Origin of the sequence: Helicobacter sp. CaF467b, from assembly GCF_022664765.1 — a bacterium.
GTDB classification, from domain to species: domain Bacteria; phylum Campylobacterota; class Campylobacteria; order Campylobacterales; family Helicobacteraceae; genus Helicobacter_D; species Helicobacter_D colisuis.
Map to the genome: position 1 here is coordinate 1,290,801 of NZ_JALAIY010000001.1, position 111,466 is coordinate 1,402,266.

Annotated in this window: 115 protein-coding genes, 6 tRNA genes, 1 other RNA gene and 2 pseudogenes; 51 read left to right on the forward strand and 73 right to left on the reverse strand. The window is 35.0% G+C overall.

The features are described from left to right. The 4 genes from guaB to MKD52_RS06575 form a co-directional block, all read right to left on the reverse strand. Nucleotides 1–1,408, reverse strand: a 1,408-nt coding sequence (gene guaB, locus MKD52_RS06560) for an IMP dehydrogenase (RefSeq protein WP_242099685.1), incomplete at its 3' end; no start/stop codon positions are given. Beyond that, nucleotides 1,405–2,760 carry an Asp-tRNA(Asn)/Glu-tRNA(Gln) amidotransferase subunit GatA gene (gene gatA, locus MKD52_RS06565; RefSeq protein ID WP_242099686.1) on the reverse strand — a complete coding sequence of 452 codons (1,356 nt, stop codon included), beginning with the start codon at nt 2,758–2,760 and terminating at the stop codon, nt 1,405–1,407. The genes guaB and gatA, both read right to left, overlap by 4 nt. 93 nt (nt 2,761–2,853) lie before the next feature. Beyond that, an RNA gene (gene ffs / locus MKD52_RS06570) (signal recognition particle sRNA small type) lies at nt 2,854–2,951 on the reverse strand. A 91-nt stretch (nt 2,952–3,042) separates the two neighbouring features. Continuing rightward, nucleotides 3,043–4,977, reverse strand: coding sequence for a TonB-dependent receptor (locus MKD52_RS06575; protein WP_242099687.1), 1,935 nt, complete (start codon nt 4,975–4,977; stop codon nt 3,043–3,045). Nucleotides 4,978–5,311: 334 nt separating this feature from the next. On the opposite strand from MKD52_RS06575, the gene zupT reads away from it, so the two are divergent. Further along, entirely contained in the window at nt 5,312–6,181 is an 870-nt protein-coding gene (zupT, locus tag MKD52_RS06580; RefSeq protein ID WP_242099688.1) for a zinc transporter ZupT, read from the forward strand. Nucleotides 6,182–6,187: 6 nt separating this feature from the next. On the opposite strand, the gene MKD52_RS06585 is transcribed toward zupT, so the two are convergent. The 6 genes from MKD52_RS06585 to MKD52_RS06610 form a co-directional block, all read right to left on the reverse strand. Beyond that, nucleotides 6,188–6,781, reverse strand: a complete 594-nt coding sequence (locus MKD52_RS06585) for a pyridoxamine 5'-phosphate oxidase family protein (RefSeq protein ID WP_242099915.1) — start codon at nt 6,779–6,781, stop codon at nt 6,188–6,190. 13 nt (nt 6,782–6,794) lie between these two features. After that, nucleotides 6,795–7,775 carry an iron-sulfur cluster assembly scaffold protein gene (locus MKD52_RS06590; RefSeq protein WP_112056949.1) on the reverse strand — a complete coding sequence of 327 codons (981 nt, stop codon included), beginning with the start codon at nt 7,773–7,775 and terminating at the stop codon, nt 6,795–6,797. Between the two features lie 12 nt (nt 7,776–7,787). After that, a complete protein-coding gene (locus MKD52_RS06595; RefSeq protein ID WP_112056950.1) occupies nt 7,788–8,960 on the reverse strand; it encodes a NifS family cysteine desulfurase in 1,173 nt (390 codons plus the stop codon). A 255-nt stretch (nt 8,961–9,215) separates the two neighbouring features. Further along, on the reverse strand, nt 9,216–9,956 hold the full coding sequence (gene kdsB, locus MKD52_RS06600; protein ID WP_242099689.1) for a 3-deoxy-manno-octulosonate cytidylyltransferase: 741 nt from the start codon (nt 9,954–9,956) through the stop codon (nt 9,216–9,218). 3 nt (nt 9,957–9,959) lie between these two features. Then, entirely contained in the window at nt 9,960–10,211 is a 252-nt protein-coding gene (locus MKD52_RS06605; RefSeq protein WP_112056952.1) for a zf-TFIIB domain-containing protein, read from the reverse strand. Between the two features lie 74 nt (nt 10,212–10,285). Then, entirely contained in the window at nt 10,286–10,678 is a 393-nt protein-coding gene (locus MKD52_RS06610; protein ID WP_112057085.1) for a hypothetical protein, read from the reverse strand. A gap of 117 nt (nt 10,679–10,795) precedes the next feature. Between MKD52_RS06610 and MKD52_RS06615 the strand changes: the two genes are divergently transcribed. Continuing rightward, the gene (locus MKD52_RS06615) at nt 10,796–12,001 is read left to right on the forward strand and encodes a 2,3,4,5-tetrahydropyridine-2,6-carboxylate N-succinyltransferase (protein ID WP_242099690.1); all 1,206 of its coding nucleotides are present in this window, start codon (nt 10,796–10,798) and stop codon (nt 11,999–12,001) included. Nucleotides 12,002–12,032: 31 nt separating this feature from the next. On the opposite strand, the gene MKD52_RS06620 is transcribed toward MKD52_RS06615, so the two are convergent. Then, nucleotides 12,033–12,710: a polyphenol oxidase family protein gene (locus MKD52_RS06620; protein WP_242099691.1), complete on the reverse strand. Its 678-nt coding sequence runs from the start codon at nt 12,708–12,710 to the stop codon at nt 12,033–12,035. After that, nucleotides 12,697–13,722 carry a rod shape-determining protein gene (locus tag MKD52_RS06625; RefSeq protein ID WP_112056955.1) on the reverse strand — a complete coding sequence of 342 codons (1,026 nt, stop codon included), beginning with the start codon at nt 13,720–13,722 and terminating at the stop codon, nt 12,697–12,699. Before MKD52_RS06625 ends, MKD52_RS06620 begins: the two co-directional genes overlap by 14 nt. Nucleotides 13,723–13,844: 122 nt before the next feature. Between MKD52_RS06625 and MKD52_RS06630 the strand changes: the two genes are divergently transcribed. Beyond that, nucleotides 13,845–15,059 (forward strand): M48 family metallopeptidase, encoded by a 1,215-nt coding sequence (locus MKD52_RS06630; protein WP_242099692.1) that lies wholly within the window; start codon nt 13,845–13,847, stop codon nt 15,057–15,059. Continuing rightward, on the forward strand, nt 15,056–15,892 hold the full coding sequence (gene prmC, locus MKD52_RS06635) for a peptide chain release factor N(5)-glutamine methyltransferase (protein WP_242099693.1): 837 nt from the start codon (nt 15,056–15,058) through the stop codon (nt 15,890–15,892). Before MKD52_RS06630 ends, prmC begins: the two co-directional genes overlap by 4 nt. Nucleotides 15,893–15,909: 17 nt before the next feature. Here prmC and MKD52_RS06640 read toward each other — a convergent pair whose 3' ends face one another. The 5 genes from MKD52_RS06640 to MKD52_RS06660 all read right to left on the reverse strand — a co-directional run bounded on the left by MKD52_RS06640 (nt 15,910) and on the right by MKD52_RS06660 (nt 20,584). Then, on the reverse strand, nt 15,910–16,656 hold the full coding sequence (locus MKD52_RS06640) for an SPOR domain-containing protein (RefSeq protein WP_242099694.1): 747 nt from the start codon (nt 16,654–16,656) through the stop codon (nt 15,910–15,912). 10 nt (nt 16,657–16,666) lie between these two features. Then, nucleotides 16,667–17,212, reverse strand: a complete 546-nt coding sequence (locus MKD52_RS06645; protein ID WP_112056959.1) for a DUF1882 domain-containing protein — start codon at nt 17,210–17,212, stop codon at nt 16,667–16,669. Nucleotides 17,213–17,233: 21 nt separating this feature from the next. After that, nucleotides 17,234–18,484 (reverse strand): serine hydroxymethyltransferase, encoded by a 1,251-nt coding sequence (locus MKD52_RS06650; RefSeq protein WP_242099695.1) that lies wholly within the window; start codon nt 18,482–18,484, stop codon nt 17,234–17,236. Between the two features lies 1 nt (nt 18,485). Continuing rightward, a complete protein-coding gene (gene lysS, locus MKD52_RS06655) occupies nt 18,486–19,979 on the reverse strand; it encodes a lysine--tRNA ligase (protein WP_242099696.1) in 1,494 nt (497 codons plus the stop codon). Nucleotides 19,980–20,047: 68 nt separating this feature from the next. Beyond that, the gene (locus MKD52_RS06660; RefSeq protein ID WP_242099697.1) at nt 20,048–20,584 is read right to left on the reverse strand and encodes a CvpA family protein; all 537 of its coding nucleotides are present in this window, start codon (nt 20,582–20,584) and stop codon (nt 20,048–20,050) included. Nucleotides 20,585–20,699: 115 nt separating this feature from the next. On the opposite strand from MKD52_RS06660, the gene MKD52_RS06665 reads away from it, so the two are divergent. Both MKD52_RS06665 and MKD52_RS06670 read left to right on the forward strand, forming a co-directional pair. After that, the gene (locus MKD52_RS06665) at nt 20,700–21,203 is read left to right on the forward strand and encodes a YajQ family cyclic di-GMP-binding protein (RefSeq protein WP_112056963.1); all 504 of its coding nucleotides are present in this window, start codon (nt 20,700–20,702) and stop codon (nt 21,201–21,203) included. Further along, the gene (locus MKD52_RS06670) at nt 21,200–22,465 is read left to right on the forward strand and encodes an apolipoprotein N-acyltransferase (protein WP_242099698.1); all 1,266 of its coding nucleotides are present in this window, start codon (nt 21,200–21,202) and stop codon (nt 22,463–22,465) included. The genes MKD52_RS06665 and MKD52_RS06670 overlap by 4 nt, the downstream gene beginning before the upstream one ends. On the opposite strand, the gene MKD52_RS06675 is transcribed toward MKD52_RS06670, so the two are convergent. From MKD52_RS06675 to MKD52_RS06690, 4 genes are read right to left on the reverse strand one after another with little or no spacing between them, the layout of a single operon-like run. Next, nucleotides 22,449–22,943: a hypothetical protein gene (locus tag MKD52_RS06675; RefSeq protein ID WP_242099699.1), complete on the reverse strand. Its 495-nt coding sequence runs from the start codon at nt 22,941–22,943 to the stop codon at nt 22,449–22,451. The two genes, MKD52_RS06670 and MKD52_RS06675, sit on opposite strands and share 17 nt — an antisense overlap. A gap of 45 nt (nt 22,944–22,988) precedes the next feature. Continuing rightward, nucleotides 22,989–23,738: a hypothetical protein gene (locus MKD52_RS06680; RefSeq protein WP_242099700.1), complete on the reverse strand. Its 750-nt coding sequence runs from the start codon at nt 23,736–23,738 to the stop codon at nt 22,989–22,991. A 1-nt stretch (nt 23,739) separates the two neighbouring features. Then, complete coding sequence (locus MKD52_RS06685) at nt 23,740–24,432, reverse strand: metallophosphoesterase family protein (protein ID WP_242099701.1); 693 nt, start codon at nt 24,430–24,432, stop codon at nt 23,740–23,742. Nucleotides 24,433–24,435: 3 nt separating this feature from the next. Next, a complete protein-coding gene (locus MKD52_RS06690) occupies nt 24,436–26,019 on the reverse strand; it encodes an inorganic phosphate transporter (protein WP_242099702.1) in 1,584 nt (527 codons plus the stop codon). A 199-nt stretch (nt 26,020–26,218) separates the two neighbouring features. Here MKD52_RS06690 and flgH point away from each other — a divergent pair, with 199 nt between their 5' ends. The 12 genes from flgH to pdxA all read left to right on the forward strand — a co-directional run bounded on the left by flgH (nt 26,219) and on the right by pdxA (nt 37,232). Further along, nucleotides 26,219–26,950, forward strand: coding sequence for a flagellar basal body L-ring protein FlgH (gene flgH, locus MKD52_RS06695; protein ID WP_112056967.1), 732 nt, complete (start codon nt 26,219–26,221; stop codon nt 26,948–26,950). A gap of 149 nt (nt 26,951–27,099) precedes the next feature. Further along, nucleotides 27,100–28,560: a threonine synthase gene (gene thrC, locus MKD52_RS06700; protein ID WP_242099703.1), complete on the forward strand. Its 1,461-nt coding sequence runs from the start codon at nt 27,100–27,102 to the stop codon at nt 28,558–28,560. 11 nt (nt 28,561–28,571) lie between these two features. Next, complete coding sequence (gene glyQ / locus MKD52_RS06705; protein WP_242099704.1) at nt 28,572–29,459, forward strand: glycine--tRNA ligase subunit alpha; 888 nt, start codon at nt 28,572–28,574, stop codon at nt 29,457–29,459. Continuing rightward, nucleotides 29,437–30,183: a Nif3-like dinuclear metal center hexameric protein gene (locus MKD52_RS06710; RefSeq protein ID WP_112056970.1), complete on the forward strand. Its 747-nt coding sequence runs from the start codon at nt 29,437–29,439 to the stop codon at nt 30,181–30,183. Before glyQ ends, MKD52_RS06710 begins: the two co-directional genes overlap by 23 nt. Before the next feature lie 26 nt (nt 30,184–30,209). Further along, on the forward strand, nt 30,210–30,923 hold the full coding sequence (locus MKD52_RS06715; protein WP_242099705.1) for a zinc ribbon domain-containing protein: 714 nt from the start codon (nt 30,210–30,212) through the stop codon (nt 30,921–30,923). Nucleotides 30,924–30,928: 5 nt separating this feature from the next. After that, nucleotides 30,929–32,155: a lipid IV(A) 3-deoxy-D-manno-octulosonic acid transferase gene (gene waaA, locus MKD52_RS06720; RefSeq protein WP_242099706.1), complete on the forward strand. Its 1,227-nt coding sequence runs from the start codon at nt 30,929–30,931 to the stop codon at nt 32,153–32,155. After that, nucleotides 32,152–32,949, forward strand: coding sequence for an RluA family pseudouridine synthase (locus MKD52_RS06725; protein ID WP_242099707.1), 798 nt, complete (start codon nt 32,152–32,154; stop codon nt 32,947–32,949). Before waaA ends, MKD52_RS06725 begins: the two co-directional genes overlap by 4 nt. Nucleotides 32,950–33,016: 67 nt before the next feature. Next, nucleotides 33,017–33,934: a branched-chain amino acid transaminase gene (locus MKD52_RS06730; protein WP_112056974.1), complete on the forward strand. Its 918-nt coding sequence runs from the start codon at nt 33,017–33,019 to the stop codon at nt 33,932–33,934. 9 nt (nt 33,935–33,943) lie between these two features. After that, a complete protein-coding gene (locus tag MKD52_RS06735; protein WP_242099708.1) occupies nt 33,944–35,029 on the forward strand; it encodes a prohibitin family protein in 1,086 nt (361 codons plus the stop codon). Continuing rightward, nucleotides 35,030–35,719, forward strand: a complete 690-nt coding sequence (gene hisIE / locus MKD52_RS06740; protein WP_242099709.1) for a bifunctional phosphoribosyl-AMP cyclohydrolase/phosphoribosyl-ATP diphosphatase HisIE — start codon at nt 35,030–35,032, stop codon at nt 35,717–35,719. Continuing rightward, entirely contained in the window at nt 35,719–36,261 is a 543-nt protein-coding gene (locus MKD52_RS06745; RefSeq protein ID WP_242099710.1) for a DUF2393 family protein, read from the forward strand. The genes hisIE and MKD52_RS06745 overlap by 1 nt, the downstream gene beginning before the upstream one ends. Further along, entirely contained in the window at nt 36,261–37,232 is a 972-nt protein-coding gene (gene pdxA, locus MKD52_RS06750; RefSeq protein WP_242099711.1) for a 4-hydroxythreonine-4-phosphate dehydrogenase, read from the forward strand. Before MKD52_RS06745 ends, pdxA begins: the two co-directional genes overlap by 1 nt. Here the strand turns inward: pdxA and trpB are convergent. Beyond that, a complete protein-coding gene (gene trpB, locus MKD52_RS06755) occupies nt 37,220–38,422 on the reverse strand; it encodes a tryptophan synthase subunit beta (protein ID WP_242099712.1) in 1,203 nt (400 codons plus the stop codon). The genes pdxA and trpB overlap by 13 nt on opposite strands. Before the next feature lie 157 nt (nt 38,423–38,579). Between trpB and purM the strand changes: the two genes are divergently transcribed. The 5 genes from purM to MKD52_RS06780 are packed head-to-tail and all read left to right on the forward strand — an operon-like array spanning nt 38,580 to nt 42,953. Further along, nucleotides 38,580–39,572 (forward strand): phosphoribosylformylglycinamidine cyclo-ligase, encoded by a 993-nt coding sequence (gene purM / locus MKD52_RS06760; protein ID WP_112057086.1) that lies wholly within the window; start codon nt 38,580–38,582, stop codon nt 39,570–39,572. A 54-nt stretch (nt 39,573–39,626) separates the two neighbouring features. Continuing rightward, on the forward strand, nt 39,627–40,343 hold the full coding sequence (locus MKD52_RS06765) for an SH3 domain-containing protein (RefSeq protein ID WP_242099713.1): 717 nt from the start codon (nt 39,627–39,629) through the stop codon (nt 40,341–40,343). 4 nt (nt 40,344–40,347) lie between these two features. Further along, a complete protein-coding gene (locus MKD52_RS06770) occupies nt 40,348–41,136 on the forward strand; it encodes a shikimate dehydrogenase (protein WP_242099714.1) in 789 nt (262 codons plus the stop codon). Nucleotides 41,137–41,173: 37 nt separating this feature from the next. Further along, complete coding sequence (raiA, locus tag MKD52_RS06775; protein ID WP_242099715.1) at nt 41,174–41,722, forward strand: ribosome-associated translation inhibitor RaiA; 549 nt, start codon at nt 41,174–41,176, stop codon at nt 41,720–41,722. Continuing rightward, the gene (locus MKD52_RS06780; RefSeq protein ID WP_242099716.1) at nt 41,700–42,953 is read left to right on the forward strand and encodes a polynucleotide adenylyltransferase; all 1,254 of its coding nucleotides are present in this window, start codon (nt 41,700–41,702) and stop codon (nt 42,951–42,953) included. Before raiA ends, MKD52_RS06780 begins: the two co-directional genes overlap by 23 nt. Here the strand turns inward: MKD52_RS06780 and MKD52_RS06785 are convergent. Together MKD52_RS06785 and MKD52_RS06790 are read right to left on the reverse strand one after the other, a co-directional pair. After that, the gene (locus MKD52_RS06785; protein ID WP_242099916.1) at nt 42,907–44,124 is read right to left on the reverse strand and encodes an ammonium transporter; all 1,218 of its coding nucleotides are present in this window, start codon (nt 44,122–44,124) and stop codon (nt 42,907–42,909) included. The two genes, MKD52_RS06780 and MKD52_RS06785, sit on opposite strands and share 47 nt — an antisense overlap. An 81-nt stretch (nt 44,125–44,205) precedes the next feature. Then, on the reverse strand, nt 44,206–44,553 hold the full coding sequence (locus tag MKD52_RS06790) for a P-II family nitrogen regulator (protein WP_112056985.1): 348 nt from the start codon (nt 44,551–44,553) through the stop codon (nt 44,206–44,208). A 144-nt stretch (nt 44,554–44,697) separates the two neighbouring features. On the opposite strand from MKD52_RS06790, the gene mnmH reads away from it, so the two are divergent. Continuing rightward, on the forward strand, nt 44,698–45,705 hold the full coding sequence (gene mnmH / locus MKD52_RS06795; RefSeq protein ID WP_242099717.1) for a tRNA 2-selenouridine(34) synthase MnmH: 1,008 nt from the start codon (nt 44,698–44,700) through the stop codon (nt 45,703–45,705). Nucleotides 45,706–45,707: 2 nt separating this feature from the next. Then, nucleotides 45,708–46,808, forward strand: coding sequence for a peptide chain release factor 2 (gene prfB / locus MKD52_RS06800; protein WP_112056987.1), 1,101 nt, complete (start codon nt 45,708–45,710; stop codon nt 46,806–46,808). A gap of 28 nt (nt 46,809–46,836) precedes the next feature. Here the strand turns inward: prfB and MKD52_RS06805 are convergent, their stop codons facing one another. Then, the gene (locus MKD52_RS06805) at nt 46,837–47,349 is read right to left on the reverse strand and encodes a flavodoxin (RefSeq protein ID WP_242099718.1); all 513 of its coding nucleotides are present in this window, start codon (nt 47,347–47,349) and stop codon (nt 46,837–46,839) included. Between the two features lie 187 nt (nt 47,350–47,536). Between MKD52_RS06805 and MKD52_RS06810 the strand changes: the two genes are divergently transcribed. Further along, entirely contained in the window at nt 47,537–49,261 is a 1,725-nt protein-coding gene (locus MKD52_RS06810) for a cation:proton antiporter (protein WP_347340932.1), read from the forward strand. Nucleotides 49,262–49,416: 155 nt separating this feature from the next. On the opposite strand, the gene MKD52_RS06815 is transcribed toward MKD52_RS06810, so the two are convergent. Next, complete coding sequence (locus MKD52_RS06815) at nt 49,417–50,193, reverse strand: sulfite exporter TauE/SafE family protein (protein WP_242099720.1); 777 nt, start codon at nt 50,191–50,193, stop codon at nt 49,417–49,419. A 142-nt stretch (nt 50,194–50,335) separates the two neighbouring features. On the opposite strand from MKD52_RS06815, the gene selD reads away from it, so the two are divergent. Next, nucleotides 50,336–51,328: a selenide, water dikinase SelD gene (selD, locus tag MKD52_RS06820; RefSeq protein WP_242099721.1), complete on the forward strand. Its 993-nt coding sequence runs from the start codon at nt 50,336–50,338 to the stop codon at nt 51,326–51,328. Nucleotides 51,329–51,479: 151 nt separating this feature from the next. Here selD and gpmI read toward each other — a convergent pair whose 3' ends face one another. Next, nucleotides 51,480–52,946: a 2,3-bisphosphoglycerate-independent phosphoglycerate mutase gene (gene gpmI / locus MKD52_RS06825; protein WP_242099722.1), complete on the reverse strand. Its 1,467-nt coding sequence runs from the start codon at nt 52,944–52,946 to the stop codon at nt 51,480–51,482. An 80-nt stretch (nt 52,947–53,026) separates the two neighbouring features. On the opposite strand from gpmI, the gene mraY reads away from it, so the two are divergent. Both mraY and murD read left to right on the forward strand, forming a co-directional pair. Then, nucleotides 53,027–54,085 carry a phospho-N-acetylmuramoyl-pentapeptide-transferase gene (mraY, locus tag MKD52_RS06830; RefSeq protein ID WP_242099723.1) on the forward strand — a complete coding sequence of 353 codons (1,059 nt, stop codon included), beginning with the start codon at nt 53,027–53,029 and terminating at the stop codon, nt 54,083–54,085. Between the two features lie 9 nt (nt 54,086–54,094). Further along, on the forward strand, nt 54,095–55,309 hold the full coding sequence (gene murD, locus MKD52_RS06835) for a UDP-N-acetylmuramoyl-L-alanine--D-glutamate ligase (RefSeq protein ID WP_242099724.1): 1,215 nt from the start codon (nt 54,095–54,097) through the stop codon (nt 55,307–55,309). Nucleotides 55,310–55,312: 3 nt separating this feature from the next. Here the strand turns inward: murD and MKD52_RS06840 are convergent, their stop codons facing one another. Beyond that, nucleotides 55,313–56,212, reverse strand: a complete 900-nt coding sequence (locus MKD52_RS06840; protein ID WP_242099725.1) for a LysR substrate-binding domain-containing protein — start codon at nt 56,210–56,212, stop codon at nt 55,313–55,315. 157 nt (nt 56,213–56,369) lie between these two features. Between MKD52_RS06840 and MKD52_RS06845 the strand changes: the two genes are divergently transcribed. Next, the gene (locus tag MKD52_RS06845; protein ID WP_242099726.1) at nt 56,370–57,482 is read left to right on the forward strand and encodes a YeiH family protein; all 1,113 of its coding nucleotides are present in this window, start codon (nt 56,370–56,372) and stop codon (nt 57,480–57,482) included. A gap of 11 nt (nt 57,483–57,493) precedes the next feature. Here the strand turns inward: MKD52_RS06845 and MKD52_RS06850 are convergent, their stop codons facing one another. Genes MKD52_RS06850 through MKD52_RS06860 form a run of 3 tightly spaced genes read right to left on the reverse strand, consistent with a single transcriptional unit; the run spans nt 57,494 to nt 58,849 of the window. After that, nucleotides 57,494–57,805 (reverse strand): rhodanese-like domain-containing protein, encoded by a 312-nt coding sequence (locus tag MKD52_RS06850; protein ID WP_112057292.1) that lies wholly within the window; start codon nt 57,803–57,805, stop codon nt 57,494–57,496. A 2-nt stretch (nt 57,806–57,807) separates the two neighbouring features. Then, nucleotides 57,808–58,401, reverse strand: a complete 594-nt coding sequence (gene rsmD / locus MKD52_RS06855; RefSeq protein ID WP_242099727.1) for a 16S rRNA (guanine(966)-N(2))-methyltransferase RsmD — start codon at nt 58,399–58,401, stop codon at nt 57,808–57,810. Beyond that, nucleotides 58,388–58,849 (reverse strand): hypothetical protein, encoded by a 462-nt coding sequence (locus MKD52_RS06860; RefSeq protein ID WP_242099728.1) that lies wholly within the window; start codon nt 58,847–58,849, stop codon nt 58,388–58,390. The genes rsmD and MKD52_RS06860 overlap by 14 nt, the downstream gene beginning before the upstream one ends. Nucleotides 58,850–59,068: 219 nt before the next feature. Here MKD52_RS06860 and aroQ point away from each other — a divergent pair, with 219 nt between their 5' ends. Genes aroQ through fliY form a run of 9 tightly spaced genes read left to right on the forward strand, consistent with a single transcriptional unit; the run spans nt 59,069 to nt 66,464 of the window. Continuing rightward, nucleotides 59,069–59,554, forward strand: coding sequence for a type II 3-dehydroquinate dehydratase (gene aroQ, locus MKD52_RS06865; RefSeq protein WP_242099729.1), 486 nt, complete (start codon nt 59,069–59,071; stop codon nt 59,552–59,554). A gap of 16 nt (nt 59,555–59,570) precedes the next feature. After that, nucleotides 59,571–60,614, forward strand: a complete 1,044-nt coding sequence (locus MKD52_RS06870; RefSeq protein ID WP_242099730.1) for a M24 family metallopeptidase — start codon at nt 59,571–59,573, stop codon at nt 60,612–60,614. After that, nucleotides 60,589–61,200, forward strand: coding sequence for a 2-amino-4-hydroxy-6-hydroxymethyldihydropteridine diphosphokinase (folK, locus tag MKD52_RS06875; protein ID WP_112057297.1), 612 nt, complete (start codon nt 60,589–60,591; stop codon nt 61,198–61,200). Before MKD52_RS06870 ends, folK begins: the two co-directional genes overlap by 26 nt. Then, complete coding sequence (gene flhF, locus MKD52_RS06880; protein WP_242099731.1) at nt 61,197–62,591, forward strand: flagellar biosynthesis protein FlhF; 1,395 nt, start codon at nt 61,197–61,199, stop codon at nt 62,589–62,591. Before folK ends, flhF begins: the two co-directional genes overlap by 4 nt. Beyond that, nucleotides 62,591–63,448: a P-loop NTPase gene (locus MKD52_RS06885; protein WP_112057299.1), complete on the forward strand. Its 858-nt coding sequence runs from the start codon at nt 62,591–62,593 to the stop codon at nt 63,446–63,448. The genes flhF and MKD52_RS06885 overlap by 1 nt, the downstream gene beginning before the upstream one ends. A gap of 18 nt (nt 63,449–63,466) precedes the next feature. After that, the gene (locus tag MKD52_RS06890; protein WP_112057300.1) at nt 63,467–63,856 is read left to right on the forward strand and encodes a hypothetical protein; all 390 of its coding nucleotides are present in this window, start codon (nt 63,467–63,469) and stop codon (nt 63,854–63,856) included. Then, a complete protein-coding gene (locus MKD52_RS06895) occupies nt 63,840–64,547 on the forward strand; it encodes an RNA polymerase sigma factor FliA (RefSeq protein ID WP_242099732.1) in 708 nt (235 codons plus the stop codon). The genes MKD52_RS06890 and MKD52_RS06895 overlap by 17 nt, the downstream gene beginning before the upstream one ends. Next, the gene (gene fliM / locus MKD52_RS06900; RefSeq protein WP_112057302.1) at nt 64,540–65,598 is read left to right on the forward strand and encodes a flagellar motor switch protein FliM; all 1,059 of its coding nucleotides are present in this window, start codon (nt 64,540–64,542) and stop codon (nt 65,596–65,598) included. The genes MKD52_RS06895 and fliM overlap by 8 nt, the downstream gene beginning before the upstream one ends. Nucleotides 65,599–65,606: 8 nt before the next feature. After that, the gene (gene fliY, locus MKD52_RS06905; protein ID WP_242099733.1) at nt 65,607–66,464 is read left to right on the forward strand and encodes a flagellar motor switch protein FliY; all 858 of its coding nucleotides are present in this window, start codon (nt 65,607–65,609) and stop codon (nt 66,462–66,464) included. Between the two features lie 27 nt (nt 66,465–66,491). On the opposite strand, the gene radA is transcribed toward fliY, so the two are convergent. The 4 genes from radA to MKD52_RS06925 all read right to left on the reverse strand — a co-directional run bounded on the left by radA (nt 66,492) and on the right by MKD52_RS06925 (nt 70,402). Then, nucleotides 66,492–67,835, reverse strand: coding sequence for a DNA repair protein RadA (gene radA / locus MKD52_RS06910; RefSeq protein ID WP_242099734.1), 1,344 nt, complete (start codon nt 67,833–67,835; stop codon nt 66,492–66,494). An 8-nt stretch (nt 67,836–67,843) separates the two neighbouring features. Continuing rightward, on the reverse strand, nt 67,844–68,731 hold the full coding sequence (gene ftsY / locus MKD52_RS06915) for a signal recognition particle-docking protein FtsY (RefSeq protein WP_242099735.1): 888 nt from the start codon (nt 68,729–68,731) through the stop codon (nt 67,844–67,846). Beyond that, the gene (locus MKD52_RS06920; protein WP_242099736.1) at nt 68,731–69,360 is read right to left on the reverse strand and encodes a TlpA disulfide reductase family protein; all 630 of its coding nucleotides are present in this window, start codon (nt 69,358–69,360) and stop codon (nt 68,731–68,733) included. Before MKD52_RS06920 ends, ftsY begins: the two co-directional genes overlap by 1 nt. Nucleotides 69,361–69,424: 64 nt before the next feature. Continuing rightward, a complete protein-coding gene (locus tag MKD52_RS06925; RefSeq protein WP_242099737.1) occupies nt 69,425–70,402 on the reverse strand; it encodes a DUF3298 and DUF4163 domain-containing protein in 978 nt (325 codons plus the stop codon). A gap of 115 nt (nt 70,403–70,517) precedes the next feature. Between MKD52_RS06925 and MKD52_RS06930 the strand changes: the two genes are divergently transcribed. The 4 genes from MKD52_RS06930 to MKD52_RS06945 all read left to right on the forward strand — a co-directional run bounded on the left by MKD52_RS06930 (nt 70,518) and on the right by MKD52_RS06945 (nt 70,956). Further along, nucleotides 70,518–70,592: transfer RNA gene (locus tag MKD52_RS06930), tRNA-Gly, on the forward strand. 38 nt (nt 70,593–70,630) lie between these two features. Continuing rightward, nucleotides 70,631–70,717, forward strand: a tRNA-Leu gene (locus MKD52_RS06935). 25 nt (nt 70,718–70,742) lie between these two features. Then, a tRNA-Cys gene (locus MKD52_RS06940) sits at nt 70,743–70,817 on the forward strand. A gap of 51 nt (nt 70,818–70,868) precedes the next feature. Continuing rightward, nucleotides 70,869–70,956: transfer RNA gene (locus MKD52_RS06945), tRNA-Ser, on the forward strand. A gap of 98 nt (nt 70,957–71,054) precedes the next feature. On the opposite strand, the gene MKD52_RS06950 is transcribed toward MKD52_RS06945, so the two are convergent. Next, nucleotides 71,055–71,399 carry a helix-turn-helix domain-containing protein gene (locus tag MKD52_RS06950; protein WP_112057307.1) on the reverse strand — a complete coding sequence of 115 codons (345 nt, stop codon included), beginning with the start codon at nt 71,397–71,399 and terminating at the stop codon, nt 71,055–71,057. 139 nt (nt 71,400–71,538) lie between these two features. Between MKD52_RS06950 and MKD52_RS06955 the strand changes: the two genes are divergently transcribed. From MKD52_RS06955 to MKD52_RS06965, 3 genes are read left to right on the forward strand one after another with little or no spacing between them, the layout of a single operon-like run. Beyond that, nucleotides 71,539–72,129: an NAD(P)H-dependent oxidoreductase gene (locus tag MKD52_RS06955; protein ID WP_242099738.1), complete on the forward strand. Its 591-nt coding sequence runs from the start codon at nt 71,539–71,541 to the stop codon at nt 72,127–72,129. Nucleotides 72,130–72,139: 10 nt separating this feature from the next. Next, nucleotides 72,140–72,421 carry a putative quinol monooxygenase gene (locus MKD52_RS06960; protein ID WP_181566542.1) on the forward strand — a complete coding sequence of 94 codons (282 nt, stop codon included), beginning with the start codon at nt 72,140–72,142 and terminating at the stop codon, nt 72,419–72,421. An 11-nt stretch (nt 72,422–72,432) separates the two neighbouring features. After that, a complete protein-coding gene (locus tag MKD52_RS06965) occupies nt 72,433–72,591 on the forward strand; it encodes a hypothetical protein (protein WP_242099739.1) in 159 nt (52 codons plus the stop codon). Between the two features lie 362 nt (nt 72,592–72,953). Here the strand turns inward: MKD52_RS06965 and MKD52_RS06970 are convergent. The 15 genes and pseudogenes from MKD52_RS06970 to MKD52_RS07045 form a co-directional block, all read right to left on the reverse strand. Next, nucleotides 72,954–73,079 (reverse strand): annotated as a pseudogene (locus MKD52_RS06970) (HsdR); the annotation flags it as partial. A 251-nt stretch (nt 73,080–73,330) separates the two neighbouring features. Continuing rightward, a pseudogene (locus MKD52_RS08685) lies at nt 73,331–74,167 on the reverse strand (ATP-binding protein). A 158-nt stretch (nt 74,168–74,325) separates the two neighbouring features. Next, nucleotides 74,326–74,745: a CrcB family protein gene (locus tag MKD52_RS06985; RefSeq protein WP_242099742.1), complete on the reverse strand. Its 420-nt coding sequence runs from the start codon at nt 74,743–74,745 to the stop codon at nt 74,326–74,328. A 38-nt stretch (nt 74,746–74,783) separates the two neighbouring features. Continuing rightward, nucleotides 74,784–75,728, reverse strand: a complete 945-nt coding sequence (gene hemC, locus MKD52_RS06990; RefSeq protein WP_242099743.1) for a hydroxymethylbilane synthase — start codon at nt 75,726–75,728, stop codon at nt 74,784–74,786. 2 nt (nt 75,729–75,730) lie between these two features. Next, nucleotides 75,731–76,132: an FxsA family protein gene (locus MKD52_RS06995; protein ID WP_242099744.1), complete on the reverse strand. Its 402-nt coding sequence runs from the start codon at nt 76,130–76,132 to the stop codon at nt 75,731–75,733. Between the two features lie 51 nt (nt 76,133–76,183). Beyond that, nucleotides 76,184–77,920, reverse strand: a complete 1,737-nt coding sequence (locus MKD52_RS07000; protein ID WP_242099745.1) for a proline--tRNA ligase — start codon at nt 77,918–77,920, stop codon at nt 76,184–76,186. Then, the gene (hemA, locus tag MKD52_RS07005) at nt 77,920–79,248 is read right to left on the reverse strand and encodes a glutamyl-tRNA reductase (protein ID WP_112057321.1); all 1,329 of its coding nucleotides are present in this window, start codon (nt 79,246–79,248) and stop codon (nt 77,920–77,922) included. The genes MKD52_RS07000 and hemA overlap by 1 nt, the downstream gene beginning before the upstream one ends. Nucleotides 79,249–79,256: 8 nt before the next feature. Continuing rightward, on the reverse strand, nt 79,257–80,177 hold the full coding sequence (locus tag MKD52_RS07010; protein ID WP_277930853.1) for a polyprenyl synthetase family protein: 921 nt from the start codon (nt 80,175–80,177) through the stop codon (nt 79,257–79,259). Beyond that, nucleotides 80,155–80,592, reverse strand: coding sequence for a hypothetical protein (locus MKD52_RS07015; protein WP_242099746.1), 438 nt, complete (start codon nt 80,590–80,592; stop codon nt 80,155–80,157). Before MKD52_RS07015 ends, MKD52_RS07010 begins: the two co-directional genes overlap by 23 nt. Continuing rightward, nucleotides 80,585–80,851 (reverse strand): DUF2018 family protein, encoded by a 267-nt coding sequence (locus tag MKD52_RS07020; RefSeq protein ID WP_112057324.1) that lies wholly within the window; start codon nt 80,849–80,851, stop codon nt 80,585–80,587. The genes MKD52_RS07015 and MKD52_RS07020 overlap by 8 nt, the downstream gene beginning before the upstream one ends. Nucleotides 80,852–80,861: 10 nt before the next feature. Then, complete coding sequence (gene hisD / locus MKD52_RS07025; RefSeq protein ID WP_242099747.1) at nt 80,862–82,160, reverse strand: histidinol dehydrogenase; 1,299 nt, start codon at nt 82,158–82,160, stop codon at nt 80,862–80,864. A gap of 18 nt (nt 82,161–82,178) precedes the next feature. Continuing rightward, on the reverse strand, nt 82,179–84,188 hold the full coding sequence (locus tag MKD52_RS07030) for a cache domain-containing protein (RefSeq protein WP_242099748.1): 2,010 nt from the start codon (nt 84,186–84,188) through the stop codon (nt 82,179–82,181). A 130-nt stretch (nt 84,189–84,318) separates the two neighbouring features. Beyond that, nucleotides 84,319–84,864: a YqiA/YcfP family alpha/beta fold hydrolase gene (locus MKD52_RS07035; RefSeq protein WP_242099749.1), complete on the reverse strand. Its 546-nt coding sequence runs from the start codon at nt 84,862–84,864 to the stop codon at nt 84,319–84,321. Nucleotides 84,865–84,919: 55 nt separating this feature from the next. Continuing rightward, nucleotides 84,920–85,414: a thiol peroxidase gene (gene tpx / locus MKD52_RS07040; RefSeq protein WP_242099750.1), complete on the reverse strand. Its 495-nt coding sequence runs from the start codon at nt 85,412–85,414 to the stop codon at nt 84,920–84,922. A gap of 555 nt (nt 85,415–85,969) precedes the next feature. Further along, a complete protein-coding gene (locus MKD52_RS07045) occupies nt 85,970–87,001 on the reverse strand; it encodes a bifunctional 3,4-dihydroxy-2-butanone 4-phosphate synthase/GTP cyclohydrolase II (protein ID WP_242099751.1) in 1,032 nt (343 codons plus the stop codon). Nucleotides 87,002–87,202: 201 nt separating this feature from the next. On the opposite strand from MKD52_RS07045, the gene MKD52_RS07050 reads away from it, so the two are divergent. Beyond that, nucleotides 87,203–87,277, forward strand: a tRNA-Gln gene (locus MKD52_RS07050). Between the two features lie 37 nt (nt 87,278–87,314). Beyond that, a tRNA-Met gene (locus MKD52_RS07055) sits at nt 87,315–87,391 on the forward strand. A gap of 7 nt (nt 87,392–87,398) precedes the next feature. Here MKD52_RS07055 and MKD52_RS07060 read toward each other — a convergent pair. The 16 genes from MKD52_RS07060 to fliI form a co-directional block, all read right to left on the reverse strand. Then, a complete protein-coding gene (locus MKD52_RS07060) occupies nt 87,399–87,890 on the reverse strand; it encodes a hypothetical protein (RefSeq protein ID WP_242099752.1) in 492 nt (163 codons plus the stop codon). An 8-nt stretch (nt 87,891–87,898) separates the two neighbouring features. After that, a complete protein-coding gene (gene rsmH, locus MKD52_RS07065; RefSeq protein ID WP_242099753.1) occupies nt 87,899–88,834 on the reverse strand; it encodes a 16S rRNA (cytosine(1402)-N(4))-methyltransferase RsmH in 936 nt (311 codons plus the stop codon). Then, a complete protein-coding gene (murA, locus tag MKD52_RS07070; protein WP_242099754.1) occupies nt 88,831–90,099 on the reverse strand; it encodes a UDP-N-acetylglucosamine 1-carboxyvinyltransferase in 1,269 nt (422 codons plus the stop codon). The genes rsmH and murA overlap by 4 nt, the downstream gene beginning before the upstream one ends. Nucleotides 90,100–90,108: 9 nt before the next feature. After that, complete coding sequence (locus MKD52_RS07075) at nt 90,109–90,558, reverse strand: hypothetical protein (protein ID WP_112057333.1); 450 nt, start codon at nt 90,556–90,558, stop codon at nt 90,109–90,111. Continuing rightward, nucleotides 90,558–91,385 (reverse strand): UTP--glucose-1-phosphate uridylyltransferase GalU, encoded by an 828-nt coding sequence (gene galU / locus MKD52_RS07080; protein WP_242099755.1) that lies wholly within the window; start codon nt 91,383–91,385, stop codon nt 90,558–90,560. Before galU ends, MKD52_RS07075 begins: the two co-directional genes overlap by 1 nt. Nucleotides 91,386–91,397: 12 nt before the next feature. Then, entirely contained in the window at nt 91,398–92,174 is a 777-nt protein-coding gene (locus MKD52_RS07085; protein WP_242099756.1) for a DUF815 domain-containing protein, read from the reverse strand. Beyond that, nucleotides 92,174–94,414, reverse strand: a complete 2,241-nt coding sequence (locus MKD52_RS07090; RefSeq protein WP_242099757.1) for an AAA family ATPase — start codon at nt 94,412–94,414, stop codon at nt 92,174–92,176. Before MKD52_RS07090 ends, MKD52_RS07085 begins: the two co-directional genes overlap by 1 nt. A 9-nt stretch (nt 94,415–94,423) precedes the next feature. Continuing rightward, the gene (locus tag MKD52_RS07095; protein ID WP_112057337.1) at nt 94,424–94,729 is read right to left on the reverse strand and encodes an ATP-dependent Clp protease adaptor ClpS; all 306 of its coding nucleotides are present in this window, start codon (nt 94,727–94,729) and stop codon (nt 94,424–94,426) included. A gap of 100 nt (nt 94,730–94,829) precedes the next feature. Continuing rightward, entirely contained in the window at nt 94,830–95,387 is a 558-nt protein-coding gene (locus MKD52_RS07100) for an isochorismatase family protein (protein ID WP_242099758.1), read from the reverse strand. Nucleotides 95,388–95,398: 11 nt separating this feature from the next. Next, on the reverse strand, nt 95,399–96,361 hold the full coding sequence (locus tag MKD52_RS07105; protein ID WP_242099759.1) for a TIGR01212 family radical SAM protein: 963 nt from the start codon (nt 96,359–96,361) through the stop codon (nt 95,399–95,401). Between the two features lie 5 nt (nt 96,362–96,366). Continuing rightward, nucleotides 96,367–97,737 (reverse strand): amidophosphoribosyltransferase, encoded by a 1,371-nt coding sequence (gene purF / locus MKD52_RS07110; protein ID WP_112057340.1) that lies wholly within the window; start codon nt 97,735–97,737, stop codon nt 96,367–96,369. 9 nt (nt 97,738–97,746) lie between these two features. Then, on the reverse strand, nt 97,747–98,514 hold the full coding sequence (gene dapB / locus MKD52_RS07115; protein WP_242099760.1) for a 4-hydroxy-tetrahydrodipicolinate reductase: 768 nt from the start codon (nt 98,512–98,514) through the stop codon (nt 97,747–97,749). A gap of 11 nt (nt 98,515–98,525) precedes the next feature. Beyond that, on the reverse strand, nt 98,526–99,464 hold the full coding sequence (trxB, locus tag MKD52_RS07120; protein WP_112057342.1) for a thioredoxin-disulfide reductase: 939 nt from the start codon (nt 99,462–99,464) through the stop codon (nt 98,526–98,528). Nucleotides 99,465–99,466: 2 nt separating this feature from the next. Next, complete coding sequence (locus tag MKD52_RS07125) at nt 99,467–99,949, reverse strand: hypothetical protein (protein WP_242099761.1); 483 nt, start codon at nt 99,947–99,949, stop codon at nt 99,467–99,469. A 28-nt stretch (nt 99,950–99,977) separates the two neighbouring features. After that, nucleotides 99,978–100,295, reverse strand: a complete 318-nt coding sequence (gene trxA, locus MKD52_RS07130; protein WP_112057344.1) for a thioredoxin — start codon at nt 100,293–100,295, stop codon at nt 99,978–99,980. A 112-nt stretch (nt 100,296–100,407) separates the two neighbouring features. Beyond that, the gene (fliI, locus tag MKD52_RS07135; protein WP_242099762.1) at nt 100,408–101,706 is read right to left on the reverse strand and encodes a flagellar protein export ATPase FliI; all 1,299 of its coding nucleotides are present in this window, start codon (nt 101,704–101,706) and stop codon (nt 100,408–100,410) included. A gap of 92 nt (nt 101,707–101,798) precedes the next feature. Between fliI and MKD52_RS07140 the strand changes: the two genes are divergently transcribed. Then, nucleotides 101,799–102,689, forward strand: coding sequence for an NAD(P)H-dependent glycerol-3-phosphate dehydrogenase (locus MKD52_RS07140; RefSeq protein WP_242099763.1), 891 nt, complete (start codon nt 101,799–101,801; stop codon nt 102,687–102,689). On the opposite strand, the gene MKD52_RS07145 is transcribed toward MKD52_RS07140, so the two are convergent. Next, complete coding sequence (locus MKD52_RS07145; RefSeq protein ID WP_287749516.1) at nt 102,686–103,693, reverse strand: asparaginase; 1,008 nt, start codon at nt 103,691–103,693, stop codon at nt 102,686–102,688. The two genes, MKD52_RS07140 and MKD52_RS07145, sit on opposite strands and share 4 nt — an antisense overlap. A gap of 240 nt (nt 103,694–103,933) precedes the next feature. Here MKD52_RS07145 and MKD52_RS07150 point away from each other — a divergent pair, with 240 nt between their 5' ends. Beyond that, nucleotides 103,934–105,226, forward strand: a complete 1,293-nt coding sequence (locus MKD52_RS07150; RefSeq protein ID WP_242099764.1) for an aminotransferase class I/II-fold pyridoxal phosphate-dependent enzyme — start codon at nt 103,934–103,936, stop codon at nt 105,224–105,226. A gap of 9 nt (nt 105,227–105,235) precedes the next feature. Beyond that, entirely contained in the window at nt 105,236–106,126 is an 891-nt protein-coding gene (metA, locus tag MKD52_RS07155) for a homoserine O-succinyltransferase (RefSeq protein ID WP_112057348.1), read from the forward strand. On the opposite strand, the gene MKD52_RS07160 is transcribed toward metA, so the two are convergent. From MKD52_RS07160 to MKD52_RS07180, 5 genes are all read right to left on the reverse strand, one after another. Further along, nucleotides 106,123–106,593, reverse strand: a complete 471-nt coding sequence (locus MKD52_RS07160) for a hypothetical protein (protein ID WP_242099765.1) — start codon at nt 106,591–106,593, stop codon at nt 106,123–106,125. The two genes, metA and MKD52_RS07160, sit on opposite strands and share 4 nt — an antisense overlap. 1 nt (nt 106,594) lies before the next feature. After that, complete coding sequence (locus MKD52_RS07165) at nt 106,595–107,056, reverse strand: Sua5/YciO/YrdC/YwlC family protein (RefSeq protein ID WP_242099766.1); 462 nt, start codon at nt 107,054–107,056, stop codon at nt 106,595–106,597. A 2-nt stretch (nt 107,057–107,058) separates the two neighbouring features. Beyond that, nucleotides 107,059–110,337: a carbamoyl-phosphate synthase large subunit gene (gene carB, locus MKD52_RS07170; protein ID WP_242099767.1), complete on the reverse strand. Its 3,279-nt coding sequence runs from the start codon at nt 110,335–110,337 to the stop codon at nt 107,059–107,061. A 74-nt stretch (nt 110,338–110,411) separates the two neighbouring features. Continuing rightward, on the reverse strand, nt 110,412–111,035 hold the full coding sequence (gmk, locus tag MKD52_RS07175) for a guanylate kinase (protein ID WP_112057352.1): 624 nt from the start codon (nt 111,033–111,035) through the stop codon (nt 110,412–110,414). Then, nucleotides 111,036–111,466, reverse strand: a 431-nt coding sequence (locus MKD52_RS07180; RefSeq protein WP_242099768.1) for a hypothetical protein, incomplete at its 5' end; no start/stop codon positions are given.

Here is a 111,466-nt window from a genome sequence, read left to right on the forward strand (position 1 = left end):
CATCATGCACATGCGATTCACGCAATCCACTTTGTGTGATTTCCACAAATTCTGCTTTCTCCCACAAAGTGGTAATGTCCTTAGCTCCCAAATATCCCATTGAAGATCGCAATCCACCAAGCATTTGATGAATCACATCAGAAATCCTTCCACGATAAGGCACTCTACCCTCAATACCCTCTGGGACAAGTTTTTCTTGTGCGGTGCCTTCTTGAAAATATCTATCTGCACTCCCCTTATTCATCGCTCCTAAGCTACCCATTCCGCGATAACTTTTATACTGTCTGCCTTGATAAATAATTGTCTCACCTGGAGATTCTTCAGTCCCTGCCAACATACTGCCTATCATTACGCTACTAGCCCCTGCTGCAAGTGCTTTTGCAATATCACCTGAATATTTAATCCCACCATCGGCAATCAACGGAACTCCCATTTTATGACAAACTTCAGACACATCAGCAATGGCTGTAATCTGTGGCACACCCACACCTGCTACAATACGAGTAGTGCAAATACTTCCGGGTCCAATACCCACTTTTACACCATCAGCTCCCGCATCAATTAGCGCTTGAGCACCTTCTCTTGTCGCCACATTTCCTGCGACAATATCCACAACTAAATGCTTTTTAATCTCTTTGATTGTTTCTAAAATCCCACGACTATGCCCGTGTGCTGAATCAAGTACCAAAACATCAACTCCTGCTTCTACTAATGCTTTTGCTCTATCATATTGAAAAACACCAATAGCTGCTCCCACGCGCAATCTGCCAAAATCATCTTTATTGGAATTTGGATATTCAATTCTTTTTTGAATATCTTTAATAGTAATCAATCCTTTTAAAATTCCTTTTTCATTGACAATTGGCAATTTCTCAATTTTATGCTTATTCATAATATTACGCGCTTCTTCTAAGCTTGTGCCAACTTTTGCAGTAACCAAAGGCGCTTTTGTCATAATTTCTTTAACAGGGCGACTTAAATCTGTCTCAAAACGCATATCGCGATTAGTCAAGATTCCAATCAAACTACCATTATCATCAACTACAGGGACTCCTGAAATCTTATAATTATCTGTGATGGCTTTGGCTTGCATTAAAGTTGCATCTGGACTAATGAAAATTGGATCGATGATTACTCCACTTTCACTCTTTTTTACCTTTTTAATCTGTGTTACTTGAGAGTTAATATCCATATTTTTATGAATGATACCAATTCCACCAACCCTTGCCATAGCAATGGCTGTGCTGTATTCTGTAACCGTATCCATCGCTGCAGAAACAAGCGGTGAGTTTAAAGTGATATTTTTACTAAACTTTGTTCCCAAAGAAACTTCTTTAGGTAAAATTTCTGAATAAGCTGGAACCAACAACACATCTTCAAAAGTCAATGCACGCGCTCTAATTTTCATAAGCTCTCCTTAATAAGATTTTCCAAATTTAAGCCCAAATCGAGCAACTTTTGCTCTTCAAAAGCCGCACCAATTAATTGCATTCCAATAGGCATTCCCTCACTCTCTCCAACTGGTAAAGAAAGCGCTGGAAGTCCTGCAAGATTTACCCCAATTGTATAAATATCTTCTAAATACATTTGCAAAGGTGTTTTACATTCATCAAATCCAAAAGCAGTGCTTGGTGCTACTGGAGAGAGAATCGCATCACAATCTTTTAAGATTTCATTGTATTGTCTTGCAATAAGAGTGCGCACCTTTTGAGCCTTGATATAATAAGCATCATAATATCCGCTACTTAATACAAAAGAACCAAGCAAGATTCTACGCTTCACCTCATCACCAAAGCCTTGTGATCGGGTTTTTAAATACAATTCTTTAAGATTATTAACATTTTCTGCCCTATTCCCATAGCGCACTCCATCAAAGCGCGCTAAATTTGAGCTTGCTTCTGCTGTGCAAATCACATAATATGCCGCGATAATATAGCTAGTATCAAGCATTTCTTTTTCAACAATAGTGTGTCCATTAGCACTTAAGAGATCAATACTTTTTTGGTATGCATCTTGAATATTTTTATCAGCATCTTTTAATAGACTAGGCAATATTGCAATTCTCATCTTACGATTTCCATTAAGATTATCATAAGTGTTTGTAGATGAAAAATTTGCAGAAGTAGAATCCATTTTATCATATCCGCTAATAGCATCAAATAATATCGCACAATCTGTGATATTTTGTGTAATAGGTCCGATTTGATCAAGGCTAGAACTATAAGCCACCAACCCATAACGACTAACCCTACCATAAGTGGGCTTTAATCCCACACAGCCACAAAAACTAGCAGGTTGGCGGATACTACCTCCTGTATCACTGCCTAATGCAGCAATTGCAATTCCACCAGCGACTGCTGCAGCACTCCCCCCACTACTTCCACCCGGGACTTTGCTTGGATTTTTTGGGTTAAGCGTTTTGCCATAGCAACTACTTGCAGTTGTGCTTCCCATAGCAAATTCATCCATATTAGTGCGCCCAAAAGGTGCCATTTTATGTTTTGCTAGATTCTCTATTGCAGTAGCATTATAAGGTGCGATATAGCCTTGTAGAATCTTACTTGCACAAGTAATCTCCCAACCTTTAACATTAATATTATCTTTAATAGCTATAGGGAGACATTCTTTATTATAATCTTGCAAATCTCCCACATAAGCATTAAGATTGCTCTGCTTAATTGCTTGTGTTAAATTTGCTTTTAACTCTCTAATTCCATCTTTATCGAGTTTCAATGCTTCTTGTAAAGTAGGGATATACATTTAATACTCCATGAATTTTAAAAAATTTTAGAATTATAAAAAAATATTTTTGATAAAAGGGTTAAAGTAGTAAAAAAATGAAGTTTTTAAAACCCTTCTTAAGATACTTGCGGCACATAAGCATTTTGAAGGCTCTGCTGTGTTCCCACCCTGAAGCATTATTCAAAAAACCCATTGCACAAGTCTCAAAAAGGGCGACTGAAATTATATTTATTTTTTTTAAAAAAAGCAAATTAATTTTCTCTAGGTGAAAGTTTTTTACTTTTTAATTCTTTTTAATCCTTAAAAATCTATTTTAGCTCTTATCCAAAAATTTCTTCCCATTTCGTAAATTCTAGAATTAACAGGATTGTCTGCTACACTCAAATCAATACTATTTTTAGAGAGGTGGTAGCTATAGAGTTTATCTGTGAGGTTTTCAACCCCTGCAAAAAGTTTGATATTATCATAAGTGTAACCCACATAAAAGTTTATAATACCAAATCCACTTGAATCGCCAAAATCTTGACCCACCACATTGCCATAGCCTTCTAAACTTCTAGTTTGTTTTGCATGCGCGATGATTTCACCTTTAATAAAATATTTATTGTCATCATATTTTAGCGCAAAGAGTGTTTGCAAAGGCGCAATTTGCGCTAGTGGTCTATTTTCTTTTGTGTCTTGTCCATAGGTATAGCTCATTTGAGCTAATGCAAATGTATTAGGCAAAAATTCATAAGAAATCTCTGCTTCTCCACCCAATAATAACGCATCAGTGTTAAAGCCTGTAGTGGTAGCTGTATTGTAATTTAACATAATATAATCTTGAATATAAGAAACATAGCTAGACACACTAAAGTTAAGCTGCTCTTTGTGATAAGTTGCCCCCAAATCTAATTGCGTGTTTTTTTCTTTTTTTAGATTCAAGCCATTTCCCTTAGAAACTTCCCAGAAATCAGGAATCCTTTGTGCATAGCCCAAACCTGCATAAAGCGTGTAATCACCCAAATATTTTTCAGCTCTTCCAAAACCACTTAGGGCATATTTTGTATTAGAAGTATCTAGCTTGTGGGCTGTCATATCCACCCTATCGCCCCTTATACCTGCAAAATATCCCATATTAGATGAAGTAAAGGTTTCTATTTGCGAAAAAACCCCATAACTTTTAAAAGTATAATTAGGCGCATAAGGGCTATTTAGAATCATTTCTGCTTCTTGTGCGCTATTTTGATTTGCAATAGCCCTAGATTTGTGCTTATCTAAATTATAATTTCCACCAAAGTAAATCTTAGAGAGATCAAACTTTTTTTGATATTCTAATCTTCCGCCCGTATTTGTCCTATTGGGATTGCTAATTTGATATTTATTTCCTATTTTTGGCATACCATTAGTTAGGCTAAAATTATCCATAATATGATCAATCTCGTGATGATAAATATGAAAATCCAGCTTATCATCATTGAAAAATTTAACAAGATGTGCTTGATAAGATTCTCTATCAAAAGTTCTCGCATCCATTGTCCTATCTGCATAAGCAGCTTCTCCCCTGCCAATATCAAAACTAAGTTCTAGCTTTAAATCAGGACTAGGAGTTAAAGCGCCAACAAAAGTCCCAGATTGTCTTTTGTATGCAGAATGCACCCTATCTCCCCTGCCACTTTCATAATCATCACTTCTATAGTTTGAATAAATAGCCTGTAAGCTACCTAGTTCATTTCCGCCTATTAAATGCGCATTAGCATCAACCCTTCCAAAACTTCCATAAAGTGCATCCACACCACCATTAAAGCTTGGTTTTTGAAGTGTTAGAATCTCTCTATCAAAAAGCATTCCCCCAGTAATCAAAGATCCATATCTTACATCTTGAGGACCTTTTATAATGGTAATAGAATTATAATTTTGCGGGAACACATAGGTTAAAGTCGTATCCATTCTACCACCACAACCTCCTAATAAAGTCCCTCCATTTACGACAATTGGCAATCTACCTCCACCAAGCGATCGAAAAAACGCTTCTGTTCCACCTCCGCCTTTTTTAGCGACTGAAAACCCAGGAATCTGCTGCAAACTCTTTGCAATATCGCTACTATTTAAAAGCGAATCTTTACCTAAAATATCAGTGTAATCAATTTGCGTAGGATTTGCTAGGGGAGAATTAGCATATTGTATCGTAACTTGATTGCCTTGAGAATAAAGCAGAGTTGAGAGAGATAAGAATGCAAAAGCTTTGTGTTTCATGAAATATCTCCTTAAAAATTATTATCTTATTTTAAAAAGAATCTAATGGCTTACTTGTATCAATATCTCACTCACAGCCTCAATTAAAATAAGCTAACTAACAGGATTATAACACGATGCTTTAAATAAAACTTGCACTTAAACTAGATTCTTATAATTTGGTTTGCTTTATTGATTTTATAATTACATATTGTAACATTTTATATATCACAAAGAAAAATAAACTATTTACTTTTAAATCATTAAAAAAATACAATTATATTGTTAATATTATTCTCTTTATCTTATTAATACAAAAAGTGCTACAATTTGGTTTTTATTAAAGGAATTAATTATGGAAATTTTATCTTGGCAGGTTTTTTATGCCATCATGCTAACATTTTTTGCAGGTGCCTCAAGTGCAATTGGAGCTTTAATTGCTTTCTTTTCATATGCAAATAATACTCGATTTTTATCTTTTGGGCTGGGTTTTTCTGCGGGAGTTATGATTTATATTGCTTTTGTAGAGATTCTACCCTCTTCATTGCTAGATTTCAAAACCTATTCTAAAGATTTTGGCGCAATAATAGGTTTATTATGTTTTTTTGGAGGCTTATTAATCAGCCTACTTATCGATAAACTAATCCCAAAAGAACTTAATCCACACAATCCTAAAGATAATGATGAGTTATTAGAGTTAAAAATTTGCCCCATTCCTAGTGGCAAACAAAAACCAAGCTATCACCCTGGAATCTCACAAAGAGAAACTTTAAAACTTAAACACATGGGGATTTTAACAGCCATTGCCATTGGAATACATAATTTTCCAGAAGGCTTTGCAGTCTTTGCTTCAAGCTTAGATAATCTTTCATTTGGTATTATCATCGCACTTGCCATTGCCATTCACAACATTCCTGAAGGTATGGCGGTTTCCCTACCTATTTATCACGCCACAGGCAACAAAAAGAAAGCTTTCTATTACTCTGCTATTTCTGGACTTGCAGAACCCTTAGGAGCAATCATTGGCGCATTATTTCTATTACCTTTTATGGGAGATTTAACTTTAGCAATTACTTTTGCCTTTGTAGCTGGAATTATGGTATTTATCTCACTAGATGAATTACTTCCCGCTTCAAAAAACTATGGAGAAGCACACGATAGCTTATATGGATTAATTCTAGGAATGGTAGTCATAGCCTTTAGCCTATTAATTTTAAATCACTAACAAACCTCAAGGTTGGGGGCTAAAATAGCGCATCATTTCAATAGTTTCTTGATCTAATAAAGTGCCTCTATTAGTCAAATCTCTGATTATTTGTTCTCTAACTTCCTGTTTTAAGTTTTGCCCAAATTTTGCTTTTATGCTTTGACTTTCTACCTTTATTACTCCAACAAATACACCCCTTTCTTGCCCTTTAAATTGACCCAAATCCATATCCAATGAATCATTATGAGATTCATACTTTTGCACTAACGACTTTAAAATACACTTTTTTCTTTGATAATCTGTAATTGTTTCAAAAGTGCCACTTAGATAAACAGAAAAGAAAAATTGCGTAGGAATCATTGTGTTATTTAAAAAATAAGAAGGAATATAAGAATAAATTTTTGTAGCACTAAAGGAGACTTTTGGATTCTCCTTTAACAAATGATATTTTCTGCCACTTTTTGCTCCATGAAAATAGATCTCACCTTCTTCATAGCAAAAACTAATAGGCACTCCATAAGGCTCACCATCAGGGATAACCATCACTCCAAACTCAATTTTTGCTAACATTGTCTGTAGTATTTGAGAATCAAAACACTCAAATTCACTGCGACGCATTAGCATTTACTTCTCACACAGGGAAAACGCGAATACTAGAATCAAGCCCTTCTTGCAAAACTGATTCAATGGCAAAAAGCGTTCCTGTCGCACCGCTAGCACAGCCACTGCACGCACCAAGATAGCGGATATAAACATCAGTATGTCCATCGCTAGAATTTTTAAGCTCGATGATCTCCATATTTCCGCCATCCATCATTAGCATTGGGCGAATTTTTTCATCAATTAAACTCTCAATGGCTTTAATTTTTTGAACCAAAGTCATATCAGCAAACTTCAAATCTCCCTTTGATTCTAAATCTGCTTTGTTTTTTAGCGCTTCTTCTTCCATTTCAGCGCGCACATCACGCAAAATATCTACAAGATAATATTCTCTCTCTTCGTGTCCTCCAGGTTTAATACAGCTTTTACAGAAAGCCCCTGCTTTAGTGTATTCTGTGATCTCTTCTACACTTTTTAAATCATTGAGTTTAATCACTTCTTTAATTGTTCCAAGGCTTACTCTAGCGCACTCACACACGATAATTTCATCTTCAAAATCTTCTGGATTCTTACCCAAATATAAAGCTGCCGCCTTTTTAATAACATCATAAGCCATAACAGAACAATGCATTTTTTGTCCTGGAACTGCTGGAGTATCAGGATCATCGCGCAAAGCCTTTTCAACATCAATGTTTGTAATCTTAACTGCCTCTTGCACCTTTTTGCCCAAGCAAAGCTCAACCATCATATCACTACTTGCAATAGCAGTCCCACAGCCAAAGCTTTTAAACTTAGCATCCACAATCACATCATTAGAATCCACAAGCCAATATAGCCTTACTGCATCACCACAAGCCTCTGCGCCATAATCTGCCACAATCAGCTTTAAGCCACGCTCATCAGCTTCTTTTTGCGTGATAACTCCCAAATGAGTTGGATTATCCATTCTCTCGCTAACTTTTTTACTATAAGCATCCCACAATGCTCCACCAAGTAATTCATTTTTTGCCATATTTAATCCTTTTTAATAGCTACTTGAAATCGCTCTTAGGCGTTCAATTGATTTTTTAAAAATAGTGATTGCATAGTCAATTTCTTCTTGCGTTGTAAAACGACTTAAAGAGATTCTTACTGCAGTATGCGCTAATTCCTTATCTGCACCAATGGCACTCATAACTGGATTTGCCTCCAAATCTTCACTCGCACAAGCACTTCCTGTTGAACAAGCAATACCATTTTTATTCAAATCCCAAAGCATTGCTTCCCCTTCAACTCCACGAATACTCACCAAAATCGTATTAGGCACACGCAACGCTCTATCTCCCACAACAAATACATCAGGAATTTCTAGTAGTGCATCTTCTAGTTTATCACGCAATCGTCTTACATTATTGCGTTCAAAATCCAAATACAAACAAGCTTGTCGCATTGCCTCTCCCATTGCAACAATATAAGGCACATTAAGCGTTCCACTGCGTCTTCCACCCATATGCTCACCACCATGGAAAAGTGGAGTTAATTTCACGCCTTTTTTAATATAAAGCCCACCAATTCCTTTAGGTCCGTGGAATTTATGCGCACTAAAGCTTAGAAAATCCACATTAGCCTTTTGCACATCAACAGGAATTTTGCCGATAGCCTGCACCGCATCAGTATGAAATAAAACACCCCTTTTTTTACAAATTGCACCAATTTCTTCAATAGGAAAAATGATTCCTGTTTCATTATTTGCCCACATAATGCTAACTAACGCTGTTTTATCTGTAATGGCTTCTTCTACTTGCTTAGCATCTAATGTCCCATTTTCGCCAATGGAGAGGTAAGTTACTTCCACTCCAAGACTTTCTAAAAATCTACAGGTTGCCAAAACCGCTGGATGCTCTACATCTGTAGTAATAATATGATTCTTTTCACCAAAGCGTAAAACATCAAAATACACACCTTTTAACACCCAGTTATTTGATTCTGTAGCACAAGAAGTGATGATAATATCATCTTCATCTCTTGCATTAATGCCCTCATAGAGATGATTAAAGGCTTCCCTAATGACTTTGTGCGTTTCTGTTCCAAAAATGTGCAAGGAATTAGGATTGCCATATTTCTCACAAAAATAAGAATCCATTAATTCCTTAGCTTTAGGGTCTAACATTGTTGTTGCATTATTATCCAAATAAACCCTTTTGTTAGCCTCACTCATTTTATTATCCTTTCAAATTATTCAAATAAATTTATAAAATCTTTCATTTTCTAAAAAAATCAAAATGAATTTAGCTTTTACTCTAAAAAACCTTAAAGATAATTAAAACCTATAGCTTTATTTTCTTTAGAATCAACTACTTTCACAAAAGGTAAATTTTATCATTTGGTTAAAAATAAATTAATCACAAATACCACTTAAGCTTTGCAGATTCTAAGCCTTTAGTCAGACAAACTAGAATCTACAAATTTTATTCTAAAGAGAAAAAATTTCTAAAGCCCTTTTTAAATCTTCTTTAGTATCAATCCCAAAAGATTGACTACACACTTCCACCATTACAATTGTTTTTTTATTTTCTATGGCTCTTAACTGCTCTAATTTTTCAATTTCTTCTAGCGCCAACTTAGGTAGATTACAAAATTCTTGCAAACTCTTTCCGCTAAAAGCATAGATTCCTAAATGCCCAAAATACTGCCACTTATCATGCGAATCAAGAATATTTTCTCTATCATAAGGAATCCTAGCGCGCGAAAAATAAATCGCTTCTTTTTCTTGATTTATCACAACTTTAACTAAATTAGGATCTTCTGCCTCCTTTTTTGAAACCACTCGCATACAACTCCCCATAAAAGGGATTTCCCCTTTTTCTTTTAGCTTAGATTCCATAAGATTTTTCAATTTTTGTATCACTTCTTTTTCAATAAAGGGCTCATCTCCTTGCAAATTAATGATAATTTCATCTTGTCCTAAGCCCAAAATTCTTGCACATTCTGCGATTCTATCTGTGCCACTCTCATGCTCTTTGCTTGTTAGAATAGACTTAAAGCCATATTGTTCACACACTTCTTTTACGCTAACATCATCACAAGCAATCACAACCTCATCCACTTCTTTTGCTATTTTTGCAACTCGAATCACCATAGGAATCCCGCCAATGGGAGCAAGAATCTTATTAGGGAAGCGTGTAGATTTTAATCTAGCAGGAATAATAATCATAGTCTAAAAATCAAATAATTCACCCAAAAAACTTTCTCGTTTTTTAGGCTTATAGTTTTCTTTGTATCTTGTATCCCCATATTGCCTTCTTTCCTCATATCTTGGAGTTTGCATATTTTGGGTAGAACGCTCAATAATTTTATCTAATTCACCCCTATCAAGCCAAACTCCACGACATTTAGGGCAATAATCAATCTCAACACCACTTCTCTCACTCATCACTAAATCTACGCCACTACAAACTGGACACTGCATTTTTTACCCTTTTTTTTGAAGAAATTATATAGAAATTAACTTAAATTTCTACAGATTAAATTAAAAAACTGCTCTCATTTTCGGTTTGTTACTCCAACTTCTAAAGCTTTATCTACAATCTCTTTGCGACTAGGATTAGCACTTTTAAAATACGATTCAATCTCTAAAAGCAATTTTGCATTGACTGCTCTATGCGTTGCAAGCAATAATACAAATTGCACATCAAAATCTAAAATTTCTTCCATATAAGCATTATAGTAAATCTTAGCCAAATTTACACACTTTTTTAAATCCTCCAAACTTTTATCTTTTTGCTTTAAAGCTTCTAAAATCTCTTGGGCTCTAGGAAAGTTTTTTGCCTCCTTAGCCACCTTAGGTTTTTTTAGCAAAAAGGCAGCCAACAAACCCAAAAATAAAATCCCTATCACCGCACCCATCAACACTAAAAACAAAAAATCTTGTTGCATTTTCAAATCTACTCCCCCTAATCTCTAGACTTCAATTATATTCTAACTTCACTTTAATTTTTGTAGAATTGTTAAACTTTGGTTATAATAGCAAAATAAAAAATGGAAGGAATTTATATGAATGCAAACGATTTTAAACAAAAAGTAAGTGAGATTCAAGCAAAAAGCAATTATAAAACGCCTCTTGGCTTTGGAATCTGCTATGCTGATGTCGGAGTAATGAGCAACAAAGTTTTACAAGCCACTTACCCCGTTTTAAACTGGCAAGAAAATTTTGGTAGTTATGCTATTTTTTGGGATTTGCGCGAAGAGTGTGAAATCTTAGAGGATTGTGAAAGCGAATTGGTTTTTGGTATCACAGAAGAGTTTGTTATCAAAGCCTTAGAAGCTTTCTCTCCTTATTTAGCAGAAACTCAAAGCAATCCTAACGCACATAAAAATGTAGCGGTAGTCTTAGAATTACAACGCGCTTTACAAGAAGATAGAATCTATACTGAAAATGGCGATTTTAGATACCGATTCTGCGCCATCTATGAAGATAAGCAATGTAAAAGCGTTGAATCTGCTTATATGAAACTCCTTGCACTCTCTTTGGGTAAAGCACCTCTTAGAAGTTTATATCTAGATGGAATCTTTGGGCTTTTAAGCAATGTAGCGTGGAGTGGAAATGTGCCTTTTGAGCTAGATTGGCTAAGAGAAAATGAAATTACTCTTAAAATGCGTGGAGAATTCCCTGCAATTGATTTTGTCGATAAATTCCCACGCTACTTAATGCAAGTTATTCCACAATATGACAATATCCGCCTTCTTGACACTGCAAAAACTCGATTTGGTGCGTATTTAGGAACCGGTGGTTATACACAAATGCCTGGAGCAAGCTATGTGAATTTCAATGCCGGTGCAATGGGCGCGTGCATGAATGAGGGCAGAATCTCATCTAGCGTAATTGTTGGGGAAGGTAGTGATGTTGGCGGTGGTGCAAGTATTTTAGGTGTGCTAAGTGGTGGTAACTCTGATCCTATTAGCATTGGTAAAAACTGCCTACTTGGCGTAAATAGCTCTACAGGTATTAGTTTGGGCGATGGGTGTATTGTAGATGGTGGAATTGCGATTTTAGCAGGAACAATTTTCCAAATTGCTCCGCAAGAAGCTCAAAAAATTAAAGAAATTAATCCAGACTTTGAAATCAAAGACAATGGGCTTTACAAAGGCAGGGAACTTTCAGGCAAAAATGGAATCCACTTCCGATGCGATTCTAAGAGTGGTGTTATGATTGCTTTCCGCTCTAACCGAAAAATAGAACTCAATTCAGCCCTACACTAAAGACTAGATTCTGCTTTATAGCAGAATCACTTTACTTTTCAGTCAAACTTGCGAATATTCCAAATCTCCCACAATTTCTATCCCTACGATAAGAAAAATATCGCCCACTGCAACAAGTGCAAAGCGGATCAATCTCATAATCACAAATACCAATTTTCTTAAATTGCTCTTTTAAAACTTCTATTAAATCTAAATATATTTTTCTTTCTTTAGTAATCTTGCCACTCTCTAGCGCTTGGCTTAAGGCTTCTATGCCCACTTCATAGCAACATCCTCTAATTGATGGACCAATATAAACAAAAAGATCACTCAAACAACTTTGATATTCTCTCTGCAAAAGAGAAAATGCCTTAAAAACAATTCCTTTTTCTACACCAAGCCTACCTGCATGAAGCAATACTAAAACTCGCTTAGCCCTATCAAACACAACAATAGGATTACAATCTGCCACCATAATTAAGCCAACTAAGCCGATTTTATCCAAAACAATTCCATCTCCATCGCCAAGCAATCCGCCACTAGAAGCCTTTAAAATATTATTCCCATGCACTTGTTTTAAAAAGCACAATTGCTCTATAGAATAACCACGACTTTGTAGTTCTATACTTTGATTTTGCTTAACTGTTTCTTTGGTTAAATTTCCAGCATGAAAAGCTATATTTCTCCCCTCTTTGCTTAACCAAAGCTCTAAACCCTTAGGAATTATCAACGATACTCCCTCCGCTCCATTCCACTCTATCATAAGCATCATAATTTTGCATAATTATACAAGCCCCCTTAGAAATATCCAACAAAGGATTAGGAGAAAGGTTGATTTGCATTTTAAGTTCTTCTTCTAAAAATTCTTTCATTCCCTCTATCAATGCCATACCCCCAGTAAGAATTGCTCCATCTTCTATCAAATCAGGTGCAATTTGAGGTGGAGACTTCTGAATTGTTTCTAAAATAGTGTTTTTGATTTTAAACATTCCTGTCAAAAGCACATGCTTTAACTCATCTAAATTCAATTCATAGGAAATAGGCATTCCATTAGATAAAGATTTAGCGCCAATATTAATAATAGGATTTTCACCAAAAACTCTGATTTGTCGCTTAATTTTTTCTGCCAATTCTTTACTAATGCCGATATTTTTGTTATACCTGCAATACTCTATTAAGGCGTAATCCACAAAATCTCCCGCTTCTTTTGTAAAAGCACTTGCTATCAAACCTCCAAGAGAAATAACACTTGCTTCAATCAAGCCCCCACCCGCATCAATCACCATTTTTGCTCTTGCTGTGCTAATATCTAATCCTGCCCCCACACTAGCACTAAAGGGATCTTCTATCAAAAAGGCTTCTTTGGCTCCTGCAAGTATTGTAGCTTCATACAAAGAATGGCGCTCTACTTGCGTGAGATTCCTTGGAATACTAATCCCAACGCGCGGTGCAAGTTTCGAAGTTTGACCAAGAGAAATCAAAGCACTAATAAAAGTTTTTGTTGTTTCAAAATCACTGATGGCTCCATTTAAAAGCGGATTAATCACTTCAAAATTACTTGGTGCGCGCCCCATCATCTTTTTTGCCTGATCACCAATGCACACCACTCTCTTAGAATCGCCCATATCCTCTAAAGTAATACAAGTCGCTTCGCAAAATATAATATCTTCTGCATTATTTCTCACAATGGTATTTACTGTGCCCAAATCAATTGCAATATCATTTCTTTCTAATAAAGCCATAATTCTCCAACCCATAATATTTTACAAAATTATAACAAAACTACTTGCAAACTGCTATTTAAAACTCTATTTTCATCAACTTTTGCTATAATTTGCAAAATTCACCTATTGCAAGGAAATTAATGTCTTTTATTTTATTTTATGGTCTATTTTTAACACTCCCCAAAATGCTTCTAAGTATTATTGAGCTTAGATTTCTCAAAACCCAATATAACAAAAAACCTTATATTTTAGATTCGACTTCATTTAAAAAAGCCGCTAATTACTCTATTATCAAGGAAAAAATCTCCTTTTTAAATACCCTTGTAGATTTTTGTTTGCTATGGGTTTGGATTCTTTTTGGGTTACAAATACTAGAATCTCTCTTACCCACAAACTCACTCCTAGGTAGCACACTCTTTGTTTTGTTATTTTTATTCATCCAAAGCCTTTTTTCTTTGCCATTTGATGCTTATAAGACTCTAGTAATTGATAAAAAGTTTGGCTTTGCCAAAGGCGGAATCAAACTTTTTCTTGCTGATACCATAAAATCTTTTTTGCTTTTATTGATATTAGGCGGTATTTTGATTTTTATTTTTACTTGGATTATTGCCAATATCCCTTCATGGGAGTTTTATGCTTTTATTATAGGCGCTCTTTTTATTATTGGAACTAACCTTTTATATCCCACTTTAATTGCGCCCTTATTTAACAAATTCACCCCCCTAGAAGATAAAGATTTAAGCAATGCCATTCAAAATCTTTTAACTAGAGTTGGCTTCCATTCTAACGGAGTTTTTGTTATGGATGCCTCACGCCGAGATGGTAGATTAAATGCTTATTTTGGTGGTATTGGCAAAACAAAGCGTGTGATTTTGTTTGACACACTCTTAGAAAAAATCCCAAAAGATTCTATTTTGGCAGTTTTAGGGCATGAATTAGGACATTTTAAACGCAATGATATTTATAAAATGATGGTGCTCGTTTTGTCTTTCTTTTTTGTTTTATTGCTTTTAATTGCCAATTTGCCACAATCCCTATTTGCAGAAGCCAATATTGTGCAATCTCCACACAGCATTATTGTTTTTTTATTGCTTTTAAGTGCGCCAATTGGCTTTTATTTTACCCCCATTCTTGGTTATTTTAGCCGCAAAAATGAATACAATGCCGATCAATTTGGTGCCAAACTCACTAGTAATGAAGCCTTAGCCAAAGCTCTTTTGCTACTTGTAAAAGAAAACAATTCATTCCCCCTTTCACACAAACTTTATATGCGCTTTTATTACACTCATCCACCCCTTATGGCGCGATTAATCGCTCTAAATTGCGAACATTTGGCATTTGAGAATCAAAAATGACACTCAAAGAAGCTATAGACTTTGGCGCTCATGCTTTAAAAAACAATCAAATCCAACGCCCTTATTTAGAATCTGAAATCCTACTCTCTCACATTCTAAACCAATCTAGAATCTATCTCCACAGCCATAGCACACAAAATCTCTCATCCTTTCACGAAATGCTTTTTATAGATCTTATCCAAAGGCGAAAAAATCTTGAACCCATTGAATATATTACTAATAAAGTTGGTTTTTATGGAGAAGAATTTTACATTGATAGAGGAGTTTTAATTCCCCGCCCTGAAACAGAAATTTTAGTAGATAAAGCAAAAGATATTATTGCGCAAAATAATTACAAAAATATCGCTGAAATTGGCATTGGAAGCGGAATTATAAGCATTATGTTAGCTCTTTTATTACCCGATTCAAACTTAAACTTTTATGCAAGTGATATTGCCCCAGAGGCGCTTTTTAACACTCATGTTAATCTTAAAAAATTCAAAGTTTCAAACATCAAACTCTATAAAAGTTCCTTTTTAGATTTTAACAAAGAAGAAAATATCTGTTTTGATTTATTAGTTTCTAACCCCCCTTATATCAAAAAAGGGGAGATTCTGCCAACTTCTCTTAGCTTTGAGCCACAAAAGGCTCTATTTGGCGGAGAGAAGGGGGATGAAATACTTCATCAAATCATTAGATTAGCTTATGAAAATGAGATTCCACACTTAATTTGTGAAATGGGCTATAATCAAAGAGAAAGTATAGAAAGTCTTATGCAAAATATTCCGCATCAGAAGCTAGAATTTTACCAAGATCTTGCTAATTTAGAAAGAGGTTTTATTATTGAATTTTGACCAAACAAGCATGAAGCTTATTTGATTTCTTTAATAAAGGCATCCTTATTAAGTCTTTCTTTGACCAAGCCAAGTTGATTTTGCGCATCTAACTTTGTTTTAAAAGGACCAATTAATAAGCGATTAACCTCACCTACCTTTTGCATACTATATTTAAAATTCAAATCTTTAATAGTCCCTAGCAACTCTTTATTAGGAGAAAACTTACTAAAAGATCCCACTTGAATATAAAATCCTTTTGCAATTTCATTACTACTTTGATTTGATTGTGTTGCTACATTAGGAGCACTTGGAGTTGCCACATTATTATCCACCTTTTTCGCCTCAGGTTCAGATTTGCTTGGCACAACCACTTCTTTTATAGGAGCAACTTCCTCTTTAGGCGGATTAGGTAAGCTTTGTTCTTTTTGCTGGGCTTTGATTTGATCAATGATTCTCTGGAATTGTTCATCAGAATTGCTTGAATTTTGAGATTGAATTGGAACTTGCCCAAAATCTGTATTAGTTTCTTTTTGTTCGACCTCTGGTAACTTTGCCTCTTCTAATGGCTTGTTAATTGCAGTATTTGTTGAAGTTGCCTGTTTGGTATCACCCTGTAATAAATACACTACCAAAATAATAATAGCAAATAAAACCACTCCAATTGCTACTAATAAAATTGTTTTTTTGCTCTTAGATTCTCTTACTTCTTCATCTTCGTTACCACTAATTAGCAAATCATCAAGCTCTAATTCCTCTTTTTTGTTCTCATCAATATTTTTCATTTTCTCTCCTTTACATATGTTTCGACCAAGATGCCCCACGCTCCTTATTATAAACCCGATAAGGAACTGCAAGGACATTGAAACTTCTAGGAATATCAAGCGAAGGAAACATTTTCCACTCTGTTGGCATTTTTTGTGCCAACTTCGCACTTAACATTTTTCCTAATTGACAAGCTTCTTGAAAAGTCGTATGTCCTTTATGAATATAGAGATGTAAATGCCCTGGTGTCTTTGTTTCATAAGCAGTGAAGTTAATAAACCCCTCTTCTCTTAAAAGCAATTGCGCTCTATGCCAAAATCTCTCCGCATTAAAACCATTATAATCAAATACAATATTTTCCACTTTTTCTTGAGCATTAATAAGAGAATGCGCCACCGTAATTTCTTTTTTAAAATGACTTTGTAGAATAGTTCTAGTAAGTGGCTCATCAACTCTTTTAAATTTATCATAAAAGATCCGACCATTATGGTGGATTTTTTGTCCAATTCCTGGCTCTTTAATCCAATAATGGGTGGTAATCATTTTGATAAGTTTCAAATCCATATCTGTTAGCATTTCCACCTCTTTTTAAAAGTTTTAAAATATTGCTTTGTTATACACAGGGAATTTTAACGCAAGCTCCTTTAATTCCTCTTTTATTTGTGCTTGCTTTTGTGTATTTTGTATTTCATCTAAAACATCAGCAATTCTATTAGCCACAATCTCAAATTCTGCCTCTTTAAATCCTCTTGCAGTTAATGCTGGAGAACCAATTCTCACACCACTAGTAACAAATGGACTACGAATCTCACCTGGAACTGTGTTTTTATTTACCGTAATCCCTGCATTGCCTAATGCTAAATCTGCATCTTTACCGCTAAAGTCTTTATCAAGCAATGACAATAAAATCAAATGATTATCTGTTCCATTGCTCACGATTTTATAATTTCTCTTTTGCAACACACTAGCTAGAATCCTCGCATTAGCCTTGACTTGCTTTGCATATGTTTTCCATTCTGGCTTTAGATTCTCTCCAAATCCAACTGCCTTACCCGCAATGACATGCATCAAAGGACCACCTTGCATTCCAGGGAATACTGCCTTGTCAATTTTTTTAGCAAATTCTTCATTATTAGTTAGTATCATCCCCCCCCTAGGTCCGCGTAAAGTTTTGTGTGTTGTAGTCGTTACTATATCTGCATAAGGGAATGGGTTTGGATATTCTCCTGCTACTACAAGTCCTGCAACATGAGCAATATCCGCTAACAAAATCGCTCCAACGCTATCTGCAATTTCTCTAAAACGCTTGAAATCTAGCTCCCTTGAATATGCACTAAACCCACAAACAATCATATTAGGTTTTGTAATTTGAGCTATTTCTTGAACTTTATCATAATTGATATACCCATCTAACTCCACCCCATAAAAAAAGCTTTGATACATTTGCCCTGTAATGCTCACCTTTGATCCATGTGTTAGATGCCCACCATGGCTTAAATCCATTCCCAAAATCTTATCATATGGCTTAAGCAATGCCGCATACACTGCGCCATTGGCTTGAGAACCAGCGTGTGGTTGCACATTTGCAAATTCACAACCAAAAAGTTCTTTAGCCCGATTAATTGCTAATTCTTCTATTTTATCTACAAATTCACAACCCCCGTAATAACGCTTATAAGGGTAACCTTCGGCATATTTATTGGTTAAAACACTCCCCATAGCCTCCATAACGCTAGGAAAGGTGAAATTTTCACTAGCAATCATTTCTAAATGTGTATTTTGGCGATTTAATTCTTCTTGTATAAAACCAAAAACCTCTTGATCTGAACTTTCCAAAAAATAACTCATTTTAATCCTTTTTTTGTGGTTTAAGTGCGGGAAATAAAATCACATCTTTGATAATGTTATGACCTGTTAATAACATTACAAGCCTATCTATACCAATCCCTTCTCCAGCCGTTGGAGGCATACCATAAGAAAGTGCTGTAATATAATCCTCATCCATATATTGCGCTTCTTCATCTCCTGCTTCTTTTGCAGCCACTTGAGCCTTAAAGCGCTCATATTGATCTAATGGATCATTTAATTCACTAAATCCATTGGCAATCTCGCTTCCACCGATAAACAATTCAAATCTATCAGCAATTTCTGGATTATAATCATTACGCCTTGCAAGTGGGCTAATAGCAATAGGAAAATCTGTAATAAAAGTTGGATTAATTAATTTATCTTCCACAAAAGCGTCAAAAGCTTCACTTTGCAATTTGCCCAATTCCATTTTTGATTCTATTTTTATATTATGGCTAATTAAATACTCATATAATTTATCCTCATTGGTCGCAACTTCTCTAGGAACTCCACCAATCTCCACTAAAGAATCCAAATAAGTAATCTCTCTAAACTCACTAAAATCAATCTCTTTTTCATTAAACTGCAAAGTTTTAGAAAGATTCAAGGCTTCAAAAAGATAATTAAAAAGCGCCTTAGTTAATTGAATTAAATCTTTATAATCCTTATAAGCCCAATAAAACTCAATCATCGTAAATTCCGGATTATGTGAGTGGTCCATTCCCTCATTTCTAAAATTACGATTAATCTCAAAGACAGCTTCAAATCCGCCCACAACAAGTCTTTTTAAATAAAGCTCAGGAGCGATTCTTAAATAACGCTCCACATTTAAAGCATTATGAAAAGTAACAAAAGGTTTGGCATTTGCACCACCAGGAATTGGGTGCATCATTGGCGTTTCCACTTCTAAAAAGCCATTTTCTTCAAAAAACTTCCGCACACAAGAAACGATTTTAGAGCGCAAAACAAAAGTATCTCGCACTTCCTTATTCATAATCAAATCCAAATATCTTTGGCGATAGCGCATTTCAATATCTACTAATCCGTGATATTTCTCTGGTAAAGGACTAATGGCTTTAGTAAGAATTTGAAACTCTAGGGCATGTAGGCTTAATTCTCCTGTTTTTGTTACAAAAGGAAAGCCCTTTGCCATAATAATATCGCCTACCTCAATGTATTTTTTAAAAATATCAAATCTCTCACCCAATTCATTTTTAGAAAGATAAATCTGTAAAATCCCACTATTATCTTCAATTTTAATAAAAGCCGCTTTTCCCATAAGGCGAATAAATTTAATTCTACCAGCGACTTGTGCATTTTTATTTATATCTTTTTTTTCTTCACTCTCTAGAGTTTTAAGTGCATCAAAAGCCTCCAAAAAAGCCTTGCAATCCATCTCCTTTGGCACCCCATTGCCATAAGGATTGATTCCTATCTCCCTTAGGGAATTGGCTTTTTGAATTCGACCTTGAACATAAATATCATCTTCAAACAACTGAACTCCTTTAATCTTTTGCTTAATCTTATTAATTTTAGTTAGATTCCTCCATCCTTTTGTAGTTACTAATTTTTTTCTTCTATTTTTTCTTTAGCTTCCTTAACCTCCCCTTGTGGTAAATCAAGCTTAATAATTACCGCTCCAGAATCAAGTAATAATGGGTATAAAAAGCTATTGTCTGTGTATTTTTGCATAAATCTCTTTGCTACTTGAACATTAGAAATTGCATAAAAAATGATTGAAAAAATCATAAAGGTTTTAAAAGCCCCAAAGCAAAAGCCCAAAATACGATTCATAGAATTTAAAGCACTAATTCTTGTAACTTTTTGCAAAAGTTCTGCAATCACCAAAGATAAAATCCATACTAATGCAAGCAAAACTAAAAAACCAATCAATGAAATAGCCGATGGATTTTCAAAAGTGTAAATATGTTGGCTTATCCAACCCCCCGCTTCTGTTGCATAAACTGAAGCGATAAAAACACCACCCACAATTCCAATTAATCCAAAAACCTCACGGATAAAACCATTTACAATACCCTTAAGTCCAACCAATACAATAAGCAAACCAACGACCAAATCAAAATAACTAAAACTATTCAAAACAAAAAACCTTTTAGAAAATACATAATTAACTTTATTATTTTACACAAAACTAACCTAAAAAAAGATATGATAAGAAAAAATCTTTAAAAAATCATTACAAAAAGGAAAATAAATGGCAAGCAAGGAACATAGTTTTGATCTCTCAGCAAAAGTTGATATTCAAGAATTTAAAAACGCCCTAGAACAAGCAAAAAAAGAAATTGCAAACCGCTTTGATTTTAAAGATGATAAAGTTAAAGATTTAGATTTTAATGAAAAAGAAAAATCTCTCACTATTCTTGCCACAAGCGAAAATAAAGCAAAGACTATTAAGGATATTTTTGATTCCAAACTCATCAAACGCAATCTTTCTTTAAAAGTTTTAAAAGAAGTCTCCAAAGACAATGCAAGTGGAGGAAATCTCAAAATAACTTACAAACTTAATGATGCCTTAGATGATAAAAATATAAAAACCATTAACGCAGAAATTAAGAATCAAAAATTCAAAGTCCAAACGCAGATTCAAGGGAATGAGATTCGCATTAAATCCAAAGACATTGACGAGCTCCAAAAAGTTATCGCCCATCTCAAAAAAATGGAATTAGAAATTTCTTTAAGTTTTGGAAACTTCACTTGATAGGGATATTTTCATCTAGCAAAACAAAATTCACCCAAATTACACTGGGGATTCTTGCGGCTCTTTTTTTAAGTGTTTTTATTTATGAAGAGCATTTTTTTAACACTTGGAGACACCCTCTTTTTTCTAGCTTTTTTGCAATTCTTGGATTTTTTATGCTACTGCAACTCTCGCGTTTAAGCACTTTTGTTTGTGGTAGTAGCATTGGAATTTTATGGTTTTATTGGATTGGCTTAAGCTTTCGTTTTTATGATTTAACCTACCTTATTCCATTAGTTTGGATTTTTGTAGCATTGATTTTTGGAATCTTTTTTTTAGCTTTGTGTTATTTTAAAACCCCAATTTACAGAATCTCTGTCCTACTTTGTGCAAGCTTTATTCATCCTTTTGGTTTTAATTGGTTTATCCCTGAATTAACACTCACTCAAAGCTACTTTTTTCCTTCAAAAAGCATTCTTGCACTTTTATTAATATTGCTTGTTATTTTTAGCTTTCTTATTCAAAAGCAATTCTACAAAATAAGCTTTTTATGGCTTATTTTGGGTTTATTTAGCATTGGGATATTTAGCCAAACCCTCTACCCAACTCCCAAAGAATCGCCCCTTAAAATCAAAACAATCTCTACAAATATTCCCCAAAATTTACGCTGGGATTCTAGCAATTTAAAACAAATTATTGATGAAAATTTTAGCCTTATTCAACAAGCCAAACAAGAAAAATATGACTTAGTAATTTTACCTGAAACCGCTTTCCCTATCGCTCTAAATGCCGAAGATTCTCTGCTTAAAATATTGCAAGATTTAAGTCAAGATTTAACGATTTTAGTGGGTGCTATCCATAAGCAAGGCAATTCTTATTACAATAGTGCTTATCTTTTTAATCAAGGAGAAATGCAAATTTTTGATAAAATTATCTTGGTTCCTTTTGGCGAAAAAATCCCCCTCCCCCAATTCTTTGTAGATTTAATCAATCAAATCTTTTTTAAAGGTGGAATGGATTTTACAACCAATTCCAATCAAAAACCAAACTCAACAATTCTCCAAAATCAACACTTTCAAATTGCAATTTGCTATGAAGCTACAAGACAAGAATTTTATCAAGATTCTCCAAGTTTTTTGATTGCTATTAGCAACAATGCTTGGTTTAAGCCCAGTATAGAACCAACTCTACAAAAACTTTTAATGCGATATTTCTCACTCAACTATGGCACAACCATTTATCACTCAAGCAATGGATCACAAGACTTTATTCTCTCTCCTTAAGCTCTTTTGCGTATTTTTTCTTAATTTGATAAACCTTATACCAGAGCCACAGATACCCTCCTTTATACCATCTCTTAGGGGCTTTCAGTACCGCTTCGCCTAATTTTATCAATAACAGATAATAGCTGATACTTCCGGCAATTCCACCACAATACTCCTCAATGGCTTCCTTGATAAATACTACATCAGGAATTAAAAAATTAAAATCATATTCTTTTTCTATTTTTATATCTTCTTTTAAAAAGCTTTCATATTCTAATTTTTCGCAAGATACTACAAAAAAATCTACCAAATTGCAATAATCCAATATCTTTTTAGGTTTAGTATTTAACCATTCACTCCCCTCTGTCATTTGAGTATTTTTATTTGCTAAAGAAATGGTAACTTGACTATCAATTAAAATAGGATTAATGGTGTGAAAGATTCTGCCATTAGGGCTACCCTTGATAATGCAAGAATCTTTAGTTTTAATACGCATTTTTGAAGCAATGAAATCTCCACCAATATCTGTTTTTTCATTATTTCAAGTATGAATCCCCACTAAAAAAGTATTATAATATTGCTCTTTAAATTTTAATTCAATATCTTTATCTATTTTAAAAGCTTTTTCACAAAATACAGAATTTTTTATCTCATTAACTTCTAATTCTTCCCCACCTTCCATATCTTTTGGAGAAAGAATAGTAAAATACATTTTTTGTGTTTCTGTAATGTTGGTATTTTTTTGTCCTTTAAGCAAATCTAAATAACTTGCAATATTTTGTCCCAATGTTTTCATTATTGGGTTAATTTGATGCAATTTATCTCCCTGCATATAAAAGTCCATCACATTCTTTTCTTCATAAAAACCATGCATATCTATCACATTAAACCCATGTTTTTTAGCCCAATATCTATGAGCATTATTAATTGTTTCTATATCAGAATAACTTTTATCATAAAGAGGTAAAATTAAAACAAGTACTTTCTTATTCAACTTAGACAATTCATTATAAAGATAGGCTATACTTGCAATAACCACTTCTAGCTTTAGCTTAGCATATGCATTAAGATTTCCAATATCGTTAATGTTGCTTTCTGTAATGATAGTATCCGCCTCCATAATAGCTTTTTGATTGCGTGGCAATTTTAATTCATATAAATTTTGCAAACTCCCTGAAGCACCTAAAGCCAAATTAGTCAAATGGACATTATCTTGCTCCAATCCACTTTTTATGCCATTTTTCATCATAGAATTACTGCCACCCAATAAAACAACATTATTTTTTGACATTTTATCTCTCACAATTATCTTGTTGAAAAATCCGCTTACTAGGCCACTCCAATGCACTCAATACCGCACTTTTAGAATCATCTCCCACATACACACAGCCTGTATCAATTGCTGCAAAATTCTCCATTATCATTGGCACTTTTCGCACATCATGCCCAAAGACATTAAAAACCCCATAATTTTTCTTTGATTCTTTTTCCCAATTATGAGATTTTAGCCGACTCCAAGTCACCATTTCTGCTTTCTTTTCTTTTTCTTTGTAGTAAGGCAATCCAAAACCATGGGTTACAAAAAGTTTTTGTCCTTTTTCATCACAAAGCGGAATCTCTAAAAATCGTGGCAACTTTAAAAACCACTCCAAATGCTCGTGAATCTTCTCAAATCCACCATTTCTTTGGTAACTCTCCATTGCTTCATAGCCACCATTATTAATCCAAATTTTATTATAACTTTTTGAAGGAATAGCATGATAATATTCTAACATTAACTCTTCGTGATTCCCAAGCACACAGGCATAATTATATTTCATCACCAAATCCACAACTTCACAGGATTTTGCTCCTCTATCTATCAAATCTCCCGTGAAAATAATCTGCGAATCCCATTTTTGTGGTAATTTTTCAATCAAAGCACACAAAGTATCCAAACATCCATGCACATCACCAATAACATAAATCGACTTAGAATAATCCAAGGCTTAAATTCCCATCCATCGCAAAACAAAAAAGCTTACCGCACCTAGCAATGCAGAGAGTGGAACGGTAATTAACCAAGCTGCAATGATTTTATTAATTGCTGAACGCTTAACAAGCTCTTCTTGATAGACTTTTTTGAGTTGTTTTTGCTCTTTTTTCTTGATTTCTGGAATCCCTTCTTTGCGTTTTGCTTTTTTTCTATCAATGCTTTTTAAAATAGCTGCCTTTTTCTTAATGGAAGCCCTTCTAAAACGCTCCAAGAATCTCCGAATTTGCTCACTATCATTACCCTTATAAGATTCTAGTATTTTTAGCTCCATTTGCTTATACCGCTTCTTTAAATACTCGCGCAAAAACCCTACACCAAAGACCGCACCAACAGCAATATGCGTAGAACTAACCGGCATTCCAAGCTCACTTGCTATAAGCACAGTCAGAGCTGCACTCATAGAAATACAAAAGGCACGAATCTGATCAAGCTCAGTAATCTCACTTCCAACCATTCTAATTAATTTAGGACCAAATAATGCCAAACCAATAGAAATTCCAAGCCCACCCAAAAACATAATCCAAAATGGAATACTCGTTTGACTGCCCAAACTAAAACCTTCTTTTAACGCATCATAAATAGCTACCAAAGGTCCAATAGCATTTGCCACATCATTTGCTCCATGTGCAAAACTCAAAAGTGCTGCAGAAAAAATCAAAGGAATGGTAAAGAGTTTGTTGATTTCCTCTTTTTTGTTTTCCATACTCTCCACAGCATTAGCAATCATCACCCTAACTATCAAAAACACCACCACAGCAAGAACTATACTAACTATCAGTGCGCTTGCAAAATCTACTGCAATTACATTCTTTAAACCCTTATTAATGAGATATAAAGTAAAAGCCCAAGTCATAAAAGCAATTAAATAAGGGACAACCCTCTTAGCTGCTTGCTTTTTATCTTGTTTATAAGTAATGGTATTTTTAATAAAAAATAGCAATAAAGCAGCAATAATCCCACCACTCACAGGCGAAATTATCCAACTAGCAGCAATATTCCCAAACTCCATCCAATTAGCTACACCAAAGCCACCCGCTGCAATTCCTGCCCCTAAGATTCCACCCACAATAGAATGTGTTGTTGAAACTGGCGCACCAATTGCAGTAGCAAAATGTAGCCAAATTGCACCAGAGAGCAAGGCTGCTAACATTAAAGTTGCAAAATTCCGTGAATCACCAATCGCATCCATAGAAATAATTCCAGAACGCACCGTATCTACAACTTCACCTCCAGCAATCAAAGCTCCTGAAATTTCACAAATTGCTGCAATTGTAATTGCTCCAAACATGCTTAAAGCCTTAGAACCAACTGCAGGACCAACATTATTAGCAACATCATTAGCGCCAATATTAAGTGCCATATATCCACCAACAATTGCAGCAAATCCTAAAAATAACGAGTTTGTAATGTTATCATCATTCCACATCACTAAGACTATAATTAACAATACAAACAAAGTAATAACTCCAATTCTTTGCATATCTTCAACATTTAAATGCAAAGCCCTTTCATACCGCAAAAAATCTTTAATACTCACAATTCCTCCGAATAATCCGAATAATATGCATAAAAACATGATGATTCTACAAAAAATTACTATAAAAATTACTTTAATTTTTAAAATACCTTTAAAGAGAATCAAGAGAAAATCAAATAAATTATTTTTTTAGAAAAAATTAACTTGGAACAAACTTTGCTTATTTCTCAATAAAGAAACCAAAAACAAAGGATAAGCTATGAAAACCACGCACTTTTTAAAAACTGCTTTCCCAAGTCTTGCTTTTATCTATGGACTGCTACTAAATGGTTGTGCCACCACAGAACCGCAAATCTCCTTTAAACCACCTGCTTATGTTGAAGAATTACCACCCAAAGAGGAAGAGGATAATTTCGGAAATCCAGGTAGTATTTTTGGACAGGGAGATAACTTACTTTTTTCTGATAGGCGTGCAATGCAGCTAAATGATCTTGTAACTGTTATCATCAATCAAACCGCCCAAGCAAGCTCAAGTGCCAATAAGAATCTGAATGAAAATTCAAGTGGAACTTTTGGCGCTCCAAGCCTTTCTTATGCGGGATCTAGCTCAAGCATCGGAAGCATTGTTAATGGAATCAACAATGCCACAGGTTTTGGAATTAACCTTGGGAACAACACTTCTACTTATGCAGGAACAGGAACTCAAAACCGCCAAGAAACCTTTACCACAACTATTGCAGCAAGGATTATTAAAGTTTTACAAAATGGTAATTATTTTATTGAAGGTAGTCGCGAAGTGCTAATTAATGGCGAAAAACAAATTATCCATTTAAGTGGTGTTGTGCGCCCAACAGACATTGCAAGAAACAATACCATTGAATCTCAATATATCGCTGATGCAAAGATTATGTATGACACCCAAGGCGAACTTAAGAAGAGCACAGAAAAAGGCTGGGGAACAAAACTTATTGAAAGTGTTTGGCCTTTTTAATTCTTTTCCTAAATTTTTTAGGAAAAGTTTAACTCCAAAGCTTCATATCTAAAAAATAAACTTTAAAATCCCTATTTAAAGCAAAAGAAACTAAGATTTTTTTAGCTTAAGCTATGATAAAATACGACAATTTTTAATAAAGGACTTGCGTGCAACAACAATACTTCACAGGGACAAGGGGAGGGAATTGCCCTTCTGTAACCTTTCAAGATGCTCTCTTAAACCCTAATGCTCCTTATGGCGGATTATACACTTTAAAAAACTTACCCACTTTTTCTAAGGAGCAAATTCAATCTTTTGCAAATTTAAATTATGCTTCTCTTGCAAAAAATATTTTTCAATCACTAGGATTAGACATCAAAGATTCAATCCTTGAAAACGCCTTAAAGCTTTATGAAAATTTTGATAACCCAGAGATTCCTGCTCCACTTGAAAAAATCAATGAAACTCTCTATATTCAAAAGCTCTATTGTGGTCCAACAAGAGCTTTTAAGGATATGGCATTGCAGCCTTTTGGCTCAATTTTTAGTGATTTTATTAGCAATTCTTCCAAAGAATATCTTATTTTAACAGCGACAAGTGGAGACACTGGTCCTGCTACTCTCCAAAGCTTTGCAAATAAGCCAAACATCAAAGTCGTTTGCATTTATCCAAAAGGTGGCACAAGCGATGTCCAACGCCTACAAATGACAACCCTAGAAGCCAAAAATCTTAAAGTAATTGGAATTAATGGAAATTTTGATGATGCGCAAAATATGCTAAAAACTCTCTTAAAAGATGAAAATTTCAAAGCAACTTTAGAGCAAAAAAACATTTCTCTAAGTGCTGCAAATTCTGTCAATTTTGGGAGAATCGCATTTCAGATTCTTTATCATATTTATTCTAGTTTGCAAGTTTATAAACTAACCAAAAAACCTATTAATATCATTGTCCCTAGTGGGAATTTTGGAAATGCGCTTGGTGCATTTTATGCAAAAATAATGGGCTTCCCTATCCAAAAAATTTGGATTGCCTCAAATTCTAATAATATCCTTACAGAATTTATCCAAACAGGGACTTATGATATTTCTCACAAATCTTTGCAAAAAACCTATTCTCCTGCAATGGATATTCTAAAAAGTTCCAATATTGAACGAGTGTTATTTGCGCTCTTTGGGGAAAATCGCACAAGAGAGCTAATGGAAAATCTTGAAAAAAATAAAAAATATTCTCTTGAAAAATCCGAACTTCAAATGATTAAGCAATATTTTGAAGCTACTTTTTGTGATGATTCTTATTGCCTTGAAACGCTTAAAAAATACGCTACTATGGGGATTATTATTGATCCACACACTGCTTGTGGTATTAAGGCTTACGAACAAATCCAAAGCCTTGATTCTAGTATTCCTTGCATACTTTGCTCCACTGCAGAATGGACTAAATTCGCACCAACTCTCACAAAAGCCTTAGAAATGGGAGATTTAAGCGATGAAGAAGCGTTACACGCTCTTGCAAAAAAATTCTCCATTACCATTCCAGAACAAATTTTGGAACTCTTTGCTAAAAATGAAATTCACACACAAGTTGTAGATAAAGACTTACTCCCACAGACTATTTTACAATGGCTATAAGAAGGATTAATATGCTATATTTTTCAGAACTTTTATTAAAACTCCAGCAATTTTGGCAAGAACAAGGTTGCTTAATTATTCAACCCTATGATATTCCAGCAGGTGCTGGGACTTTTCACCCCGCAACTTTACTTAGAAGTCTTGATTCTAAGCCTTGGAGTGTTGCTTATGTCGCCCCCTCTCGTCGCCCAACAGATGGGCGTTATGGAGAGAATCCTAATCGCTTGGGCAGTTATTATCAATTTCAAGTTTTAATCAAGCCAAATCCCGATAATATCCAAGAACTCTATCTTAAAAGCCTTGAATTCTTAGGGCTTAATCTCAAAGATCATGATGTGCGTTTTATTGAAGACAATTGGGAATCACCAACACTCGGTGCTTGGGGGCTTGGCTGGGAAGTATGGCTTGATGGAATGGAAGTTACACAATTTACCTATTTCCAGCAAGTTGGAGGAATCCCTTGCGAACCTGTAGCAGTAGAAATTACTTATGGGACAGAGCGCCTTGCAATGTATTTACAAGGCGTTGAAAATATTTTTGATATTACTTGGAATGAACATTATACTTATGCAGATGTTCATTTAGAAGGGGAATATGAATTCTCAAAATATAATTTTGAAGTAGCTGATACCAAAATGCTTTTTGAATTTTTTGCCAAAATGCAAGAAGAAGGTAGAAGAGCTCTAGAAGCAGGACTTCCTTTACCTGCTTATGATTGTGCTATGTTGGCTAGCCATCTTTTTAATGTCCTTGATGCTAGAAAAGCCATTTCAGCTACTGAACGCCAGAACTATATCTTAAAAATTCGCGATCTCTCAAAAGCTTGTGCAATACTTTACAAAGAGCAAGAACCAATGCGTATGGAGCGATTAGAAAATGCCAAAAAAACAAAAAAATAACATTTCTCATCTTCTAGATATTTTAGATTCACTAAGCCCTTTTTCTTTGCAAGAATCCTGGGATAATTCAGGATTGATTCTAGGAAGCAAAGATGGAAGCTTTAAGCAAATTTATGTTGCACTAGAAGTTACTCAAGAGCTTTTAGAACAAATAAAAGCAGATTCATTACTTATCACACATCATCCCTTAATTTTCTCTCCACTAAAGCAGCTTATTAGCGAATCTTATCCTTCCTCTTTGCTTTGCTTGGCTATTCAAAAAAATATTCAACTCATTGCAATGCACACTAATTTTGACAAAACACATTTTGGTAAATATATCACAAAAGAAATTCTAGGAATCAAAAATTTTTCACAAGAGGAATTTTTAGTGCAATTTCAATGGGATAGCGATTTTCATTCACTCTGTGCCTTAATCAAAGAAAAATTCAAACTCCAAACTTTAAAAATTACCCAAACCACAAACCCACAATGCAAGAATATTGCACTTATTACAGGAAGTGGGGGAAGTTTTATAAGCAAACTAAATCACATTGATTGCTTTATTACAGGAGATATTAAATACCACGAAGCCATGGAAGGAATGCAAAAAAATATCCACCTTATTGATTGTGGTCATTATGAATTAGAACGCTATTTTGGGGAAATTCTTTCATCACTTTTGACAAATCTCGGCTATAAAGCTATAATTTTAGACTCAAAAAATCCTTTTAGCTACATTTAAAGGTCATTTTAAAATCGGAGTAATTTATGAATAAACACCTAACTCAGCTCATAGAAATTGCAAATCTTGATAAAGAAATCGATTCTTTTGAGCCACGAATCAAAGAAGCCAACAAGGAATTAAATCAGCTTTTATCTGAACAAAATACGCTACAAACTCAAGTAGATGAGATAAAAAATACTGCAAAAGACATTTCTCTCTCTATTCAAAAAAACGAGAATCACCTAGAAGATCTCTCTTTGAAGCTTGAAGAAATTGCCAAGAAAACCAAAATCATCAAAACCGAAAAAGAAAGCAAAGCCTTAAGTCTTGAAGAAGAGCTTGCAAAAGAGCAAATCACTTTTGCTAATGAGGAAATCGCGCGTCTAAACACTCTTTTGGAAACTAAAAATAGCAATATCAAAGAATTGCAAGACAAGATTAGCGCACTTCAAGAATCGCAAAAAGAAATTGAAAAAAAAGTTGAAACAGAAATTCAAAAAATCAAAAAAGAGCAACAAGAAGTTTTTAACAAAAAAGAAACCCTAATTAAAATTATGGATCAAAAAATTATTTCTTTTTATGAAAAAATCCGTAAATGGGCAAAAAATACAAGCGTAGTGCCTATTACTAGACAAGCTTGTGGGGGCTGTTTTATTCGCATTAATGATAAAATTTACTCTGATGTTATCCGCTCTGATGATATTATCACTTGCCCACATTGTGGAAGAATCCTTTACAACCAAGAAGAAAATGCTTAAATCTTATGGGCTTGTTTGTAAGTTTTTACTATCTACTCCTTTGTGTGGCGCATATTTGCGCCTTGCCTCTTTTATTTATTTTAAGTTTTAAATCTAAATACACTACTTCTATTAAAAGGCGATTTTTTCTTCCGCAATTTATTGAGAGTAAAATGCAAATCCATTGGCTTCATGCTTGTTCATATGGCGAAGTTAAATCTCTGCAAGGTATCATCACAAACCTAAGCCCACTTTTAAAACCCAACGAACAGATTCTTTTAACCACCACCACACAAACAGGCTACAACTTAGCTAAACAGCTTTTTCCAAATGTATTTGTTTGCTTTTTACCTTTTGAAACTTTTATCCCCTTTTGGATTAAGAATCTCAAAATCAAAAGCCTCACTTTAATAGAAGCTGAACTTTGGCTTATGCCACTTTTTTGTGCCAAAAACAAAAATGCTTCCACTCTTTTAATTAACGCTCGAATCTCATCAAATTCATACAATAGATATCATAGGCTAACTTTTTTTTATAGCAGACTTTTTACTCTTATTGATAATATTTTTTGTCAAGAAAAAAAAGACAAGCATTACCTACAAACCCTAGGAGCAAGAAATATCAAGGTGTTTGGCAATCTCAAACTTGCAGAAATTCCACAAATCACACAACACTACCAAAAACCAAGCCAAGAGCTATGGCTGATTGCTAGCACGCACGAAAAAAACTCCAAGCAAGAGGAAATTCTCATTCTCAAAGAGATTTTGAAGATTCTCCCAAAAGATTCACCCAACAACCCTAGAATCCTATTTGCTCCTCGTCATCCAGAGCGCTTCACGCAACTAATAAAAACACTCAACGCCCTTCTTAAACAAAATCATCTCCCAAGCCTAAGTGTTGCTTCCCAAGATGGAATCCAAGTTAGCATTAATGCACCCTTTGGATTTATTGACACTTTAGGAGAGTTAAACAATCTCTACCCTATTGCCTCACTAGTGGTTTTAGGTGGGAGCTTTTTGCCAAATATTGGAGGACACAATCCAATAGAACCGGCATTTTTTAGAACCAAACTCATTAGCGGTCCCTATATTTATAATCAAAAAAGTCTTTTTAAATCACTCCAAAATTACACTTTAACCGATTTAGAAAATCTTCATAAAATACTGACTAAATCCGATTTACTTCTCCCATGCAAAATCACAAAAAAACTAGATATATCCAAAATCATTAATACTATAAGGAATGAAAAATGAAACCAAAACAAACTAAGAATTCAGCCCAAAAGAATCAATCCATTTCTGCAAAGATTCCAAGCAATGCACAAAAGGCTTACAAGCTTTTAAGCGTGCAAGAGGGAATCTCTCATAATGAAGCAAAAAGTCTTATTGATAGGGGGCTAGTTACCATTCAAGGAAAGAAACTCAAAATTGCTCGTGCTTTGCTTAGCCCAAATACGCATTTTAAAGTTCAACAACTTCCGCCTATTAAAATAATTTTTCAAGACCAAAACATTCTTGCCCTCTCCAAACCAGCTTTTTTAACTTCAGAAGAAATTGCTAAACTCTATCCACAATGGGCATTACTTCATCGACTAGACAAAGAGACAAGTGGGATTTTGTTGTTTATCAAAGAAAATAGCCCCTTTCATCTTAAAGCAAAGGAAGAATTCAAAAAGGAACAAGTCTTTAAACAATATGTCGCTATTGTAGAGGGTATCATTGAAGAAGAACAAGAAATTACTGAGCCCCTTATTATTCAAAAAGGGCATTTTGCTAAAGTCATCGTGGCAAAGAAAAATGGAATCAAAGCTTACACAAAAATCACTCCCATAGAAATTGAGGGCAAAAAAACCAAGCTAGAGATTTTAATCAAAACAGGGAGAACCCACCAAATAAGAGCACACTTAGCTCATATTAAACACCCCATTATCGGCGATACCTTTTATGGAGGAAAACCCGCTAATCGAATCTTGCTACATGCACAAAAAATTGCATTGCTAGATTATAGCTTTGAAGATTCTCCACCAAAAGAGTTTCTTTTGGGATAAAATAAAAGAATTTTAAGTAACATTTTGATATATTCCAGTGCTTATTTTTATATTGGAGCTTATACGAATGAATGAAGCAAAATCAATTTGGATGGATGGCAAACTCGTGCCATGGAAAGATGCAAAAATCCATGTTTTAACTCACACTTTACACTATGGGAATGCAGTATTTGAAGGAACAAGAGCCTATAAAACCGACAAGGGAATGGCTATTTTCAAACTAAAAGAACATACCAAGCGACTTTTAAATTCTGCAAAAATTGTCGCAATTAATTCCCCCTACACTCAAGAAGAATTAGAAAAAGCACAAATTGAAATCATCAAAGATAATCATTTTACAAATAATGCCTACATTCGACCTTTAATTTATCTAGGTTATGGAGCCATGGGAGTTTATCACAAAAACTCTCCAGTGCAAGTTGCTATTGCCGCTTGGGAATGGGGCGCTTATCTTGGTGATGAAGGATTAGAAAAGGGTATCCGCGTAAAGACTTCATCGCTCACTAGAAATTCTACAAAATCCCTTTTTGGAAAAGCAAAAGCAGCTGGAAATTACCTTAACTCACAAATGGCAAAATTTGAGGCTATTGAATGTGGCTATGAAGAAGCCTTATTGCTTGATGATTTAGGAATGATAGCAGAAGGTAGCGGAGAGTGCTTTTTTATCGTTAGAGAAGGTAAGCTCATCACTCCACCTAATGATTCTTCTTTAGAATCCATTACGCAAGATTCAGTTATTACACTCGCCAAAGATTTAGGATTAGAAGTCATAAGACGCAATATCACACGCGATGAAGCTTATATTGCCGATGAAGCGTTTTTCACAGGAACCGCAGCAGAAATAACTCCAATTCGTGAGCTTGATTCTCGCATCATTGGCAATGGACAAAGAGGAGAAATCACTCATAAACTCCAAAATGCTTTCTTTGATATTGTTTATGGACGCAATCCAAAATATAGCCACTGGCTAACTTACATTTCATAAAGGTTATTTATGCCCATTGATTTAAATGAACATTTAAGACAGAAAAATAAAAACTATAAATCTCAAAATGACAATAATAATGGTGGTAATGGAGATAATGGAAACAATCGCAACAGAGGTTTTCAAAACTATCCTAAAATGCCCTCTTTTAACATACCAAATGGCAAAAAAATGGCAACACTTTATGTAATTATCATTCTTGTTGCACTTTTATTTTTACTTAAACCCTTTACTATTATCAACAGCGGTGAAGTGGGAGTAAAAATCACCACAGGGGAATTTGATCCTACACCTTTGCAACCTGGAATCCACTTCTTTATCCCCGGAATCCAAAAGATTATCCCTGTAAATACTAAAGTGAGAATTGCGGAATTTACAAGCGCTGAAGCAAAGAATTTCCGCAATATTGATGAAGGTAGCATTAGAGACAAAGCCATTAGTGTGCTTGATTCAAGAGGCTTATCTGTCTCTGTGGAATTAGCTGTTCAATACCGCTTAGATCCATTAGGAGTGCCTCAAACCATCGCTACTTGGGGACAAAATTGGGAAGAGAGAATCATTATCCCCGTTATCCGAGAAATTGTCCGCAATGTCGTAGGAAGTTTTCCAGCTGAAGAATTACCAACTAAACGCAACGAAATTGCCACACTGATTGATCAAAGATTCCGCGATAACATTAATGGTTTAGAAAATCGCCCCGTGCAATTAGAATCAATCCAGCTTACAGAGATTGTTTTGCCTATTGCCATTAAAGAGCAAATTGAGCGTGTGCAAGTTGCTAGACAAGAAGCAGAAAGAGCAAGATATGAAGTAGAACGAGCTAAACAAGAAGCAGAAAAACAAGCTGCTTTAGCCAAAGGTGCTGCTGATGCAACAATCATTCAAGCAGATGCTCAAGCTAAGGCTAACAGAATTATTAGTCAAAGCTTAAGTAATCCACTTTTGCAACTCCGTCAAATTGAAGTGCAAGGGAAGTTTAATGAAGCACTCCAAAATAATCGTGATGCAAAAATTTTCTTAACTCCAGGTGGATCTACTCCAAATATTTGGCTTGATTCCAAAGACACGCAAAGATCAAGTGCAGTAGGACAATAAGTGAATATTTTAGAAACTATTGCTTGGGATAAACTCCAAAATGGACTTATTCCTGCTATCACTCAAGATTACCTAACCAATGAAGTTCTAATGCTTGCTTTTATGAATAAGGAAGCATTAGAACTTAGTTTGCAAAGTGGCTACGCTCATTATTTTTCACGCACAAAAAATCGTCTTTGGAAAAAAGGCGAACAAAGTGGTCATACACAAGAGATTATTGAATGCTATCTTGATTGCGACAAAGATACTTTGCTACTTAAAGTTAAACAAGAGGGGGTTGCTTGCCACACAGGTAATCAAACTTGTTTTTTTAATCAAATCTCCTTAGATACAATCACGCAAAAATCCCAAAACACTATTGACACCTCCAAGCTTTATGGTGCTGTGGATACACTCTATCATACCTTGCTAGAGCGTAAAAACGCTAATCCAAACACTTCTTACACAGCTTCACTATTTCACAAAGGTGAAAACACCATTGCCAAAAAAATAGTTGAAGAGGCAGCTGAATTAGGATTTGCTATCAAAGATAAAGAATCTAAGGATATTATTTATGAGGCTGCAGATTTACTCTATCATTCTCTTGTCGGATTAGCTTATAGAGATTTAAGCCCTGATTTAGTTAAGCAAGAGATTATCCGGCGTTTTGGGCTTAGCGGAATTGAAGAGAAAAACTCTAGAGAGAAATAATGCCACAAAGACTTGAATCTTTTCTTTCGCTTTTAACACAATTTACGCGATATTTTTCTTTATATGATTATTTGATTCTCGCATCGCTTTTTTTAACCATTTTACTTTTCTTTCTTTTAAGCATTATAATTTCATCAAATATTATTGGGCGCATTTTAGTGCTTTTTGTAAGTGCTATTTTATTTTTAACTTCTCCTTTTGTTTATCAGCATATTATGCAAAATTATCTCAAAAAAACAGAATCGACTTTCTCTTATAACAATAAACTCCAATATGATGACATCTATTATATCAAAGGTGTAGTCAAAAATATCGGTTATCTTGATTTAAGGGGTTGCGTATTAACAGCAAACTTTATGCCCAAAAACTCCAATCAATTCCAGCAAATCAAATACAAACTAAATCCCATTTTTCTCTACAAAAAAACTTACAAAAAACCCTTAAAAAAACAAGAATCTTTTGAATTTGAAGCATTATTTGAAGCTCCAAAATCCCTTATTCATTCTAATTATAAACTCCAAACTCAAGTGGATTGCTATTAATGAAAATTGCCATTAGCGTTGGAGATATTAACGGAATTGGGCTAGAGATCCTGCTTAGAAGCCACACAAAAATCTCCAAAATTTGCACTCCACTTTATTGTATTGATAAACCCCTTCTTAAAAAAGCAGCCAAAATACTTGATATTAAGATACCAAAAGATCTCATCTGCATTTCTCCAAATGCCAAAATTCCTGAAATTATCCCTGCTACCCTAACCAAAGAAAGTGGTGCTTACTCTTATGCTAGTTTTCTCTGCGCTCTAAATCTTACACAGAACAAAAAAACCAAAGCCTTAACCACACTCCCAATCCACAAAAAAGCGTGGCAACTAGCCAATATCCCCTATGCAGGACATACTGAAGCTTTTAGAGATTTATTCAAACAAGATGCCATTATGATTTTAGGATCTCCTAAGCTATATGTTGCTTTATTTACCGATCACATACCTCTCAAAGAAGTGCCAAACAAAATCACCAAAGAATCCCTAACAAGATTCCTTTTAAAACTCGCACCCCACATCACCAAAACGCCCTGCGGTGTTTTGGGGTTAAATCCACACGCTGGAGATTTAGGCGTCCTAGGCAATGAAGAAAATGAAATCAAACAGGCAATTTGTTGCGTTAATGAACAACTTGGCAAAGAAATTTTTATTGGACCACTTGTGCCTGACACTGCTTTTATCGGCAAACACTTAAAATATTATGTCGCTATGTATCATGATCAAGGACTTATTCCGCTAAAAACCCTTTATTTTAAAGAGAGTATTAACTTTACTCTAAATCTCCCTATTATCCGCACTTCTGTGGATCATGGCACAGCTTTTGACATTGCTTACTCCAACAAAGCCAATCTACAAAGCTATTTTAATGCCATCAAAGAAGCCATTTTCCGCGCCAAAAACCTTAAAAAAATTGCGCCAAGCAAGAAGCGCTGCATTAAAAATTGCAGCAAAACACTTCACTCGCCATAGCCATATTTTTCTACCACAAAATCGATATCCTTATCCCCTCTGCCACTAAGATTCACAAGAATTTTTTTACCCTTTAATTCTGGTGCAATCTTTAGCGCATAGGCTAGAGCATGACTAGATTCAATAGCAGGGATAATGCCCTCTTTTTTACTCAACGCAAAAAACGCACTAATGGCTTCCTTATCGCTAATAGCTGCAACCTTTGTGCGTCCGATGCTATGCAAATACGCGTGTTCTGGTCCCACACTTGGGTAATCAAGCCCACTTGCCACACTATATACCGGTGCAGGTTCTCCATTAGAATCCTTAAGCATTATGCTATTAAATCCGTGCATCACACCCTCACTTCCATAGCTTAGGCTTGCTGCATGCTCTCCAAGCACACTGCCACGCCCTAGTGGCTCCACACCCACAAGTTCTATGGCATCATCAATAAAACCACTAAAAATTCCCATAGCATTGCTTCCACCACCTACACACGCACACACAATATCTGGTAATTCCCCTGTCATCTCTAAAAATTGCTCTTTAGATTCAATACCCACAATCGCTTGAAAATCACGCACCATTTTAGGAAATGGGTGAGGACCTACCACAGAACCAATGGCATACATTGTGTTTTTTGGATCGCTCAAATATGCTTCAAAGGCTGAATCTACAGCTTCTTTAAGCGTTTTGGCACCGCGACTCACACTCACAACCTTAGCCCCCAAAATCTTCATACGCACGACATTTGGGTGTTCTTTTGCTATATCCACCTCACCCATATGAATCTCACACTCTAGCCCAAAATACGCTGCGGCAGTAGCCAAAGCCACGCCATGTTGCCCTGCTCCAGTTTCTGCTATAAGCTTCTTTTTGCCCATAAATTTTGCCAAAAGTGCCTCGCCCATACAATGGTTAAGCTTGTGAGCACCGGTGTGATTTAAATCCTCTCGCTTGAGATAGATTCCCGCACCGCCATATTCTTTGGTTAAATTATGTGCAAAATAAATTGGTGTAGGACGCCCTTGAAAGTGTTTGCGAATCTTGCGAAGCTCTGCGATAAAATCGCTATTTTGCGCGATAAGATTGTAGGCTTGATTAATCTCTTCCATAGCCTTAGCAATAGGCTCTGGCACAAAGCTTCCACCAAATTTGCCAAAAAATCCATTTTCATCAGGAAATTGCTTGAGATAGGGTTTTTGCATTTTTCATCCTTAAACTTGCATTTTTAGATAATTATACCCTAGGCAAATTAAATTTTTCCAAAGATTATCCACCTAAAACAAAATTATCCTCACAAAAGAGTCTTAAGTTACTTTTTTGTATTATTTTAAACTCAATTTTATTATTTTGGAAGTTTTAATGCAAAAGTTTAATTATAAAGATTCAGGCGTAGATATTGCAGAGGGTAATGCATTAGTAGAAAACCTAAAAGGGCTTGTCAAATCAACTTTTAATTCCAATGTTTTAGGTGGAATTGGCTCTTTTAGTGGAGCCTATGCACTTCCTAGTGGATACAAAGAACCTGTAATTCTAGCAGCCACCGATGGAGTTGGGACAAAGCTCCGCCTAGCAATTGATTATGGAATCTTAGATAGCGTCGGAATTGACTTGGTGGCAATGTGTGTAAATGATCTTATTTGTAATTTTGCTACCCCCTTGTTTTTCTTAGATTATTACGCCACAGGAAAACTTGATAAAAACAAGGCTTTAGAAGTGATTAAAGGCATTACTCAAGGTTGCTTAGAAGCTGAATGCGCCTTAATTGGTGGAGAAACTGCTGAAATGCCCGGAATGTATGAAGGAGAAGATTTTGATCTTGCGGGATTTGCTGTTGGAATCGGAGAGAAAGAAATTATTCAAAGAGAAAATCAAGCTAAGGCTGGAGATGTGCTAATCGCGCTTCCAAGTAGTGGAATCCACTCAAATGGCTATTCATTAGTGCGCAAGATTCTAAGTCAAAATAAAATAAATTTAGAAGCTAATTTTGAGGGTAAGCCACTTATTCAAACCTTGCTAACACCCACTAAAATTTATGTAAAAACCTTTAAAAAACTCCAAAATAAAATTAAAGCTCTAGCGCACATTACAGGGGGTGGAATCATAGAAAATCTCCCAAGATGCCTCCCTAATAATCTTGATGCCTTAATCAAAGAAAACCAAATCAAAACTCTTCCCATTTTTGATTTACTGACAAAATACACCGAAGAATCTGACAAATATCGCACCTTTAATATGGGTATTGGTATGATTTTTGTTTGCTCTAAAGAAGATGCAGATTTTATCGCAAGAGAATCACAAGGGTATATCCTAGGTGAGCTTACAGAAGGTAGCCGTGAAGTAAAATTTGTTTAAAATGTGTCTTTATGATATAATGTTTAAGAATTTTTTACAAAGGGAATTAATATTATGTTATCTAACATAAAGCGTTTTTTTAAAATCTATCCACTTCCCATTTTTGTGCTTTTATTGGTATTTACTATTTATTACTCAATTTTTGAAGTTCTAAAAAAGCAAGATCTAAAAACGGCACAACCCATCACCGAAGCAGAACTTATGCAAAATGAAATTCCAAAAGAATCTCCAATCACCCCCAAACCCATACAAGAGTCAAAACTAGAAACTCCACAGCCTAAACTAGCAACACCTGCAGAAAATAAGATGGAAGAAAAAGTAGAAAATAATGAGATAATTACTTCCAAAGTTCCTTCACTCAACATTCGCCAAGAACCCAATGTAAATTCTCCTATTATAGGCAAGCTTACGCCCCATATCCAAGCTATTATTTTAGAAGATGATGGCAAATGGTTGCTAATTGGAGCAAATCAAAATAGCAAAGCATTGGGTTGGGTTTTGAAAACCTACACAAAAATCCTACCACAAAAGGCTATCCTCCAAGAAACACAGGAAATAAAAATTGATTTACCGCGATTTTTCACTTCATTGGCTCCACGGCTCAATATCCGCCAAACGCCAAGCACAGAAGCTAAGATTCTAGGTTCTCTTACACCTGAAGATAGCGTTGAGATTCTAGAAAATACTGGTGAATGGGTAAAAATCCAAGATATTAATCCCACTTCTAATAAAAGTGGTTGGGTGATGAAAAAATTTCTTAAAGAGATTTAAATCTATGCAATTTGCCGTTATTGGAAATCCAATTTCTCACTCTCTCTCCCCACTTTTACATAATTCTGCTTTCAAAGCTCTTAAAATTAAAGGCTACTATGGGCGCTATTGCCTAGATACTCATGAGAATTTTTCCACCTTAATCTCACTAAAACTTAAGGGTGCTAACATCACCATACCCTACAAAGAAACCGCATTTTTGCATTGCGATGAAGTTTTTGGAATTGCCAAAGAAATTCAAGCTGTCAATACGCTAGTATTCAAAGACAATAAACTATTGGGTTACAATACCGATGCACTTGGTTTTTATCAGTGTATTGAAAAATTTAATTTCAAAAATGCTCTTATTCTTGGTGCTGGAGGTTCTGCAAAAGCAGTAGCCTGCATCTTAAAAGACAAAGGAATATCCACAACTATTCTTAATCGCTCCAAAGAAAGACTAGAATCATTCCTAACTTTAGGTTTTCAATGCTCCACTTATGATAATTTTTCCAAACAAGAATCCTATGACATTATTATCAACACTACCCCTTCAGGTTTAATCCAAAATTCCCTGCCCCTTGAAGAATCTAAGCTAAAACTTCTTTTAAAAGATTCTAAACTTGCCTTTGATTTAGTCTATGGAATCCAAACTCCCTTTTTAAATCTAGCTAAGAATCTACACATCCCCACACAAGATGGTAAAATGATGCTCATAAACCAAGCCATTCTTTCTTTTGGAATCTTTATGGATTCTCTTAAAATCGCCTATTGCAAAAATACTCTCATTAATAGTATGCAAAATGCTCTATAAGAAAATTTTTATGCTAAAATAAAATAAAGGAGAAACAATGAATACTACCATTACTTCACGACATTTTGAATTAACCGATTCGATTAAAAGCTATATTTTTCGCCTTAGTGAAAGCCTAGAAAAATACAATCTTGACATTTTAAGCACGCGTATTGTCATTTCCTATCAAGAAAAGAAGGGGAAAGAAAAGAAAAAGCGCTCTTACACAATCGACCTTACTCTCTCTATGGCAAGAGCCAATACCATTGTCATTAGCCAACAAGATAAAGATCTCTACACAGCTGCTGATTTAGCATTTTCGCGAATGCACAAAGTCTTGCGCCGCCACCACGATAAGATTAATTGCAAACAGGCAATACCTAGCGAGGAAATCACAGCACTAGAAATCCTAAGAAGCGAAGCTAAGGCTTCAAATCAAGATGATGAAATTGTGCCAATGGATTTGGATTTACACAAACCCCTAGACATTGAAGATGCTCTAGAGAGACTCAAAAGTAGCTCACAGCAATTCTTTGTTTTTAATGACAAAGATTCTAAGATGCGCGTGATTTACAAACGAATTGATGGAAAATACGGACTTTACTAAAAAAATCTATCTTGTTGGTGGCGCTATTAGAGATTATCTCTTAGGGCTTCCCACCAAAGACAAAGATTATGTGGCAATTGGATTTAGCGAAAATGATTTTCAATATTGTCAAAAAGTTGGTAAAAACTTTCCCGTTTTTCTCATTGATTCTCACACACAAATCGCTCTTGCTAGAAAAGAGACCAAAACCACAAAAGGTTACAATGGCTTTAGCTACAAAACAGATAATGTTGCGCTGCTAGATGATTTAAAAAGGCGTGATTTAAGTATTAACGCTATGGCGCTAGATTTGAGTTCAAACACACTTATTGATCCCTTTGGTGGTAAAAAAGACTTGCGAAATAAGATTTTACGCCACACTTCACCTGCTTTTTGCGAAGATCCACTTAGAATCTTAAGACTTGCAAGATTCAAAGCAAAACTTGGCATTCATTGGAAGATTCATCCAAGCACCAAAGTTTTAGTCTATTCAATGAAAAACGAATTAAAAGATTTAGAATCTAATCGTATTTTTGAAGAAATCAAGCAAGTTTTAAGCCAAAAAAACAGCCATTTATTTTTTGAAACTCTCTTTGAGCTTGGTGTTTTAAATGAAATTTTTCCCTCTCTTTATGCGCTAACCACACTCAAAGAAGGTAGCCCTTACCACTTAGAATCCTCTGTTTTTGTCCATACAATGGAGGTTTTAAAATACCTTGATCATGATTCTTTGCTTCTTAAATTAACCGCGCTTTATCACGATATTGCCAAACCATATACTTATAGAAATTTTGGAAATTCCAATGGGCATGACAACCCCCAAAAAGTAGAATCTCTTATTGATATGCAAATCCCAAAAACAATCCAAAAAAAAATGCTGATTCTAATTGGCAATCACATTAAAATCACCCATCTCTTTTCTATGCGCCCTTCCAAAATACTTGATTTTTTTCATAGCTTCAAAGGCGACAAAGCCCTTTTGCTTGACCAAATTAGGTTCTTTGAAGCCGATCACAAAGGACGCATTAGTCAAGTCAAATCTGCCACACTTGAGAGTAAAAAAATCATTGAACTCTTCAGTCAAATCAATTCTTACTCTCCTAAAGAATGGATACAATCCCAAAAATCAAAACCCAATGGGAATCAAATCAAAGATCATATCCAAAAAGCCAAAATCAACCTTATTTCAAGCTTTCTAAGCACCCTTAGCGATAAGCAATCTCTCCGTGCAAAGCCTGATCTAAACCATTAATTTCTTGAGATTCTTCTACCCTAAGAGGATTGAAAAGCGTAATCACTTTTAAGATTACATAACTCACAACTCCTGATAGCACAAAACAAGCTAGTATTGCAATAATTTGCACAACTAACAAACTTACATCACCACCATAAAACAACCCTTCTCCAGCTGCATCTTCTTTGATAATCTCATTCACAGAGCTTGTCGCAAAAAGTCCTGTTGCAATTCCACCCCATATTCCACCAACTCCATGCAAACCAAAAGCATCCAAAGTATCATCATATCCAAATTTAGATTTCAAATAACTAATGGCAAAAAAACAAATAGGCGATGCTATAAATCCTATCAAAACTGCTGCAAAAGGCGTAACAAATCCAGCTGATGGTGTGATAGCTACAAGCCCTGCCACGATTCCTGTAATACTTCCCAATAAAGTAGGTTTGCCATATTTAATCCATTCTACCAACATCCAAGAAAGCATCGCCCCAACCACAGAAAAATTAGTTGTCAAAAATGCATTCACTGCAACAGAATTTACACTCAAAGCACTCCCTGTATTAAATCCAAGCCACCCCATCCAAAGAAAAACAGCTCCAATAAAAGAAAGAGGTAAATTATGAGGCATAATTCCTTGAGCATATTTTCTTCTACCAAGCACAATACAGCCCACAAGTCCAGCTACTCCAGCAGCAATATGCACTACTCCACCCCCTGCAAAGTCTAAAGAGCCAATCTCCATAAGCCAGCCTCCGCCCCAAACCCAATGTGCTAAAATATCATAAGCCAAAGTGCTCCAGCACAAAATGAAAATCAAAAGGGCACCAAAATGCATTCTCTCAGCCAAAGAACCTGTAATAATAGCCGCACCAATCACTGCAAAAAGCATTTGAAAAAACATAAAAAGATTCTCACTAACATTGCCTACACTTTGCCCATCAATACCCACTAAAAAAATATGGTTCAAATTCCCAATCAACAATCCAATATCATCGCCAAAGGCTAAAGTATAACCTATAATAATCCACTGCAATGCAATTAAAGCATACAAAATAACACTATTAATTGTTGTGCTTAAAACATTATTGCGATTAACCATTCCAGCATAAAACATACCCAAAGCAGGAGTCATTAACAAAACAAGCCCACTACAAGCAATCAAAAACAAAGTATCTACCGACAAAATCACATCCTCTGAAGCAAACCCAAAAACCGCTAAACCTAACATTAATATAATTTTTTTCATCATCTAACACCCTTTTCTTTATTAAATTGCATCTGTTCCTTCTTGATTAGTGCGAATCCTAATTACATTACTCACAGGATAAATAATAATCTTTCCATCCCCAACATTACCTGTATTAAGACATTCTTTGGCTACTTGTATAATTTCATCAACCATACTCTCTTTGCTTAAAATTTCAATCCGAATCTTTGGAAGTAAATCAATACGCATTTCATTCCCACGATACACCTCTGTCTTTCCTTTTTGATTCCCAGCACCCATAACATTACTCACCGTCATTCCTTTAATGCCTTTTAGAGACAAGGAATCTTTAAGCACATTAAGCTTTTCAGAACGCGTTATAATTTCAACTTTATAAATTTTCTCCATTGACATTCCTTTCTTTGAAATTCAAGTCGGAATTATACTAACTTAAAACTTAACTTAATTTTAATAATTAAATTAACTTTTTAAGAAAATAATTATAAATTTTTTCTGCTACAATACCTTTTGAATTTATCCAAGGATTTACTTGTGCAAAAAGATATTGAAATTCAAAGTTTTTTAAATCTAAATCTTCCTTTGATACTTGATGTTCGCTCACCTAGAGAATACGAGCTCTCTCACATTCCCCTAGCGCTAAATTACCCAGTTTTACAAAATGATGAATTTGAAAGAGTTGGCACACTTTATAAACAAGATACTTTTGGTGCTAAGATTCTTGGGGCAAGTTTAATTTGTCAAAATATTTCTACTCACCTTTTAAGTCTTAAAGAAAAAATCACTCCTGCTATTCCTTTTGGAATCTATTGTGCTAGAGGTGGAATGCGCAGCCACTCTTTTGCCCTTATTTTGCAACGCATTGGCTATCGCGTTTTGGTGCTAGAGGGAGGCTATAAATCCTATCGTAAATTCATAACCCAAAGCCTAGATCAAGCCCCCACACACCACTTCTTAACACTCATAGGACCAACAGGCAGTGGTAAAAGTGAGATTATTAGCGCTTTTCATCACTCCTTAGATATTGAACAAATCGCCAAACACCTTGGCTCAAGCTTTGGTCAAATTTGTGGGAATCAACCTAGCGTTAAAATGTTCCAAAATCTAATTTTTACGAGATTAAGAGAATTACAAAATGCTCCTTTTGTGCTTGTTGAAGGAGAAAGCAAGAAACTTGGCAATCTTATTTTGCCCACTCCGCTCTATAATGCCTACCAAAAGTCACCCAAGATTCTTATCCTTTCGCCTTTAGAGCGAAGAATCAAAAGAATCATTACACAATATGGTAAAATTTCAGAAAAATTTTTTAGAGATTCGATGCAAAAAATTGCTCCCTTTATGAAAAAGCAGTTTTGGCAAGAAGCCTATGATGCCTTTTTTGCTAATCAATTAGAAAAAGTCGCAGAAATTTTGCTCATAGAATATTATGATAAAGTCTATAAAAAAGAATCTTTTCATCAAGTAGTGCATTATCAAAGCACCACCCAAGCTATTGCAGAAATCAAAGCTTTTGCAGAAGAATTTTATAAAATAAAGGAATAATTTTGGATAGTTATGAATATGGCGAATTACTTAAAGAGTTAGAAATCAAGCGACAAAATATTGAAAAAATTATGCAACCTAGCCAATTACAATCAAGGATTGAAGAAATTGAATCTTTAGAGCAACAAAAAGAATTTTGGGAAGATTCCAAAAAAGCTGGAGAATACCAAAAAGAAAAAAAACGCTGCTTAAGACAGCTTGAAAAATACAAAGAAGCAAATCTAGCCCTTAGTGATGCCAAAGAACTTTTTGAACTCTCAAGCGATGATGAAGAAACACTTAATGAACTTTTTAACGAAGCCCCAATGCTAGAAGAGCAAATCAAAAAAGCAGAAATTGAAGTTATGCTTAGCGGAGAACTTGATTCTAATAATGCAATCTTTACTATCACACCTGGAGCAGGTGGAACAGAATCGCAAGATTGGGCAAGTATGTTGTATCGAATGTATTTAAGATGGGCGGAGAGACGCGGATTTAAAGTGGAGCTTTTGGATTATCAAGAAGGCGATGAAGCAGGAATAAAAGATGCAAGTTTTATTATTAAAGGTGAAAATGCTTATGGTTACACTAAAGTTGAAAATGGGATTCATCGACTTGTTCGAATCTCACCCTTTGATTCCAATGCCAAACGCCACACAAGCTTTGCCTCTGTGCAAGTAACGCCTGAAATTGATGATAATATTTCCATTGAAATCGAAGAAAAAGATTTGCGAATTGATACTTATAGAGCAAGTGGAGCGGGCGGACAACATATCAACAAAACCGAATCTGCTATTCGTATTACCCATATTCCAACAGGAATTGTCGTGCAATGCCAAAATGATAGAAGTCAGCACAAAAATAAAGCCACCGCTCTAAAAATGCTAAAATCTAAGCTCTATGAACTAGAGCAGCAAAAGCGCAATGAGCAAATTGCCAATGATGATAAAAGCGAGATTGGTTGGGGACACCAAATCCGATCTTATGTTTTAGCGCCCTACCAACAAGTCAAAGATTTGCGCTCTAATATCGCTTATAGCAATGTTGAAGCCATCTTAGATGGAGATATTGATTCTATCTTAGAGGGTGTGCTTATCCACATTAACTCCAAATCTAGAGATTAAATTTTTAAATTTAATCTCCCAAGCCCTATTAATTAAATTGCCCTGCAATTAAATCGCACCAATTTTCTATTCTTGTGTCTGTTAAATCTTCTTGATTATTTTCATCTAAAATCAATCCCACAAATTCACCTTCAATTACTGAATTTGATTCTTGATATTCATAGCCCTCTATACTAGTTTTACCAATTATCTTTGCATTTTTGGAAGCTCGATTGTAAATCTCAAAAACCCCATCACAAAAAGTATCACCATAAGTGTCTTGATCACCAAGTCCAACAAATGCAACAACTTTACCTTCAAAATCCAAAGGACTTAAAGTAGTTAAAAACTCTTCCCAATCGTTTTGAAGCTCACCACTTCCGTAAGTTGGTGTAGCTAAAATTAGATTTGAAAATCCTTTTAAATCTTCCCTAGAAGCTTTAGCCACATCAAAAACTTCTATTTCTTTAGAGTGTTTTTCTCGTAAATTTACAGCAATTTTTTCTGCGATTCTTTGAGTATTCCCACCATCGCTTCCATAAAACAATCCAATTTTACTCATAATTTCCTCCAAATTTATTAATTTAAGAACTGCGAGTTTAGAGCAGATCACCTTAAAAAATGATTATAATAATGCTTATTATTAATAAAATTTAATTTTGCTTCGAATATCTTGTAACTTCTTATGACTTTGTATATAATTCAAAAAATTCTTTAGCAAGGGATATTCCATAGATACTTTATTTGTAATTGTTTGTGTTTTTGCAATGGCAGTCATTTCGGGCATTATTTTAAACAAACTCAAAATACCCACTATTATTGGATATATTGTTACTGGGGTTTTGACTGCTTATATTTTTGACTTTAGGGTTGAAGATTCAAATGATTTAAGCGAAATAGCTGAAATGGGAATTGTCTTTTTGATGTTTATGATTGGACTTGATTTCAGCTTCAAAAAAATGTCTTCTATTAAGCAAGAAGTTTTTTTATTTGGCGGTTTGCAAATTGGACTTTCTATCCTAGTTTTCTTTTTTATTTGCTATTCTCTTTTTGGATTTAACTTTGATACTTCTATTATTGTTGCTAGTGCAATTAGCCTTTCTTCAACCGCAATTGTTCTCAAATATCTTAATGAAGTTAATCAAACCAAAACTTCTTATGGAATCGCATCTGTAGGGATTTTAATCTTTCAAGATTTGGCTGTAATTCCTATCCTTTTGATGATTAAGCTCCTAAGTAGCAAAGATCTAGCTATGAGTGATCTTTTGCTAACTACAGGCATTTCTGCTTTTATTGTTGTGCTTTTACTTTTATTGCCAGGTAGATTCTTGGCTAAAATCATTTTACGCTCTTCAGCTAAAATGAAAACTGATGAAATTTTTGTAGGAACAGTGTTTTTGATTGTTTTAGGCTCTGCTTTTTTAAGTCAATCTTTTGGTTTTTCAATGACACTTGGAGCGTTTTTGTCTGGTATGATTATTTCAAGCACTTCCTATAAATACCAAGTTGCTTCAGTTTTGGTTTATTTCCGCGATCTCTTACTTGGAATCTTTTTTATCACTATAGGAATGCAGGTTGATATTATATTTTTGGCAAAATATTTCATTATTATTATTCTCCTTGTTTTCCTTACACTTTTAGCAAAAACTCTCATTATGTTTGCTTTTTTGAGTTTCTTTAGGGGGACTAAGATCGCAATGAAAATCGCCCTCTCTCTTTCTCAAATTGGAGAATTTTCTTTTGCAATTTTCCTCCTTGCAAGCCAACATGAGATTCTAAACTTACAACTAGATGGTGGAATCTTAAAGCATATTTTTGGAACAGAATTTTTTGCTTCCATTACCCCAGTTGAAATCCATCAATTCCTTACGCTAATGGTTATTTTCTCAATGATTGCCACCCCTTTTATTCTTGACAATCTTGATAAATGCACCGCTTTTGCCCTAAAAGCTATCAAGATTCCACAAAAAAATCCAACCACTTACACGCAAGAACAACAAGAAACAAAGGAATCAAAAGAGACCAAAAAACGCATTCTTATTTGTGGTTATGGACTTGTAGGACAAAAAATATTTGACTTCTTAAAGGACTATGATATAGAGGTTTTTGGGATTGATTCAAATTATGAGAGAGTAGAGAAAGGAATCATACGGGGAGATAAAATCATTTATGGAAACATCACTGATAAAATGATTTTTAGAGAAGTTGAGATTCAAAAGGTTACTGCAGTAATTTTATGTATTGAATCGCCAGTAGAAATCGAAAAAGCTTGCAGACATATCCTAGCACTATCCAAATACACTAAAATCATTGTCCAAACACGCGATAATGCACTTGAATCAGAACTCAAAGCAATGGGGCTTTATGGTGTCATCAACTCCACAATGGAAATTGCAACCATCCTTTCAAATCTTGCCATTGAAACTATCAAAGAAGAGGAAGAAAAACAAGGCGAATCCACTAAAGAGATTTAAAAAAATCTTCAATTCACAAAGTGAGTTAGCAATAAATTAAATTAATCATGTATGCAATCTCACTTTGTAGCTCTATTGCTTGTTTAAATCTTGCAAAAGGAGTCCACAGCCTAAAAAATACAAGAGAAAAGAAAATAGAGATAATGCGATTCATATCACCTAAAGAGCATTTTATCAAACATAATAGCTAGAACGAACAAATACATTGCCAAAAGTGCGTATTTGTGTTTCTTAGAATCCACTTTACTTAAAGTCCAAATCCCAATCCTAACCCCAATCAAAGAAGCAATACCTACAATACAGCCTTGGATATAATCCACATAGCCATGCAATGCTAAAGAAGTAAATCCTGATACTGATGAGAAAATCACAAAAAATAGCGAAATAGGAACAATTTGCTTTGAGCTATATCCAAGGTAATACGCCAAAAGCGGTGCTAACATCATTCCTCCGCCAATTCCTAGCGAAATTGCGAAAACTCCAACCACACACCCACAACCTATTAAAAACAAAATTGACTTCCAACCTTCGCCCACTTTGCGTTCGCCACCATAAGCGTTGGTAAAGAAAAATCGCACAATACTATAAACAATAAAAAGGCTAAATATAATTTCTAGAATACCAGAGGGCACACTAGAAATAACTAGCCCACTAAAAGACGCCCCTATAAGCCCACCAATCCCCACATAAACACCATCTCTAAAATCTAAATTTTTCTTTTTATAATTCACATAAGAGCCATAAACAGAAGAAAAAATCATTTGCATAATAGAGATTCCAATGGCAATTTTAATATCATTTCCAAGTAAAATCATCATTGGAACAATAATCGCCCCACCGCCAATCCCAAAAAGCCCTGCTAGAATCCCTGCTAAAAGCCCCACTGCAAGCAATCCACCTACACTCCAAAGGTCCAATGCCAAAACTTCCATACTCAAACCTTTATTTAAAAACAATATTTTATTATAAAAATAAGCTAAAAATTGCTAAAATGGCAAAAAATTTGGAGAACTTAAAATCAAAGACGATATTAAAATTACACATTTCGTTCAGTCTGCTGGTTGAGCTGCAAAAGTGGGTCTGGAAGACCTCTCACATCTCTCTTGCAATCTCAAAAATAACAAGGATTCAAATATCCTTGTGGGTTTTAGCGGAAACGAAGATGCCGGAATCTATAAAATTAGCGATGAACTTGCGCTTGTGCAGAGTGCGGATTTTATCACACCACTTGTCAATGATCCCTATACTTATGGACAAATTGCAGCGGCAAATTCACTTAGCGATATTTATGCTATGGGTGGAGAGGTGAAAACTGCGCTAAATCTACTAATGTGGGATAGTTGCCACCTTGATTCACAAATGATTAGCGAAGTGCTTGAGGGTGGATTATCCAAAATCAAAGAAGCTGGAGGTGTGCTACTTGGCGGACATACGATAGGAGACAAGGAGCAAAAGTATGGGTTAAGCGTAACAGGAATCATCCATCCACAAAAAATATGGCGCAACAACACCGGACAAATTGGAGATTGCTTAATCCTTACCAAACCCATTGGAATGGGGATTTTAACAACAGCGCTTAAGGCAGATATGCTTGATTCTAAAGTGGAGCTAAAAATCTCTCAAATTATGGCAACACTTAACCAAAAAGCCGCCAAAATAGCTTCTAAATACACCATTCATGCCTGCACAGATATTACAGGTTATGGGCTTTTGGGGCATTTATATGAGATGACAAATCCCAAAATCTCAATTAAGCTTTATTCAAACCAAATTCCTCTTTTACAAGAAGCCATAGAATTTGCCAAAATGGGAATCATCCCCGGAGGTAGCCACTCTAATCAAAAGGCAATCAATCCTTATTGCCATTTTGCACTTCCTTTGGATTCTTTGTATTTGGGATTGGAAATTTTACTTTTTGATGCGCAAACTTCTGGTGGATTAGTCTTTGCCACCCCTTATAATCAAGCTCAAAGTTTGCTTAATGAGTTAAAAAGCGAAGGAATAGATTCGGCTCAAATTATTGGAGAAATCATACCTGCAAATGATTCTCCTATAAATATTATCTAAAGCAGTTTTTTCACATTTCTGCTTGTTGCTTGAATCTACAAGCAGAAATCCCAAGTCTTGTATCTGCAAAACTACAAAGATAAATTTTTCTATCCATTTTTTGGATTATCTCCTTCAACTTTTTTGCTTTCCAAAATCTACCCAACAATCCCTAAAACAACGCTTCATCCATCTCTTGTGGTATCTCTAGCTCCATAAGCTTCAAAACACTTGGGGCGATATTATTTAATCCGCCATTTTTGACTTCTTTTACACTTGGAGCAGAGACAAAACACCAAACTTCTCCTATGGTATGGTTTGTTAGAATTTCACCCTTATCATTTTGCATTTCTTCACAATTCCCATGATCGCTTGTCATCACAAAGGCATAATCTTTCTCTTTAGATTTTTCATAGATTCTGCCAATCTCTCTATCCACGGCTTCAACCGCCCTAACTGCCGCTTCAAAAACTCCTGTGTGCCCCACCATATCACCATTTGCAAAATTCACCACAATAAAATCATAATCCTCTTCCATCGCCTTTAATACCATATCGCCAACTTCTCTAGCACTCATTTCAGGCTTTTGATCATAAGTCTTTACCTTAGGAGAAGGGACTAAAACTCTCGTTTCATTAGGATATGGTTCTTCTATCCCACCATTGAAAAAGAAAGTTACATGAGCGTATTTCTCGGTTTCAGCTGTGTGAAATTGTCTTAAATTGCGGTTTGAAATCACTTCAGCAAGGGTGTTTGGAATGCTTTCTTTGGGGAATAAAATAGGAAAATTAAAGTTTTTATCATAAGGCGTCATAGTTACAAGCGGGATTGGTATCCATTTTTTACGCTCAAATCCGCTAAATTCTTCATTTCCAAGCGCACTGACAATCTCCCTTGCTCTATCGCTTCTGAAATTCACAAATATCAAGCCATCTCCCTTTTTGATTCCACTTGCATCAAAACTAGCAGGCTTGATAAATTCATCAAAAACTCCTTGATTATAGTGTTCTTGAATGTATTGCTTAGGCGATATGGTTTGCAGATTCTCCGCACAAACAATCACATTATACGCCTCTTCCACACGCTCCCAGCGATTATCCCTATCCATAGCATAGAATCGACCACTAATGGAAGCGATTTTAATATTTTTATTTTGGATTCTACGCTCCACTTCTTCTAAAAATTTCAAAGCAGTTTGTGGCAAGACATCCCGCCCATCTGTGATTAGATGCAGTAAAATCTCAAATCTCTCTTGCAATCCTTCAGCTAGGGTAAGAATATGCTCTAAATGCGAATGCACTCCACCATCACTCATTAATCCCACTAAATGAATCCGCTTACATTCCTTTAAAACTTCCAAAGCAGGATTGCCTAAAAGGCGACCCTCTTGAATAGCTTGGTTAATTTTCACCAAATCTTGATACAAGATTCTCCCACTTCCCATACACATATGCCCCACTTCAGAGTTTCCCATTTGTCCCTCTGGCAATCCCACAGAAAGCCCATAAGTTTTTATCATTCCATAAGGAACTTCCTCAAATAAGCGATCATAATTAGGCTTCTTAGCCTCAAAAAATGCATTAAACTTCTCTTGCTTACTATAACCAATCCCATCTGTAATGACTAAAATTGTTTTCATAATTCATTCCATTCTTTTTAAAGTTTATTTAGATAGAATCCTATCCAATTTTTTTATAATTTTTAATTGAAGTTTGATGAATGTTGTATTATTTTTATGAATTTCTAAACATTAACCTGTTTCAATATATCACATTTCGCGCTGCCATTGCCTTTTTTGTTGCATTTTTGATGACTATTTTTTTAATGCCCTATTATATTTTATGGGCAAGTAGCAAAAAGGCTAATCAGCCCATCTCACAATTTGCACCCAAAAACCACCAACAAAAAGTCAATATTCCAACAATGGGCGGAATCGTTTTTATTTTTTCTACCTTAATTGCAGCCTTGCTTTGTGCTAAACTCAATAATTCTTATGTGATTCTTGGAATCTTAAGTCTTATTTTATTTTCTAGCATTGGGATTTATGATGATTTCTCCAAAGTAATGCAAAAGAAAAATGCAGGAATGAGCGCACGGACAAAGTTTGCATTACAAGGATTAAGTGGACTTTTTATTGCATTGGGGCTTTATTTTTATGGAATGAATAGCCACCTTTATCTCCCTTTTTTAAAAAATCCCATTTGGGATTGGGGGATATTAAGCCTTTTATTTTGGATGCTAGTTTTTGTTGCTACTAGCAACGCAGTCAATCTCACTGATGGCTTAGATGGATTAGTGGCAATTCCCTCCATTTATGCGCTTGTTTCTTTGGGAGTTTTTGTTTATGTTGCAGGTCATTCAGGGCTTAGTGCTTATCTTTTGTATCCTAAGATTCAAGAGAGTGGAGAAGTTGTGATTCTCTCTGCAGCACTCATTGGTGCTCTTATTGGATTTTTGTGGTATAACTGCCACCCTGCACAAGTTTTTATGGGCGATAGTGGAAGTCTCGCTATCGGTGGATTCATTGCTTATATGGCAATTATTTCAAAAAATGAAATTTTACTTTTTGTGATAGGATTTATCTTTGTTGTTGAAGCCCTATCCGTGCTCTTGCAAATTGGTAGCTACAAAACAAGGGGTAAAAAGCTCTTTTTAATGGCACCACTCCACCACCATTTTGAAGAAAAAGGCTTAAAAGAAAGTAAAATTATCGTGCGATTTTGGATTGTAGCTCTAATGAGTAACCTCATCGCACTTTTAACCCTCAAACTTCGCTAAAGGATATGAATGCTTTTTTTACTCGGATATGGCAAAACCAATCAAGCAATTGCTGATAAATTTAGCCCTTGCTACATTTTTGATGATAACTTTAAGGAAGTCTCTAAAGATTCTAAAGGCAACACGCTTTTGCCCTCAAACCAACTAAAAGATTATTTAGAAAAATACCCTAACACACAAATTATCACAAGCCCAGGTATCCCTCCACAAAATCCGATGATAAAGCTTAGCCAACCCATTAGTGAATATGATTTTTTTGCCTCCACAATGCCCTTTAGCGTGTGGATTAGTGGAACCAATGGAAAAACCACTACCACGCAAATGCTAACCCACCTCCTCCAAAACAAAGGTGCTCTTAGTGGCGGAAATATTGGCACTCCCTTAGCTAATCTTAACCCAAAAGCTCCCCTTTGGATTTTAGAAACTAGCTCTTTTACAATCCATTACACCAATATAGCTAGACCCAATCTATACCTACTTTTACCCATAACCCAAGATCACATTAGCTGGCATGGCAATTATGAATCTTATATCGCAGACAAACTCAAACCTCTTTTGTCGATGAAAGACAAAGAAATAGCCATTATCCCCCAATCTTTGCAGTCTCATTCTTTTTGTCAAAAAACCCTAGCTAAACTTTTTTTCTACTCTGATTCTCAATCTTTAGCAAAGCAGTTCTTCCTAGATCTAAACAAAATTACCTTTAAAGAACCCTTTTTACTCGATGCCATTCTTGCTCTTAGTGCTACACGGATTCTCTTTAATGAGGTGGATTATGATTTGCTTAATAGTTTTAAAATCGGCGCTCATAAAATTGAAGAATTTTTTGATAGCCAAAATCGCCTTTGGGTTGATGATAGCAAAGGCACTAATCTTGATGCCACAATGGAGGCTATCAAACGCTATCAAAATAAAGCACTCCATTTGATTCTAGGAGGAGATGACAAAGGTGCAGATTTAACGCCGCTTTTTGCATTAATAGAAAAATGTCAAATCACCCTTTATGCCATCGGATCAAATACCCAAAAAATAACTCTTTTGGCTAAAGATCACCATATCCCTTGTTTTCCTTGCCATACCCTAGAAACTGCGGTGCAAGAAATCCACAAACACCACACACAACAAAGCATCGCAATGCTTTCACCTGCTGCAGCAAGTTTAGATCAATTTAGCTCTTATAAAGAAAGGGGTGATAAATTTAAAGTCTATGTCCAATCTCTCTAAATTTTAATATTTGTTTTGCAAGCTTTCATTAATAAACTCTTCAAAACGCATTAAAATAGTATTGATAGGATGACTTTTTCGCTTCAAACTATAAAAATGTCTCTCTAAATTAAGATTAACAATCTCAATAGAAAATAAAATGCCATTTTTCAGCTCTTGCTCTATAGCTACTTCAGAAAAAACCGCAATAGCTCCTTTATTTACCACCAAATCTTTAATAGCCGTTGTCCTATCTAATTCTAAAAAAATTGGAACTTCTTTTTTTAATTCTCCCAAAGCATTTAAAAAGCTATCCCTTAATCCCGAACCATATTCCCTAAAAATCCACTTTTTATCTAATAATTCATCAATATAACGCGGTTTTGAAGCCAAAATAAAATCATTACTTGCTACAATCAAACGATCTTCACACAAAACTTCACGAATTAACCCCTCACTTTGTGCATATTCTAGCCCAATTTCACCCTCCACTAATGCCAATTCTACGCTACCATTTTTTAAGAGATTTAAGCATTCTTGAGTGTTATAAATCTTTAAATTAACCTTGACTTTTGGATATGCCTTTGCAAAATCAAATAAGATTCTAGGCAAAAAATACTCCCCTATAGTGTGTGTGGCTACAAGATTGATCTCACCTATCAAAACACCCTCTTCTCCCAAAGCTTCCAAGCTCGAATAATAACTCTGCACTACTTCCACCCACAAACTCCCAAGATATAAAGCTCTTGTTGTAGGGACAAGCCTTTTCCCCAATCTCTCAAAAAGAGTGATTCCAAGCATTTTTTCTATATTTCTAATAAGCACCGAAACATTTGGCTGTGTAATTTTAAAATTTTGCGCGGTTAAAGTCGGACTTTTGGTATGCAATAAATCTAAGAAAATCTCTAAATCTCTAATTTTCAATTTCACCCCTTTTTTATTTAAAAAATCTTAGAATCCGATATAAAAGCCATTTTATTTTTGTTGTTAAGTATTCCATATTTTTAATTAAATTAATATATTTTTATTATGATACATTTGGTGCTATAATCCCACAAAAATTCTCAAATAGGGGTTGGAAATGTTAAAAAATAAACATTTATTTCAAATGATTTCTTCAAATTTCAAAGGACTTTTATTGGTTAGCTTAATTGTTGCCTTTGCCTTTTATCTCTCTGGAATCCAAGCTATTCAAGACACCACCCATTTAGCTGCTACTGCTTTTGCAATTATCATTGGAGCAGCCCTCTCACCTTGGTTTTTTAGATTCCAACACACACTCCAAGCAGGTGTGCATTTTAGTGCTAAAAAACTTTTGCGACTAGGAATCGTGCTTTATGGATTTAATATTACTTTTAGTGAGCTATACAGCATCGGTTTTTACGGATTTTTGATTGCTTTTATTGTGATTGTAAGTATTTTTTTAATTACCTTATTTGCAGGGACAAAAATCTTTAAGCTTGATAGGGAAACTTCTATGCTTGTGGGTGCTGGAAGCGCTATTTGCGGTGCTGCTGCAGTTTTAGCTCTTGAATCAAGCCTAAAATCCGATTCTTTTAAAGGCGTTGTTGCCGTTGGTAGCGTGGTAATTTTTGGCTTGATTGCGATGTTTTTATACCCCATTGCCTTTAGCACTGGAATCATACCCTTATTAGATAGCAATGGAATGGGGCTTTTTATGGGAGCCACTTTGCATGAAGTTGCCAATGTTGCTGGTGCTGCTGAAATGGCAAAAGAGATGACAAATGGAATCTTCACTCAAAGTGCTGCTAATCTTGCAGTCATCATTAAAATGATGCGCGTGATTTTACTCGTGCCTTTTTTATTGATTGTTGCTTATTTTATCGCTAGGGATAACAATGCGCAAAACACCGCCCAAAAAACTAGCAAGAGAATTGACATTCCTTATTTTGCCTTTATGTTTTTAGGGGTTATTGTGCTTAATACTTTTTTAAGTGCCCATAAAGACACACTTATTTTAAATATCTTTAGCATTCAATCTATTGTTGAAAGCGGTCGATTCCTTTGCACACTTTGTATTGTTTATGCTATGGCTGCTTTAGGGCTTCAAATTGATTTTAAAAAATTTATCAAATTAGGTGGTAAAGCCTTTGGTTTAGCCTTTTTGCTCTTTCTCATCTTAATCTTTGGGGGATATTTACTAACCCTCTGCTTCCAAGGAATCCTTTGGTGATTTTGCCCACTTTAGAGGCAATTTGCCACTGCCTCATCTAAATAATAGATATTTAAATACCCTGCTTCTACCAAATCAGTTCCAAGCAAAGATGCAGAATGCCCTAAATAACAATTAATTAGAATCTTTTTATCTTGATTTAAAACTTCTTGCAATTCTTCTTTGGTTGTAATATTTCTAGCACCCCTTAAATGCCCTCTTCTAAAATCCTCTGGCATTCGGATATCCACACAAATCCACTCTTCATTTTCTAAAATATCTTTTAAATCTTCTTTATAAATCGCCTTTGCAAGACTTTTATAATTTTTTCCGTAATACTGCATTCTTATCCTTTTACAAAATAACTTAAAGCACTTTTGCCAAACTTTCTTGTTTTTACACATTCAAAATCACCTAGTTTTTGAGGGATTTTAAGGCTAGAAATATGCTCTAATACCACAATGCCAAAAACATTAGAATCCAAACTCTTAACCACCTTAAAGCATTTTTCATAAATTCCCCCCATTCCCTCGCGCATATCAAAAGGTGGATCAAAATAGCCAATACTAAAATCCTTAATTCCCTTTAGTGTTTCTTTGTAATTTTCAAAAGTATCGCCAAAAATAACTTGACAATCACAATCTTTACAGACCTTTTGAATATTGCTTTTTAAAACTTCATAAGATTCTCTATTTTGCTCAAAAAATATAGCACTTTTAGCTCCCCTGCTTAACGCTTCAATGCCAACACTCCCACTCCCTGCAAAAAACTCTACAAAATTAGCTCCTACTACATCATAATTTAATGTATTAAAAAGCGACTCTTTTAAGATTGCTTTAGAAGAACGAGTGATTTCCAAAGGAGCCATTTGAAGATTCCTGCCTTTAAAAACTCCGCCAATAACCTTTAGAGTTGCTTTTTTAAAATTATCTGTTTGCATCTTTATCCTTCCAATGCTCTAAAATAATGCCCTCAATCTCTCTTGCATATCGCTCCAAAACATCACGAATCTTCTCATGCAAAACATCATCTTTTTTCTCTTGCTTGTAAAACTCTACATCACTTAACACTTCATTCCAATTCACACTCTCCACATTGGTTTGTTTAATCTCTTCCTCACTCTCTCCCTTATATTCCTCTTTGATTTTTTTTCCATTCTTAATTGATTCATAAAATATCCGCAATCTCTCCAATAAAACCTCCTTGGTAAAAGGCTTATTTAAGTTAGCATTTTCATATTCACCAATCAAAAAAACGGGCTTTTGAGAATCAATAGGCTGAGTAGCAACTACAAAATCACACGCCTTGCAGCTTGTCAAATAATCTTTTAAATACATTTCCAAAGTTTTACCCAATAAAAGAGAATCGCTAATAAGAGCTATTTTCATGCTTTTCCTTAAAATTTGTAAAGAAAAATTTTAAACATTATATTAAAAAAAATACAAAAAAGTAAGAGAAAAAGAATTCAAATAAAGTAAAAAATCAAAATCACACCACTGCACTTCATAATCAAATTTCAAAAACTCAAATCCACTAAAATCTTTAGCTTTAATAAGCTTTATATATTTTTTTGCTATAATCCACCTAATTTATTTCAAGGAGTTTTTATGAAAGTGATTGTTATCCAAGGTCCAAATCTTAATATGTTAGGTATTAGAGATCCTAGAATCTATGGACCTGCAAAACTTGAAACAATTCACCAAAATATTCAAAACCACGCTGAACAAATTGGCTTAGAAGTGGATTTTTTTCAAAGTAATTTTGAAGGAGAAATTGTCGATAAAATCCAAGAAGCACTCGGACAATACGATGGAATTGTCATCAATCCAGCTGCTTATTCTCACACTTCTATTGCTATTCGTGATGCTATTAGCGCGGTTAATCTCCCAGCTATTGAAGTGCATATCAGCAATATCCATGCAAGAGAAGATTTTCGCCACAAAAGTATAACCGCAGGAGTTTGCGCAGGAGTTGTCGCAGGGTTTGGTCCTATGGGCTATCATTTAGCATTACAGGGGCTTTCACAGATTCTTAATGAGATTCAAGCTATCAAACAAGCTAGAGAACAACAAGCTCAAGCCACAAATTCATAGTCTAAGTTTATAAAATATGGAAAATTTCATTATTAGAGATGAAAATGCCCTTTATTTTGAAACACACTATAGTTGTGATAATGCCATTTTTTTAGCCATTGGTCAAAAAGGATATTTCATTACCGATGGTCGTTATGAGACAGAGGCAAAAGAGCATATTAAAAGCACTCAATATGAGATTGAAATTCTAATTAGCCACGATCTCATACGCACCGCAAAAAATATTTTAAAAAAACATGAAAAGGCTACTTTTATTTTTAATCCACAAGAATTTTCACTCTATTTTTACGAGAAACTCACCAGTGGTTTAAAAATCAACTTTGTGCCCAAGCCAAATTTCCATCAAGAAAAACGAATCTGTAAAACCAAAGAAGAAATTGCACTTATTGAGCATTCTCAAAAGCTAAATATTAAAGCCTTTGACAAGTTTGCAGCGTGGATTTCTAAAAATGCTAAAGACAAAAATGAGGCTTTTTTGCATTTTAAATCCCAAGCCTTTTTAACCAAAAAAGGCAAATATGATTTAAGCTTTAATCCTATTGTTGGAATCAATGCAAATGCCGCAAAGCCACATGCTCTGCCCTCTAATGATCAGCTCTTAAAAGGCGATTTGTTGCTTTTTGATGCAGGAATAAAATACCAAAGGTATTGCTCAGATAGGACAAGGACAGGGTATTTTGGCAAAAACGGCTTTAACTTCAAAAAAGAGCAACATTTCAAAGATTCAACACTACAAAAAATCTATGATATTGTTTTAAAGGCACAAGAAAATGCTATCAAACACGCCAAAGCTGGAATGTTAGCTTGTGAAATTGATGCTCTAGCGCGCAATGTTATTGAAAAAGCGGGTTATGGCAAATATTTTGTGCATTCTACAGGTCATGGCATAGGCTTAGACATTCACGAACTTCCCATTATTTCAGCACGCTCCAAAACTCGCATTGAAGAGGGAATGGTTTTTTCTATTGAACCTGGCATTTATATTCCCAATAAATATGGCGTTAGAATCGAAGATTTAGTGGTGATAGAAAGCAATGGAGCAAGAATTCTTGGAGAATAAACCTTGCTTGAATTCTTATTTTGGAAGCAAATCTTACAAAATTACTTCACTCAAAAAAGACTTTTTGCTCTACACCCCTAAACACTTCCCCAAAAACAATGCCTTTTCTCTTACAAGAAAAATCCCAAAATCTCGATTCATACGCCCACCAAGCCCTTATGATTTGTTTAAAAATAATTCAAAGCTAAAATCTTACACACTTTTAGGTATAGGTAGCAATCAAGGAGATTCTTTGACAATTTTTTGGAAACTTTTTTTAAGGCTCAAAAAGAAAAATGCTATAATTGCTTATTCACCTTTTTTAAAAAATCCAGCCTTTGGATACACCCAACAAGCTGATTTTTATAATGGTATAGTTTGGATTAAAACACAACTTTGTTGTGCTGATTTTTTTAGTTTTTGTTTTTACTTGGAAAGAATTTTTGGGCGAAAAAGAAAAAGAGAATTTAAAAATGCGCCAAGGACTCTAGATCTTGATATTTTAGGATTCAAAAACAAAACTATTCGCTTCAAACATTTGTGTATTCCACACAAAGAATGGGCAAATAGACCAAGTGTAACTATCCCTCTTAAAGGATTTTTATGAAATTATTTACTTATAATGCTGAAACTTCTGCCCTTGCTTTAGCGGAAGCCAAGAAAGAACTCGGTGATGAATTTTCCATCATCTCACAAAAAAAACTTGCCGATGGTAACTATGAAATCTCTGTTGCCATTAGCGAAGAAGATTTAAAACAACTCAAAACCAAGCAAGAGCAAACTAAAAAAGAGCAGCCACTTCCTATTAGAAACAACAATATCGCAGAGCGTCTAGAGCTCATTGCCCAAAAAGAGTTAGAAAGAAAACGCGCCGCCCAAAGTCTGCAGAATCTACCCGAAGATGTTTCCTTACAACTCTCTGATGCGGTGCGCCAAATCTCTCAAATCGCTGGAGTTAATACTAAGATTCCGCCAAAATCCACTTATCCAAAAGAGTTACCATCACCTCAAATTAAAGATGATTCCACTCCCCAAAAACCTAAAGAAACCGCTAAAGTAAAGAAACAAGAAGAAATCCAAGATCTATCAAATTTAAGAATTATTCGCAGTGAAATTGATAAACTTAATGATAAAATCAAACTTATACAAAATATGTTTTGGGAAGAAAGGGGACCTAAAAAAGAAGGCTTGATTATCCCTCACGAATTTGCAGAAATCTATCGTATTGCCAAAGCAAGCGGAATGGCAAAGGAGCATTTAGAAAAAATTATGCAGCTTACTTTGGAGTTAATGCCTATTAAAATGCGCGAAAATTCTGTGCTAATTAAGCGTTATTTCCGTGAAGTTTTGAGAAAAATGGTCTATGCAAGAACAGAAAATCTAAATAATAATGTCAAAAACATTATGATGCTTGTAGGTCCAACTGGGGTGGGTAAAACCACGACTTTAGCCAAACTTGCTGCGCGCTATTCTAGAATGCTTAATAAAAACTACAAAGTAGGAATCATCACCCTTGATACTTACAGGATTGGTGCAGTAGATCAACTTATGTTTTATGCTAAGAAAATGAAACTAAGCATTGACACTGTTGTGGATACAGAAGAATTTGTTGGCGCACTTGATTCGCTTAAATATTGCGATTATATCTTAATTGACACGGTCGGAAGCTCCCAGCACGATAGAGCCAAACTTGAATCTCTTAAAAGTTTTGTCAATGCTGATCCTAACACCAAAATTGATGTAAGTCTTGTAATGAGTGCAACCACAAAATATGAGGATTTAAAAGATATTTATCACACCTTTTCTACACTAGGGATTGACACGCTTATTTTTACTAAACTAGATGAAACTCACAGCTATGGAAATATTTTCTCTCTTATTTATGATACAAAAAAAGCAACTAGCTATTTTTCAATCGGACAAGAAGTGCCCAATGATTTAATGATCGCTACTAGCGATTTTTTAATTGATTGCTTGTTAGATGGATTAATTCGATAATGAAAAATCAAGCTGCAAATTTAGAACTTCTCCTTGACACAACAAAAAAAACTAATACCAAATTTATCACCATTACAAGCGGAAAAGGTGGAGTTGGAAAATCTACCTTTAGCGCAAATCTTGCTTATAAACTTTGGCAACTTGGCTTTAAAGTTGGGATTTTTGATGCAGATATTGGACTTGCAAACTTAGATATTCTCTTTGGAGTCCGATGCGAAAAGAATCTCTTGCATGTGCTAAAAAATCAAGTTAAACTAAAAGACATTATTATCCCTATTGAACACAATCTTTATTTAATTCCAGGTGATTCAGGCACAGATATTTTTCGCTACAAGAGCGAATTTATGTTTGAAGCACTCATTGAAGATTCTAGCTTTTTAGATTCTTTGGATTTTATCTTAATTGACACAGGAGCAGGAATTGGAGAATACACCCAAACTTTTTTAAAAAATAGTGATGATTCCATTGTGATTACAATCCCAGATCCAGCAGCTATCACTGATGCATATGCCACTATCAAACTTACTGCTACTTTCAAAGATAGAATCTTTATGCTCATTAATATGACAAAAAATCAAGAAGAAGCCGAAATGATCTTTAACAAAATCCAAAAAATTGCACAAAATAATATTGAAAATATTCGTTTAGAATACCTCGGAAAACTTACTAAAACACCACTCATTAGTCGCTACAGCAAAAATCGCGCTCTTTTTGTCAAAGAGGAGCCAAACTGCAACGCTTCAATGGAAATTGAAAAAATTGCAAGATCCTTAGCAGCAAAATTGGAACAAAATGTGCTAGTGCAGGAAGATAAAAAGTTTGGGAAATTTCTCAAAAAAATTTTAGGACATTTTTAAAATTTTAAGGATGAATTTATGGCATTAAAAATGGATAATTTTTTAAGTTTTGCGATTGTAAATGGATTTTTTATCGGACTTTTATTATCCTTTTTGAAGTTTGATGAACCAGAAATGATTGTTGCTTGGACGCTTATTTCAACCATAGGATTTTATTTAATCACTTTAGTAAGTGTTTCTCTTTTTGTGCATTTTATCAATGATCAAGAAACAAGCGATAGACGCGCTTCTTATAATGCAACATTAGAAGAATATATTCAAGAATTTGACAAACGCGAAAAAGTTGCAAACAAAATTCGAGGTTTCTTACGCGCTATGGAAAAAACTATGCACGAAGAAGAGCAAGAGGACAAAGTCGCTCAAACTAGCAAATCAAAGAAAGAAAAAGCTAATGTTGAAAACTTCTAGGGGATATGAAAATATCATCAAACAAAATCAAGATAATCTAGCATTAGCCTATTTACCTGCTCTCAAAGCACTTGCAGCAAGACTTAAAGAAAGATTACCTGCAAGTGTAGAATTTTCTGATTTAGTGTCCATAGGCACAGAAGAACTTATCAAACTTGCACGCAAATACGATCAAAACCTTAATGATTCTTTTTGGGGTTATGCAAAATCAAGAGTTTATGGTGCTATGCTTGATTATTTAAGGGGGCTTGATTGTATGAGTCGCCAAACAAGAACACTCGCAAAAAGCATTGATAAAGAAATTGCAAAATACTATAACGAACACCAAGAAGAACCAGATAATGCCTATCTTAGCAAGATTTTAAATGAAGATATTGAAAAAATCAAAGAAGCAAGAAATGCTAGTGAAATCTATGGAATCTTGCCACTAGATGAAGAATTAAGTGCAACACAAGAAGATAAAACTTTTAATAAAATAGAAAAGCAAGAACTAGTTGAAATTATTCAAAATATCTTGGAATCTGCATCACAAAATGAACAACTTGTAATACAGCTTTACTATTATGAAGAATTAAACTTTAAAGAAATTTCAGAAATTTTAGAAATTAGCGAATCAAGGATTTCACAAATCCACAAGGCTGTAATTCGTAAAATCAGAGCATACCTTGAAGAAAGGGGGATAGATGGCTGATATATTAAGTCAAGAAGAAATTGACGCACTATTAGAAGTCGTGGATGATGGGGGAGCAGAACCCGAAACCTTTGAAAAACCAGCCACCATTCATCAAAGACAAATCACTCTCTATGACTTCAAGCGTCCCAATCGCGTTAGCAAGGAACAATTAAGGGCTTTTAGGGGGATTCACGATAAAATGGCGCGTTCTCTCTCTAGTCAAATTTCAGCTATTATGCGCTCCATTGTTGAGATTCAACTCCATAGCGTGGATCAAATGACTTATGGGGAATTTCTAATGAGTTTGCCAAGTCCAACAAGCTTTAATGTCTTTTCTATGAAACCCCTTGATGGAACTGGTGTTTTAGAAATTAACCCAAGCATTGCATTTCCTATGATTGATAGGCTTTTAGGGGGCAAAGGCGATCCTTATGAATCAACGCGCGAATTTAGCGATATTGAGCTTAATTTATTAGATACTATTTTGCGTCAAATGATGCAAAACCTAAAAGAAGCATGGGCGCCTATTACAGAGATTTTCCCCAATGTAGATGTTAAAGAATCAAGTCCCAATGTTGTGCAAATTGTTGCACAAAATGAAATTGTCATCATGGTGGTTATGGAGATTATCATAGGACATAGTAGTGGAATGATGAATCTTTGCTACCCTGTTATTTCTCTAGAATCCGTCCTTTCTCGCCTTGCTAGTCGTGATATTATGCTTAGTGAAACTAGCTCTAAAAAATCTCGCAATAAAGAACTTCAAGCCCTTTTGGGTGGAGCCAAAGTCAATGTTGCTGCTATCCTTGGTGAAACCAAACTCACGCTAAGGGAAGTTTTGGATTTGGAAGTAGGCGATATTATGCGACTTGATCGACCTGCTGATGACACCGTGATTATTAATGTAGATGGTAGGGAAAAATTCCTAGCTGGTATTGGGCTACACCGATACCGCAAAACTATTGAAATCAAAGAAATGATTAAAACCGAAAAAGATCAAGTCAAAGAAATCTTAGAAATGCTTGAATCACAACGAAAATCAAGAGCGAATGAAATTGAAGATGAATAGGAGAAAATATGCTTAATAATTTTTTAAACCTCATCACACAAGAGAGTATCTCCACTATTGAAGGTTTATTAGGTCAAGCCCCAGATGTTAGCTATTTGCAAGAAAAAGATAATGACAAATCTGCTATTGAAGCTCCTATGGCTAGAGTGGATATTGAAGCAGACAATGGTGCTAAACTTGCTTTTTTTATTTCTCCAAAAGTCGCGACTACCCTTGCTGATATGATGTTAGGCGGAGAAGGAAGCGCAAAAGAAATAATGGATGATGATGATTTAGATGCAACCAAAGAGATTGTGTCTAATATTTTTGGCGCAGTTTCTACTTCTCTTGGTGCACAAAAAGAATTGCCAAAGCTTAGCTTTAATCTCAAAAATATTCAATTTATCAGCGAAACCTCTGATTTAGAAATCGATCATTTTGCGAGTTTTTATACTTTTTCTTTTAACTTAGGTGGTATCCAAGATTCTTTATTTTTGGCTTTTTCGGAAACTTTTGAGAATCTTTTCAAAGAAAATCCCCAAGAAACCTCCCAGGAATCACCCCAACCTTCACCCCAAAATACAAGTCATCAAGATGACACCACCTTAGAATTCAACAATGCAGAAATGAAAAATATGGCAATGTTGCTTGATGTGCGTTTGCAAGTCAAGGTGCGAATTGGACAGAAAAAAATGCTTTTAAAAGATGTTATTGCTATGGATATTGGAAGTGTTGTAGAATTAAACCAGCTTGCCAATGATCCTTTGGAAGTCTTGGTAGATGATAAGGTGATTGCTAAAGGAGAAGTTGTGATTGTAGATGGAAACTTTGGAATCCAAATCACAGAAATAGCTCCTAAAAAAGATAGAATCGAACAACTTATGTAAAACCTAATAACCTAAAAGTTTTACAAATCACATCCAATCAATAATCTTTGTAACCTCTTGGACCTCAAAGCATTTAATGCCTAGGTTTTGCGAAGGTTTTTTAGGCAAAATTACCTTATCAATCCCTAGAGATAACGCTTCTTTAAGCCTTTGCTCCACATTAGGCACCTCTCTAATATCTCCTACCAAACTCACCTCACCAATAAATACACTTTGTGGTGATAACACGCGATTACGAAAGCTTGAAAGAATCGCTGCAACAATGGCTAAATCCGCTGCTGTTTCCAAAATTTTAATTCCGCCTGTTACATTAATGAAAACATCATAGCGGTTAAGCGGAATCTCAAGCTTTCTCTCCAATAGAGCTAAAATCATATTTAAACGATTTGTATCAAAACCTGTGCTAGATCGTTTTGGCATACCATAAGCACAATCACTCACTAAGGCTTGAACTTCTAAAACTAGCGCCCTACTTCCTTCCAAAACCACGCTTAAGGCACTTCCTGGACTTGAAGTCTTTTGGGAAAAAAATATTCTTGATGCTTCTTTAGCCCCCACAAGCCCATTACTTCTCATCTCAAAAATCCCAACTTCACTAGTATTTCCAAAACGATTCTTAAAACCCCTTAAGAATCTTAATTCACGACTAGAATCTCCTTCAAAATACAACACGCAATCTACCATATGCTCTAAGATTCTAGGACCAGCAATTGATCCTTCTTTGGTGATATGACCGATAATAAAAACACAGATTCCCCATTCCTTAGCCAATCGCATTAATTCAAAAGTAACCTCACGCACTTGCGAAACACTTCCAGGACTTGAAGCAATTTTCTCACTATAAAGTGTCTGAATACTATCAATGACTAGCATTGTATAATTGCGCTCTTTACTTTTAATAGATGCAATAATTTCTTCTAATTGAATTGCATTTAAAAGATATAAATTTGGATTCATTGCTTCTAATCGCTCCGCACGCAAAGCGATTTGTGAGCTACTCTCCTCGCCACTTACATAAAGGACATTTTTACCCATTTTGGCAAGATTACTAGAAATCTTAAGCAATAAAGTTGATTTTCCAACTCCAGGACTTCCGCCTACAAGATACATTCCCCCAAGCACAATCCCGCCACCAAGCACAATATCAAGCTCACTCTCTCCAGAACTAAAACGGATAAATTCTTCTTCTTTAACCTCTGTAATAGGTGTAACTTTTGAAGTTTGATTTAGGGGATTAAAGGCTTCTATATGCTCTTCTTTTAATTCTAAAAAACTCTCCCAAGCACCGCAATTAGAGCATTTTCCAAGCCATTTGGAACTTTGAAATCCACAATGCTGACATTCAAAGATTTGCGCCTTTTTCTTAGCCATCTAGCCCCTTAAGAATCAAAAATAGAATCCAAGATTGTCTGAATGTATTTAGCCTCATCAAACTCAATCAAATCTTCTGCACCCTCTCCCACTCCAATATAAAGAATTGGCACACGCAAAGTATGAATAATGCTAAAAATAGCCCCACCCTTACTTGTCCCATCAAGCTTGGTGATAATCACTCCATCAACACCACCCAAAGTTTGACTAAAAACCTTTGCTTGATCTAGGCTAGAAGTGCCCTGTGTACCATCTAAAATCAAAATTTTTCTATGAGGCGCACCCTCTTTTGCTTTGTTGCAGATTCGCAAAATTTTTTGCAATTCATTTTGCAAATTACTTTGATTATGCAATCTCCCTGCCGTATCAATAATCACACAATCCATTCCTTTTGCCACCGCTGAAGTAATCGTATCAAAAGCTACCGCTGATGGATCGTGTCCTTGTTTAGAAGCAACTACTGGGAGACCAAGGCGATTCCCCCAAAGTGTTAGCTGCTCAATAGCCGCTGCCCTAAAAGTATCTCCTGCGCCCAAAATAACACTTTTTCCTTGCTTTTTGTAACGATTAGCCAACTTTGCAATTGTGGTGGTTTTACCCGCTCCATTTACCCCAACAATCAAATCCACACAAGGCTTAGCTTCTACTTGTTTAACTTGCACTTTATCATAATAACTCTCTCCCCTAAAAAGCCTAAGCAATGCAACTTCAAGCTCATTTTTGCTAATCTCATCTCCTAGTGGAGAAAGGATTAACTCAATTAAATCATAATCCATATCTGTTGCAATTAGCACTTCCTCTAGTTCTTCTTTGGTGAGCTTTTTATTGGTTTTTGGAAGTATTTCCCTAATACTTTGCGCTGTTTTTTGTAAAGTTTTTTTGAGAATATCAAACATTATTTTGCCCTCATCTTTGCTACACTTTGTGATAAATCAAATTCCATCATTTCTTCTGGAATCGCCCCTAAATAATGAATAATATACTCCCCTTTTTCATCATACAAAACAATCAAAGGGATTCCTTCAATTCCTTCTAATGCTTCAAAAAGCTTATCTCTATTTTCTCCATAAGCCAAAGGCAATGAGTATTGATTTTCTTGGATAAAAACTTCAATGCTTTGTTGCAAATTCTCCACTTCTCCCACTAAATCATCAATTGCGATTCCATAAATGCTAATTTCTTCGCCAAATTGCTTTTGCAAATTCTCTAAATGCGCCAAAATAGCAATGCAAGGCTCACACCAAGTCGTAAAGAAAAATAACATTTTTATATTCTTTTTATTAGTAGTAACAAGCAAATCCCGCAAAACATTTACTTTTTTAGGTTCAATATTTTTAAAATTTTGCGTCTTATCTTGCGTATTTTTTTGATTAACAATAAGCTTTTCGCCATTATTCATTAAAATGCCTAAATTATCTAAAATTTCTTGCTTTTGAGTGGTTTCCAAAGTCTCTTTTGGTTTTTCACAAGCACTAAAAAACAATCCAATACCTAAAATCATCACTACTAAGATTACTTTTTTCAAATCTACTCTCCTAAAATTAAAGAACAAAATTATACACTCCTATAAAGAAAAACCACATTAAAGCTTATTTTGCAAATAAATATCCTAAGGCAGAATGACTAAAATTGCCAAATTTCTCAATTGATTCTAAGGGTAGCTTAAGCTCCACAATCCCATAAACATAAGGCATAACTTCATAGGGCTGGTAAATAAAAACTACACCATCATAATCAATCAAAATCGCGTCAGAAACTTTAAAATTTTCAAAATCAACATAATCTTGCGCTACATTGTCAATTTCTGTAAGATATTTTTGGTATTCTGTCCAAAGTAGCTTTTTTAATTCCAAATTATTTAAATCAATCATTTCATTAAGTGGGACAATTCCCTCCTTTCTTGAAATTATTACGCCCCATTTTCCGTGATTCCCATGAGCACCACCTGTATAGAGATAGCTCGTTCTCTCAAGCACCAAAATCTCATCATCAAAATAATAAAGTCTATCTTTAACCATTTCTTCTAAAGGAAATTTTTTAAGATAAGCCAATGCTTCCATTCCCTCAATATTTTTTAAATATTCTTGCATTGATACTTCTAAAGAAGGTAAAAAAGTCTCCTTAACATTTGCACAATTAAAGTCTTTTTCATACATTAATTCTAAAAGATTTTGAACTTCTAAATCACTAGAGCATAGCACCAAGGCACTCACTTGACTTAAACTATCCTTAGAATAGCGATAAACAACCTCTTGGCTTTTAAGATTAAAAGAATCTTGAAGTGCTATCTTATTTTGAATCTCACCATTTTTAATCACAAAAACCTTTTCTCCACACTTTAGCTCACCATTTTTCAAAACCTTATTGGGCGATATTTCACAGCCTTGAAACTTTTCATTCTTTACCCCAGCAAACAAAATCCCCTGTGCATTTTGCGCAAGATACAATTTTCCTTCCTCAAAGTCATAAATCTTGTAAGAAATATCCTCACCCTGCATTCCAAAACCACTAGTAAATGCTAATATTACGCCAACAAACACCTTCAATAAAGCCATCCCAATTTGCATTCTCCACCCTTTAAAATCAAAAAGTTTTAAAGATTCTAGCATTATTTTTAATTTTTTTGCAAAAAACTATTGATTTTTTTTAAAAGCATTGCTATAATTTTACCCTTGCTTTTGTGCGGGAGTAGCTCAGTGGTAGAGCATAACCTTGCCAAGGTTGGGGCCGCGGGTTCGATCCCCGTCTCCCGCTCCATTTTTAAATCATAAAAGTAATGAATTTAATAATAATTAGCCCGGGTGGTGAAATGGTAGACACAAGGGACTTAAAATCCCTCGGACATTGCGTCCGTGCCGGTTCAAGTCCGGCCCCGGGCACCACTATGGTAGTAACAATCAAAATGGTGGCGACATAGCCAAGCGGTAAGGCATGGGCCTGCAAAGCCTTGATTCCCCAGTTCGAATCTGGGTGTCGCCTCCAATTTATGATTTCATTTAAAATTCTAGCTTCTCTAAAAGCTCACACTTTTTTCGGGAGATGGCTGAGTGGTCGAAAGCGGCGGTCTTGAAAACCGTTGAGGGTCACACCTCCGGGGGTTCGAATCCCTCTCTCCCGGCCACTACTTTTGATAATTCTTATCCCACAACAAATTTTCTTAATTCTTTTATTTACAAACCAAAGACTAACTTTTTTCTTATCAAGCAAACCTTAAACTTCTTATTTCTTTGTATAGCGTTTATATTCCTCACCCCAATTACACATTGCTTGTAAAATAGGAATAAAACTTTGTCCTTTTTTTGATAAGCTGTATTCTACTTTCGGCGGAATCTGTGGATATTCTTTGCGTATGATTAGCTCATCGCTTTCTAACTCACGCAAGACATTTGTTAGAGTTTTAAACGATATTGGAGCTAGAATTCTATTAAGCTCATTATAACGCACGATATTGTCTTTATAAAGGCAATAAAGCACACTCAATTTATATTTGCCTGAAATCACATTCAAAGTATAGTTAAATCCACATTCTTGGTAGTTGCAGTTTGAATTTTTTGTATTTTGCATCATAACTTCCTTATTACTTACACTTTACTTTTGGATAGTATCATACTTTATATATCGTATTGACATTATAAATCATATAAACTAAAATTCTCATACAAATTTAAGACAAATACAATACTTTTCAAACAAAGGAGCGAAAATGAAACATATACTTTTATTAAATGGTGGCAAGAGTTTTGGGCATTCTGCTGGTAGATTAAACGAGACTTTGCATAATGTAGCCAAAGAAACTTTATGTAGTTTGGGATTTGACATACGCGAAACACATATAGATAAAGGCTATCAAGTAGAAGAAGAATTACAAAAGATTCTAGATTCTGATGTCGTTATTTATCAAATGCCTGGTTGGTGGATGGGTGAGCCTTGGATAGTAAAGAAATATATTGATGAGGTTTTTACTATGGGGCATGGTAAGCTCTATACAAGTGATGGGCGATCAAGAAATGATGAAAGCAAAAAATATGGCAGTGGTGGTCTATCACAAGACAAAAAATATATGTTTTCTCTTACTTGGAATGCACCATTAGAGGCATTTATAGAAAAAGATCAATTTTTTGAGGGTGTTGGCGTAGATGGCGTGTATTTGCACCTGCATAAAGCTCATCAGTTTTTAGGAATGCAGCCATTACCTACCTTTATATGCAATGATGTTATCAAAAATCCACAAGTAGAAAAATACATACAAGATTACAAACTTCATCTAAACAATGTGTTTAAAGATATGCAATAAGGATTGTGCTATGAGTATAAAGTTAATTGCTATTTGTTATCCAAAACAAGAATGTAAAGAAAAATTTTTGGAGATTGCTTCAAGCCTTGTCTTAAAAAGCAAAAAAGATGATGGTTGTATATCTTATACGCTAAATGAAGACAACAATGGGAGAATCCTATTTATAGAAGAGTGGGAAAATCAAGAAAAGCTTGATTTACATATAGAAAATCAGTCTATCGATATAGAGTATCTAAAAAGCCTAAGTGATAGACAAAGCGAAGTTATATTTTACAAAACAATAGAATCATAAGGATAAATACAATGAAAATACCAAGCAAGATTTGCGGTTTTGCCTTTAGGGGAGATGAATTAGATCCAATAGAAAAACAATTAAGAGATTTACAAGATAATGAGGTGCTTATCAAAAATACAGCAGCATCTCTCAATCCAGTAGATTTGGAAAGTAAAAAAGAACAATAATATTATAATGGTGTAGGAATTGCAATCAAAGCCAAAGATACAAGAATAAAACTTCTATCTAGATACGCTTATCATTGTGATTTAAGATATGATGGTAGTTTTGCTGATTATACCATAGTAAAAGCAAGGGCTCTCATACCTGTCAATGATTTTATAAATGACAATTTAGCTGCTAGTATGCCTTGTCCTGGTTTGAGTGCATATCAAGCAATCCAAAAAATACCCAACTTATTTGCTAGAGATGTATTGGTAAATGGTGCTGGTGGTATGCTTGGCAAAGTGCTTGTGTCTTTATTATTGTTACATGGAGCTAGGGTATCTATTGTATCCAACAAAATGCATCACAAAGAATTCAATAATAATTTGCCTCCAAGCAGTTTTCTACCATCGGTAAAATAATATTCACGCTTAATAGAATCCTCGCTCCAGCCAGAATCTTTGAGTTTGGTATCGATAAATTTGATTCTTGTATCCGTTTCCCCTAGCATTTAACTCCCCACAATATTTTATTGGGTTTTGATTAATTTAAATATTCAATTGTAAGCAACCAAACCTTAAAAATATTTAACAAATAGCGCACTTATTTTATAAATATCTAAAACAGAGTAATAATACCTATAAATAGCAAAACAAAAGTAAATTAACTCTCAAAAAAACAATATTTATATTATAGCAGTTTCACCACCGCCATAGATTTGCAGTGGTTTTATGAAGCATAAAAGTAGATTTAAGCTATTTTTTAAGGCAAAGTAATTTTAAGCACTTTTCCTTCAACCATTCTTGGAATCCAAAGATTCTCTCCATCGCTCACCATATCTGCTGGTCCTTTCATAGCTGGTAAATCAAGCTTTTCTATCTTTCCATTTTTATCCAAGCGATAAATCACACCTTGCAAATTTTCTCCCCAATCACTTGCTAATAAATCTCCATTTTTAGCCCACACTACACCATCTAAAGCACCCAAAGGCTCACTTAATGCACTTTGTTTCTTGCTTGTTAAATCAATACTTATGATGCTTCCTTTAGCATTTCCATTTGGATCATAGCCCACAGCAATTAGGCGATTATTCTTTAAATCAAGCAAGATTCCATTAGGTCCGCCAAACTTTGAATCCACAACCACAAAAGTTTCATATTGCTTATTTTTAACATTCACTTGATGAATAATCCCTGTCCCTGTGTCGCTCACAAGCAAATTCTCATCATCTAAAGCCACAATGTCATTTAAAAAGATTGCACCTTTAATAGATAGATTCAGCACTTCTTTTTTACTTTTTAATTAAATCCCTTAAGCATATCAATATCCACTACATACAAAACACCATTGATTGTATTCATACCCTTTGGTGCATTAAGATTGGATAAAAATTTCTTTTCTATAATTTTTCCACTCTTATCAAGTTTTGAAATAAAACCATTATTATCTTTATTAAGTGGCTCTAGCTTCTCCCCCACATTCCCCACAAAGACATCTTCACCTACGATAAAAAACACTCTCAGGATCAGAAAACCCCTCAATCTCTTGGGAAAAAGCACTTGTAGCCAAAGCCCCTACCAAAGCAAAACTTACTGCGATTTTTTTAAGCGTTGTTACTCCTTTATCTTAAAATTAAAAATATAACTATAGACAAAATTTTAAAAAATAAGAATAATTATCTAAAAATAAATTTTTAATTTTTAAAACAAATAACAAGCAATCCCAAAGACCAACTTGATTTAAAATCATTTTGTATTTTATCTACTAATTTCATAAACTAATAATCCACCATACACTGCCAAAAGACAAAGCCCAACATTGCAAAGAATATTAAGCAACAATTGCCCATATAATCCATTTTGCAAAAGAAGTAAATTTGTATAAGAAAAAGTAGAAAAAGTCGTAAATGCTCCCAAAAGCCCCACGCCAAAAAAACTCATCAAAATATCTTTGGAGAACAATCTTAATTCTTCATTTTGGACATAAGCAAACAAAAATCCCAAAGCAAAAGAACCTATGATATTAATAAACAATGTAGCTAACAAAGAAACAAATTGCATATTAGTTGCATTAGCTAAAAAGCTAGAAATTTTAAAAGACATTTCATAAATCAAAAAGCGTAACACGGCTCCCAAAAATCCGCCTAACCCCACCAATGCAATCGTGCATAAATTCATTATTCACTCTATTGTTTTAGCTACTCAATTCTTTATTTCTAAGCTTTAATAAATTCCCACTTTTGTGCTTCTTGCAGAATCTCTTTTGCTCCCTTTTTAATAAATTCCAATGCAAAATCTCTCCCTGCTTTTTTACAATCCTCCAAGCTAGAAACAGCACATACTTTAGTATCTTTAAGAATCCTAGAGCCATCAGGAATCCCTAAAATTGCCCTAATAGTTAAATTATCTTTTTCAAGTGTTGCGTTAATGCCTATAGGCACTTGACAACCGCCTTCCAAAGTTTTTACAAACTCTCTCTCAGTGCTTGTCTCAAAAGAGGCTTTTGTATCATTTAAAAATTCAAGTAATTTTGCAACTTCGCTATCTACTCTACATTCAATCCCAAGTGCTGCTTGTCCCATAGCGGGAATCATAAAATCAAGTGGCACAATACAATCCACTTCCCCTTCAATCCCTAAGCGATTTACTCCAGCTTGGGCTAAAATAATCGCATCAAAATCCCCTTCTTTTAGCCTTTTAAGTCGCGTTTGCACATTCCCTCTTAAACTCATACAATCCAAATCTTTTCGTAAAGTATTAATCTGCATCACACGCCTTAGTGAAGTTGTCCCCACTTTTGCACCCTGTGGCAATTCTTGTAAATTCTTGTATTTAAAACTTAAAAAACTATCTCGCACATCCTCGCGTTTGGTAATCGCAGCTAACCCAAGCCCTTCAACAAATTCCACGGGAACATCTTTTAGGCTATGCACCGCTACATCAATTTCACCTTGTAGCATTAACTCTTCTAATTCTTTAGTAAAAAGCCCTTTCCCACCAATCTTAGCTAAAGGCACATCAAGAATCTTATCCCCCTTAGTTTTAACGATTTTTAATTCTACTTGCAAATTAGGATATTGCTTCTCTAAAGAATCCTTTACAAAATTTGCCTGCCAAAGCGCTAAAACACTTCCCCTTGTGCCTATGATAATTTTTTGCATCTTTAATCCTTTATTTCTTTTTCTATAACTTCCACATCAATAATATCAGAATGTTGTTTTGCAGAATCCACTTTTACAAACGGCTTAACAAGCATTAAACCAAAAACACTAAATTGCATTAACAAACCCAAAATATCAGTAAAAGCACCAGGTAAAATCAATAAAATTGCCCCCAAGATTCTAAAAATATTAGATCCCACAAAAGCCTCATAAGTCATCTCTCTTGAGCGCAACTTTTCTAAAGCCTCCCCAAAAAACAATCGGAAATTTAATAAAATCCCAAATCCCAAAAAAGCACTCACAAGAATCTCTAGCACAAATCCTAAAACGCCGATTATATCAATAACTTCATAACTCACAAACACTTCAATAATCAAATACATTACAAGCAAAATAAGTCGCATACAAAACCTTTCTTTTAGGCAAATCTTAAGGCATTTTTATGAAGTTTATCTTCACATTTGTAAAGTCTGCTTAATATTCTCTATCAATGATTCAAAATCAGCAATTTCTAAATTAATTTTTTCTAGATTCTTTCTACATACAAGCTCAATCTTACCCTCTTCTACACCCTTGCCTACAATAAGCGCATAAGGAATTCCAATAAGCTCAAAATCAGCCATTTTTGCTCCATAGCGCTCTTTTCTATCATCTAGCAAACACTCCAAACCACTCGCATTCAAAGTGTGATAGATTTTTTCTGCTAACTTGCTTTGATTTTCATCTTTAATATTTGAAATCACAATATCAAGCAAAAAAGGCGCAGTAGAAGTCGTCCATTTCATGCCTTTTTCATCATGATTTTGCTCAATAATAGCTGCTAATAGCCTTGAGATTCCAATCCCATAACAACCCATAACAAAAGGCTTTGCTTTGCCCTCTTCATCTAAAAAAGTCGCTTCCATTACTTGAGAATATTTTTCTCCTAATTGAAAAATATGCCCCACTTCAATGCCTTTAGTAAAATAAAGCTTTCCTTTGTGGCATTCTTTACAATAATCTCCCTCTTTAACTTCCAACAAATCCTTAAACTCCAAACCTTCAAAAAGCCCCAAATCCACACCAACAAAGTGATAATCTTCCTCATTAGCCCCACAAATCAAATTCTTCGCATTTTGCAATTCTAAATCAAAATAAATATAAGGACTTTGAGTGAGATTACGCAAAGCATAAGGACCAATAAATCCAGGGAATAAGCCAAGTTTTCTTAACTCTTCTTCACTAACATCAACCATTTCATTAGCCCCACTAATCGCATTAAGCGCCTTAGTTTCATTAAGGCTATCACAACCCCTTAAAAAGAAAAATACAAATTCACTCTTTCCACCATCAAACAAAGCCTTTTTAACCACAGCTTTCAAAGTCCAATAAGAATCGACCTTAAAAAACTCTGCTAAAGATTCAATAGTCCTAATCTGTGGAGTATGAAATTTTGCAAAATTAGCTTCAGGGTGAGTTGATAAGGGCATTTTAGGGAGACGACTAGCTGCTTCTAGATTTGCTGCATAAGCACAAGAATCACACACACAAATCGTGTCTTCCCCACTCTCTGCTAATACCATAAATTCTTTACTGCCACTTCCTCCAATAGCGCCGCTATCTGCTTCTACTGCCCTAAAATCCAAGCCAAGCTCTGAAAAAATCGCACTATAAGTTTTTTCCATCACATCAAATTCGCGCTTTAAATCCTCATAACTACTATGAAAACTATAGCCATCTTTCATAATAAATTCTCTTCCGCGCATTAGCCCAAATCTCGGTCGAATCTCATCTCGAAACTTGGTTTGAATCTGATAAAAATGCAAAGGCAATTGCTTGTAACTTTTCACATAAGTCTTTGCTAACTCTGTGATTGTTTCTTCATGCGTAGGACCAAAGACAAATTCATTTTCTTTGCGATCTTTAAATCTCAAAAGCTCTTTTCCATAGCGCTCATAGCGACCACTTGCTTGCCATAAACTCGCTGGAGTTACGCAACCTAGCAAAACTTCATTAGCCCCTGCTTCATCCATCTTGCCTTTTACGATTCTAGAAATTTTATCCAAAACCCTTTTGCCTAAAGGTAAAAAATTATAGATTCCACTCCCAATTTGCTGAATAAACCCACCCCTTAATAAATATTCATGGCTTTTTAACACCACATCTTTTGGCATTTCTTTAAAAGTTGGGATAAAAAATTTTGAAAATCTCATTAGTCTTCCTTTAGCGGTTTATTATCAGAATATTCACATTTGTATTTTTCAACCATTATTGTCTCTGTGTTTTCTTCAAACAAAAAGCGCAATGATTCAATAATACCATCGCCTTTTGAAGTATTCGCTACAGATTTTAGATTAATCGTTAATTGATGCAAGAAAGTATTAAAGGCATTGTGTAAAGTTTTTTCAATATTTTTTTCATATTCTTTGGGCAAATAACCCTTAGCAATCCCCTTTTGCAATTCTTTAAGACTGGAATCTTTGGCTTGTTGGCGAATTGCTTTAATTAATGGCTCCACATTCAAAGTTTGCAACCAAGCAAAAAATTCTTGAGTGCAACGCCCAACGATTCCATAAGCCACCTTAGCTTGCTCTTCTCTTAGGGCAAGATTCTTTTTGACAATGTCTTGCAAATCATCCACTGCAAAAATATGAATCTTCTCATCATGTATCTGATCAATATCTCGTGGAACTGCTAAGTCAAACCAATAACGCGAAATTTCTTTTTTTTCTACCATATCTTGTGTAATAATAGTATGGGGCGCACCCGTGGCGGTAAAAACAAGCGGAAGCTGATTAATCAAAACTCCCAAATCCCGAAAGCTTAATACTTCAATGTTTGCTTTGGGACTATTTTGTAAAACTTCCTTACGCAAACGCTCTGCATTCTCAATATCGCGGTTTAGCAAAATAATTTGCGCTTCGTGATTAACTAGATGCTTCACACACAACGAACTCATCTCTCCAGCACCTACAACAAGGACTTTTTGTCCCTTTAAATTCCCAAAAACTTCTCTTGCCTTTACCACCGCCGTGGAAGCAACTGAAACTGAATTTTGTGAGATATTTGTAGAATTACGCACACTTGCTGCGCAACGAAAAGCAAAATGGATAGCGCGAGAGAGACTAAGCGAACAGCAACCCAAATCATAAGAAAATTTAAACGCATTTTTGAGTTGTCCTGAAATCTGCGTTTCTCCCACCACAAGACTATCAAGAGAACTCGCCACACTAAAGAGATGGTGGATTGCGGCGATATTATCATACGAATCGGCGTGTTTCTTTAAAGAATCTTCACTAATTCCTGAATAATCACATAATTTTGCAAACAAAAATTCTTCTGCTTTTTGTGGATTATGCACACTCAAAATAAACTCAATACGATTACAGGTTGAGAGAATAACGGCTTCTTCTATAAACTTATTTTCCACCAATTCTAATAATAATTTTTTAGTGTTTTTATTTTTTGTATCTAATGCTAATTTTTCACGCAACGCAATATCAGTATTTTTGTGCGAATAGCTTAAAATATAATAATCCATTTTTTACCTTAAAAATCTCTATTAATCATTTCTTCCATTATTTTTACAAGTTTATCACAAGAATAATTGGAAATAGCTTCAATCCCAACTCTTCCCAAATGTCTTGCCAAATCAATGCTTTGTTGTATAGCGCCACTTTCTTTTAGATTCTGCAAAATCCACTCTTGCTCTTTTTTAGGCAACTCTTTTTTAAAGGCACTCTCCAAGCGTTTTTTATCCACTTCATTCAAACTATGATACAAATAAATATAAGGCAAGGTAACTTTTCCTTCCTTAAAATCGCTTAATATTGGCTTTCCAAGTGTTTTTTCATCAGCAGTAATATCCAAAACATCATCAATAATCTGAAAGGCAATTCCCAAATTTCTACCATATACCCTAAAGTCTTTTGCTTCCTCTTGATTTTTGCCTGATAAAAACGCTGCTGCATAGGCTGTTGCTTCTATTAAAGAAGCGGTTTTATGCTCAATCATTGTTAAATATTTAGCTTCATTAGCATTAAATTGTTTTGCCAACTCCACATCCTCCATTTCCCCTATTGCAAGCATAGTTACTGCACTAGAAATGATTCGTGGAATCATTGGAAAATTTTCTTGAAAAGCACTTAACTCACAAAAGGCTTTGGAATATAAAATATCTCCTAGCATAATTGCATTTTTATCCCCTGCAATTGCGTTAATAGAAGGCTGTGACCTTCTTATTGTAGCATTATCAATCACATCATCATGCAATAAAGACGCATTTTGTATCATTTCAATGATTGCACACAACAAAATGCATTCATTGCTCTTATTAGCAATATTCAAAACAAGCTTACTACGCAACATTTTACCGCTTTGAATCCTTTGAGATAATCCCAGAACAATTGGGGATTCTAGCTCTTCTAAAAAATTTTGGATTTTTTGATTAATTTGCGCCAAAACTTCCATTAGCTACCTTCCTTTCATCGATAATATTAAAATCTCGATTGCCCTCATGAATATAATATTTTAAATTTGCAATTTTTTCTACGCGCTTGTAATCTTTAAAACAAAGCATAAAATAAGGCTCTTCTTTGTAATAGCCATCAATTGGTTTCCACAAGGCTATCTTATAGCAATTTCTTTGATAATCTTCATAAAGCACAAATTGATGCGGAAAAGAATCGTAATTTAAATGCACCACCAATCCATCATTCTTTAGCAAAGTCCAACGAAAATACAAAGTTTTTTGCGCTTGATTAGCTTGTAACTTTATAACATAAAATTCATCTTTTTTTAGCTCCATTGTGTTTTGTGCTTTCCACTCTATAGGAGCAAAAAGCAGAGAAACCCAACTAAGAAGCAAAAAAAAGATTTTATTCATTTTGTGTCAGAATATTCCCCATAGATTCAATGGCAAGATTCTGCGTATGCGTGTGAATCTCTTCAGAGACTTCTTCACTGCTTAAAAGATATTCCAATTCCTCTTCCCAAGTCTCACCCAAGCGCTTCTCTAGTAAAATTTCCATTGCGGCTAATTTCTCCAGAATCCTTCTAAGCTCAACACTGCTTGAAGAATGAGAAGCATTTAAAACAATCTCTACCCATTTATCTTGTGGCAATCCTTCAAAAATATGATCCATCACACTTCCTTTATTTTTGATTTAATCGCACTAAAACAGAATTTTGGTGTGCATCCAAACCTTCTGTATGCGCTAATATACCGCAATCCTCACCCAATTCCTGAATGGCTTGTTGAGAAAATGCAATAATAGAACTCTTTTTCATAAAATGCTCCACACAAAGAGGGGAGAAAAACTTCGCACTACCGCCTGTTGGGAGCGTATGATTTGGTCCTGCAATATAATCCCCAATTGGTTCTGGCGTATTCTCTCCGATAAAAATCGCCCCTGCGTGTTTGACTTTTGGCAAAATCTCAAGGGGATTTTCTACAATTAATTCCAAATGCTCAGGTGCAATTTGATTCATTAAAAAAATCGCTTCATCCAAATTCTTAGTAACAATAATCGCTCCGCGTTGATTGATGGATTTTGCTGTAATCTCCTTGCGCGGCAATTGCTCTAAAAACTCATCTACCTTTAAAGCAACCTCTTTAGCAAGACTTTGAGCAGGGGTGATTAGAATCGAACTTGCCATCTCATCGTGTTCAGCTTGTGAGAGCAAATCCCAAGCAAGATAATCCACTTTTGCATTAGCAGTTGCAATGATTCCAATCTCACTTGGTCCTGCAATCATATCAATATTCACTTCACCAAACACAAGCTTTTTAGCAGTTGCCACATAAATATTTCCTGGACCACTAATCACATCTACTTTTTGCAAACCCTCACAGCCATATGCCATTACACCAACAGCACTTGCACCACCTATTTTATAAGCTTCTTTGATTCCACAAAGATGCATCGCCGCCAAAAGAAGTGGATTGATTTCATTATTGGGAGTTGGTGTGCAAACCACAATTTCCCTTACTCCTGCAACAATAGCTGGAATCGCATTCATTAAAAGCGAACTAGGATAAGCTGCCTTGCCTCCAGGGATATAAAGCCCTGCTCTATCCACAGCGCTAACCTTTTGCCCTAATATACTTCCATTTTCTTCAAAATCAAGCCAGGTTTTAGGTAGTTGTTTAGAATGGAAAGCATAGATTCTCTCATAAGCTTTTTGTAAGGCTTTTTTAAGCTTTGTATCTAGCTTTTCATAAGCTTCTTGCATTTGATCTTGTGAAATTTTTAAATCCAAAAAATCTTTTGGTTTCCAATTATCAAACCTAGAAACTTGCTCTATAACCGCATTTTTACCTTTTTGCTTGATAGCTTCTAATAACTCTTTTACACGCCCTTCAACGCTCAAAATATCCATTGCTCCGCGTTTTAATAATTCTTCAAAACGAATCTTAAAATCGGCATCTTGTGTATTTAATAAGGCAATCATCGCTAATCCTTCATTAATCTATACTTCCAATACTTCCTCTTTTAGTGCGACAAGCACCATAGAATAAAGCATCTTTTTTGTGCATTCTATAAAGCCACCTTTTGAATTTGGACAAGCCTCCATTCTCAAAAGATAATGTTTTTGCCCAATTTGAATAATTTGCTCTGAATCTTTAATATTTTTAAAATCAATTTTTTCATTTAATTCATATTTTTCAAAGCTAAATTCAGGATTTGTGCTTGCTAAAATATTTCTATTATTATCAAAAAGTGCTACAAAAATTTCACTTTTTTCTGAAATAATAGGCGAATCTTGAGGGATAATGTTTTGAATTAATTCCACAATTTTTTGAATATCCAAAACAAAGGCTAATCCCCCAACAACCCGCGCTCCATCTTTAATTCCAGTATAAAATATGATTGTAGAATTATTATTATACAGCGAAGTTTGCTCATAATTTGATGGTACAATTCCTGCATTCAAAGAACCATTTTCAAAACGCTCAATTAAATTAGTCTTTTGATTGTTATCAATCTTAACCTCATCAAGAGCATCAACAAGAATATTCCCCTCTCTATCAAACAAGAAAATATTGTGATATTTTTTCAAGCTTTCACTAAGATTTTTTAAAAATAATTGTAAGTTTTCTTTTTTAAATGCAGAGTGTTTATTTTCATTTTTAGAAAGGATAAAATTAGAAAATTCCGGAATATTTTTAATCCAACCAATCTCATCAACACTTTCTTTTACCCAATTATCCATTAATGTTACGGCGTATTTTGAATAATAATTCACAATATTAAAAAGCGCACCATAAATACCTCTTTGCAATTCTTCAGTTGATTGAACACACAAAGTATTCATTTCTTCACTCAAGATTCTAATGTTATTTAAAATAGGATTAAGCGTATAAGAATGACTTTTAGAGGCAATAATTTCTCCATTAATTACCGCATCTCCAAGCTCTTCGTTAATGTTCTCTCCCTCTGCAATCACAGAATCTAGCTCATCTGTAATTAAAAGCGAATCTTTTAGCATTTCAGCATCTATTTTTTGTTTATTTTGTTGCTTAACATCAAAAGCCACATACAAGGGCAAAATCCGACATACTTTCCAATTCTCAACCAAGTTCCCAATAGGCATAGGTGCAATTTCATTTTGAGATAGCAAACACGCTTTTGAACGAAATTCTGTAAAGTTATAATCACCACAAGCATTCACCTTTAAAGTCTGCCCTATAACGAAATTTTTGGGATTATTTGAAAATAAAATAACATTTCTTTGATTAACAATAACGAGACTTGATTGTGGAAGTCGATAAGCAAAATGGCGATTTAACCATTTAAAAATACTCTGAAAATCTAGCACAAAAACCGCTGCAAATCGCATAGGTCGCCCCTCTTCCTCACGCAAAGGCAACACAAAGAAAAACTCTTGCCTCTCTTCTTGAAAATCATTTTGGCTATAAAAATCAACTTTACTATAAAAATCCCCAAAAGATTCAAGACTATTTGCCTCTAAGATAGCCGACAAATTAGTCTTGTTTTGCACTTTTGTTAAAAGAGATTTTAATAAATTCCCCTTATCATCAAACAAAAGTATATCTTTATAAACACTGCTGTGATTGGCAAATTCTCTTAAGTATTCAAAAATAGTTTCTTGTGCTTGTGCATTAGCACATTGCTCCAAAATATAACGACTTTTTGAAAAAGCCAGAATCTCGCCATAGCGACTTTGCAAAAAAGCACTTAACATTTCTGAAAAAATCTTTGAAGAGGTTTGCGCTTCTTCAAAGAGATTCAAAAAGCTTTGCTCAATAATCGTGTTAATTAGTTTTTCTTGGAGATTCTCAAATTTTTCTTGAGTTTGTTCCATATAATCAAACAAATTAGCCGCAATATCTAAAGAGCTGATTTTGCCCGTTAAAGTCGTCTTGCTAAGCAGGGTATTAAGAGATGAAAATTGAGATCTGTAGCGTTGCGCCATTGGCATATACGCACTTAAGAGATTGAGCGTTGATTGTTCCATTGCTTATTTTCCTTGGAATAAAATAATTTGGACTATTATAACAAGTTATTTTTAAACAAAAGACATAAAAAGTATAAGCTTTGGAGATTATTATTATTTTTTAAAGATTTTTTTGGAAGTATTAATGATTTTAAGAATCCCAACTCAACAATAAATCTTTTTGAAAAAGAAAATTATCAAAATGATGCGAACCGCCCTCTTCTATTACCAATTTAGAATCTTTAAACTTCTGCGCAGCCACCCTATAATCCAAAATCCTATCACCTTTTTGTAACAATACGCAATACAAACTAGGATTAATGGCTTCCACATAATATTTTTTAAGACTCTCAACCAAATCAAACGTCCAAATAAAACTCTCTCCATTATAAGGAACAGACACCTTGCCAATGGCTGGAAGTAAGGTTTGATATGCGTTTATAACAGGATTGATTAACACTGCTTTAAGTTGATATTTTTCTGCTAAAAAAGTTGCATAATAGCCACCAAGAGAGCTACCTACAAGGCAGATTTTTTGTGTTTTTTGATATTTTTTAATAAAATTTTCTATCAATTCTATGGCTAAATCTGGAACATAAGGTAAGTTGGGAGTTAGTGCATTAGGCGCAAAACTAGCTATCAAACTACCCTTGTAACAAAGCCCAACACTTCTAAATCCATGCAAATACAAAAGCATTTTCTTACCTTACAAATATTTTTAATTTACAGCTTCACAAATCACAAAAGCCTAATTATTTAACTGCTGCTAAAGCTGCTTCATAATCTGGTTCACTTGTAATCTCACTAACAATTTCTTTATGCACGATTTTACCTTCTGGATTAACCACAAACACTGCACGTGTAAGAAGTCCCTCAAGTGGAGAACCTGCCAAAATTACTCCATAAGCCTCACCAAATGCTTTATTCCTAAAATCACTCAATGCAACAACATTTTTAATACCTTCTGTTGAGCAGAATCTTCCTTGCGCAAAAGGCAAATCAAGAGACACTACAGACACTTCAGCATTAGAAAGACTTGCGGCTTTTTCGTTGAATTTGCGTGTTTGAGTAGCACACACACCTGTGTCTAGTGAAGGCACAACATTGATAATTTGAAACTTACCATTAGCACCACCCACACTTTTTACGCTCAAATCTCCAGCTACAAGCTCCACTTTAGGAGCACTATCGCCAACATTTAGAGTTTTACCGCTTAAACTAACTGAATTTCCTTTAAAAGTAACCATTTTATTATCCTTTCTATTTTTAATATGGATTATTATTTTATACTAGCTACTCTAAACTAAAAATAAATTTCTAAAAAATTAGAATTCCTATGAAACCAAAATACACACTCACTTCCTCTCCCCCTTCAACCTCCTCACTTCAAAACCTTTGACTCTTAAATATCAAATTCCATTGCCATAGTCCAACTTTTATCTTCACTTTCATTGAGTTTTATCAATTAATGCTTTCTTTTCTCTTTCAATTCTTTTCTTAACTTACGCACTTCTTTTGCAAAGTTGAAGTAAGCAAGGGGTAATTTGAATAATTGTGCCCCCCCCCGCAGTGTTTGCTTTTATAAAAGCTTCTCCTAGCTTGTAAGTAAGACATTCTTTTTCTTTAGGAGATTCTTGATTGAATGGGATATTTAAAAAATCAGCACATTTCAACAATTATTAGATTTGACAATAACCAAATTTTACATTTCTTTAAATTACTTCCACTAAGCAAAACAATACTTCCCTTTAAAGAAGCACTATTATTTGCTCCCCCCCCCACCGAGCTTATCTTAGTCTCCATCATATTTCAATCCTCTCAAGAATTTTCAAATCAAATCCACTTAGCATACCACAATCATTTTCATCAAATTTAGAAGTAGTAAGCAGTTTAAAATCTCGAATCTCCAAGGCTTTTAGAATCTGAGCCCCAATCCCAAGCCCTTTAATGTCCTTGTTTGCTTCTGTTGCAAGGAATATCAAATATCCGCCCTCACTCTTTAGTTTATCTATAGCACTCATTAGCCCATTAAACTTTTCTGTATCTTCTAGCAGCATTAAATCCTGCGTGATGGTGTGGAATTTTACCAAAGGGTTTTGCGATGGATTGCCAAATTTAAAAATCGTGTGGATTCGATTTAGGTGATCTTTAATTTTGATTTTTTCTGTTTTGGTTTGCAAAAATTGACAGCTCTCTTTTGAAAGAATCGCAATAAGATTTTCAAAGCTTAAACGATATTGAATCAAATCTGAAACATACAAGATTTTTAGGTTATGTTTGATAGAAAATTCACTCAAAAACTTATCGCCTCTCCTAGCCATCAAGCCATCTTCTCTCATAATCTCACAAATTACGCTAATAGGCTTTAATCCTGCTAATTTACAAATATCCACACTCGCTTCTGTATGCCCTGTCCGCTCTAGCACTCCACCCTCTTTGGCAATCAAAGGAAAAATATGCCCCGGACGCACAAAATCATCAGGCTTTGCATTTGCCCTGCACATAAGATTTATAGTCAAATCACGCTCATAAGCAGAAATACCCGTTTTAGCTTCTTTAGCATCAATAGAAATAGTAAAGGCTGTTTCGTGATTAGAGCTATTATGACTAACCATTGGTGGCAAATCTAGCACATTGGCAATTTCTTTTGTAACAGAAACACAAATAAGCCCTCTTGCTTCTTGAGCCATAAAATTAATTTTCTCTGGCGTGCTAAAGATTCCCGCCATAACCAAATCGCCCTCATTTTCTCTATCTTCATCATCCATTATAATAATCATTTCACCATTTTTAATGGCTTTAATTGCTTCTTCTACTCTTAAAATCGCTTCCATAACTACCTAACAAATAAAAAAATAATCGCGCATTATAATGCAATTAAACTTAAATACTCTAAAGTAGCCACTTCAATAAATCCCCTAAAAACAAGCCCTAAAAGAAATGCTTTAATCAAATAATCAAATATTTTTAGGATATTTTCTAAAATTCCTTGACAAAATAATAAAATTCAAATATAATTCCATTTCACTTTTTGTTGGGGTATCGCCAAGCGGTAAGGCAGCTGGTTTTGGTCCAGCCATTCCGAGGTTCGAATCCTTGTACCCCAGCCACTTTCAAAAACTTTCTATAATTTTTACATTTTTTTATCGCGGGGTAGAGCAGTCCGGTAGCTCGTTGGGCTCATAACCCAAAGGTCGGTGGTTCAAATCCGCCCCCCGCTACCAAATCTTTTTAAAAATCCAATTCGTGAGTTAGATTCCTAAACTTAATATCTTCTAATTGCTTTTTAATTTGCTTGTTTTCTTCTACTAACGAATCAAGTTGAGTTTGAAGCTGAGTAATATTGCGACTAGTGTAGTAAATATTATTTCGGATATAGATTTTTGGAATAAAAAGCAATAGCGCAAAAAACATTATCCCAATGGAAATACAAACCATTTTAAAAGAAATTTCTCTTTTTTCTAAATCAATTTGTAAAACTTCCTCTTTTTCCTGTGGATTTAAGCTTGTTTGCTCCATTGAAGCTAATAGCTCTTGGCTAGAAGTTTCACTAGTAGAAAAATTTGCTTGATAGGGACTTTCTTTTTGAATATTTTGCGATGATTCTCTAAAATCTTCTTGAATTCCCGATTCTTGGCTATTTTCTTTTTTAAACCGATCCCAAAAATTTGTTTTTTGAATTTTATCAGATTCTTTTAAGCGCAAAGATTCATAAGATTCCATTGTATCTCTTAATGCAAAAACTCAAAAACGCGCATCTTAGAACTACGCGCTCGAGGATTATCTTTAATCTCCTCTTCTTTAGGAGCAATTGGCTTTTTATAAAGGCTTCTACCCTTTTGATGATTTCTACTACACTCACATTTTAAAGCTTGTGGCGGACAAATACAAGGATTTTCCCATTGTTTAAATTTATTTTTAATAATCCTATCTTCCAAAGAATGAAAAGAAATAAGACAAAGTCGGCTAAAATCCTGCATTTCTTGAGAATCAAAAATTTTTAACATTGATTCTAATTCGCCTAGCTCATTATTTACTTCAATTCTTAAAGCCTGAAAAGCAAGTGTAGCGGGGTGAATTTTGGGGTGCTTAAAATGCTTGGCGATAAATTGACTAAGCATTTTTGCGCTTGTAATTTTTTCTTTTTTGCGCAATTCCACAATGCAGTGAGCAAGTTTCTTATACTCCCTAATCTCGCCAAAATCCCTAAAGATTCGCTCCAATTCAGTTAGTGGATATGAATTAACAATATCCTTTGCAGTAAAATTTTGACTTTGATCCATTCGCATATCAAGAAACTCTGAATCAAAACAAAATCCCCTCTCCTTGCTATCAAACTGCATTGAAGAAACTCCAATGTCTGCTAAGATTCCAACAACATTGCTCTCTCTTTGTAAAATCTGTTTTAAAACTCCGCTAAAGCGTCCATATTCGATGCTAAAACGATTTAAAAAAGGTTCTAAACGCTTCTTTGCAAGAGCGATTGCTTCATCATCTTGATCAATGCCTATAATTTTTAGCTTAGGATATTTTTCTAAAAGCGCCAAGCTATGCCCCCCAAATCCCAAAGTGCAATCAATCAAGATTCCACCCTTTTGATGGATTATTTCTGTATTAAAAGCTTCTAAAACTTCTTGCTTTAAAACCGAAATATGTGGAATTCTCATTCTTTTTCTCTTGAAATTTTAGCACCAAGCCCAGTGAGCTTGGCTTCAAGATTCTCATAACCTCTATCAAGATGATAGATTCGATGAATATGACTCTCTCCCTTTGCTACAAGAGCAGCCAAAACCAATGCGCTTGAAGCACGCAGATCTGTCGCCATAACATCCGCACCAAAAAGCTCACTTTTACCTTGAATTGTTGCTATATTGCCTTTTAGCTTGATATTTGCACCCATTCTTTGAAGCTCACTTACATGCATAAAGCGATTCTCAAAAAGTCTCTCTTGAATAATGCTACCCCCCTCACACTGCGTAGCTAAAGCCATGAATTGCGCTTGCATATCAGTAGGAAACCCAGGATACTCTGCTGTAGAAATCTCAAAACTTTGCCGATTCCTTGCAGGATAAATTGTAATTGAATCGCCTTTAATATCCATTGCAAAACCAATCTCCTCAAGCTTAGAGAGAACTGCTGTTAGATGAATGGGATTAAGGCGGTGCAATGTGATTTGTGAATTAGTAATGGCACCTGCGCAAAGATATGTCCCTGCCTCAATCCTATCTGGAATCACCTCAATATTAGCAGGAAAATTTAAAGGTTCTCTATTTGTGCCATAAATCTCAATTTCATCATTTCCGATGCCGCTAATCTCCACTCCACTTGCTTTTAAAACTTCACAAAGTTGAATTACTTCTGGCTCTTTTGCGGCATTGATGATTTGCGTTTTACCCTTTGCCATAGCAGCTGCCATTAAAATATTCTCGGTGCCTGTCACGGTGATTTTATCAAAATTTATCACACTCCCTTTTAAGCCCTCTTTTGCTTCTGCGACAATATATCCACCTTGCAACCGAATCTCAGCACCCATTTTTTGAAGCGCTTTAATGTGCAAATCTACAGGTCTTGCGCCAATAGCACAACCCCCTGGCAAGCTTACTTCGCAACAACCAAATCTCCCCAAAAGTGGTCCTAAAACAAGGATTGAAGCACGCATTTTACGCACAATATCATAATTGGCTTTTGTATTATTAAGTGTTTTTGCAACAATGCTTGTTGTGTGTTTATCTAGCTGAATAATTTCGCAACCAAGCATATTCAATAAAGAAAAAAATGTCTTAATATCCACTACATCAGGTAGATTACTTAAAGTCGCCCTTTCTTTAGAGAGCAAACTTAAGGCTATAAGTGGAAGTGCCGAATTTTTTGCTCCTGAAATTTGAACAGCACCTTGCAAACACGCTTGTCCCTCAATGCGTAAAAAGTCCATTTTTTTCCTTTATTTTTTATTTTTCTCGCTACTTTCTCGATTTTTCAATGCCGCACTAATGAGTGTTTCAATTTCTTTTTTAAAATTTGGATTTGCCTTTACAAACTCTTCCCTATATCTTGCCACGCTATCAATATCAACAGCAGAACAGCATGCCAAAGCCGAAATAAAATCCATCCTATCTTTATAATCTTTGCTTTCTTTCTTTAAGCTATCAAAATTTAAAAAGTTTTTCCTAAAAGCATCTAAAATCTCATCTAATTCTTCCCTGCTAGGGCTATTTTGCAAAATTGAAATAAGGTATTGAATATTTTTTAGCAAATTATCCCTGCTTTTTTGTGATTCAAGATAAGCTTGAATCTTACCTAGAATCAAAAAAGCACTTGTAAGTAAAGCAAAAGGCAACATCGCAAAAAATAATGCCACCCAAATAAAAAGATAAAATTGAAAGCTATACACTATTTGCCTTGATATTTTTCATAAAACACATTAGTTGCCCTAACAAATCCATCAACACTTCCGCAATCATAGCGCACACCCTGAAATTTATAGGCAAGCACCATTCCCTTTTTGCATTGCTCCATTAAGGCATCTGTAATTTGAATTTCACCATTTTTACCAGGTTTTGTGTGCTTTAAAATTTCAAAAATATCAGGAGTTAAAATATAGCGCCCAATAATGGCTAGATTACTTGGGGCTTCTTCTATGCTTGGCTTTTCAATCATATTATCCACCATAAAAACACCATCATCTACTTCTCTACCAGAAATCACTCCATATTTACTTACCTCTTCTTTTGCTACTTCTTCGACGGCAACAATAGAACATTTGTATTTTTTATAAATTTCACACATTTGAGATAGCACTCCAACACCACCCTCATTATCACACAAATCATCGCTTAAAATCACCCCAAAAGGCTCCTTGCCAATAAGATTTTCACCCACTAAAATCGCATGCCCTAATCCTTTCATTTCCATTTGTCTTGTATAAGAAAAAGTGCAAGTGTTTAAAAGGCGACGAATGTCTTTTAAATAACCCTCTTTACTAGTTCCTTGTATTTGGTGTTCTAATTCATAACTAATATCAAAATGATCTTCCAAAGAGCGTTTGCCCCTTCCTGTTACAATTGCCATATTAGTAATCCCTGCCTCAATTGCCTCCTCTACACCATATTGTATTAAAGGCTTATTAACAATGGGTAGCATTTCCTTAGGTATTGCTTTTGTAGCTGGTAAAAATCTCGTTCCATATCCTGCAGCTGGAAATAGGCATTTTTTTATCATCATCTCTCCTTTTTAAATCAAATCTATCAAACCACTTTCGTAAAGTTTAAAAAATTGTGTTGCAATTCTTGGATTTTTTGAACCCCTTTTAGATGCAAAAATAAGAGCTTTTTGTCGAATATTTTCCCAATTATCGGGATTTTGCAACTCTAAAGGCAACTTTTTAAAATAACCTTGCAACACTTCTAAATATTCTTGATTGCCATGTGTATAAAACCCAATACAAAGTGGAAATCTCTCAAACAAAGCAATTTTATCTTCATTTCCCTCAAATCCAAAAATTTCATTCTCACTATGAAATTCTGGCATTAAATGGCGACGATTAGAAGTTACATAAAAGCGAATATTTTGTGGAAATCTCTCAATACTACCTTCTAAAATTGTTTTTAGATTCTTATATTCTTGATCATTTTCATTAAAACTCAAATCATCACAAAAAACGATAAACTTATAATCTTTGGTGCGTAAAAAATCTAAAATTTCAGGCAACATTTTCAAGTCTTGTTTAAAAATTTGCAAGATTCTCAAACCTGCTTTAGCGTATTTTGGCAAAAGTGCTTTGATTAATGAAGATTTTCCACAACCTCTAGCGCCCCAGAGCAAAACATTCACACCCATTCCCTTAAACAAAAAAGATTCGGTATTGGCACATAAAAGCCCTATTTCTTTTTGTAAATTATAGAAATCTTCCCACTCATAATTTTCTAATTCATAAACTTGATGCAAATAGCCACTACTGCGATAAATGGCAGCACAATGTCGCTCACAATCCCATTCAAACTGATTCATCAACGACTTCTTTTGATTTTAACTTTATTGTTTAATGGTTTATTTTGTTTAGTTTTACAGCTAAAAGAATCACTTTTTTTATTGTAGCTAAAAATAACTTCACCGCCTTTTTCTAATTCACCAAAAAGCATTAAATCACTAAGAGGATTCTTAATTTTCTCTTGAATCACAAGCCCAAGAGGTCTTGCACCAAGCTCTGGATTATATCCAAGTTTAGCAAGTTGTTCTTTAGCACTCTTATCTAGCAAAATATGGATATTTTTAGAAACAATTTGCTCGTTTAAATCGTTGATATTCTTCTCTACAATTTTTAGAATTTCTGCTTCGTTTAAAGGATTAAAAGCCACAATAGCATCCAAACGATTTCGGAATTCAGGTGTGAAATTGTCCTTAATGGCAGAATTGAATTTTGTCGCAGAATCTTGTGCAAAACCAAGTGTTGGAGCTTCTTTGGAGCCAACATTAGAAGTCATAATCAAAATCACCGAAGAAAAATCTGCACTCTCCCCATTATTGTCTGTTAGCTTGGCATTATCCATCACTTGCAAGAAAATATTCAAAACATCAGGGTGTGCCTTTTCTATCTCATCTAAAAGCAATAAAGTATGAGGATTTTTCTTAATCATTTCTGTAAGAATCCCTCCCTTATCATAGCCCACATAACCAGCAGGTGCGCCAATAAGTCCAGAGCTTGAATATTTCTCCATATATTCACTCATATCAATACGCTCAAAATTAATCCCTAAAGCCTTAGCGATTTCCTTAGCCAACTCTGTTTTCCCCACACCACTTGGACCGCTAAACAAAAAAGAACCAATGGGCTTATTAGGCGATCCAAGTCCAGCTTTATTTCGCTTGAGCGCCGTTACAATCTCTTTGATAGCCAAATCTTGCCCAAAGATTCTATTTTGTAGGTATTTTTCTAAGTTTCTTAAGAGATTCTTGTCATCTTTAGTGGCTTCAATCTCGGGAATCTTTGCCATTTTAGCCACCATTTGTTTAATGCTAGAGAGACTTACCTTGCCACTCTTGTTAGCTAGTTTATAAGCCGCTCCAACTTCATCAATCACATCAATTGCCTTATCAGGTAAAAAACGATCATGCAAATAACGGCTAGAGAGCTCCACTGCTAACTTAAGCGATTCTAGCGGATAGGTAACATTATGGTGTTTTTCATAGTATTTTTTAACACCCTGTAAAATCAAAACCGCTTCTTCTTGACTAGGCTCATCCACATCAATTTTAGCAAATCGCCTTGAAAATGCTTTGTCTTTATCTAAAAAATTTCGGTATTCTGCATAGGTGCTAGCGCCAATACATCTAAGTTTTCCACTGCCAAGCATAGGCTTTAAGAGATTACTAGCATCCATACTGCCGCTATTTGTAGCTCCTGCTCCAATAAGCATATGAATCTCATCGATAAATAAAATAACATTTTTGCGCTCTAAAACTTCTTCACCTAAAGCTTTAATCCGCTTTTCAAAATCCCCTCGATACTTCGTTCCTGCAACAAGCGCCCCCATATTAAGCATAAAAATTTCATTACCAAAAAGTGGATTATTCTCTTGATTTAAAACAATCGCCAACCCCTCTGCAATAGCTGTTTTCCCAACTCCTGGCTCACCTACTAAGAGTGGATTATTCTTTTTGCGTCTTAGCAAGACTTCTAGGCATCTTTCAATCTCTTTGTCTCTCCCAATAATTGGATCAATTTTGCCCTCTTTTGCTTCTTGTGTGAGATTGATGCAATATTTCTCTAATACACTCTCTTGTTTATTTTCATCTTTTTCAAACTTTTGAATTTGTTGTAAATCTTGATTTTCTGTAATATACTCTAAAATATTAAGGCGTGTGATTCCTTGGGCTTTAAGAAGCTGAGTGCAAAATGCTTTGTCTTCCTCTAAAATTGCGGCTAACAAATCTCCAACTTGAGCTTCTTTGCGTTGAGCACCCTTTACATGGCTTACCATAATTTCAATAACACGCGTAACAGCTAGAGTTTCTATAGGCAACTCACTCACATCAGGGTGAGACTGCAAAAAATGCATTAAATAACGCTCTATTTGCGATTTAAGCGCTTTAATATTGCCTCCGCATTCTTCAATAGCTTTTTTAATTGTTTGACTATCCAAAAGAGAATGAAAAATATGCTCTAGTGTAAGGTATTCATGCCCTAAATGCTTAGCGCGACTTTGTGCGGCTTGCAAAATATAATTCAGTTCTTTGCTAATCTCAATCATCGCATTTCTTTACATTTTTTCTAAAATGGCTCTTAGAGGAAATTGTTTTTCTTTTGCCATTTTTCTAACCTGCATTGCTTTAGTTTCTGCTATATCATAGGGATAGATTCCGCACATTCCACGCCCATTATGATGAATTTGCAACATAAGATTGAGCGATTCTTCAAAATTTTTGTGAAAAATTTTCTGCAAAATCTCTATTACAAAATCCTGAGTGGTATAATCATCATTGAGCAAAATAACTTTGTAGCGGATAGGTTCTTGTAGCTTTTCAAGGGTTTCTGTTGCGTTTTCAATCTGATTTTGTTTGGGCAATTTTCCCTCCAAAGTAATATTAAGTAATATTAAAATAAAGTAATGCTAAATTTATATTTTTTAGTATAGCATTTTTTGCTTAAAATTTTTACCTTTTTATTTATTCTTTGACAAGTGCGCTAATAGTTTTAAAATTTTCTTCCTTAGAATGCAAAAGAAATGAAAAAAGAGCACTCTCAGTGCTTATGATTCTTGCTCCCAAGTCTCTTAGCTCTTGCATTGCCAAGGCGTGATTATGAGCATCTCTAGCACTGCAAGCATCCTCTATAATAAACACTTCAAAATCTCTCTTTAAAGAATCCAAAGCCGTTTCTCGCACGCAAATATGACTTTCAATGCCAAAGAGAATAAGAGTTTGAGCATTGTATTTTTCTAATGCTCGACAAAAAGTCTCCTCCCCAAAAGCGCTAAAAGAATTTTTTTGGATAATTTGACTAGAATGGCTTACAATAGCCTTGCCCAAACCTTTTGGATACTGCTCCAAAACCAAAGCATTTTGACAAAAAACCTCTGCACATCTCAAGAGATTATTAGCATTTTTTAGAAGTTTTTCTTGGTTTTGCATAACCCCAAAAAGTTTTTCTTGAATATCAACACAGACAAAAACACACCCCTCTTTGGCAAAACTGGCTTTTTGTTTTAGAGTATATGAAGGCATATTTTCCCTTTTTAGTATTCAATTCCTGCTGCTCTTAACGCATCTCGAATGGCACGCATTTGGATATTTTTATCAAAACACCACTTAGGCGCAATAAGCGTATCATTTCTCACTCCCGCACTCACACGATGAATGACTATATTTTGCGGAATCATCTTAAGCGTTTCAACTATTAATTCAATATATTCATTAAGTGCAATAGGCTTGTATTCCCCCTTGGCATGCATTTGTGCTAAAATAGTCTTTTCAATAATATATAGCGGATGAACTTTAATCCCATCACTTCCCCACTCTAACACTTGCCTAAGGCTATTTAACATCATCTCTTTACTTTCATTAGGTAATCCATAGATAATATGAGAACAAACCTTTAATCCCCTTTGCTTAGTCTCCTTAATCCAATACTCCATTCCCTCTGTGGTATGTCCACGATTAATAAATTTCAAAGTTTCATCATAAACAGATTGGATTCCATATTCTATCCAAATCTCTTGCTTTCTTGCCTCTTGCAAATTTGCTAAATAATCTAATAATTCCAAACTAACACTATCAGTTCTGGTGCCAATAGACATTCCAACTACATTAGGCAAATTAAGTGCTTCTATGTAAAGTTTTTGCAAAGTATCAAATGGCGCATAAGTGTTAGTAAAAGACTGAAAATAGATTAAATATTTCCCAACACCAAACTTATTTTTATGAAAATCAGTTTGCCATTGATATTGACTATGAAGCTGTTTGAGTTGCATTGGCAGTAGTGGATTATCCTGCATTCTAGGATTAATCTTTAGAGGTACCTTTGGTTCATGTTCTAAAGTCGGAGAAAAGCTTTCATTTTTACAAAAAATACAACCTCCCCTAGCGACACTACCATCAATATTTGGACAGGTAAATCCAGCAAGAGCAATTGGAATCTTTCTTACCCTTTGCCCAAAACGGCGTTTGCAATAACGCCCAAAAGTCAACATTTGCTTCATAAAACTTACCTTACAATATAATTATTATCAAAACAGGCTTGACAGAATTGATAATTTTCCACCCCTATGCTTCGCCTTAGACCCTCAAGCGAAAGAAAAGAAAGAGAATCGGCTTTAATAAACTCGCAAACTTCTTCATTACTCATTGTAGCACTAATTAGCTCATCTTTACTTGGCGTATCCACCCCATAAAAACAAGGTGCAATAGTTGGCGGAGAAGAAATTTTCATATGAATCTCTTTGGCACCACAATCTCGTAATATTTTAACAATTTGCTTACTAGTAGTTCCTCTAACAACCGAATCATCAATCACAATAATGCGTTTGTTTTCTATTAATTCTCTAATTGGATTTAATTTTAACTTAACTTTTAATTCTCTAATTTGCTGGGTTGGTTCTATAAAAGTTCTCCCCACATAGTGATTCCTAATAATTCCTAATTCAAAAGGGATTCCACTTTCTTGCGAATATCCAAGCGCAGCTGCCACGCCACTATCAGGAACAGGTATCACAATATCAGCATCAATTGGATTTTCTTTAGCAAGTTCTACGCCCATAGCCTTTCTAATATTATATACCAAACGCCCAAAAACATGGCTATCTGGGCGCGCAAAATACACATATTCAAACACACAAGGATAAGGATTCTTAGGCATAATATGATGACTTTCAATACCATCTTTAGATAGCACAAGCATTTCACCGGGTTCCACATCGCGCAAATATCTAGCATTCACCAAATCAAAAGCACAGGTTTCACTTGCCACAATATAACCAACACTACCATCGTTATTTTGTATCTGTCCTAAACTTAGCGGTCTAAAACCATTTCTATCGCGAATAACAAACATTTTTTTGCGACTTAAAATAATGAAGCAAAAAGCCCCCTCTAATTTTAAAACCGCCTCTTTAATCCGATCTACTAGATTTTCTTCCTTGGCTTTTGCGATCAAATGAATAAGATTTTCTGTATCCATATGACTTTGAAAAATGGCGCCATCCCTAATAAGATCATTGCGAATCTTTTCCGCATTCGTCAGATTCCCATTATGAACAATAGCAACTTCTCCCAAATCATAACGCGCAAAAATAGGTTGTGCATCACTTAGCGAATCGGCTCCTGCGGTTGCATAACGATTATGTCCTACTGCACTGAAGCCTTTTAGTTTTTTTAAAGTTTCATCGCAAAAAACATCAGTTACTAATCCGTGATCTTTGATAGTTGTGATCTTTTCTCCATTACTTGAAGCAATCCCAGTAGCCTCTTGACCACGATGCTGCATAGAAAAAAGAGAATAATAAGCAATACTTGCTGCATTAGGAGCGTTATAAACCCCCACTACTGCACATTCTTCATTCCAATTTCTTTCTTCCACTTTGCCTTCCTATAAACCCAAAGAATCTTCAATACCATAAAGATTGTTGGGTTGATTTTTTAGCCAAAGAGCAGCTTTAATAGCACCTTTTGCGAAAGTTAATCGTGAAGTTGCAGTGTGTGTGAATTCTAAATATTCCCCCTCGCCATAAAAACCAACATTATGGATTCCTGCAACATCCCCACCACGCAACGCCATTACACCAATTTCATCTTTTGTGCGCTCTCCAATATTTCCATTTCTACCACTAATACGCACTTTATCCAAATCAAGATTCCTTGCTTCTGCACAAGATTTTGCAAGTCTTAGTGCAGTTCCACTTGGAGAATCTTTTTTGAAATGATGATGTGTTTCAACAATTTCAATATCAAAATCTCTTAACGCACTTGCAACAAGCTTAATAGCTTTATTGAGCATCGCCACACCCAAGGACATATTGCTCGCATAAAGAATAGGCATTTTTTTGGCTGCTTCTTTTATTAAATTTTCATGGTGTGATTCCAAACCAGTTGTCCCTATTACAATAGGGCAAGGATGTTTTAGAGCAACTTCTAGTAATTGTTCTGTTCCTTGTGGAGTTGTAAAGTCAATCACCACTTCACAACTCTCCAAAAAAACTTTCAAATCACTTGTGATGAGTGTTCCTGGCTCAATGGAAAAATCTAATTCTTTTCGCGCATACACGCTTTCTAACTTAATCACTTCGCTTTGTTTAGCAAGTTCTACTATTAGTTTTCCAATGCGTCCGCCTGCTCCAAAAACTCCAATTTTTAGCATAAATGCTCCTTTTATTTATGATGCTCAATATACTCTATGGCTCCAAGCGCAGCCGTAGCACCATCAGCTGCTGCACAAACAACTTGCTTTGGCGCATCTTCTCTTAAATCTCCTGCAGCAAACAATCCTGGAATATTTGTCTCCATTTTAAGATTAACAACAGCTTGTCCATATTCATTTACTTCACATAATGATGAGCCATCTTCTTGCATAAGCACAGAATTATTAACATTATAACCAATTAATACAAAGATTCCAGAAATATTAATCTCTTTTTCACTTCCATCTTGGAGATTTTTGAGTTTTAAACCTGTAACTCCAGAATCATCACCGCAAATTTCATCAATCCCATAAGGCGTTAAAAATTCAATTTTTGGTTCGTTCTTGGCTCTTTCTAGTGTTGTAGGAGAAGCTCTAAAAGCATCGCGTCTGTGGATAAGCGTAACTTTAGAGCAAATCTTAGCCAAATAAATTGACTCTTCTACGGCAGTATCACCACCACCTAAAACCGCTACTTCCTTACCTTTATAAAAAAATCCATCACAAGTAGCACATGAGCTTACACCCTTGCCCCAAAAAACATCCTCTCCTTTAACACCAGATCGTTTAGGGCTTCCACCTGTAGCAACAATAACCGCTTTTGCTTGTTCTTCGCTACCATCACTAAAAATAATGCTAAAATGATCTCCCACTTTTTTAACACGCAAAACTTCCTTCATTTCGTGTTTTAAGCCAAAACGAAAGCATTGCTCCTGCCACGGCATCATAAAATCAAATCCACTTTTAACTTCAGAAACACCGGGATAATTTTCCATTTCACTGCTTGAAGTAATCTGTCCTCCAGGCATTCCCTTTTCAAACATAACAACATTTTTTAATCCACCTCTAGTGGCATACAATCCAGCGCTAAGTCCTGCAGGTCCTCCACCAATAATTGCTAAATCTAACATAATTATTCTCCTTGAGTTTGTTTAAAATTTAATATTTTATAGATTCCACTGCTTTTTAAATGTCTATAAAGTATTAAGTTTTCTTTATCTTGCTTTATAATAAAGCACCTAGGAATCGCCTTGAGTTCAAATTTATGCACAAGGCTCAACATTACTTCGCTTGAAACCTTTAAATTAATCACATTACTAGCATAGCTCTCGCCTTGTTGATACAAATCCACAGCCAACGTAGTAAGCTTTGTTTTTTTGCTCTCTAACTCCAAGGCTTCTTGCCATTTTGGAACATAAGAGCTAAAAAAGCACATTTTATACTCCTTATCTTTTGGTTCAAACAAAAACATTTTTTGATTGTTTGTTGCATAAAAGGAATTGTTTTTAAAATCAACCTCAGCAACCGCACTAAAAGAATAATAATAGTATAAAAATGCACCAACTACAAAAACTACAATAAATGCAATGGGGAATCCAGGGCAACACTTTTTCATTATCCCTTAGATTCTCCCAAAATTTAATTTAGAGCAAACTATCAAGCTTGTCTTTGAAACCAGCTTCAGTAGCAGCTCCAATCATTTCATCAACTTTTTCACCATTTTTATAGAAAAAGATTGTAGGAATAGAACGAATTCCAAATTTTGCTGCTAATTCTTGTTGCTCATCTGTATTAACTTTGCATATTTTTGCTTTTCCTTGATATTCTGCTGCAAGTTTATCAATTACTGGGGCAATCATTCTGCAAGGACCACACCAAGGTGCCCAAAAATCCACCATTACTACACCATCTTTGATTGTCTCATCAAAATTTTGCTCTGTTAATTCAATATAACCAGCCATATTTTTCTCCTTAAATAATAATTTTTATCCTTAGCATTATACGATAAATACCTTAAAAAAAATAAAATCTTATATAAGAATCTTTAAAATTTATTTTACTAATGTAACTTTTTTATTGCATAAGCTCAATAAGCCGTCTTGTGCTTTCTTGATAATCCCAAACCTCATCATAACTCTGTCGCAAATAATCCTCCATATCCGCTTTTTTAGCAATAGCTTCATCCATTTCCTTATCGCTCCCTGCCTGATAAGCGCCAATTCTAATTAAAACTTCATTTTCTTTTAGAATTGAATATAATCGGCGAAATTTTCTTGCGGCTAAAATATGCTCTTTTTGTGCAATATCATTCATAAGCCTTGAAGCAGAATTTAAAATATTAATAGGTGGGTAAATCCCAAAATCAGTCAAGCTTCTATCTAATACAATATGTCCATCTAAAATACTTCGGCTTTGATCTGCAATAGGATCACTCATATCATCACCTTCAACCAAAACGGTAAAATATGCAGTAATAGAACCCTTGCCTTCTTCTTTTCCAGCGCGCTCCATTAATTGTGGCAAAAGCGTTAAAACAGAAGGGGGATAGCCTTTGGTTGTAGGTGGTTCGCCTAATGCTAGTCCAATTTCTCTTTGCGCCATTGCAAAACGTGTTACAGAATCCATCATAAAAAGCACATCTTCGCCTTTGGCTTTGAAGTATTCTGCCACACTCATTGCAGCAAATGCACCATATTTTCGCATAAGCGGTGAATCATCACTTGTTGCAACAATCAAAACAGTATTAGTCAAATCTCCACCAAGATTTTTCTCCACAAACTCTGGCACTTCCCTACCTCTCTCGCCAATTAGGGCAATGACTTTTATTTTTGCCTGTGCGCCTCTCACAATCATTCCCATTAGCGTAGATTTTCCCACTCCACTTCCTGCAAAGATTCCTAGCTTTTGTCCCTTACCACAAGTTAAAAGTCCATCAATGCTTTTCACACCAACACTAAAAATCTCATCAATCATTCCACGCTTCATTGCAGCAATAGGCTGTCTAATAATAGGCATTAACTCTTCAACTCTAAGCTCTCCCTTGCCATCAATAGGCTCTCCTAGCGGATTAATTACTCTACCCAAAAGCTCCAAACCCACAGGAATCTGCAAACCTTTTGTATTTAAATAAACTTTATCACCAACCTTTGTTCCCTCCACAAAAGAAAAGGGCGTGATTTTAAAACTACCACTCTCTAAAGTTGTAACCATTCCTATGGTATTTGAGTTTTCACTGACAACGCGAACAATATCGCCAAGACTAGGAGAAAGTCCATTAGCCGATAAAAATCCCTGTTCCACTTTGGTAATTAACCCAAAAGTTGGGGAAAGATTCAAGCTATTAAGGCGCTCTCTAAGATTTGCTAAAGACATAAAACTCTCTGTATTGCAAAATAATAAATTTTGGATTTTAGTATAATTTTATTAAAATAATACTTTTAAAACTCAAAGCTTGAAGGAAAAAAATGGCTAAAATCAGCGTATTTGGCGGTGGTGCTTGGGGCAAGGCATTACATTTTGCTTTTGGAGAAAAAAATGATTCTTATATTATTTCAAGAAAAAGTCTTAATTCCCCCAACCAAATCTCTCAAGCACAAGCACAAAATAGCGATTTTTTTGTCGTAGCAATTTGTAGCTCAGCTCTAGAATCGTGGCTAAAAGATTCTCCCCTCCCTCAAGAATCTAAGATTCTAGTAGCTTCCAAAGGTATAGCAAATGGGCTGTTTGTAGGCGATATTTTCTCTAAATTTTATCCCAAAGCGCAGCTAAGCTTCCTTGCTGGACCTAGCTTTGCCAAAGAAGTCTCCCAATCTCTCCCTTGTGCGCTTAATGTGCATTCTAATAGTCTCCAAAGCGCCCAAGAATGGCTAGATTTATTTCCCAATTTTATCAAGCCTTATGCTAATGATGACATTATAGGTGGAGAGATTGGGGGAGCGTATAAAAATGTGATTGCCATTGCAAGTGGAATTTGCGAGGGAATGGGGCTTGGTAATAACGCAAGAGCTTCTTTAGTAGCTAGAGGGCTTGTTGAAATGACTCGATTTGGAAAATTTTTTGGCGCAAGAGAAGAAACTTTTTTGGGATTGTCAGGAGCAGGTGATTTGTTTTTAACAGCCAACTCCACACTTTCAAGGAATTTTAGGGTTGGTCTTGGATTAGCTCAAAATAAGCACTTGCAGGAGATTTTGGATAATCTAGGCGAAGTTGCTGAAGGGGTGCAAACTTCTAAGGAAATTTATGCACTAACCCAAAAAAATGAAATTTACACACCTATTGCTAAGGAAGTTGCCCTTATTATGGAAGGAAAGAATCCAAAAGTAAGCCTAATGGATCTAATGAAGCGAATGAATTAAAATTTTTCAAAATATTCTGCAATTTTTCTAGGATTATTAGTTTGTGTTAAGGAGAGCATCAAAAGAATCCTTGCTTTTTGTGGATTAAGATCATTAGCCGAAACAAACCCTTGAGTATTTTCTTCTTCGCTTAACAATACCATTCCACAGCCCACTCTTGAGCTTTTTACCACTTGTAGTTTATTTTCTTTTAATAACTCTATTAAATATTCTTTTTGATTCTTGTGGATACTCCCAGCACCACTTCCTGCAATCACTAATCCCTTAGCACCTGCCTTCAAAAATGCTTCAATAGCTACTCTAGAGCCATCATTAGCATAGCTATAAACAATATCTACCTTAGGCAAAGAATCTAGCCTTTCAATGTTAAATGGAGTTTGCAGGGTATGCAATTTAAGATTAATAGTCTTAAAAAAGACCTTGCCATCTATAATATAACCCATCTCTCCACCATTTGGGGATTGAAAAGATTCTACATTTAAAGTATGCATTTTAGTAGCTTCCCTTGCAGAATGAATTCTATCATTCATTACTATCATCACGCCCTTTGCTTCAGCGTTTTTATTTCCTGCAAGACTAATGGCATTATAAAGATTCCTAGGACCATCTGCACTCATTGCAGTTGCAGGATACATAGCACCAGTTAAAACCACCGGCTTATCACTCTTAATTACAAGACTTAAAAAATATGCCGTCTCTTCCATTGTGTCTGTTCCGTGCGTTATAACAATGCCATCAATCTCAGAATCTTTTAAAAGCACATTAATAGTTTTAGCAAGTTTAAGCCAAATCAAATCAGTCATATCAGCACTATCAATGTTTGCAATCTGTTTAGTTTGAATATTAACTATACACTGCAATTGCGGAATTGCTTCAATCAATAACTCCACGCTTAAACTGCCTGATTTATAATCCGTTGTTCTAAGCTTGTTTTTTGCTTCTCCAGCGATTGTCCCACCTGTTGCTAATATCATAATATTTGGTTTATATGTTTTTAAACTCACCAAAATCCTTTTTTGAAGCCCTTATACTTTTATTTTATACTTTTATTTTATACTTTTATTTAATGATTTTTGCTTGTAATTCTAACACTTTTTATTATTAAATTGAGCAAAAATTTATTAATCTTGAGTAATTTAGTAACAAAAAAATATATTTTTGCAATTTTATTTTATATACAATATGTATTTAAATATTTTATGCTAATATTTCACCAAAACAATAAAACTTTAAAAGGATAAAAAATGCCAAATTTAACACATAATAATTTTTCACAAGAAACTCTTGCGCTTCATGCTGGATACACTTATGATTCTCAAAGGACGCTTAGTGTTCCTATTTACCAAAATACCGCTTATAGTTTTGAGAGTTTGCAACAAGCAGCCGCACGATTTGGGCTTCAAGAGCTTGGTAATATCTATTCACGCCTTACTAACCCAACCACAGATATTTTAGGTGCTAGATTAGCTGCGATTGAGGGAGGAGCCTTTGGCGTCCCGACTTCAAGTGGAAGTGCGGCTATTTTTTATGCGCTTGTTAATCTAGCGCAAAATGGCGATAATATCGTATTTTCAAACAAAATCTATGGAGGCACACAAACCTTATTAGTGCATACACTCAAAAGATTTGGGATTGAAGCAAGAGTTTTTGATATTGATGATATTGACAACACTTTAGAAAAAGTTATTGATTCAAAAACAAAAGCTATCTTTTTTGAAAGTCTTTCCAATCCACAAATAGCTATTGCTGATGCAGAAAAAATCACAAAAATTGCCAAAGCTCACGGGATTGTAAGCGTTTGCGATAACACTGTTGCCACTGCATTTTTACACAAACCCTTTGATTATGGTGTTGATATTGCTGTTTATAGCCTTAGCAAATATGTGAATGGGCAAGGCAGTGCATTAGGTGGAGCAGTTATTGAGCGTAATGGACTTAATGAACTCATTAAAGACAATCCTCGCTATCTACCTTTCAATACTCCAGATGAAAGTTATCACGGGCTTGTGTATGCCTCACTTCCTTTACCTATTTTCTCTATTCGCCTTATTACAGAATGGCTAAGAAATATCGGAGCAACACTCTCTCCACAAAATGCATGGATTATATTACAAGGATTAGAAACTCTTGAATTAAGAATCCAAAAACATAGTGCCAATGCACTAGAAGTGGCAAAATTCCTAGAATCTCACCCAAAAGTCAAAAGCGTTAATTACCCTGCATTAAGCAGCAATCCCTATCATCACCTTGTGAATAAATATTTTACCAACAACCAATGCAGCGGACTTATTAGCTTTGAATCAGAAAGTTTTGAAGAAGCACAAAAAATCTGCAATGCTCTAGAACTTTTTGCTATTGTTGCTAATATCGGAGATTCTAAATCTCTCATTATCCATCCTGCTTCCACCACACATTCACAATTAAGCCAAAAAGAACTTGATTTAGCAGGAATCACACCTGCTACAATCCGCTTAAGCATCGGATTAGAATCACCGCTTGATTTAATCGCTGATTTAAAACAAGCTTTAGAAAAATAAAGGATAAATATGCCACTCATTATTCCAGAAGATATTCCTGCCTTCAAAGCTCTCAAAGAACACGCTTTTATTATGGGTCAAAAAAGGGCAAAATCACAAGATATTCGCCCTTTGGAAGTTTTAATCATTAATCTTATGCCCGTTAAAATAGAAACTGAAAATCAGATTCTAGCCCTCCTTGCAAACTCCCCCTTGCAAGTTAATATCACTCTACTCTCTACTGCCACTTATATAGGTAAAAATACACCAAAATCACATTTGGATAAATTCTATGTTAATTTTGATTCAATTAAACATAAAAACTTTGATGGAGCTATCGTTACAGGTGCTCCAATTGAACATTTAGAGTTTGAGCAAGTAAAATATTGGAGAGAATTAGTAGCGATTATGGATTATTTAAAGCATAATTGCACTAGCACTTTGTATCTATGTTGGGGAGCAATGGCAGGACTTTATCACTTTCATAAAATACAAAAAATACCTCTTAAAGAAAAACTTTTTGGCGTCTTTGAACATTTTTGGGTAGAAAAGGATTTGTTACTCAATGGTTTAGATGAAATAGTAAAAATTCCTCATTCTAGGCATTCAGGCATCAACGAATCTCAAGTTGCGACAAATCCTAATCTAAAGGTTTTATTACAAGGAAAAGAAAGTGGAATCACTGCCCTTAAAGACAACAAAGATTTCTTTATCTTAGGACACCCAGAATACTCTAAAAACACTTTAGAATCTGAATATCAGAGGGATTTAAAAAAGGGATTATCCATTCACAAACCTTTCAATTACTTCGATTCTCAAGAAAATCCCATACTCTCTTGGCGATCTAGCGCAAGTGTCATGTTTTCAAATTGGTTGAACTTTTCGGTTTATCAAGACACGCCTTTTATTTTGGAAAGCTAAGATTCTGGCTTTTCATAATAAGCTATTTTTTTCTTTCTCTCTTCTAAAGTCTCTTTTCCATTTAATGGATCTTTTAAATAAAAAATATAGAATCTATTTTCATAAAGACTATACACTCTACTCTCCGCTCCATTAATCTGTATCACTTTATTGCTGGATAATATGATTTCCCCTGTTTTATTTCCCAAAATAGGCACAAATAAAATCAAACACAAAAAGAATAACACCACATAAAAAATCCGCGCAATACTCCCAAGCAAAGGAATAATAAATGCAATCCCAAACCCCAAAACCATTAAAACAAAAACAAAGGGATTAAAAACATTGCCAAAGAAAGGATTAAAGAATTCTCTAATTCCATAATAATTAATATAATTTGCAAAAATCGCTGCCCAAAAAATACAAAATAACAAAAACACCAAACAAACACTCACCAACAAAGAAGCAATTAGGTTAGAAATTTTCATTTTACCTCACAATCCTTAGATTATCATTCCCTACTCTAAATATTCTTGAAGCCTTAGAGGATGTAAAACCTCGTTTATCAATCACCCAAACATCAGCACTCTTCAAAGCAAACTCTAAATCAAAATTTTGCTTATGGGGATTTGCAGAAGTGGAATACAAATAAGGAAAAAAACACAAAAATTCACTATGCAAAGAATCTCTTACCACCCTAATCCCCAAAGAATGATCAACTAGTCTATTTTTACCCTTATAAATAAAGGTAGTTTTAGGACTATTGCGAATTATTTTTTTATATTTTTGTGGAATCCGCACCAACTCTTTAAGCTTTTGAAAACTCCCTAGCGTTAAAATAACTTTTTGACTAGATTGCCTTCCTTTTTTGGCATTTAACCTTTTAAAATCCAAACACAACAAACCAGCGGTTGTGTCGCTTTGTGCTAAAAATACACAATCACTAAACACACCTACTCACTTAGATAGTCTTGGAGTGGCTTTGTAAGATTTGGATTAATCTTTTTAATCTCACTAATAGCGCTAATAGCCACCCTTGCTGCTTCAATAGTTGTAAAATAAGGGACATTATTGCGCAAAACTTGAGTGCGAATCTTATCAGTATCATCTTTGCTAGAAGCTTCATCGCTAGTATTAATCGCCAAAGCAATCTCGCCATTTGCAAGCATATCTCCGATATTAGGGCGCCCTTCACTAATTTTTAGCGCCTCCTCACAAGCAATACCTTGTTTGCGAATCTCTTGAGAAGTCCCTTTTGTTGCACAAATTTCAAATCCAAGCCCTTCAAGCTCTCTTGCTAGATCACCTGCTTGAGACTTATCAAGACTTCTTAGAGAAATAAACACCTTACCCCCAGTAGGAATAGGATTCTTACTTGCCATTTGGCTTTTAGCAAAGCTTACTCCAAAACTCTCACTAATTCCCATAACTTCCCCTGTAGATCGCATCTCTGGACCCAAAACCATAACTGCTCCACTTAGCTTACTAAAAGGAAACACCGATTCTTTGACTGCAATGTGCTTTGGCTTTTTAGGCTTATATAATCCATCTTTAAACTCTACTTTTTTATGCTCATCATAAAACTCTAAAGCAGCTTTTAAGTCTTTATTAATCATCACATGAGTTGCAACTTTGGCTAATGGAATTCCTGTGGCTTTGGAGACAAAAGGCACGGTGCGTGAGGCTCTAGGATTAACTTCAATCAAATAAAGTGTCCCTTCAAAAATTGCATATTGGGTATTCATAAGCCCAACCACGCCAAGATTCTTAGCAATTTTAGCTGTCGTTTCTTCAATCTCTTTTATTTTTTCTTTAGAAATGCTAATAGTTGGAATCGAACACGCCGAATCACCACTATGTATCCCTGCTTCTTCAATATGTTGCATAATACCTGCAATATAAACATCCTTGCCATCACAAATCGTATCTACATCAAGCTCTAAAGCATTATTTAAAAACTTGTCAATTAGCACTGGAGAATCTTCACTTACACTCACTGCCTCACTCATATAGTTTTTTAATTCTACTACATTATAAACAATTCGCATAGCACGACCTCCAAGCACATAGCTTGGACGAACAAGCACAGGGAATCCAATATCTTGTGCGATTTCTATTGCTTCTTCTTTGGTAAAAGCCGTGCCGTTTTTAGGCTGTAAAAGTCCATTTTCTTCTACAAATTTTGCAAATTTCTCTCTATCTTCTGCGATATCAATTGTTTTTGCACTCGTTCCAATGATTTTTGCCCCAATGGTTGTTAGCTTTTTGGCGAGTTTGAGTGGTGTTTGTCCGCCAAAATGCACAATCACGCCATCAGGCTTTTCTCTTTCAATCACGCTACGCACACATTCAAAGGTAATGGGTTCAAAATACAAGACATCACTTGTATCATAGTCTGTGCTTACCGTCTCTGGATTGCAGTTATACATAATGCTTTGTATGCCCATATCTTTGAGGGCAAAACTTGCATGCACGCAACAATAATCAAACTCAATGCCTTGACCGATTCGATTTGGTCCGCCACCGATGATTAAAACTTTTTTTTGTGCGTTTTGGTCTGGATTGTCTTGTGGGTTAGAATCTACAAAGGATTGTGCGTTAAAAGGCATTGTGCCATACAAATACGCTGTTTGTGTGCTAAATTCTGCCGCACAGGTATCTACTTCATTATAATGTAACTGCACTTGCAATCTTTGTCGCAATGCATATATGTCTTCTTCTCGTAATTCTAAGCCCTCATTTTTATTGATGAGGAATGCCAACATTTTATCGCTAAAGCCATATTGCTTGGTGAGTGTTAAAAACTCTGAATCTTGCAAGGATTCAAAAGAGATTTGCTTCTCTAATGCAATAATTTCTGCAATTTGGTGTAAGAAATATGGATCGATTTTGCACCATTCATGAATTTCTTCCACGCTTATATCATTACGCAATGCCTCTGCAATATACAAAAGCCTATGAGCATTTGGGCGACGCACTTCCCTTTGAATCTCGCTTAGATCGTTGCTGATTGGATTAAATCCAAAGATTCCTGTCTCTAAGCTACAGAGGGCTTTTTGCAAGGATTCTTTGAAACTCACACCAATTGCCATAACTTCCCCAATGGATTTCATAGAGGTGGTGAGTGTTGAATCTGCTTGTGGGAATTTTTCAAAGGTAAAGCGTGGGATTTTTGTTACAATATAATCAATGCTAGGTTCAAAACTCGCAGGTGTGCCCGTGATGTCGTTTTTGATTTCATCAAGTGTATAGCCTACCGCAAGCAATGTCGCAACTTTGGCAATTGGATAGCCTGTGGCTTTGGAGGCTAGAGCAGAGCTTCTAGAAACGCGTGGATTCATCTCAATAACCGTCATTCTACCGGTTTTTGGATTGATAGCAAATTGCACATTGCTTCCGCCTGTATCTACCCCAATTTCTCGCAAGATTTTAAAACTTGCATCACGCATTCGTTGGTATTCTTTGTCTGTAAGCGTAAGAGCAGGGGCGATTGTGATAGAATCTCCTGTATGCACACCCATAGGATCTAAATTTTCTATGCTACACACGATAATGCAGTTATCGCTTTTATCGCGTATTACTTCCATTTCAAATTCTTTCCAACCAAGTAGCGATTCTTCAATCAAAATTTCACTAATTGGGCTTGTATCTAAGCCATTTTGTGCAAGCGTTTTAAATTCATCAATATTATATGCCACGCCACTACCGCCACCAGCAAGGGTAAAACTTGCACGAATAATAAGTGGGAATCCTATTTCTTTGGCTGCTTCAAGTGCTTCTTCTATGGTGTAGGCATAGCGAGATTTTGGTAAATCCATACCGATTTTTAGCATTGCTTCTTTGAAAGCCTGTCTATCTTCACCCTTTTTAATCGCACTAGGATTTGCACCCAAAAACTTTACGCCCTCTAGCATACCTTTTTCATACATACTCATCGCGACATTTAGTGCGGTTTGCCCACCCATAGTAGGCAAAATAGCATCAACTTTTTCTTGTTTGATAATATTGGCAATCACTTCTTCGGTAATAGGTTCGATATAGGTGCGATCAGCAAGATTTGGATCAGTCATAATGGTTGCAGGATTGGAGTTTATAAGCACCACGCGATAGCCAAGGTTTTTGAGTGTTTTGGCTGCTTGTGTGCCAGAATAATCGAACTCACACGCTTGTCCAATGACAATGGGTCCTGAACCGATGAGTAAAATAGTTTTAATATCATTTCGTTTTGGCATAAAAAATCCTTCCTACTTTTTGAAAATTAATGTGACAAATTACCACTTATGCTTACTTAAAGATTCTAAAAACTTCATTGTTCCCATTTTTGCATTACCAAATCAATGGGATACAAACTTGCCCTACAAAAAGCCACTTTAGCAATGCAAACCAAAGTTTTAGCTGATTCTTCTAAATTTTCATTTATTACTAAATAATCAAATTTATCAAGCTTTTTAACCTCTCCTGCTGCATTTTCTAAACGTCTTTTAATGATTTCATTCTCATCACTTCCTCTAACTCCCAAACGCTCTTCTAAAATCTTTTTGCTATTGGTAGTTACAAAAACACTTGTTGTATGATTAGGAAAAGCTTTTTTGATATTTTCTTGCCCCTGCACATCTACATCAAAAATGACCAACTTGCCCTGCTCTAAGGCTTCTAAAATAGGCATTTTAGAAGTGCCATAATAATTCCCATGCACCAAAGCCCATTCTAAAAAATTATTCTCTTGAATGTTTTTTTGAAACTCCTCTTTAGAGATAAAATGATAATGGACACCCTCTTCTTCGCCTTTTCGCTTTTCTCTTGTTGTAGATGAAATTGAAAAATAATGCCTTGGAAATTCTTTTGCTAAAGCCTTATAAAGCGAACTCTTACCAGCTCCACTTGGTCCTGATAAAATTAAAATGGCTCCTTTTAGTTTAATTTCTTCCATTTAATCTTCTTTTTTAGGAAATTGAATGCTAATATTAATGGTAGCGCCACTTAAAAGCTCTTTTAAACTCTGTGTTTGCAAAGTCTGCAAAGCACCTATCAATGAATCTAACGAATTAATTTGCACATTACTTGGCAAAGCTACTTCTTTGGCTTCTTCTTTTGGCACAATAGATGCTATATTAGGTTCTTTTGCAATAGGCTCACCTAAAGCCTCACTCATTGCTTCTAAGCTTAGAGAATCAAATTCCCCTAAGTCTTCTGTTTCTTTCAAATCTTCTACTTCAAGATATTCTGAAATATCCGCGGGGGCTGATTCTTGAGATTCTTGAGATTCTTGAGATTCTTGAGATTCTTGAGATTCTTGAGATTCTTGAGATTCTTGAGATTCTTGAGATTCTTGAGATTCTTGAGATTCTTGAGATTCTTGAG

Coding starts and splice junctions, on each gene's coding strand:
- gatA (WP_242099686.1), bottom strand. CDS start 2,760: ATGTATATCCCTACTTTACAAGAAGCATTGAAACTCGATAAAGATGGA.
- MKD52_RS06575 (WP_242099687.1), bottom strand. CDS start 4,977: ATGAAACACAAAGCTTTTGCATTCTTATCTCTCTCAACTCTGCTTTAT.
- zupT (WP_242099688.1), top strand. CDS start 5,312: ATGGAAATTTTATCTTGGCAGGTTTTTTATGCCATCATGCTAACATTT.
- MKD52_RS06585 (WP_242099915.1), bottom strand. CDS start 6,781: ATGCGTCGCAGTGAATTTGAGTGTTTTGATTCTCAAATACTACAGACA.
- MKD52_RS06590 (WP_112056949.1), bottom strand. CDS start 7,775: ATGGCAAAAAATGAATTACTTGGTGGAGCATTGTGGGATGCTTATAGT.
- MKD52_RS06595 (WP_112056950.1), bottom strand. CDS start 8,960: ATGAGTGAGGCTAACAAAAGGGTTTATTTGGATAATAATGCAACAACA.
- kdsB (WP_242099689.1), bottom strand. CDS start 9,956: ATGATTATTATTCCTGCTAGATTAAAATCTACACGCTTCCCTAATAAG.
- MKD52_RS06605 (WP_112056952.1), bottom strand. CDS start 10,211: ATGCAGTGTCCAGTTTGTAGTGGCGTAGATTTAGTGATGAGTGAGAGA.
- MKD52_RS06610 (WP_112057085.1), bottom strand. CDS start 10,678: ATGCAACAAGATTTTTTGTTTTTAGTGTTGATGGGTGCGGTGATAGGG.
- MKD52_RS06615 (WP_242099690.1), top strand. CDS start 10,796: ATGAATGCAAACGATTTTAAACAAAAAGTAAGTGAGATTCAAGCAAAA.
- MKD52_RS06625 (WP_112056955.1), bottom strand. CDS start 13,722: ATGGCTTTATTAGAAAGAAATGATATTGCAATTGATTTGGGCACAGTA.
- MKD52_RS06630 (WP_242099692.1), top strand. CDS start 13,845: ATGTCTTTTATTTTATTTTATGGTCTATTTTTAACACTCCCCAAAATG.
- prmC (WP_242099693.1), top strand. CDS start 15,056: ATGACACTCAAAGAAGCTATAGACTTTGGCGCTCATGCTTTAAAAAAC.
- MKD52_RS06640 (WP_242099694.1), bottom strand. CDS start 16,656: ATGAAAAATATTGATGAGAACAAAAAAGAGGAATTAGAGCTTGATGAT.
- MKD52_RS06645 (WP_112056959.1), bottom strand. CDS start 17,212: ATGCTAACAGATATGGATTTGAAACTTATCAAAATGATTACCACCCAT.
- MKD52_RS06650 (WP_242099695.1), bottom strand. CDS start 18,484: ATGAGTTATTTTTTGGAAAGTTCAGATCAAGAGGTTTTTGGTTTTATA.
- MKD52_RS06665 (WP_112056963.1), top strand. CDS start 20,700: ATGGCAAGCAAGGAACATAGTTTTGATCTCTCAGCAAAAGTTGATATT.
- MKD52_RS06675 (WP_242099699.1), bottom strand. CDS start 22,943: ATGCGTATTAAAACTAAAGATTCTTGCATTATCAAGGGTAGCCCTAAT.
- MKD52_RS06680 (WP_242099700.1), bottom strand. CDS start 23,738: ATGTCAAAAAATAATGTTGTTTTATTGGGTGGCAGTAATTCTATGATG.
- flgH (WP_112056967.1), top strand. CDS start 26,219: ATGAAAACCACGCACTTTTTAAAAACTGCTTTCCCAAGTCTTGCTTTT.
- glyQ (WP_242099704.1), top strand. CDS start 28,572: ATGCTATATTTTTCAGAACTTTTATTAAAACTCCAGCAATTTTGGCAA.
- MKD52_RS06710 (WP_112056970.1), top strand. CDS start 29,437: ATGCCAAAAAAACAAAAAAATAACATTTCTCATCTTCTAGATATTTTA.
- MKD52_RS06715 (WP_242099705.1), top strand. CDS start 30,210: ATGAATAAACACCTAACTCAGCTCATAGAAATTGCAAATCTTGATAAA.
- waaA (WP_242099706.1), top strand. CDS start 30,929: ATGGGCTTGTTTGTAAGTTTTTACTATCTACTCCTTTGTGTGGCGCAT.
- MKD52_RS06725 (WP_242099707.1), top strand. CDS start 32,152: ATGAAACCAAAACAAACTAAGAATTCAGCCCAAAAGAATCAATCCATT.
- MKD52_RS06730 (WP_112056974.1), top strand. CDS start 33,017: ATGAATGAAGCAAAATCAATTTGGATGGATGGCAAACTCGTGCCATGG.
- MKD52_RS06735 (WP_242099708.1), top strand. CDS start 33,944: ATGCCCATTGATTTAAATGAACATTTAAGACAGAAAAATAAAAACTAT.
- MKD52_RS06745 (WP_242099710.1), top strand. CDS start 35,719: ATGCCACAAAGACTTGAATCTTTTCTTTCGCTTTTAACACAATTTACG.
- pdxA (WP_242099711.1), top strand. CDS start 36,261: ATGAAAATTGCCATTAGCGTTGGAGATATTAACGGAATTGGGCTAGAG.
- trpB (WP_242099712.1), bottom strand. CDS start 38,422: ATGCAAAAACCCTATCTCAAGCAATTTCCTGATGAAAATGGATTTTTT.
- purM (WP_112057086.1), top strand. CDS start 38,580: ATGCAAAAGTTTAATTATAAAGATTCAGGCGTAGATATTGCAGAGGGT.
- MKD52_RS06765 (WP_242099713.1), top strand. CDS start 39,627: ATGTTATCTAACATAAAGCGTTTTTTTAAAATCTATCCACTTCCCATT.
- MKD52_RS06770 (WP_242099714.1), top strand. CDS start 40,348: ATGCAATTTGCCGTTATTGGAAATCCAATTTCTCACTCTCTCTCCCCA.
- raiA (WP_242099715.1), top strand. CDS start 41,174: ATGAATACTACCATTACTTCACGACATTTTGAATTAACCGATTCGATT.
- MKD52_RS06780 (WP_242099716.1), top strand. CDS start 41,700: ATGGAAAATACGGACTTTACTAAAAAAATCTATCTTGTTGGTGGCGCT.
- MKD52_RS06790 (WP_112056985.1), bottom strand. CDS start 44,553: ATGGAGAAAATTTATAAAGTTGAAATTATAACGCGTTCTGAAAAGCTT.
- MKD52_RS06805 (WP_242099718.1), bottom strand. CDS start 47,349: ATGAGTAAAATTGGATTGTTTTATGGAAGCGATGGTGGGAATACTCAA.
- MKD52_RS06815 (WP_242099720.1), bottom strand. CDS start 50,193: ATGGAAGTTTTGGCATTGGACCTTTGGAGTGTAGGTGGATTGCTTGCA.
- gpmI (WP_242099722.1), bottom strand. CDS start 52,946: ATGAAAACAATTTTAGTCATTACAGATGGGATTGGTTATAGTAAGCAA.
- mraY (WP_242099723.1), top strand. CDS start 53,027: ATGTTGTATTATTTTTATGAATTTCTAAACATTAACCTGTTTCAATAT.
- murD (WP_242099724.1), top strand. CDS start 54,095: ATGCTTTTTTTACTCGGATATGGCAAAACCAATCAAGCAATTGCTGAT.
- MKD52_RS06845 (WP_242099726.1), top strand. CDS start 56,370: ATGTTAAAAAATAAACATTTATTTCAAATGATTTCTTCAAATTTCAAA.
- MKD52_RS06850 (WP_112057292.1), bottom strand. CDS start 57,805: ATGCAGTATTACGGAAAAAATTATAAAAGTCTTGCAAAGGCGATTTAT.
- rsmD (WP_242099727.1), bottom strand. CDS start 58,401: ATGCAAACAGATAATTTTAAAAAAGCAACTCTAAAGGTTATTGGCGGA.
- MKD52_RS06860 (WP_242099728.1), bottom strand. CDS start 58,849: ATGAAAATAGCTCTTATTAGCGATTCTCTTTTATTGGGTAAAACTTTG.
- aroQ (WP_242099729.1), top strand. CDS start 59,069: ATGAAAGTGATTGTTATCCAAGGTCCAAATCTTAATATGTTAGGTATT.
- MKD52_RS06870 (WP_242099730.1), top strand. CDS start 59,571: ATGGAAAATTTCATTATTAGAGATGAAAATGCCCTTTATTTTGAAACA.
- folK (WP_112057297.1), top strand. CDS start 60,589: ATGGAGCAAGAATTCTTGGAGAATAAACCTTGCTTGAATTCTTATTTT.
- flhF (WP_242099731.1), top strand. CDS start 61,197: ATGAAATTATTTACTTATAATGCTGAAACTTCTGCCCTTGCTTTAGCG.
- MKD52_RS06885 (WP_112057299.1), top strand. CDS start 62,591: ATGAAAAATCAAGCTGCAAATTTAGAACTTCTCCTTGACACAACAAAA.
- MKD52_RS06890 (WP_112057300.1), top strand. CDS start 63,467: ATGGCATTAAAAATGGATAATTTTTTAAGTTTTGCGATTGTAAATGGA.
- MKD52_RS06895 (WP_242099732.1), top strand. CDS start 63,840: ATGTTGAAAACTTCTAGGGGATATGAAAATATCATCAAACAAAATCAA.
- fliM (WP_112057302.1), top strand. CDS start 64,540: ATGGCTGATATATTAAGTCAAGAAGAAATTGACGCACTATTAGAAGTC.
- fliY (WP_242099733.1), top strand. CDS start 65,607: ATGCTTAATAATTTTTTAAACCTCATCACACAAGAGAGTATCTCCACT.
- radA (WP_242099734.1), bottom strand. CDS start 67,835: ATGGCTAAGAAAAAGGCGCAAATCTTTGAATGTCAGCATTGTGGATTT.
- ftsY (WP_242099735.1), bottom strand. CDS start 68,731: ATGTTTGATATTCTCAAAAAAACTTTACAAAAAACAGCGCAAAGTATT.
- MKD52_RS06925 (WP_242099737.1), bottom strand. CDS start 70,402: ATGCAAATTGGGATGGCTTTATTGAAGGTGTTTGTTGGCGTAATATTA.
- MKD52_RS06950 (WP_112057307.1), bottom strand. CDS start 71,399: ATGCAAAATACAAAAAATTCAAACTGCAACTACCAAGAATGTGGATTT.
- MKD52_RS06955 (WP_242099738.1), top strand. CDS start 71,539: ATGAAACATATACTTTTATTAAATGGTGGCAAGAGTTTTGGGCATTCT.
- MKD52_RS06960 (WP_181566542.1), top strand. CDS start 72,140: ATGAGTATAAAGTTAATTGCTATTTGTTATCCAAAACAAGAATGTAAA.
- MKD52_RS06965 (WP_242099739.1), top strand. CDS start 72,433: ATGAAAATACCAAGCAAGATTTGCGGTTTTGCCTTTAGGGGAGATGAA.
- MKD52_RS06985 (WP_242099742.1), bottom strand. CDS start 74,745: ATGAATTTATGCACGATTGCATTGGTGGGGTTAGGCGGATTTTTGGGA.
- hemC (WP_242099743.1), bottom strand. CDS start 75,728: ATGCAAAAAATTATCATAGGCACAAGGGGAAGTGTTTTAGCGCTTTGG.
- MKD52_RS06995 (WP_242099744.1), bottom strand. CDS start 76,132: ATGCGACTTATTTTGCTTGTAATGTATTTGATTATTGAAGTGTTTGTG.
- MKD52_RS07000 (WP_242099745.1), bottom strand. CDS start 77,920: ATGAGATTTTCAAAATTTTTTATCCCAACTTTTAAAGAAATGCCAAAA.
- hemA (WP_112057321.1), bottom strand. CDS start 79,248: ATGGATTATTATATTTTAAGCTATTCGCACAAAAATACTGATATTGCG.
- MKD52_RS07010 (WP_277930853.1), bottom strand. CDS start 80,177: ATGGAAGTTTTGGCGCAAATTAATCAAAAAATCCAAAATTTTTTAGAA.
- MKD52_RS07015 (WP_242099746.1), bottom strand. CDS start 80,592: ATGAATAAAATCTTTTTTTTGCTTCTTAGTTGGGTTTCTCTGCTTTTT.
- MKD52_RS07020 (WP_112057324.1), bottom strand. CDS start 80,851: ATGGATCATATTTTTGAAGGATTGCCACAAGATAAATGGGTAGAGATT.
- hisD (WP_242099747.1), bottom strand. CDS start 82,160: ATGATTGCCTTATTAAATACACAAGATGCCGATTTTAAGATTCGTTTT.
- MKD52_RS07030 (WP_242099748.1), bottom strand. CDS start 84,188: ATGGAACAATCAACGCTCAATCTCTTAAGTGCGTATATGCCAATGGCG.
- MKD52_RS07035 (WP_242099749.1), bottom strand. CDS start 84,864: ATGCTTTTGTATTTGCATGGATTTAGAAGTGTTGGGCTTTGTTACAAG.
- tpx (WP_242099750.1), bottom strand. CDS start 85,414: ATGGTTACTTTTAAAGGAAATTCAGTTAGTTTAAGCGGTAAAACTCTA.
- MKD52_RS07045 (WP_242099751.1), bottom strand. CDS start 87,001: ATGGAAGCGATTTTAAGAGTAGAAGAAGCAATTAAAGCCATTAAAAAT.
- MKD52_RS07060 (WP_242099752.1), bottom strand. CDS start 87,890: ATGGAATCTTATGAATCTTTGCGCTTAAAAGAATCTGATAAAATTCAA.
- rsmH (WP_242099753.1), bottom strand. CDS start 88,834: ATGAGAATTCCACATATTTCGGTTTTAAAGCAAGAAGTTTTAGAAGCT.
- murA (WP_242099754.1), bottom strand. CDS start 90,099: ATGGACTTTTTACGCATTGAGGGACAAGCGTGTTTGCAAGGTGCTGTT.
- galU (WP_242099755.1), bottom strand. CDS start 91,385: ATGATAAAAAAATGCCTATTTCCAGCTGCAGGATATGGAACGAGATTT.
- MKD52_RS07085 (WP_242099756.1), bottom strand. CDS start 92,174: ATGAATCAGTTTGAATGGGATTGTGAGCGACATTGTGCTGCCATTTAT.
- MKD52_RS07090 (WP_242099757.1), bottom strand. CDS start 94,414: ATGATTGAGATTAGCAAAGAACTGAATTATATTTTGCAAGCCGCACAA.
- MKD52_RS07100 (WP_242099758.1), bottom strand. CDS start 95,387: ATGCCTTCATATACTCTAAAACAAAAAGCCAGTTTTGCCAAAGAGGGG.
- MKD52_RS07105 (WP_242099759.1), bottom strand. CDS start 96,361: ATGAAGCAAATGTTGACTTTTGGGCGTTATTGCAAACGCCGTTTTGGG.
- dapB (WP_242099760.1), bottom strand. CDS start 98,514: ATGCTAAAAATTGGAGTTTTTGGAGCAGGCGGACGCATTGGAAAACTA.
- trxB (WP_112057342.1), bottom strand. CDS start 99,464: ATGTTAGATTTAGCAATTATTGGTGGAGGACCTGCAGGACTTAGCGCT.
- MKD52_RS07125 (WP_242099761.1), bottom strand. CDS start 99,949: ATGAAAAAGTGTTGCCCTGGATTCCCCATTGCATTTATTGTAGTTTTT.
- trxA (WP_112057344.1), bottom strand. CDS start 100,295: ATGGCTGGTTATATTGAATTAACAGAGCAAAATTTTGATGAGACAATC.
- fliI (WP_242099762.1), bottom strand. CDS start 101,706: ATGTCTTTAGCAAATCTTAGAGAGCGCCTTAATAGCTTGAATCTTTCC.
- MKD52_RS07140 (WP_242099763.1), top strand. CDS start 101,799: ATGGCTAAAATCAGCGTATTTGGCGGTGGTGCTTGGGGCAAGGCATTA.
- MKD52_RS07150 (WP_242099764.1), top strand. CDS start 103,934: ATGCCAAATTTAACACATAATAATTTTTCACAAGAAACTCTTGCGCTT.
- metA (WP_112057348.1), top strand. CDS start 105,236: ATGCCACTCATTATTCCAGAAGATATTCCTGCCTTCAAAGCTCTCAAA.
- MKD52_RS07160 (WP_242099765.1), bottom strand. CDS start 106,593: ATGAAAATTTCTAACCTAATTGCTTCTTTGTTGGTGAGTGTTTGTTTG.
- carB (WP_242099767.1), bottom strand. CDS start 110,337: ATGCCAAAACGAAATGATATTAAAACTATTTTACTCATCGGTTCAGGA.
- gmk (WP_112057352.1), bottom strand. CDS start 111,035: ATGGAAGAAATTAAACTAAAAGGAGCCATTTTAATTTTATCAGGACCA.